The sequence below is a fragment of the Rhizobium sp. RU36D genome (assembly GCF_900176345.1).
In the GTDB taxonomy this organism is placed as follows: Bacteria; Pseudomonadota; Alphaproteobacteria; order Rhizobiales; family Rhizobiaceae; genus Allorhizobium.
In genome coordinates this window covers 1-111329 of record NZ_FWXU01000020.1, presented here as the reverse complement: position 1 = coordinate 111329, position 111329 = coordinate 1, and the positions used below count along the sequence as shown (strand labels likewise).

At 60.9% G+C, this 111329-nt stretch carries 114 protein-coding genes, 1 tRNA gene, 1 pseudogene and 1 riboswitch (1 of these 117 running past the window's edge); of the genes and pseudogenes, 64 read left to right on the top strand and 52 right to left on the bottom strand.

All coding sequences use genetic code 11. The annotated features are described in order from the left end of the window. Window positions 1-458: the 5' end (the start) of a phosphoribosylformylglycinamidine cyclo-ligase gene (gene purM / locus B9A97_RS21300; protein ID WP_084367830.1), read on the bottom strand. It extends 616 nt beyond the left edge of the window; the window shows 458 of its 1074 coding nt (coding positions 1-458); the start codon lies at window positions 456-458; its stop codon lies beyond the left edge, outside the window. 248 nt (window positions 459-706) lie between these two features. Here purM and B9A97_RS21295 point away from each other — a divergent pair, with 248 nt between their 5' ends. The 8 genes from B9A97_RS21295 (at window position 707) to B9A97_RS21260 (ending at window position 7856) form a co-directional block, all read left to right on the top strand. Next, window positions 707-1840, top strand: coding sequence for an AI-2E family transporter (locus B9A97_RS21295; protein WP_084367829.1), 1134 nt, complete (start codon window positions 707-709; stop codon window positions 1838-1840). Further along, the gene (gene hdaA, locus B9A97_RS21290) at window positions 1837-2550 is read left to right on the top strand and encodes a DnaA regulatory inactivator HdaA (protein ID WP_084367828.1); all 714 of its coding nucleotides are present in this window, start codon (window positions 1837-1839) and stop codon (window positions 2548-2550) included. The genes B9A97_RS21295 and hdaA overlap by 4 nt, the downstream gene beginning before the upstream one ends. A gap of 125 nt (window positions 2551-2675) precedes the next feature. Continuing rightward, window positions 2676-4868: an RNA degradosome polyphosphate kinase gene (locus B9A97_RS21285; RefSeq protein WP_084367827.1), complete on the top strand. Its 2193-nt coding sequence runs from the start codon at window positions 2676-2678 to the stop codon at window positions 4866-4868. 10 nt (window positions 4869-4878) lie between these two features. Next, entirely contained in the window at window positions 4879-6399 is a 1521-nt protein-coding gene (ppx, locus tag B9A97_RS21280) for an exopolyphosphatase (RefSeq protein ID WP_084367826.1), read from the top strand. A gap of 345 nt (window positions 6400-6744) precedes the next feature. Next, window positions 6745-6981, top strand: coding sequence for a hypothetical protein (locus B9A97_RS21275; protein WP_084367825.1), 237 nt, complete (start codon window positions 6745-6747; stop codon window positions 6979-6981). A gap of 56 nt (window positions 6982-7037) precedes the next feature. Continuing rightward, complete coding sequence (locus tag B9A97_RS21270; RefSeq protein ID WP_084367824.1) at window positions 7038-7274, top strand: hypothetical protein; 237 nt, start codon at window positions 7038-7040, stop codon at window positions 7272-7274. Between the two features lie 50 nt (window positions 7275-7324). After that, a complete protein-coding gene (locus B9A97_RS21265) occupies window positions 7325-7561 on the top strand; it encodes a hypothetical protein (RefSeq protein WP_084367823.1) in 237 nt (78 codons plus the stop codon). Between the two features lie 49 nt (window positions 7562-7610). Beyond that, window positions 7611-7856 (top strand): hypothetical protein, encoded by a 246-nt coding sequence (locus B9A97_RS21260; RefSeq protein ID WP_084367822.1) that lies wholly within the window; start codon window positions 7611-7613, stop codon window positions 7854-7856. Between the two features lie 115 nt (window positions 7857-7971). Here B9A97_RS21260 and B9A97_RS21255 read toward each other — a convergent pair whose 3' ends face one another. Further along, on the bottom strand, window positions 7972-9330 hold the full coding sequence (locus B9A97_RS21255; RefSeq protein WP_084367842.1) for an esterase-like activity of phytase family protein: 1359 nt from the start codon (window positions 9328-9330) through the stop codon (window positions 7972-7974). A gap of 101 nt (window positions 9331-9431) precedes the next feature. Continuing rightward, window positions 9432-10214 carry an AraC family transcriptional regulator gene (locus B9A97_RS21250; RefSeq protein ID WP_244564304.1) on the bottom strand — a complete coding sequence of 261 codons (783 nt, stop codon included), beginning with the start codon at window positions 10212-10214 and terminating at the stop codon, window positions 9432-9434. A gap of 97 nt (window positions 10215-10311) precedes the next feature. Between B9A97_RS21250 and B9A97_RS21245 the strand changes: the two genes are divergently transcribed. Continuing rightward, window positions 10312-10719 carry a DUF2000 family protein gene (locus B9A97_RS21245; protein WP_084367820.1) on the top strand — a complete coding sequence of 136 codons (408 nt, stop codon included), beginning with the start codon at window positions 10312-10314 and terminating at the stop codon, window positions 10717-10719. Between the two features lie 3 nt (window positions 10720-10722). Here B9A97_RS21245 and B9A97_RS21240 read toward each other — a convergent pair whose 3' ends face one another. From B9A97_RS21240 to B9A97_RS21200, 9 genes are all read right to left on the bottom strand, one after another. Next, a complete protein-coding gene (locus tag B9A97_RS21240) occupies window positions 10723-11742 on the bottom strand; it encodes a DUF2891 domain-containing protein (protein ID WP_084367819.1) in 1020 nt (339 codons plus the stop codon). A gap of 4 nt (window positions 11743-11746) precedes the next feature. Continuing rightward, complete coding sequence (locus B9A97_RS21235; RefSeq protein WP_084367818.1) at window positions 11747-12745, bottom strand: small ribosomal subunit Rsm22 family protein; 999 nt, start codon at window positions 12743-12745, stop codon at window positions 11747-11749. Between the two features lie 38 nt (window positions 12746-12783). Continuing rightward, entirely contained in the window at window positions 12784-13272 is a 489-nt protein-coding gene (locus B9A97_RS21230; protein WP_084367817.1) for a GNAT family N-acetyltransferase, read from the bottom strand. Between the two features lie 5 nt (window positions 13273-13277). Further along, on the bottom strand, window positions 13278-14423 hold the full coding sequence (gene rnd, locus B9A97_RS21225; protein WP_084367816.1) for a ribonuclease D: 1146 nt from the start codon (window positions 14421-14423) through the stop codon (window positions 13278-13280). Window positions 14424-14562: 139 nt separating this feature from the next. Then, entirely contained in the window at window positions 14563-15456 is an 894-nt protein-coding gene (locus tag B9A97_RS21220; RefSeq protein ID WP_084367815.1) for an MBL fold metallo-hydrolase, read from the bottom strand. Between the two features lie 78 nt (window positions 15457-15534). After that, window positions 15535-16956, bottom strand: a complete 1422-nt coding sequence (locus tag B9A97_RS21215) for a multicopper oxidase family protein (RefSeq protein ID WP_084367814.1) — start codon at window positions 16954-16956, stop codon at window positions 15535-15537. Between the two features lie 90 nt (window positions 16957-17046). Continuing rightward, a complete protein-coding gene (locus B9A97_RS21210) occupies window positions 17047-18291 on the bottom strand; it encodes an MFS transporter (protein ID WP_084367813.1) in 1245 nt (414 codons plus the stop codon). A gap of 236 nt (window positions 18292-18527) precedes the next feature. Beyond that, on the bottom strand, window positions 18528-19394 hold the full coding sequence (locus tag B9A97_RS21205) for a hypothetical protein (protein ID WP_084367812.1): 867 nt from the start codon (window positions 19392-19394) through the stop codon (window positions 18528-18530). Window positions 19395-19397: 3 nt separating this feature from the next. Beyond that, window positions 19398-19829 carry an abscisic acid-deficient protein Aba4 family protein gene (locus B9A97_RS21200; protein ID WP_084367841.1) on the bottom strand — a complete coding sequence of 144 codons (432 nt, stop codon included), beginning with the start codon at window positions 19827-19829 and terminating at the stop codon, window positions 19398-19400. 102 nt (window positions 19830-19931) lie between these two features. Between B9A97_RS21200 and B9A97_RS21195 the strand changes: the two genes are divergently transcribed. The 8 genes from B9A97_RS21195 to B9A97_RS21165 all read left to right on the top strand — a co-directional run bounded on the left by B9A97_RS21195 (window position 19932) and on the right by B9A97_RS21165 (window position 24880). Then, a complete protein-coding gene (locus B9A97_RS21195) occupies window positions 19932-20534 on the top strand; it encodes a TetR/AcrR family transcriptional regulator (RefSeq protein ID WP_084367811.1) in 603 nt (200 codons plus the stop codon). 37 nt (window positions 20535-20571) lie between these two features. After that, on the top strand, window positions 20572-21045 hold the full coding sequence (locus tag B9A97_RS21190; protein ID WP_084367810.1) for a nuclear transport factor 2 family protein: 474 nt from the start codon (window positions 20572-20574) through the stop codon (window positions 21043-21045). A 179-nt stretch (window positions 21046-21224) separates the two neighbouring features. Next, window positions 21225-21692 (top strand): GNAT family N-acetyltransferase, encoded by a 468-nt coding sequence (locus tag B9A97_RS21185; protein WP_084367809.1) that lies wholly within the window; start codon window positions 21225-21227, stop codon window positions 21690-21692. Between the two features lie 162 nt (window positions 21693-21854). Continuing rightward, a complete protein-coding gene (locus B9A97_RS21180; protein ID WP_244564306.1) occupies window positions 21855-22004 on the top strand; it encodes an antitoxin MazE-like protein in 150 nt (49 codons plus the stop codon). Continuing rightward, window positions 21989-22150, top strand: a complete 162-nt coding sequence (locus tag B9A97_RS30425; RefSeq protein WP_348532418.1) for a type II toxin-antitoxin system PemK/MazF family toxin — start codon at window positions 21989-21991, stop codon at window positions 22148-22150. The genes B9A97_RS21180 and B9A97_RS30425 overlap by 16 nt, the downstream gene beginning before the upstream one ends. Further along, window positions 22137-22298 carry a hypothetical protein gene (locus B9A97_RS30420; protein ID WP_348532417.1) on the top strand — a complete coding sequence of 54 codons (162 nt, stop codon included), beginning with the start codon at window positions 22137-22139 and terminating at the stop codon, window positions 22296-22298. Before B9A97_RS30425 ends, B9A97_RS30420 begins: the two co-directional genes overlap by 14 nt. Window positions 22299-22597: 299 nt before the next feature. Next, on the top strand, window positions 22598-24388 hold the full coding sequence (gene aspS / locus B9A97_RS21170; protein ID WP_084367807.1) for an aspartate--tRNA ligase: 1791 nt from the start codon (window positions 22598-22600) through the stop codon (window positions 24386-24388). A gap of 162 nt (window positions 24389-24550) precedes the next feature. Continuing rightward, window positions 24551-24880 (top strand): DUF1236 domain-containing protein, encoded by a 330-nt coding sequence (locus tag B9A97_RS21165; RefSeq protein WP_084367806.1) that lies wholly within the window; start codon window positions 24551-24553, stop codon window positions 24878-24880. An 86-nt stretch (window positions 24881-24966) separates the two neighbouring features. On the opposite strand, the gene B9A97_RS21160 is transcribed toward B9A97_RS21165, so the two are convergent. Continuing rightward, window positions 24967-26160 (bottom strand): hypothetical protein, encoded by a 1194-nt coding sequence (locus tag B9A97_RS21160; protein ID WP_084367805.1) that lies wholly within the window; start codon window positions 26158-26160, stop codon window positions 24967-24969. Between the two features lie 211 nt (window positions 26161-26371). On the opposite strand from B9A97_RS21160, the gene parC reads away from it, so the two are divergent. Then, window positions 26372-28648, top strand: a complete 2277-nt coding sequence (gene parC, locus B9A97_RS21155; RefSeq protein WP_084367804.1) for a DNA topoisomerase IV subunit A — start codon at window positions 26372-26374, stop codon at window positions 28646-28648. Here the strand turns inward: parC and B9A97_RS21150 are convergent, their stop codons facing one another. The 6 genes from B9A97_RS21150 to hemB all read right to left on the bottom strand — a co-directional run bounded on the left by B9A97_RS21150 (window position 28649) and on the right by hemB (window position 32675). Further along, window positions 28649-29038 carry a type II toxin-antitoxin system death-on-curing family toxin gene (locus B9A97_RS21150; protein WP_084367803.1) on the bottom strand — a complete coding sequence of 130 codons (390 nt, stop codon included), beginning with the start codon at window positions 29036-29038 and terminating at the stop codon, window positions 28649-28651. It abuts the gene before it with no gap. Then, a complete protein-coding gene (locus tag B9A97_RS21145; RefSeq protein WP_084367802.1) occupies window positions 29035-29256 on the bottom strand; it encodes an AbrB/MazE/SpoVT family DNA-binding domain-containing protein in 222 nt (73 codons plus the stop codon). The genes B9A97_RS21150 and B9A97_RS21145 overlap by 4 nt, the downstream gene beginning before the upstream one ends. A gap of 67 nt (window positions 29257-29323) precedes the next feature. Further along, complete coding sequence (locus tag B9A97_RS21140; protein ID WP_084367801.1) at window positions 29324-30217, bottom strand: DMT family transporter; 894 nt, start codon at window positions 30215-30217, stop codon at window positions 29324-29326. Next, on the bottom strand, window positions 30214-30984 hold the full coding sequence (locus tag B9A97_RS21135; RefSeq protein ID WP_084367800.1) for an arginyltransferase: 771 nt from the start codon (window positions 30982-30984) through the stop codon (window positions 30214-30216). Before B9A97_RS21135 ends, B9A97_RS21140 begins: the two co-directional genes overlap by 4 nt. Before the next feature lie 144 nt (window positions 30985-31128). Beyond that, window positions 31129-31587, bottom strand: a complete 459-nt coding sequence (locus tag B9A97_RS21130; RefSeq protein ID WP_084367799.1) for an RDD family protein — start codon at window positions 31585-31587, stop codon at window positions 31129-31131. A gap of 77 nt (window positions 31588-31664) precedes the next feature. Continuing rightward, complete coding sequence (gene hemB / locus B9A97_RS21125; RefSeq protein WP_084367840.1) at window positions 31665-32675, bottom strand: porphobilinogen synthase; 1011 nt, start codon at window positions 32673-32675, stop codon at window positions 31665-31667. A 139-nt stretch (window positions 32676-32814) separates the two neighbouring features. Here hemB and B9A97_RS21120 point away from each other — a divergent pair, with 139 nt between their 5' ends. Then, window positions 32815-33252 (top strand): DUF6163 family protein, encoded by a 438-nt coding sequence (locus B9A97_RS21120; protein ID WP_084367798.1) that lies wholly within the window; start codon window positions 32815-32817, stop codon window positions 33250-33252. A gap of 127 nt (window positions 33253-33379) precedes the next feature. Next, window positions 33380-33889 carry a transcriptional regulator LdtR gene (locus B9A97_RS21115; protein ID WP_084367797.1) on the top strand — a complete coding sequence of 170 codons (510 nt, stop codon included), beginning with the start codon at window positions 33380-33382 and terminating at the stop codon, window positions 33887-33889. Window positions 33890-33972: 83 nt separating this feature from the next. Here the strand turns inward: B9A97_RS21115 and B9A97_RS21110 are convergent, their stop codons facing one another. Further along, window positions 33973-34206 carry a hypothetical protein gene (locus tag B9A97_RS21110; RefSeq protein WP_143530635.1) on the bottom strand — a complete coding sequence of 78 codons (234 nt, stop codon included), beginning with the start codon at window positions 34204-34206 and terminating at the stop codon, window positions 33973-33975. Window positions 34207-34614: 408 nt separating this feature from the next. Here B9A97_RS21110 and B9A97_RS21105 point away from each other — a divergent pair, with 408 nt between their 5' ends. The 9 genes and pseudogenes from B9A97_RS21105 (at window position 34615) to B9A97_RS21065 (ending at window position 46451) form a co-directional block, all read left to right on the top strand. Beyond that, window positions 34615-35931 (top strand): L,D-transpeptidase family protein, encoded by a 1317-nt coding sequence (locus tag B9A97_RS21105; protein WP_084367795.1) that lies wholly within the window; start codon window positions 34615-34617, stop codon window positions 35929-35931. Between the two features lie 286 nt (window positions 35932-36217). Continuing rightward, the gene (locus B9A97_RS21100) at window positions 36218-37552 is read left to right on the top strand and encodes an aminotransferase class I/II-fold pyridoxal phosphate-dependent enzyme (protein WP_143530633.1); all 1335 of its coding nucleotides are present in this window, start codon (window positions 36218-36220) and stop codon (window positions 37550-37552) included. A 180-nt stretch (window positions 37553-37732) separates the two neighbouring features. Next, window positions 37733-39826, top strand: coding sequence for a putative bifunctional diguanylate cyclase/phosphodiesterase (locus B9A97_RS21095; protein WP_244564303.1), 2094 nt, complete (start codon window positions 37733-37735; stop codon window positions 39824-39826). Between the two features lie 153 nt (window positions 39827-39979). Beyond that, the gene (locus B9A97_RS21090) at window positions 39980-42268 is read left to right on the top strand and encodes a DUF3772 domain-containing protein (protein ID WP_084367792.1); all 2289 of its coding nucleotides are present in this window, start codon (window positions 39980-39982) and stop codon (window positions 42266-42268) included. Between the two features lie 153 nt (window positions 42269-42421). Further along, window positions 42422-43711 carry a serine hydroxymethyltransferase gene (gene glyA / locus B9A97_RS21085; RefSeq protein ID WP_084367791.1) on the top strand — a complete coding sequence of 430 codons (1290 nt, stop codon included), beginning with the start codon at window positions 42422-42424 and terminating at the stop codon, window positions 43709-43711. Window positions 43712-43723: 12 nt separating this feature from the next. Beyond that, window positions 43724-44203 (top strand): transcriptional regulator NrdR, encoded by a 480-nt coding sequence (gene nrdR, locus B9A97_RS21080; protein ID WP_084367790.1) that lies wholly within the window; start codon window positions 43724-43726, stop codon window positions 44201-44203. Between the two features lie 5 nt (window positions 44204-44208). Then, window positions 44209-45126 (top strand): annotated as a pseudogene (gene ribD, locus B9A97_RS21075) (bifunctional diaminohydroxyphosphoribosylaminopyrimidine deaminase/5-amino-6-(5-phosphoribosylamino)uracil reductase RibD); the annotation flags it as partial. Between the two features lie 3 nt (window positions 45127-45129). After that, on the top strand, window positions 45130-45834 hold the full coding sequence (locus tag B9A97_RS30415) for a RibD family protein (protein ID WP_348532419.1): 705 nt from the start codon (window positions 45130-45132) through the stop codon (window positions 45832-45834). Beyond that, complete coding sequence (locus tag B9A97_RS21065; protein ID WP_084367789.1) at window positions 45834-46451, top strand: riboflavin synthase; 618 nt, start codon at window positions 45834-45836, stop codon at window positions 46449-46451. The genes B9A97_RS30415 and B9A97_RS21065 overlap by 1 nt, the downstream gene beginning before the upstream one ends. A 69-nt stretch (window positions 46452-46520) precedes the next feature. Here the strand turns inward: B9A97_RS21065 and B9A97_RS21060 are convergent, their stop codons facing one another. Then, a complete protein-coding gene (locus B9A97_RS21060; protein WP_084367788.1) occupies window positions 46521-47420 on the bottom strand; it encodes an HU family DNA-binding protein in 900 nt (299 codons plus the stop codon). A gap of 333 nt (window positions 47421-47753) precedes the next feature. Between B9A97_RS21060 and ribH the strand changes: the two genes are divergently transcribed. From ribH to B9A97_RS21035, 4 genes are all read left to right on the top strand, one after another. Next, the gene (gene ribH / locus B9A97_RS21050) at window positions 47754-48212 is read left to right on the top strand and encodes a 6,7-dimethyl-8-ribityllumazine synthase (RefSeq protein WP_084367786.1); all 459 of its coding nucleotides are present in this window, start codon (window positions 47754-47756) and stop codon (window positions 48210-48212) included. Window positions 48213-48215: 3 nt separating this feature from the next. Next, a complete protein-coding gene (nusB, locus tag B9A97_RS21045; protein WP_084367785.1) occupies window positions 48216-48698 on the top strand; it encodes a transcription antitermination factor NusB in 483 nt (160 codons plus the stop codon). A 24-nt stretch (window positions 48699-48722) separates the two neighbouring features. Continuing rightward, entirely contained in the window at window positions 48723-49946 is a 1224-nt protein-coding gene (locus B9A97_RS21040; RefSeq protein ID WP_084367784.1) for an MFS transporter, read from the top strand. A gap of 154 nt (window positions 49947-50100) precedes the next feature. Further along, on the top strand, window positions 50101-52239 hold the full coding sequence (locus B9A97_RS21035) for a sodium-translocating pyrophosphatase (RefSeq protein ID WP_084367783.1): 2139 nt from the start codon (window positions 50101-50103) through the stop codon (window positions 52237-52239). Between the two features lie 75 nt (window positions 52240-52314). Here B9A97_RS21035 and B9A97_RS21030 read toward each other — a convergent pair whose 3' ends face one another. Further along, a complete protein-coding gene (locus B9A97_RS21030) occupies window positions 52315-52803 on the bottom strand; it encodes an outer membrane protein assembly factor BamE (RefSeq protein ID WP_143530631.1) in 489 nt (162 codons plus the stop codon). A 288-nt stretch (window positions 52804-53091) separates the two neighbouring features. Here B9A97_RS21030 and B9A97_RS21025 point away from each other — a divergent pair, with 288 nt between their 5' ends. From B9A97_RS21025 to B9A97_RS20995, 7 genes are all read left to right on the top strand, one after another. Next, on the top strand, window positions 53092-53634 hold the full coding sequence (locus B9A97_RS21025) for a ubiquinol-cytochrome C chaperone family protein (RefSeq protein ID WP_084367782.1): 543 nt from the start codon (window positions 53092-53094) through the stop codon (window positions 53632-53634). Further along, window positions 53634-54200, top strand: a complete 567-nt coding sequence (locus tag B9A97_RS21020; RefSeq protein ID WP_084367781.1) for a YceD family protein — start codon at window positions 53634-53636, stop codon at window positions 54198-54200. Before B9A97_RS21025 ends, B9A97_RS21020 begins: the two co-directional genes overlap by 1 nt. Before the next feature lie 109 nt (window positions 54201-54309). Further along, entirely contained in the window at window positions 54310-55356 is a 1047-nt protein-coding gene (gene plsX / locus B9A97_RS21015; RefSeq protein WP_084367780.1) for a phosphate acyltransferase PlsX, read from the top strand. A gap of 19 nt (window positions 55357-55375) precedes the next feature. Next, the gene (locus B9A97_RS21010; RefSeq protein ID WP_084367837.1) at window positions 55376-56347 is read left to right on the top strand and encodes a beta-ketoacyl-ACP synthase III; all 972 of its coding nucleotides are present in this window, start codon (window positions 55376-55378) and stop codon (window positions 56345-56347) included. A gap of 105 nt (window positions 56348-56452) precedes the next feature. Further along, the gene (locus B9A97_RS21005) at window positions 56453-56791 is read left to right on the top strand and encodes an integration host factor subunit alpha (RefSeq protein ID WP_084367779.1); all 339 of its coding nucleotides are present in this window, start codon (window positions 56453-56455) and stop codon (window positions 56789-56791) included. Window positions 56792-56913: 122 nt separating this feature from the next. After that, complete coding sequence (locus tag B9A97_RS21000; RefSeq protein ID WP_143530639.1) at window positions 56914-57453, top strand: MerR family transcriptional regulator; 540 nt, start codon at window positions 56914-56916, stop codon at window positions 57451-57453. Between the two features lie 180 nt (window positions 57454-57633). After that, a tRNA-Pro gene (locus tag B9A97_RS20995) sits at window positions 57634-57710 on the top strand. 73 nt (window positions 57711-57783) lie between these two features. On the opposite strand, the gene B9A97_RS30215 is transcribed toward B9A97_RS20995, so the two are convergent. From B9A97_RS30215 to B9A97_RS20980, 3 genes are all read right to left on the bottom strand, one after another. After that, the gene (locus tag B9A97_RS30215; RefSeq protein WP_244564302.1) at window positions 57784-58545 is read right to left on the bottom strand and encodes a BA14K family protein; all 762 of its coding nucleotides are present in this window, start codon (window positions 58543-58545) and stop codon (window positions 57784-57786) included. A 174-nt stretch (window positions 58546-58719) separates the two neighbouring features. Further along, entirely contained in the window at window positions 58720-58935 is a 216-nt protein-coding gene (locus tag B9A97_RS20985) for a hypothetical protein (RefSeq protein WP_084367776.1), read from the bottom strand. Between the two features lie 85 nt (window positions 58936-59020). Further along, window positions 59021-59212, bottom strand: coding sequence for a hypothetical protein (locus B9A97_RS20980; RefSeq protein WP_084367775.1), 192 nt, complete (start codon window positions 59210-59212; stop codon window positions 59021-59023). A gap of 247 nt (window positions 59213-59459) precedes the next feature. Here B9A97_RS20980 and B9A97_RS20975 point away from each other — a divergent pair, with 247 nt between their 5' ends. Further along, window positions 59460-60518: an extracellular catalytic domain type 1 short-chain-length polyhydroxyalkanoate depolymerase gene (locus tag B9A97_RS20975; protein WP_244564301.1), complete on the top strand. Its 1059-nt coding sequence runs from the start codon at window positions 59460-59462 to the stop codon at window positions 60516-60518. Window positions 60519-60578: 60 nt separating this feature from the next. Here B9A97_RS20975 and B9A97_RS29850 read toward each other — a convergent pair whose 3' ends face one another. The 7 genes from B9A97_RS29850 to B9A97_RS20945 form a co-directional block, all read right to left on the bottom strand. Beyond that, on the bottom strand, window positions 60579-60728 hold the full coding sequence (locus tag B9A97_RS29850; RefSeq protein WP_179145353.1) for a hypothetical protein: 150 nt from the start codon (window positions 60726-60728) through the stop codon (window positions 60579-60581). 73 nt (window positions 60729-60801) lie between these two features. Beyond that, complete coding sequence (locus tag B9A97_RS20970; RefSeq protein WP_084367773.1) at window positions 60802-61098, bottom strand: helix-turn-helix domain-containing protein; 297 nt, start codon at window positions 61096-61098, stop codon at window positions 60802-60804. A gap of 59 nt (window positions 61099-61157) precedes the next feature. Beyond that, entirely contained in the window at window positions 61158-62294 is a 1137-nt protein-coding gene (locus tag B9A97_RS20965) for a glycosyltransferase (RefSeq protein ID WP_084367772.1), read from the bottom strand. Next, window positions 62294-63487: an O-antigen ligase family protein gene (locus B9A97_RS20960; protein ID WP_084367836.1), complete on the bottom strand. Its 1194-nt coding sequence runs from the start codon at window positions 63485-63487 to the stop codon at window positions 62294-62296. The genes B9A97_RS20965 and B9A97_RS20960 overlap by 1 nt, the downstream gene beginning before the upstream one ends. Before the next feature lie 71 nt (window positions 63488-63558). Continuing rightward, entirely contained in the window at window positions 63559-65121 is a 1563-nt protein-coding gene (locus B9A97_RS20955; protein WP_084367771.1) for an undecaprenyl-phosphate glucose phosphotransferase, read from the bottom strand. A gap of 127 nt (window positions 65122-65248) precedes the next feature. Further along, window positions 65249-66391, bottom strand: coding sequence for a glycosyltransferase family 4 protein (locus B9A97_RS20950; RefSeq protein ID WP_084367770.1), 1143 nt, complete (start codon window positions 66389-66391; stop codon window positions 65249-65251). A gap of 4 nt (window positions 66392-66395) precedes the next feature. Continuing rightward, complete coding sequence (locus B9A97_RS20945; RefSeq protein ID WP_244564300.1) at window positions 66396-66938, bottom strand: polysaccharide biosynthesis/export family protein; 543 nt, start codon at window positions 66936-66938, stop codon at window positions 66396-66398. A 222-nt stretch (window positions 66939-67160) separates the two neighbouring features. Here B9A97_RS20945 and B9A97_RS20940 point away from each other — a divergent pair, with 222 nt between their 5' ends. Continuing rightward, window positions 67161-69404 carry a GumC family protein gene (locus tag B9A97_RS20940; RefSeq protein WP_084367835.1) on the top strand — a complete coding sequence of 748 codons (2244 nt, stop codon included), beginning with the start codon at window positions 67161-67163 and terminating at the stop codon, window positions 69402-69404. Between the two features lie 117 nt (window positions 69405-69521). On the opposite strand, the gene B9A97_RS20935 is transcribed toward B9A97_RS20940, so the two are convergent. Both B9A97_RS20935 and B9A97_RS20930 read right to left on the bottom strand, forming a co-directional pair. Next, window positions 69522-70757: a GNAT family N-acetyltransferase gene (locus tag B9A97_RS20935; RefSeq protein WP_244564299.1), complete on the bottom strand. Its 1236-nt coding sequence runs from the start codon at window positions 70755-70757 to the stop codon at window positions 69522-69524. Window positions 70758-70887: 130 nt separating this feature from the next. Next, window positions 70888-71097, bottom strand: coding sequence for a DUF2842 domain-containing protein (locus tag B9A97_RS20930; protein ID WP_084367834.1), 210 nt, complete (start codon window positions 71095-71097; stop codon window positions 70888-70890). A gap of 129 nt (window positions 71098-71226) precedes the next feature. Here B9A97_RS20930 and B9A97_RS20925 point away from each other — a divergent pair, with 129 nt between their 5' ends. After that, on the top strand, window positions 71227-72348 hold the full coding sequence (locus B9A97_RS20925; protein ID WP_084367767.1) for a COX15/CtaA family protein: 1122 nt from the start codon (window positions 71227-71229) through the stop codon (window positions 72346-72348). A 7-nt stretch (window positions 72349-72355) separates the two neighbouring features. Here B9A97_RS20925 and B9A97_RS20920 read toward each other — a convergent pair whose 3' ends face one another. The 7 genes from B9A97_RS20920 to B9A97_RS20890 form a co-directional block, all read right to left on the bottom strand. Beyond that, window positions 72356-73198, bottom strand: coding sequence for a DODA-type extradiol aromatic ring-opening family dioxygenase (locus B9A97_RS20920; protein WP_084367766.1), 843 nt, complete (start codon window positions 73196-73198; stop codon window positions 72356-72358). Between the two features lie 60 nt (window positions 73199-73258). Then, entirely contained in the window at window positions 73259-74128 is an 870-nt protein-coding gene (locus tag B9A97_RS20915; protein ID WP_084367765.1) for an aminoglycoside phosphotransferase family protein, read from the bottom strand. A gap of 3 nt (window positions 74129-74131) precedes the next feature. Then, a complete protein-coding gene (argC, locus tag B9A97_RS20910) occupies window positions 74132-75064 on the bottom strand; it encodes an N-acetyl-gamma-glutamyl-phosphate reductase (RefSeq protein ID WP_084367764.1) in 933 nt (310 codons plus the stop codon). Between the two features lie 69 nt (window positions 75065-75133). Next, window positions 75134-76087 (bottom strand): agmatinase, encoded by a 954-nt coding sequence (gene speB, locus B9A97_RS20905; protein WP_084367763.1) that lies wholly within the window; start codon window positions 76085-76087, stop codon window positions 75134-75136. A gap of 138 nt (window positions 76088-76225) precedes the next feature. Beyond that, complete coding sequence (rpsI, locus tag B9A97_RS20900; RefSeq protein ID WP_084367762.1) at window positions 76226-76693, bottom strand: 30S ribosomal protein S9; 468 nt, start codon at window positions 76691-76693, stop codon at window positions 76226-76228. Between the two features lie 2 nt (window positions 76694-76695). Continuing rightward, the gene (gene rplM / locus B9A97_RS20895) at window positions 76696-77160 is read right to left on the bottom strand and encodes a 50S ribosomal protein L13 (RefSeq protein ID WP_084367761.1); all 465 of its coding nucleotides are present in this window, start codon (window positions 77158-77160) and stop codon (window positions 76696-76698) included. Window positions 77161-77438: 278 nt separating this feature from the next. Continuing rightward, window positions 77439-77870: a PaaI family thioesterase gene (locus B9A97_RS20890; RefSeq protein ID WP_084367760.1), complete on the bottom strand. Its 432-nt coding sequence runs from the start codon at window positions 77868-77870 to the stop codon at window positions 77439-77441. A gap of 95 nt (window positions 77871-77965) precedes the next feature. Between B9A97_RS20890 and B9A97_RS20885 the strand changes: the two genes are divergently transcribed. From B9A97_RS20885 to B9A97_RS20875, 3 genes are all read left to right on the top strand, one after another. After that, the gene (locus tag B9A97_RS20885) at window positions 77966-78793 is read left to right on the top strand and encodes an enoyl-CoA hydratase (protein ID WP_084367759.1); all 828 of its coding nucleotides are present in this window, start codon (window positions 77966-77968) and stop codon (window positions 78791-78793) included. Window positions 78794-79176: 383 nt separating this feature from the next. Next, entirely contained in the window at window positions 79177-79608 is a 432-nt protein-coding gene (locus B9A97_RS20880; RefSeq protein WP_084367758.1) for a VOC family protein, read from the top strand. Between the two features lie 105 nt (window positions 79609-79713). Beyond that, window positions 79714-80187: a CoA-binding protein gene (locus B9A97_RS20875; protein WP_084367757.1), complete on the top strand. Its 474-nt coding sequence runs from the start codon at window positions 79714-79716 to the stop codon at window positions 80185-80187. A 69-nt stretch (window positions 80188-80256) separates the two neighbouring features. Here the strand turns inward: B9A97_RS20875 and B9A97_RS20870 are convergent, their stop codons facing one another. Beyond that, a complete protein-coding gene (locus tag B9A97_RS20870; RefSeq protein WP_084367756.1) occupies window positions 80257-80598 on the bottom strand; it encodes a hypothetical protein in 342 nt (113 codons plus the stop codon). Window positions 80599-80690: 92 nt separating this feature from the next. Between B9A97_RS20870 and B9A97_RS20865 the strand changes: the two genes are divergently transcribed. Next, entirely contained in the window at window positions 80691-81119 is a 429-nt protein-coding gene (locus tag B9A97_RS20865; RefSeq protein WP_084367833.1) for a CoA-binding protein, read from the top strand. Between the two features lie 38 nt (window positions 81120-81157). On the opposite strand, the gene B9A97_RS20860 is transcribed toward B9A97_RS20865, so the two are convergent. Next, a complete protein-coding gene (locus B9A97_RS20860) occupies window positions 81158-81586 on the bottom strand; it encodes a DUF6455 family protein (RefSeq protein WP_084367755.1) in 429 nt (142 codons plus the stop codon). A gap of 159 nt (window positions 81587-81745) precedes the next feature. On the opposite strand from B9A97_RS20860, the gene B9A97_RS20855 reads away from it, so the two are divergent. Together B9A97_RS20855 and B9A97_RS20850 are read left to right on the top strand one after the other, a co-directional pair. Continuing rightward, the gene (locus B9A97_RS20855) at window positions 81746-83029 is read left to right on the top strand and encodes an O-acetylhomoserine aminocarboxypropyltransferase (protein WP_084367754.1); all 1284 of its coding nucleotides are present in this window, start codon (window positions 81746-81748) and stop codon (window positions 83027-83029) included. Between the two features lie 55 nt (window positions 83030-83084). Beyond that, window positions 83085-83429, top strand: a complete 345-nt coding sequence (locus tag B9A97_RS20850) for a cupin domain-containing protein (protein WP_084367753.1) — start codon at window positions 83085-83087, stop codon at window positions 83427-83429. A gap of 62 nt (window positions 83430-83491) precedes the next feature. Here B9A97_RS20850 and B9A97_RS20845 read toward each other — a convergent pair whose 3' ends face one another. Continuing rightward, on the bottom strand, window positions 83492-84151 hold the full coding sequence (locus B9A97_RS20845) for a glutathione S-transferase family protein (protein ID WP_084367752.1): 660 nt from the start codon (window positions 84149-84151) through the stop codon (window positions 83492-83494). Window positions 84152-84258: 107 nt separating this feature from the next. On the opposite strand from B9A97_RS20845, the gene B9A97_RS20840 reads away from it, so the two are divergent. Continuing rightward, window positions 84259-85251 carry a helix-turn-helix transcriptional regulator gene (locus tag B9A97_RS20840; RefSeq protein WP_084367751.1) on the top strand — a complete coding sequence of 331 codons (993 nt, stop codon included), beginning with the start codon at window positions 84259-84261 and terminating at the stop codon, window positions 85249-85251. A 133-nt stretch (window positions 85252-85384) separates the two neighbouring features. On the opposite strand, the gene B9A97_RS20835 is transcribed toward B9A97_RS20840, so the two are convergent. Together B9A97_RS20835 and B9A97_RS20830 are read right to left on the bottom strand one after the other, a co-directional pair. Next, on the bottom strand, window positions 85385-86629 hold the full coding sequence (locus B9A97_RS20835; protein WP_084367750.1) for a cytochrome P450: 1245 nt from the start codon (window positions 86627-86629) through the stop codon (window positions 85385-85387). A 66-nt stretch (window positions 86630-86695) separates the two neighbouring features. After that, complete coding sequence (locus tag B9A97_RS20830; protein WP_143530629.1) at window positions 86696-87916, bottom strand: GGDEF domain-containing protein; 1221 nt, start codon at window positions 87914-87916, stop codon at window positions 86696-86698. A gap of 459 nt (window positions 87917-88375) precedes the next feature. On the opposite strand from B9A97_RS20830, the gene clpP reads away from it, so the two are divergent. From clpP to lon, 3 genes are all read left to right on the top strand, one after another. Further along, window positions 88376-89008 carry an ATP-dependent Clp endopeptidase proteolytic subunit ClpP gene (gene clpP, locus B9A97_RS20825; RefSeq protein WP_084367748.1) on the top strand — a complete coding sequence of 211 codons (633 nt, stop codon included), beginning with the start codon at window positions 88376-88378 and terminating at the stop codon, window positions 89006-89008. Between the two features lie 291 nt (window positions 89009-89299). Beyond that, window positions 89300-90577: an ATP-dependent Clp protease ATP-binding subunit ClpX gene (clpX, locus tag B9A97_RS20820; RefSeq protein WP_084367747.1), complete on the top strand. Its 1278-nt coding sequence runs from the start codon at window positions 89300-89302 to the stop codon at window positions 90575-90577. Window positions 90578-91008: 431 nt separating this feature from the next. Further along, entirely contained in the window at window positions 91009-93426 is a 2418-nt protein-coding gene (gene lon / locus B9A97_RS20815; RefSeq protein ID WP_084367746.1) for an endopeptidase La, read from the top strand. 38 nt (window positions 93427-93464) lie between these two features. On the opposite strand, the gene B9A97_RS29515 is transcribed toward lon, so the two are convergent. Then, window positions 93465-93695 carry a hypothetical protein gene (locus B9A97_RS29515; RefSeq protein WP_143530627.1) on the bottom strand — a complete coding sequence of 77 codons (231 nt, stop codon included), beginning with the start codon at window positions 93693-93695 and terminating at the stop codon, window positions 93465-93467. Between B9A97_RS29515 and hupB the strand changes: the two genes are divergently transcribed. Continuing rightward, on the top strand, window positions 93694-93969 hold the full coding sequence (hupB, locus tag B9A97_RS20810) for a DNA-binding protein HupB (RefSeq protein WP_084367745.1): 276 nt from the start codon (window positions 93694-93696) through the stop codon (window positions 93967-93969). The two genes, B9A97_RS29515 and hupB, sit on opposite strands and share 2 nt — an antisense overlap. Window positions 93970-94078: 109 nt before the next feature. On the opposite strand, the gene B9A97_RS20805 is transcribed toward hupB, so the two are convergent. Then, the gene (locus B9A97_RS20805; protein ID WP_179145352.1) at window positions 94079-94477 is read right to left on the bottom strand and encodes a VHL beta domain-containing protein; all 399 of its coding nucleotides are present in this window, start codon (window positions 94475-94477) and stop codon (window positions 94079-94081) included. A 190-nt stretch (window positions 94478-94667) separates the two neighbouring features. Continuing rightward, window positions 94668-94826, top strand: a riboswitch (FMN riboswitch). Window positions 94827-94982: 156 nt separating this feature from the next. Between B9A97_RS20805 and B9A97_RS20800 the strand changes: the two genes are divergently transcribed. After that, window positions 94983-95906 (top strand): DMT family transporter, encoded by a 924-nt coding sequence (locus tag B9A97_RS20800; protein ID WP_084367743.1) that lies wholly within the window; start codon window positions 94983-94985, stop codon window positions 95904-95906. A gap of 120 nt (window positions 95907-96026) precedes the next feature. Further along, window positions 96027-98225: an esterase-like activity of phytase family protein gene (locus B9A97_RS20795; RefSeq protein WP_084367742.1), complete on the top strand. Its 2199-nt coding sequence runs from the start codon at window positions 96027-96029 to the stop codon at window positions 98223-98225. Between the two features lie 67 nt (window positions 98226-98292). Here B9A97_RS20795 and B9A97_RS20790 read toward each other — a convergent pair whose 3' ends face one another. Continuing rightward, the gene (locus B9A97_RS20790; RefSeq protein ID WP_084367741.1) at window positions 98293-99054 is read right to left on the bottom strand and encodes an alpha/beta fold hydrolase; all 762 of its coding nucleotides are present in this window, start codon (window positions 99052-99054) and stop codon (window positions 98293-98295) included. Then, complete coding sequence (locus tag B9A97_RS20785) at window positions 99054-100049, bottom strand: isopenicillin N synthase family dioxygenase (RefSeq protein WP_084367740.1); 996 nt, start codon at window positions 100047-100049, stop codon at window positions 99054-99056. Before B9A97_RS20785 ends, B9A97_RS20790 begins: the two co-directional genes overlap by 1 nt. A 252-nt stretch (window positions 100050-100301) precedes the next feature. On the opposite strand from B9A97_RS20785, the gene B9A97_RS20780 reads away from it, so the two are divergent. Further along, a complete protein-coding gene (locus B9A97_RS20780) occupies window positions 100302-102215 on the top strand; it encodes an O-linked N-acetylglucosamine transferase, SPINDLY family protein (protein WP_084367739.1) in 1914 nt (637 codons plus the stop codon). Window positions 102216-102311: 96 nt separating this feature from the next. Here the strand turns inward: B9A97_RS20780 and B9A97_RS20775 are convergent, their stop codons facing one another. After that, window positions 102312-103298, bottom strand: coding sequence for an aldo/keto reductase (locus tag B9A97_RS20775; RefSeq protein WP_084367738.1), 987 nt, complete (start codon window positions 103296-103298; stop codon window positions 102312-102314). Between the two features lie 113 nt (window positions 103299-103411). Between B9A97_RS20775 and B9A97_RS20770 the strand changes: the two genes are divergently transcribed. From B9A97_RS20770 to B9A97_RS29845, 7 genes are all read left to right on the top strand, one after another. Further along, complete coding sequence (locus tag B9A97_RS20770) at window positions 103412-103687, top strand: hypothetical protein (protein WP_084367737.1); 276 nt, start codon at window positions 103412-103414, stop codon at window positions 103685-103687. An 80-nt stretch (window positions 103688-103767) separates the two neighbouring features. Continuing rightward, window positions 103768-104871, top strand: a complete 1104-nt coding sequence (locus B9A97_RS20765; RefSeq protein ID WP_143530626.1) for a hypothetical protein — start codon at window positions 103768-103770, stop codon at window positions 104869-104871. Between the two features lie 91 nt (window positions 104872-104962). Beyond that, window positions 104963-106300 carry an MFS transporter gene (locus tag B9A97_RS20760; RefSeq protein WP_084367735.1) on the top strand — a complete coding sequence of 446 codons (1338 nt, stop codon included), beginning with the start codon at window positions 104963-104965 and terminating at the stop codon, window positions 106298-106300. Between the two features lie 247 nt (window positions 106301-106547). Beyond that, window positions 106548-107447: a hypothetical protein gene (locus B9A97_RS20755; protein ID WP_084367734.1), complete on the top strand. Its 900-nt coding sequence runs from the start codon at window positions 106548-106550 to the stop codon at window positions 107445-107447. 1 nt (window position 107448) lies between these two features. Next, window positions 107449-107880, top strand: a complete 432-nt coding sequence (locus B9A97_RS20750) for a very short patch repair endonuclease (RefSeq protein ID WP_084367733.1) — start codon at window positions 107449-107451, stop codon at window positions 107878-107880. Between the two features lies 1 nt (window position 107881). Beyond that, a complete protein-coding gene (locus B9A97_RS20745) occupies window positions 107882-109219 on the top strand; it encodes a DNA cytosine methyltransferase (protein ID WP_084367732.1) in 1338 nt (445 codons plus the stop codon). After that, entirely contained in the window at window positions 109212-110003 is a 792-nt protein-coding gene (locus B9A97_RS29845) for an endonuclease (RefSeq protein ID WP_084367731.1), read from the top strand. The genes B9A97_RS20745 and B9A97_RS29845 overlap by 8 nt, the downstream gene beginning before the upstream one ends. Window positions 110004-110071: 68 nt before the next feature. Here the strand turns inward: B9A97_RS29845 and B9A97_RS20735 are convergent, their stop codons facing one another. Next, window positions 110072-110644, bottom strand: coding sequence for a recombinase family protein (locus B9A97_RS20735; RefSeq protein WP_084367832.1), 573 nt, complete (start codon window positions 110642-110644; stop codon window positions 110072-110074). Between the last annotated feature and the right edge of the window lie 685 nt (window positions 110645-111329).

Sequence of the window (111329 nt, the reverse complement as noted above, 5' to 3'; positions counted from 1 at the left end):
GAATACATGCCCGGCATTTCGGCCGTCTCGCCGCCGATCAGGGCGCAACCGGCTTCGCGGCAGCCGGCGGCGATGCCACCGACAATGGCCGCACCCTGGTCCGGATCAAGCTTGCCCGTGGCGAAATAGTCGAGGAAGAACAGCGGCTCGGCGCCTTGCACCACGAGATCGTTGACGCACATGGCGACGAGATCGATGCCTACGGTGTCGTGAATGCCAGCGTCGATGGCGATCTTGAGCTTGGTGCCCACGCCGTCATTGGCGGCCACCAGGACCGGATCCGTAAAGCCCGCGGCCTTCAGGTCGAACAGCCCGCCAAAACCGCCGATCTCGCCGTCGGCGCCGGGCCGCCGCGTCGACCGCACCGCCGGCTTGATCTTCTCGACCATCAGGTTTCCGGCATCGATGTCCACGCCGGCATCGCTATAGGTCAGGCCGTTCCGATCAGACTGGCTCATTCTCGCCTCCGCTCGATGTCACGATATGCGGCTGGCAATTGCATGAAGAGGCCATCGTTGCAAGTCATTCGGCCTGTAGATGCGGGTTTTGAACGGCTTTTCGACCATGGAGATGGCGGCGGAGACGTGTCGGAACGGGATGGCCGGTCTTGACCGAGGTTTCCGCGCCGTCCTATCTCGTGTTATGCAGACGACACGGTTGCGCTGCGCCGCAATAGCCTATCAAGACGCCGTCACGAGGATCAGCCATGGCAACGCCCTATCACATCGACGGACCCAGCCTCCGGCGCCACATCCTGTTCTGGTTCGGCTTCCTGGTGATTTTCATCGGATTTCTGATGGTGTTCAGCAGCGTGCTGCTGCCCTTCATCGCCGGCATGGCGCTCGCCTATTTCCTCGATCCCGTCGCTGACCGGCTGGAGCGCCTGGGCCTGAGCCGGCTGATGGCCACGATCCTCATTCTCGTGACCTTCATCCTGGTGTTCGCGCTGTCGCTGATCATCATCATCCCGATCTTGGCAACGCAGCTCAATGACTTCTTTAGCCATGTTCCGGACTATATTTCGCAACTCCAGACCTTCATTGCCAATTCCAATGCCGCCTGGCTGCCGCAATGGCTGAATGGCCAGGAAGCGACGATCAAGGAGAATTTCTCAAAGTACCTGTCGGAGGGCGTCGGCTTCATCGGCACGCTGTTTGCGCAGATCTGGAATTCCGGCAAGGCGCTGGTGGATATCGCCTCGCTGCTGGTGGTGACACCCGTGGTTGCCTTCTACCTGCTGCTGGACTGGGATCACATGATCGCCAAGGTCGATAACTGGATTCCGCGGCGGCATGTGCATGACATCAGGGAGATTGCCGGCGAGATGGACCGCACCATTGCCGGCTTCGTTCGCGGGCAGGGATCGCTCTGCATCATCCTCGGCATCTATTATGCGGTGGGCTTGTCGCTGATCGGCCTGAATTTCGGCCTGCTCATCGGCTTCTTCACCGGCATGATCAGCTTCATCCCCTATATCGGCTCCACCGTCGGGCTTTTGCTGGCGGCCGGTGTGGCGCTCGTGCAGTTCTGGCCGGATTATGTGCAACTGATCATCGTCGTGGTGTTCTTTTTCTCCGGTCAGTTCATCGAGGGCAATATCCTCCAGCCGAAGCTGGTGGGGCAGAGTGTGGGCCTGCATCCGGTCTGGCTGATGTTTGCGCTGTTTGCCTTCGGCGCGATGTTTGGCTTTGTCGGCGTGCTTGTGGCCGTACCGGCTGCGGCGGCGATCGGCGTGCTTGTTCGCTTTGCGCTGCGGCGTTATCTTGCCAGCGATTTGTATTATGGTGCGCTGCCCATGGAACGGGTGCCGAGCCTTACCGACGCGTCTGACAAGATATGAGTGAAATCAAGAAGGTTGCTGCCCGACGCCGCAACGGCGAGCAATTGCCGCTGGCCTTTACCCATGCGGCGGCGCAAGGGCGCGACGATCTGCTGGTCTCCAGCCGTATGGCCGCCGCCGTCCGACTGATCGATTCCTGGCCGAACTGGCCGTCACCTGTCGTGATCCTGGTGGGACCGGCCGGCTCCGGCAAGTCTCATCTGGCCTCCGTCTGGCGTGCGGCAAGCGCTGCGCAGGATATCCATCCGCTGGAGGGGGAGGGGTCGGCCGCTGCCGCCGCAGCGGGGCCTGTCCTGTTCGAAGATGCTGACCGCGTCGGCTTTGACGACACCGCTCTGTTCCACACGATCAACAGCGTTCGCGAGAACGGCACGGCGCTCCTGATCACTGCGCGGCTCTGGCCGCTGTCCTGGCCCGTGGCGCTGGCGGATCTGCGATCCAGGTTGAAGGCTGCCACGATCATCGAGATCGGCCCGCCGGACGAGGCGCTGCTATCGCAACTGATCGTCAAACTGTTTGCCGACCGCCAGCTTCACATCGATGACAGGATCGTCGACTACATTGTCGATCGAATGGACCGGTCCTTCGATGCGGCCATGATACTTGTGGAGAGAATGGATCAACTGGCGCTGTCGCGGCGCATGCGCATTACCCGGGCCTTAGCGGCGGAAGTGCTGGACGAGTTGAGCGAGGCAACCGTCGAGGACTGATCTGTGCATGTCTGGCGAAGCGACAGAAGGTCCCGAGAATCCGAATTCGAGAGACCGGCTGTAGTGTCACAGCATTGTCGTCAATTTGATATATTGGCCGATGGCTATTTTGGAAGGGCGGAGCAATGGATCAGGCAATCAACGAGATGAACCCGGGCGAAGTGGAGGCGGACGCCGCGCGGGAGGATCTGATGTCCAGCCCCTCGCGCTTCATAAACCGGGAATTTTCCTGGCTGCAGTTCAACCGGCGCGTTCTGGAGGAGACGTTGAACACCGCCCATCCGCTGCTGGAGCGGGTGCGTTTCCTGTCGATTTCCGCCGCCAACCTCGATGAATTCTTCATGGTGCGCGTGGCCGGCCTCGAAGGCCAGGTGCGCCAGAGCATCGCCATCAAGAGCCCCGACGGCAAGACGCCAGCCGAGCAGCTGGAAGACATTCTAAACGAAATCGATAACCTGCAGATGGAGCAGCAGGCATCGCTTGCCGTGCTGCAGCAATATCTCGCCAAGGAAGACATTCTCATCGTCCGCCCCGGCGCCCTGTCGGCCGATGACCGCACCTGGCTCGAAAACGAATTTGAAGAAGGGCTCTTCCCGGTCCTGACGCCGCTGTCGATCGATCCGGCGCACCCGTTCCCCTTCATTCCCAATCTCGGTTTTTCCATGGGCCTGCAGCTGGAGAGCAAGCGCGGCCGTGAGCCGATGACAGCACTGTTGCGCCTGCCCACCACGCTGGACCGCTTCATCCGCCTGCCGGATGACAAGACCACGATCCGCTACATCACGCTGGAAGACGTGGTCGGCATGTTCATTCACCGGCTTTATCCGGGCTATGAAGTGACGGGCTTCGGCACCTTCCGCATTATCCGCGACAGCGATATTGAAGTCGAGGAAGAGGCCGAAGACCTGGTGCGCTTCTTCGAGACGGCGCTGAAGCGCCGCCGCCGCGGCTCGGTGATCCGCATCGAGACGGATTCGGAAATGCCGATTTCGCTGCGCCAATTCGTGGTTCACGAACTCGGCGTCCCGGAAAACCGCGTTGCGGTTCTGCCCGGCCTGCTGGCCCTCAACACCATCTCTGAGATCGCCAAGGCACCGCGCGACGACCTGCGCTTCGAGCCCCACAATGCGCGCTTCCCGGAGCGTGTGCGCGAACATGCCGGCGATTGCCTTGCCGCCATTCGCGAAAAGGACATGATCGTCCACCACCCCTATGAGAGCTTTGACGTGGTCGTGCAGTTCCTGCTGCAGGCGGCCCGCGATCCTGACGTGCTTGCCATCAAGCAGACCCTCTACCGCACCTCGAACGATAGCCCGATCGTCCGCGCCCTCATTGACGCCGCCGAAGCGGGCAAGTCCGTCACCGCGCTCGTGGAATTGAAGGCCCGCTTCGACGAGGAAGCCAATATCCGCTGGGCGCGCGACCTGGAGCGCGCTGGCGTGCAGGTCGTGTTCGGTTTCATCGAGCTCAAGACCCATGCGAAGATGTCGATGGTGGTGCGTCGTGAGGAGGGCAAGCTCAGGACCTACTGCCATCTCGGCACGGGCAACTACCATCCGATCACCGCGAAGATCTATACCGACCTGTCCTTCTTCACCTGCAATCCGAAGATCGCCCACGACATGGCGAATATCTTCAACTTCATCACCGGCTATGGCGAGCCGGAAGAGGGCATGAAGCTCGCCGTCTCGCCCTATACGCTGCGTCCGCGTATCCTCAAGCATATCAATGAGGAGATCGAGCACGCCCGTGCCGGCCGTCCGGCGGGGATCTGGATGAAGATGAACTCGCTGGTGGACCCGGAGATCATCGACGCGCTATACGCCGCCAGCAATGCCGGCGTGGAAGTCGACCTCGTGGTCCGCGGCATCTGCTGCCTGCGCCCGCAGGTCAAGGGATTGTCTGAGAACATCCGCGTCAAGTCGATCGTCGGCCGCTTCCTGGAGCATAGCCGCATCTTCTGCTTCGGCAATGGTCACGGCCTGCCATCGGAAAAGGCGCTTGTCTATATCGGTTCCGCCGACATGATGCCGCGTAATCTCGACCGCCGCGTCGAGACGCTGGTGCCGCTCATTAACCCTACGGTTCATGAGCAGGTTCTTACACAGATCATGCTGGGCAACCTGATTGACAATCAGCAGAGCTACGAGATATTGGCCGACGGAACCTCCCGGCGGATGGAAGTGCGCCCGGGAGAAGAGCCGTTTAATGCGCAGCATTACTTCATGACCAACCCAAGCCTCTCGGGCCGTGGCGAAAGTCTGAAGTCGAGCGCGCCAAAACTGATCGCCGGCATCATATCCGGCCGGAAGAGCTAACTGGTTTTTGATGACAAGATCTGAAGCGCAGGGGCGCCTGCCTGGTATAGCCCCTGTTTCCGTGATCGACATCGGGTCCAATTCGATCCGTCTCGTAATCTACGAAGGCCTGTCCCGCGCGCCAGCGGTCCTTTTCAACGAAAAGGTCCTGTGTGGCCTCGGAAAGGGGCTCGCCACGACCGGCCGCATGGACGAGCAGGGCGTGGAGCGGGCGCTTGCGGCGCTCGTGCGTTTCGGTGCCCTGTCCAAGCAGGCCCATGCGACGGAAATCTATGTCCTGGCAACTGCCGCCGCGCGCGAGGCTAGCAACGGGCCTGACTTCATTCGCGAGGCCGAGCGGATCCTGCAACATCCGGTCAAGGTGCTGAGCGGCGAGGAAGAAGCCTATTATTCCGCCTTGGGCATTATCAGCGGCTTCCACGATCCCGATGGCATTGCCGGCGACCTCGGCGGTGGCTCGCTGGAGCTTATCGATATCAAGGGCACCACCGTCGGCACCGGGATCACGCTTCCGCTCGGCGGGCTGCGCCTGTCGGAAAGCGTGGGCGGTTCGCTGGTCAAGGCCCGCAGTTTCGCCCGCAAGCAGGTGAAGGGCGCAAGCCTGCTGGAAGCCGGCGCGGGGCGCACCTTTTATGCCGTGGGCGGCACCTGGCGTAATATCGCGAAGCTGCATATGGAAATACGCGGCTATCCCCTGCACATGATGCAGGGCTACCAGGTTGCCTATGACGAGATGATCCGTTTCTTGGATGAGATCGTCGAAAACAGCGAATCCCGCGATCCCGCCTGGGCCGTGATTTCGAAGAGCCGCCGCACGCTGCTGCCATTCGGCGCGGTGGCCATGCGCGAAGTGCTGGAGGCGATGAAGCCGGCCAGCATCTGCTTCTCCGCCCAAGGCGTTCGCGAAGGCTATCTCTATTCCCTGCTGTCGGACGAGGACAAGCAACTCGATCCGCTGCTGACGGCGGCAGACGAACTCGCCATCCTCAGGGCCCGTTCACCCGAACATGCACGCGAACTGGCGGAATGGACAGGGCGCATGATGCCCTATTTCGATATCGAGGAAACAGTGGAAGAGGGGCGCTATCGCCAGGCCGCCTGTCTCCTGGCCGATATCAGCTGGCGCGCCCATCCCGATTATCGCGGACTGCAGGCGCTGAACCTGATAGCCCATTCCTCGGTCGTGGGTATCACCCATCCGGGCCGGGCCTTCATCGCGCTGACCAATTATTACAGGTTCGAGGGACTGTATGACGATGGCCAGACCGGCCCGCTCGCCGCCATTGCCACCGATCGCTTCCTGCAACGGGCCAAGCTGGTCGGCGGCCTGCTGCGTGTCGTCTACCTCTTCTCGGCCTCCATGCCCGGTGTCGTCAATCACCTGACTTTCGCCCGCACCGACCGCCCTGACCTGGACCTCGAATTCGTGGTGCCGCACGACTACAGGGCCTTTTCCGGCGAAAGGCTGGATGGCCGGCTCCAGCAACTCGCCAAGCTGACCGGCAAACGCCTGGCCTTCCGGTTCGAATAGACATTTCCGCAAGACCCCATCGATATTTCAAGCCGCGCCCGGTTCACGAGCGCGGTTTTTTTGTCGTTTTGGCGGTGTCGGACCCGCGTAAAGCACCAATTTCAAGCGTTTCAAAAACATGTGAGATCCATTGAAGCGCGGATTTTGGCGTTTCCGAATTATGGCGAAATTTGATCGGCCATTGAAAACACTGACGTTTTTTAACGTGAACACGCTTCTGTGATTGTTCAATTTTAGTGGACAAAGCGGTCGCCGAATTCGGCATTGTTTGTTTTTTCGCTGAGCCCCATTTCCAGGCTGTCGGAAGCAACCGACGGAAAAACAACAGAATTCGGAGAAGAAGCTATGAATAAGGTAATTGCAGCAGCGGTTCTGACCGTCATGGCCGGCACGTCTTCGGCCTTCGCTATCCAGCCGATCGACGGCAGCCTGACCTCCAACGCCCGTCTTGAAAAGGCCCCCGTCGGCTCCGTCATGAGCCACGAGTTCACCTCGAACGGCACTGATTACCGCGAGACCTACCGCGTCGAAGCCGACCGCAGCCTGAAGCTGGTCGACCGCGAAGTGTCAAGCCAGTCCTGATCAACCGATCCACATCTCGACATTCAACAACACCATAAAGTCAAAGGAGACTTATCATGAACAAGCTCATCGCAGCAGCAGCTTTCACGATCCTCGCCGGCACGTCCTCGGCCTTCGCCCTCCAGCCGATCGAAGGCAGCCTTGACGCCTCCGCTCGCCTGGAAAAGGCACCGGTTGGCTCGATCGTCAGCCACGAGTTCATTTCGAACGGCAAGGAATACAAGGAAACCTACCGCGTCGACAACGACCGCAGCCTGAAGCTGGTGGACCGCGCTGTTTCCAGCGAATCCTAAGCCACGCTGACCCCGTTGTCTGAACGAACAATCAAACAGGAGTAACTACCATGAACAAGCTCATCGCAGCAGCAGCACTGACCATCCTGGCCGGCACGTCCTCGGCTTTCGCCCTCCAGCCGATCGAAGGCAGCCTTGACGCCTCGGCTCGCCTGGAAAAGGCACCGGTTGGCTCGATCGTGAGCCACGAGTTCATCTCGAACGGCAAGGAATACAAGGAAACCTATCGCGTCGACAACGACCGCAGCCTGAAGCTGGTGGACCGCGCTGTTTCCAGCGAATCCTAAGCCACGCTGACCCATCGTCTGAACGCACAATCAAACAGGAGTAACTACCATGAACAAGCTTATCGCAGCAGCAGCACTGACCATCCTGGCCGGCACGTCCTCGGCCTTCGCCCTCCAGCCGATCGAAGGCAGCCTTAACTCTTCGGCCCGCCTCGAAAAGGCACCTGTCGGCTCCGTCATGAGCCATGAGTTCATCTCGAATGGCCAGGACTACAAGGAAACCTACAAGGTCCAGGCCGACCGCAGCCTGAAGCTGATCGACCGCGAACAGGTCAAGAATTCCAGCGCTTCGTAATATCGAGCGTTGACCACGGCGTGCCGGCCCAAGTGCCGGAACGCCCGAACATTATGATTGCCTATCCAATGCGCGCCCGGTTTTCATTCCGGGCGCCATTTTTGTTTTCGCTCAGTTACTTGGCGCTGAGGAATTCGCCGACTTCCAGCAGGCTGAACTCGTTGTTGTCGGCCTTGTCGACCGCGCGGCCCGCCGAGAAGGGCAGGTTGTTGTCATTGCCGACGACGATATGCGTGGCATCGACCACATCGACATTCTCGATCGTGACGAACGGCATGTCATAGACCCCGTCCTTGGAGCCGGCGAGCTTCTTGTTGTCGGGATCCTTGATATCAAGCAGATCGATATAGCCGATCTTGCGGACGGACTTGCCGACATTGGCGTCGCTCATCTCGATCTTGTAGATGCGCTTGTGCTTGGAGGGATTGTTGAAGCAATCCGGTTTCGGCTGCTTGGGATCTGCGCAGGCCTTGTCGGCGGTGCCGGCGCCGTTGTCGCGCTCGATCACCAGGGCCGTGGTCGCATCAATCATGTTGAAATCGCCGATGGCTTCTCCGCCTTCCGACAGCGGATAGAGCCAGCTGCGGCCGGTCCAGGCCGTGGAGGCCACGTCGAATTCGATGACGCGCAGCGCTGTCAGGCCATCGACCTTTTCGACCGATCCATCCTCCAGGAAAAGCGGACCTTCCAGCAGACCATAGAGCTTGCTGCCGTCCTTCGACATGGCAAGACCTTCATAGCCACCGGAGCGCTTCAGGTTGAAGACAGGTGCCTTGGCGGCGGGATTGGCCTGGACCTGAAGGGTGGGGTGGTCGGGCGAGAGAACCGGCTTGCCATCCACCATGGTGCCGACCACGTCGGTCAGGCGGCCTTCCAAGTCGAACTTCAGCAGATAGGGACCGAATTCTTCGCCGATCCAGAAGCCATCGGCAACCGGCTGGATCGATTCGATGTCGAAATCCGCGCCGGTGAGGTAGCGGCTGTCGCTGCCCTCCATGGCGATCGGGAAGGGCGCGAGCTTGTTGGGATCAGACAGGAAAAGGTTCTTGACCACCTCAGCCTTGTTGGCGGCCCAGTCAAACTTCATCTGGTGCAGGAAGAGCATGGCATCGGAAGAGTTGGCCTTGCCGCCGAAACCGTTGTCGGAGAGCGTCCAGAAGGTGCCATCCGCCATTGTCTTGATGCCGGAGAAGCCCTGCACCGGCTGGCCGTCGAGCGGCAGCTTCACGTCGGTGACGCGCGCGCCGTCCTTTCCGGGCACGGTGCCAAGCGCTTCGGTGCGCTTGCGGTCCGCTGTGGTGAACTTGCCCGAGGTTTTCAGATAGCTGGGCGCGTCTGCCGGCGCGGCAACAACCGTATTGGCCGGCAGGATGGCCTGGCCAACGAGCTTCGCGGCGAACGTCTTTTCTTCGGCATGGGCGCCGGCGGCAGAAAGGATCAACAGGGAAACAGAGGTGAAAAGCGCTTTTTTCATGAACGACACCATTTGCAAGGGGGATGGGACGCGGCATCGATAGTCGCGCCAGGTGTCGGGCCGATTGCGGATGGATGAAGTTTTGGTGACGGAACAGCGGCTCAGCGGGCCGAGGTCAGGGTCAGCCAGCGCCCGGGCGGCATGCCATACGTCCGCTTGAAATGCCGCGTGAAATGGCTCTGGTCGGCAAAGCCCGCCGCCAATGCCGCCTCCGCCAGCCGCTCTCCTTGCCGCATCAGCCGGCGTGCCAGGTCCAGCCGGCGCATCACCTGATATCGATGAGGGCTGGTCGCATAGGCCAGTCGAAACTGACGCGCCAGCGTATAGCGGTCTAGGCCCGCGACACGCTCAAGTTCCTCGGACCCGACCTCGCGCATACAGTTATCAGCCAGATAATCCCGGCAGATCCTGACGGCCTTCGACACCTGACCCGTTGCAGTGCCGCGGGTCCTGGAATGCATGGCCAACCTGTCGCCGAGCATGGCGACCAGGCCATCGGCGGCCAGTTCGCCACCACCCGCATCGAATTCGGCCAGCCACGACCCGAGATCATCCCGAAAGCCCTTGTCGGCCACAACAGGGTCGGCGACGAAAGGCAGCGCGTCTTGAGCGCCCGCGGCGGCGATCAGCGCGGGCGGTACATAGATCATGCGATAGAGCAGGCCGGTCTCTGTGCCGGCCGCGCCGTCGTGCAATTCGTCGGGATGCAGGACGATGACATTGCCGGGCAGGCTGAAGCGCTGCGCGCCGCGATAGCGGAAGGTCTGCACGCCCTGCAGCGTGATCCCGATGGCATAGGTGTCATGGCGATGCGGCGCAAAGGCCTCGCCGCGAAATGCTGCCTCGATCTGTTCGATGCCCTCGGGTGCTGCGACGACCCGCAATCGATCCTCCCGCACCGGCTTGCACGAACGTTCAAGACGGTCGGATGCGTCAACCGCTAGGTCGGGGCCTCGGAAACCCAGCTGTGAGTTCTCATTCATGTTCGATACCAAGATCGTCGTCGTCCTCCGGGAAGATCTCGCCCCGTGGCAGAAGCTCAACGTGACCGCCTTCCTGGCGACCGGAATTGCCGCCCAGCATCCGGGCATAACAGGCGAAGCATACAGGGATGCTGCGGGAAACGTCTACAATCCGCTCAGCATCCAGCCCATTGTCGTGCTGGCGGCGGACCAGGAGACGCTTCGCACCATCCATCGCCGGGCGCTGGAACGACAGATCACGGCCTCGCTTTATGTCGAGGAGATGTTCTCCACCGGCCACGATGCTGATAATCGCGCGGTTTTTGCGAAATTCACGCCTGATGATGCCCGAGTCGCCGGCATTGCTTTCCGTGCCGACAAAAAGATTGCCGACAAGGTGACTAAAGGCGCCCGGATGCATGCCTGACGGTCAGGTCTCGCGGGCGTCGACGTCGAGCGCAAGCACCGCGAAGCTCGCCAGCCAGTGTTCGCCCATATAGTCGCCGGCGACATGGGGCAGGGCCACGGCGAGATGCCGTTCGGCCGCACTTTCCATCAGCGCGGCCCTGATATCGGTCGGGGGCAGGGACCGGGCTAGTGCCCGCCAGCACCAGGCGCGGCTGAGGCTGAGACCGTCGAGATGGGCGATCTTGCCATCGGAGCGATCCGAAACGGTGGCGGGATGAAACAGCGTCGCCGGCATGCCCTCGGCGATTTGCGGAAGGAAGCGTTCGAACCAGGGCAGGAAATCCTTGGCCGGCATGAGGCGGCGCATGCATTCGGCCTCGATCAGCGCCGACGACAGGAAGTCATCGCCTGATGGCTCGCCCCAGGCGGGGCAGGCCTCGTCGCGGCCATACCAGCGACGCGCAGTTCCCTTCAGCAGATCGAGCAGGCCGTCATCGCCGGTCTTTTCCGCAAAATCCGCCGCCAGCCGCAATGCGAAGGCCGTATTGAAATGGGTGCCGACACGAACCGGATAGGATGCGAGCGGCAGGAAAGCCGTGAAGCGGTTGACGATGCGGCCCGTCAATGGCGCCAGTGCTTCGCTCCAGGCAGGCTTCTCATGCCCTTGCAGTTCGGCGGCGAGCTTGAGCAGCCATGCCCAGCCATAGGGACGCTCATAGCCGCGGGCGAGTGGCCGGTCGAAATAGGCGCATTCTCCGGCAATCTTCTCGGGCGTCAGCATCTTGCCGAACAGATTGCGGATCGCATCCGCTGACGGGATGTGCGGGAAAAGCCGCAGCAGTCGCGCCAGCATCCAGTAGCCATGCACGCAGGAATGCCAGTCGAAGCTGCCGTAAAACACCGGATGCAGGTCGGACGGGGCGAGCGCATCGCCAGGACCTTGCAGACCGTGGGAGATGTGGTTGGGATATTCCCGCGTCACATGCGAGAGGGCGATCAGCGCGAAACGCTCAGCCCGGCTTGCGTCCAGTCCTGCCGTCATCGTTTCAGCCCTTCTCTTTTTCGTCGCTGTCAGTTCCCATAATGGAGGTTATATCGCCCCAGTCCAGCCGCCTTGCCTCGCGAAACGCATCGCCATGGCGGCGGCTGACGGTCACCTCTGCGGCCGATCCATCGCTGCGACAGAGCTTCAGCCTTGCCACGCCACTCGCCAGCCGCGGTGGAGCGAGGACGCGCGCGGCGGGCGGCTCGATCTTGTCGCGCGAGGCGGCGATGAAGATGTATTTTTCATCCTCCCACGGCACCTCTCCCTGCTTTGCCAGTCGATGCGTGCGCGAGCGCGCCACCCGCCGGGAGAAATGGCACCAGTCGGGCGAGACGATCGGGCAGGGCGCGGCATGAGGACAGGGGGCGACCAGATGGGCGCCCTGATCCATGAGCGCCTGCCGCACCGCCAGGATCCGCCGCCAACCGGCAGGCGTCCCCGGTTCGATAATCACGATCATGGACGAGGTCAGCGCCCAGAGCCGCCGTGTGACATCGACAATTGCCGTCCCCTCGATCTCATCAAGGACATAGGCGAGCGTAACGAGCTCGGCCGGCTGCAGCGTGGGGAACGGCTTGAGCAGATCGGCGGCCCGCCAGTCGCAGGGAAAGCCAAGGGGTCGCGACAGAGCTTCGCCAACGCTGCGGATGGCGGGGCTTGCCTCCAGCATGGTGGCCTTGGCCAGAGACGGCCAGCAATCTGCCGCCGCCCAGAGCGCGGTGCCGGGCCCGGCCCCGACATCGATGAGGCTCGCGGGCGAGAAGCCAGGCGCCAGGTCCTCCACCATGCCCAAGGCGGCACGCACGGCGGCGAAGGTGGCGGGTAGGCGCGTCGCGAGATAGGCCTTGGCCGCCAGATCGTCATCGATATGGAAGGCGCCGTCGCGAACCTCCTTGCGGTAGCGGTTCGACAGCCGTTCGCTGGCTTGCGTCAGCCGTTCGATCGGCTGATTGGCCAGAGCGCTGTCAACGGCTTGTCGGAGAGCAGTAGGCAGTTCCATGGCTCAAGTCTCTTCTTCGCGACCATCGATGCGAGGGCTCAGCGGCGTGCTTCCCATTCCGGCCGCAACAGCGACATCATGACAAGATCCGCCCGGGTCTCGTTGGGCAGCAAGGCCGCCTGGCGCTTGATGCCTTCCTCGACAAAGCCGAGCTTGGCATAGACGTGGCGTGCGCGATCATTATAGGCGACGACATTCAGCCACAGCCGAAAAGCCGCTGTCTCCGCGAACGTCCAGTCGATGACGGTCCGCAACAGCGCGCTGCCAAATCCCGCATCCGCATAGCGCACGGCGATCCGCTTGATGCAGACATTGCCGCCCCGGTCGTCCAAGTCGTTCAACAGGGTAAAACCGATGGGCTGCCGCCGGTCGTCCAGACCGATGAGATAGCGCCAGTTCGGATCGACCAGATGGCGGATATGGGTGGCCTCATCAAACTGTCCGATGAAGCGATCCATGTCAGGCAGTCTCTCCACCTGCATGATGAAGGGAATGTCGTAAGCCTCGCCGCGTCGAACCGCGACCATCGCGCCTAAAACTCCACGGCTTCGATGCGTTTGCCGACGAAGCGCAGGCCAATGCCGCCATTGATCAGCTTCAGGGCCGCATCGCCGAACAGTTCCCGCCGCCAGCCATGCATGGCCGGCACGTCAGCAGCTTCGCCTTCGACGGCGATCCGGTCCAGGTCTTCGCTGTTGGCGATCATCTTCGCGGCCACGCCATGCTTTTCGGAGGTCAGCCGCAGCAGTACCTTGAGCAGTTCGACGGCCGAGGCCGTGCCGTCGGGGGCGTGGCCCTGGCGCGGCATATGCGGCATGTCGGCCTTGGGCAAGGCCAGCGCTGCATTGACAGCCTCGATGATCGCCGCGCCACTGCTGGAGCGCTCCCAACCCTTGGGGATAGTCCGTAGCCGGCCGAGCGACTCGCTGTCCTTCGGCTGCTGCTGGGCGATTTCATAGATCGCGTCGTCCTTCAGCACGCGCGAGCGCGGCACGTTCCGGGCCCGAGCTTCCCGCTCCCGCCAGGCCGCGACGAATTTCAGGACGGCCAGTTCCTGCGGCTTGCGCAGCCGCATCTTCAGCCGCTGCCACGCATCGTCGGGATGCAGGTCATAGGTTTCGCGCGATTCCAGGATCGCCATTTCCTCAGACAGCCAGTGGGCGCGGCCTTCGCGCTCGAGTTCTGCCTTCAGATAGAGATAGACGTCGCGCAGATGGGTGACGTCGGCCAGTGCATATTCCAACTGCTTTTCCGACAGCGGCCGGCGGCTCCAGTCGGTGAAGCGCGAGGTCTTGTCGATATGGACGTTCTTCACCTTCTGCACCAGCTGGTCATAGGAGACGCTGTCGCCGAAGCCGCAGACCATGGCCGCCACCTGGGTGTCGAAGATCGGATGCGGAATGAGATTACCGAGATGGAAGACGATTTCGATGTCCTGCCGCGCGGCATGGAACACTTTGACGACTGAAGTATCGGCCATCAATTCGAAGAAGGGGGCGAGGTCCAGGCCCGGCGCCAGCGGGTCGATCAGGACTTCATGATCGGGGCTTGCCATCTGGATCAGACAGAGCTCCGGCCAAAACGTCGTTTCCCGCAGGAACTCCGTATCAACGGTGACGAATTCGGATTTGGCGAGGGTCCTGCAGGCTTCCGCAAGGGCGGCGGTGGTTACGATCATGTGAGCTCGGCATCGAAGAAATACAAGATTAACCTTCCTTCCCCTTATGGCCGGCGATGTCAATACAAAGCCGGCCCTGCTGTGCCCGACAGGCGGGATAGAGGACCGTTTCTCGATGTCTGTGGCGCTGATGCCTATATCAGGGTGACGTATTCATGGCCCGCCGGATCGCGGCTATGTTCTTTCGGTGCACGTCCTCATACGGCTCGAAATAGAGCACCGCGCCTGCGGCGATATGGTCTGCAATGAAGGTGTGAAGCGGAATGTCGCTGAGACCGGGCTCATCGATGCGCGAAAGCAGCCGCTGCAGATACCGGCTATTGGCATGGATCAGCTCCGTTCCATATCCACCCTCGGCAATCCGGGTCTTGTCTCCGTGATCGGGCAAGAGGTGGCGGATCGGCAGCGCGCCAAGCCGTGCCAGTTCCTCGATATGCTTGGTGAGGAAGTCCGGCTCCGAGACATAGGTGATCGTATCTTCCACGGTGTCGCCGGCCAGCAATATGCCGCTATCGGGCAGCCACAACACGGTGCCGTCGGCGCTGTGGATATCAAACTGCATCAGCTCTACCGCACGACCGCCGAGCGACAGGGACAGCTGGCCTTCAAAAAGGCGCGTCGGCATGACCACCGGGCTGATCGGCGGATCGCCGTTTTCCAGCTTGCGGCGATTGGTCTCCATCGCGGCGGCGGTCAGCCGGTTGGCGATGATCTCGCAATCGGCGAACACGGCATTTCCCGCAATGTGGTCGGTGTGCCAGTGGCTGAGAACGACAGTGATGCGCGACACGCCAAGGCTTTCGAGATGGTCGCGCACGGCCCGCGCATGATCGAGCGACGTATGGGTGTCGTAGACGATCGCTTCCTTACCGGAGACCAGGGCATAGGTAGCGATCCCCAGCTTGTAGGCGCCGTCATCGAGCCAGTTGTCGTGTGCGCCATGCAGGCGCTTGCCGGGGATTCGACCATCATAATAGGCAAACAGCCCGGGATGCGGCTGAAGCACTGATATCGTGGCGGCGAGGTTTGTCATGGGCAAGGCTTCCTGTCTGGCTGGGACGGCATGAGGGATCGCCGGAAACGGGAAGTCAAGCCAGGCGACCATTGCCCATCAGGTTATCCGGAAATAGCCGGTCATGCCGGTCTTCTGGTGCTCGATGATATGGCAATGAAACACCCAGTCGCCTGGATTGTCGGCAACGACCGCAAGCTGCACCTTTTCGTCCGGCAGCACGAGATAGGTATCGGAGATCAGTGGCGCGACCGGCCCCTTGGAGGACGCGAGCACCTTGAAATTGGTGCCGTGCAGATGGATCGGATGGGCATGCGGCGTCAGGTTTTCCAGGTTGAGCAGATAGGTTCGGCCAAGCTTCAGTTCCGCAAGCGGCGCTGTCGGATCGGCGCTGTCCCCCGGCCACGGCACCTTGTTTATGGCCCAGAAGGAATAACCGAGCGTGCCGCAGATCGAATCCCTGGATGCCTGTTCGGCCGTCGCACTCAGCACCAGCGGGATTTCCGTGGCGCCCTTGATATCCGCTTCGAAGGGCGGATTGGGTTGCAGTGGCTTGATGTCGCCGAGCGAGCGATTGAGCGACGTGCCGACCGCGCGGAATGTCGCCACCACCTTCGGTGTTGAGGGTCGCAGATCCATGAGGCGCACCATCTGGCCTTCGCCATCGGGTGCCCGCATGACAAGATCCAGCCGCTGGCCGGGTGAAACGACGGTGAGATCAAGTGGGTACGGCGACGCCACCGGCTGCCCGTCCAGGGCGACCACCACGGCCTCCCCGCCGTCGAGCTTGAGATTGTAGATGCGGGTGACGTCGGTGGCGGCAATACGCACACGCACAAGCCCGCCGGCCGGCACGTCTTCGACCGGGTCGATCTGCCAGTTGGCGGTGCGCACCGTGCCGAAGGTTCCGGTTTTTGCCGCATCGCGCGCCTTGAACTGCTCGATGAACTGCCCATCGCTGCCCAGCCGGAAATCGCGGAGATTGAGCACCACCTCGCCATCGAAAACGGGGTCGGCCGGGTCCTCGACGATCAGCATGCCGCTCATGCCGCGGCCGATCTGCGTCAGCGTGTTGCAATGGGGGTGATACCAGAAAGTACCAGCATCCGGCGGCGAGAAGGCATAGTCAAAACTGTCGCCGGCATAGACATAAGGCTGGGTCAGGAACGGCACGCCGTCCATGGCGTTGGGCAGGCGGATGCCATGCCAGTGGATCGTCGTCGGCTCATCCAGCCGGTTAATCAGCCGCGCCGCGAAAGGCTTGCCCCGCTGCGTCCGGATCGTCGGCGGCAGGTAGCCATGCGGCGATACCTCGACCTGCGAGCCTGCACTCGTATAGGCCATCACGCCTTTCGTTACATTGCGGCCGTCCAGCATCGCGTCCGCGAAACGGGCGTCGAGCAGCAGCGGATCCGGGGCTGCAAAGGCTTTGCCGAGCGGACCCGCAAGCCCCGCGCCAAGGCCGAACGCGCCCACCACGGCCGAGCCCTTCAGAAGTGTGCGGCGTGAGATCGAGATCATGGAAACATCCTGCAGCCTATGGATGCCAATTTCATAAACCTGACTTGAGGGATCAGCAATATCAGGGGCACCGGCGGATTGCCGCAGTGCTTAGCGGTCGTCGGGCTTTTCCGACGGCGGCGTATCCGCCAGTTTGGCGAAATAGGTGGAGGTCCTGAGCAGCGAGCGGAACCGCATCCAGCGGCGCCCGGTGGGCACGCCATCGCGCACGAGCATGCGCTGCAGCGTGTAGATCATGAACAGGAGCAGCACCCCGGCCGTATAGTAGAACAGCGCCTTGGGGCCGAAATGATCGAGCATGACGGAGGCAAAGAGCGGGCCGATGATCGCGCCGAGCGACCAGAAGAACAGCGTGCCGGCCGATACCAGCGCATGCTGTCCCGGTGCCGCGTGATCATTGGCATGGGCGGAACAGAGCGAATAGAGCGGCATGGCGAAGGCGCCGAAAACGAAGATACCGATATAGTTGAGCCAGGCATTGGAGCCCGCCACCAGCGCGATGAACAGGCCGGCGGCGAAGGCGCCGAAGGTGGCCACCAGGATGATCAGGCGGCGGTCGAGCTTGTCGGAATAGTGGCCGAGCGGGTATTGCAGCACGACGCCCGCGAAGATGCCCACGCTCATGAAGGTGGCGATCGCCGTGATCGTCAGCCCGATGCCCTCGGCATAAACAGGGCCTAGCGAGCGGAAGCTGGAATTGGTGAGCCCGACGACGATGCAGCCGACAGTGGCGAGCGGCGAGACATTCCAGAGCGCCTTGATGTCGAAGCGGACCGCCTCCGGCGCCGAGGGGCTGGAGCGGTCTGCGAACGAGATCGGCACCAGCGACAGGGTCAGCGCCATTGAAATGATGGCGAACAGCTGGAACCCGTCAATGCCGACGGCCGGGATGACGAACTGCGCCAGCGTCACCGATCCCAGATCGACAAAGCGATAGACCGACAGCGTCCTGGCCCGGGTGGAATTATCCACCCTGGCATTCAGCCAGCTTTCGACCACGGCAAACAGGCCGGCAAAACAGATGCCCTGCAAGAGCCGCATGATGAACCATGACGTCGGGTGGATGAACAGCACCATGCAGATCGATGCTGCCGAGGCGATGGCGGCAAGGGCGGAGAAGGTCCTGATATGGCCGATTTCCCGGATGACGCGGGTAATGTAGATACAGCCGATGGCAAAGCCGATATTGTAGCCCGTGCCGATCACCCCAATCATCGAGGCGGAGAAGCCCTCCTCCAGCGCACGCAGCGAAATGAACGTTCCCTGGAGGCCGTTGCCGCCGATCAGGATGCCGGCGGTGACGAGCAGGGGTATCAGCGGGCGAATATCATGCATGGGAACTCGGGCGCGGCGGAGTTGGCATCAAGATGACGCCGCGAAGCATTCACCAATAAACCAGCAGGGCGACCGAAAACAGAGCAAAACGCTCAACAGATGTGCATTCTTCCTGTTTTGGCACGCCGCCCGAACCACAGCAGGTCGCGGTGATTCGGATTCATGCGCCCTGCTGTAGACTTTTGTTTTCGCATGTCTTTGTCCCAAAACCGGTGCCCACTTTTGGGAGACATGCTTTAGAGAAACGGCTGGCCACTGACCGCCTGCAGGAAGGTCGCCGCGACCACGGCGATGCTGGCCAAGGCGCCGACGATGAGGCCCGGCTTCACGAGGCGCGGGGCAAACCGGTCGAGCAGCAGTCCGAGCAGCGGCAGGGCCTGCATGATATGGGTGGCAAAGAAATGCGGCACGCGCAGATCGCCGCCAGACCGCGACCAGCCGAACAGGGGCAGGCCGCCGATGTCGGTCTTGATGCCACCGACCCAATGGCCGGGACCATCGATCGCGCCGCTGCCCAGAACAAAGGCCGTGATCAGGGTCAGGATCGAACCGATGATCAGCCCCCAGCCGCCACCGAGCCGCAGTCCGGCACGTGCATCTGCTGCCGGCCGCGCCAGCAGATAGAGACCGAAAACCATGCTGGAGAGGACGAGCAGCGTCGCACCGGCGCCCATCACGCTATAGGCCGTGGCCTCGAAGGCCGTATCGGCGTTAAAATGGGACGCCCGGCCGCGCGCCGCCTGTATCGTGATGTAGAGGATTTCACCCGCCGCCGTAAGGGCCGCGATCAGAGCTGCGAGCCGCAGCCCGCGAGCAGCCCGGGCAAGGGGGTCGATCAGCGGCAGGAGCCATACCAGCGTGCCGAGCAGCACGATCAGCGACGTCTGGAACTTCAGCGGTTTCGACCACATGCTGATGCCGTTCAGCGTGCGCTCGTCGATGAAGACGGCAATGAGGCTTGGCAGCATCAGCCCCAGTTGCAGGCCGATGGCCAAGACGAGCAGGAGGCGCGCCTGCTGCGCCAGCAAGGCTGTCTGCTCTGACGGCGCAGAGGCCGGTTCGATGCCGGGTGCGGCAAAGCTAGCGGAAATGGCAGTGGTCATGGATCAGGCCTTTCTGGGAGCGAGCGCGGCGTCCGTGACGCGGGTGACATAGAAGATGAGCAGGCCGATCGGCCCGAACATGAAGGTGCCGATCAGCAGCGGCGCCTGCAGGATCCGGCTCCAGCCCCTCCGGTCAGCCTCCGCGGCGATCCAGAGGCCGACAAAGAGATCGAAGGCGAGATAATGCACCCAGCCAGCGACCAGCCCGCCGTCGCTCAGGAACAGCGCCCTGACCTCCGCAATCGAGTTAAAGCCACCATCCTCAATGCGAAAGAAGAACACGAAGATCAGGACCGCATACAGCAAGGCCAGCCCGCCGATCACGCCAAAGCGCAGGAGGTCCATGAGCCACGGCCATCGCGGCAGCAGGAGGAGCGCCACCCAGCCGGCCATGGCGGCGCTGCTGGCGGCTGAAAACAGGGCATCAAACGACATGGAAACCTCTATCTTGGCAATGACAAGATTGAGGATGAGGATAGATCTTGTCATTGTCAAGATTGATTTTGACGACGCGATCTGGAGTGGTTATGAAGGGTCATGGCAAGACAGAAATCCTATCACCACGGCGACCTGCGCCAGGCCCTGATCGACAATGGCTTGGATATGCTGGAAGAGCATGGCCTCGAAGGCCTGACGCTACGCAAGCTCGCCGCCCGCGTCGGCGTCTCCCATGCCGCCCCCGAGCATCATTTCCCGACCCTAAAGCATCTGCTGACCGCCTTTGCCGTCGAGGGGTTTCGCCTGTTTGCCGCCTTGATGCGCTCCGCCATGGCGGAAGCCGCCGACGATCCGGCAGAGCAGCTGCGCGCCGCTTCCCGCGGCTATCTCGCCTTTGCGAGCACGCATCCGCATCTCTTCCGCCTGATGTTCACCGCCAACCGCCTCGACTGGGACGACCCGGCGCTCGCCCCCCCGGCCAACGCGGCGCACGCGGTGCTCGAGGAAATCTCCGCTCCGGTGGCGCGACGCCTGAAGCGCGACACGCCGGAGGGCAGGGCGGCCGTCGAACAGCTCGTCTGGTCCCAGATCCATGGCCATGCGCATCTGATGATCGACGGCAAGCTGCAGCAGGAGGCCGGTGATGGGTGCGAGCCGTTTGTGCCGCCGCTGGATCTGGCGAGTGTGCTTTTGCCGGGGTGAAGGACTATGGTTTTCGGAGGCAGTAAAGAGGTGTCCTGTGAACGATGAAGTCGAACATCCCGTGCGCAAACAGCTCGAGGCCTACAATGCCCGCGACATCGAGGCCTTCATGCCTTGGTGGGCTGAGGACTGTCAGTATTTTGCTTTTCCATCCACATTGCTGGCAGCAAATGCAGCGGAGATTCGCGCGCGCCACGTTGAGCGCTTCAAGGAACCTGATCTCCATGGGAAGCTGCTGTCACGCATTGTCGTCGGCAATGTCGTCGTCGACCATGAGACGGTCACACGTACCTTTCCGGAAGGAAGAGGTGAGGTCGATGTCATCTGCATCTACGAGATCGAAGATGGCAAGATTGCCAAGGCATGGTTCAAGATGGACGAGCCCCGAATGTGCGCCCCTCGCTTGACGTCGACAGACAATAGATTTCCGCCTCGGACGGAGAGTTTCCCGAGGGCAGGGCCGTCATCGAACAGCTCGTCTGGTCCCAGATCCACGGCCACGCGCATCTGATGATCGACGCAAGCTAAGTGGGATGATGGGACGGGTTGTGAACCGTTTGCGCCGCTGCTGGACCTGGCGAGTGTACTTTTGCTGGGGTGGGGGCTAGTTTGCGCCAACAGGAGACATTGTGGATGCCACCAAACTCCCTGTAGTGTGACGTTGCAAAAGTCAGGAAAACAAGTGTCGCTTTGATCGAAAATTTTGCGAGCCAAATGCAAATTACTTTTCGGCCCATTGAGAGCGACGATCTCCCAGAATTGCGCACATGGTTTAATGATTCGGAGTTATCGCGCCGGCTATCATTTCCAACTGATGATTGGTTCGCCTATGTGACGGCTGGTGCGGATGCCCGTTGCTGGGTAGCGTTGGATGCCGGTAAAGTCATCGCCATGATGCAGGTTGACCGCGAGGATTCTGAGCGAGGCTATCTTGACCTTGCTGTGTACCCCCATCTTAGAGGCCAAGGGATCGGAACGGCGGTCCTAACGGCGTTTCTGTCGGGACCTGGAGTTATCTATAGGATCCTGGAGGGACGAATAGAGCCGGACAATGCAGCAAGCCTCGCTTGCTGCCGACGAAGCGGATTCGAGATTCTGCCTGAGCTTGATGCCGACGGCTTTGTGCCAGCAATTTACCGTTCGTCGCAACAATCCTGACATTCGCCCTGTTCGTAACCAGAGCCGAAATCATTGGGTAGCGCGCAACCAATGTGTTAGGGTAGCGATAAACTGGTGGAGAATGCTATGCCGAGATCTAAGAGCGCCGATGATGGCCTGACCAAGTTTCAGCGCTACCGGCGACAACAGCAGCACCGGGGCATGAAGCAACTGCGCATTTGGGTGCCGGATCCTCAAAGGCCCGAATTTGCCGCCGAGGCCGAGCGGCAAGGTCTGCTCTTGCGCGGCCGTCCCGAGGAAGCCGAAGCACTGGCTTTCATCGCGGCGGCTACTGAATGGCCAGAATCGTGAAAAGAGGTGATCTGGTCACTGTTTCGGCGCAGGGCGATTATGGAAAACCCCGCCCGGCGATCGTGATTCAATCTGATTTTCTCAATGCGGCAGACAGCGTGCTGGTCGTTTTGCTCACCAGCACGATGGCTGATGCGCCGCTTTAACGGTCTGAATGTGGTTTCACAGGTCATGGTGGATAAAATCGTGGCCTATCCGCGCGCCAAATGCGGCCCGGTGATCGGTCATCTTTCCGGTGCCAATATGCTGGCTCTCAACAACATGCTTTCGGTGATGATAGGCCTTGCCGACTGACGGCGATGTTTGTTGCGAATGTTAGGAGTTCGCGACCATTTTGTAGACGGTCAATGACCGCAATGGGTCAGCAGAGACGCGACGCAGCGATCTGCTACGGCCATGCCCGTCTTCTCGATTTAGCATCCGAACCGCCGCGGCCCCTGCTATACGCATCCTTCAAGTCGCGCCAAATCCAGCCCGAACTCCTCTAGCCTTGACAAATCAGCCACACCATGCGCTTTTCCGCCCGATTTTCTATCGGTCGTGCGCCTCATCTGATGGTGCCCTTTCGACCGTCACATTCGGGATACCTGATCATGCATCGTTACCGCAGCCATACCTGTGCCGCTCTTCGCAAGTCCGATGTCGGCGCGACCGTTCGCCTCTCCGGATGGGTCCATCGCGTCCGCGACCATGGCGGCGTGCTGTTCATCGACCTGCGCGATCATTACGGCATCACCCAGGTGGTGGCCGATCCGGATAGCCCGGCCTTCAAGACGGCCGAAACCGTGCGCGGCGAGTGGGTGATCCGCATCGACGGCCTGGTCAAGGCGCGTACCGACGACACGGTCAACAAGGGCATGGCGACCGGCGAGGTCGAGTTGTATGCCCAGGAGATCGAGGTTCTCTCGGCGGCCAAGGAACTGCCGCTGCCGGTCTTCGGCGAGCCCGACTATCCGGAAGACGTTCGTCTCAAGTATCGCTTCCTCGACCTGCGTCGCGAGACCTTGCACAAGAACATTGTTCGCCGCACGCAGATCATTTCCGCCATGCGCTCCGGCATGGGCGAGATCGGCTTTGCCGAATACACGACCCCGATCCTGACGGCCTCCTCGCCGGAAGGTGCGCGCGACTTCCTGGTGCCGAGCCGCATCCATGAAGGCAAGTTCTTCGCGCTGCCCCAGGCGCCGCAGCAGTACAAGCAGCTGTTGATGGTGGCCGGTTTCGACCGCTATTTCCAGATCGCGCCTTGCTTCCGCGACGAAGACCCGCGCGCCGACCGCCTGCCGGGCGAATTCTACCAGCTCGACGTCGAAATGAGCTTCGTCACCCAGGAAGATGTCTGGGGCGCTATGGAGCCGATGATGACGAAGGTCTTCGAGCAGTTCGCCGAAGGCAAGCCCGTCACCAAGCAGTGGCCGCGCATTCCCTATGACGAGGCGATCCGCAAATACGGCTCCGACAAGCCCGACCTGCGCAACCCGATCGTGATGCAGGCCGTCACCGAGCATTTCGCCGGTTCCGGCTTCAAGGTCTTCGCCAACATGATCGCGTCCAACCCCAAGGTCGAGGTCTGGGCGATCCCGGCCAAGACGGGCGGTTCCCGCGCCTTCTGCGACCGCATGAATGCCTGGGCTCAAGGCGCCGGCCAGCCGGGCCTCGGATATATCTTCTGGCGCAAGGAAGGCGACAAGCTCGAGGGCGCCGGCCCGCTCGCCAAGAACATCGGCGAGGAGCGCACCGACGCGATCCGCACCCAGCTTGGCCTCGAAGACGGCGACGCCTGCTTCTTCGTCGCCGGCGATCCATCCAAGTTCTACAAGTTTGCCGGCGAAGCCCGCACCCGTGTCGGTGAAGACCTGAACCTGGTCGACCGCGACCGGTTCGAATTCTGCTGGATCGTCGACTTCCCGTTCTACGAATACAACGAGGAAGAAAAGAAGATCGACTTCGCCCACAACCCCTTCTCGATGCCGCAGGGCGGACTAGAAGCCTTCGACAGCCAGGATCCCCTGTCTCTCAAGGCCTATCAGTATGACGCGGTCTGCAACGGCTTCGAAATCGCCTCGGGCTCGATCCGTAACCAGTCGCCGGAACTGATGGTCAAGGCCTTCGAGAAGGTGGGCCTCAGCCAGACGGATGTCGAGGAGCGCTTCGGCGGCCTCTACCGTGCCTTCCAATATGGAGCGCCTCCGCATGGCGGCTGCGCCTTCGGCATCGACCGCGTGGTCATGCTGCTGGTCGGCGCCAAGAACCTGCGCGAAATCTCGCTGTTCCCGATGAACCAGCAGGCCCAGGACCTGCTGATGAACGCCCCGTCGCCGGCAACGCCGACGCAGCTGCGCGAACTGGCGCTGCGCGTGGTGCCGACGCCGAAGAAGGACTGATATCGGGTCCGATATGACAGCGAAATGGCGGCCGCGTGCCGCCATTTTCGTTTTTGGTGATTGCAAGTTGGTGGCCGAACACCAGCCATCGCCCGTCCGTGCGCCTGGAACTTTATCCCTCCGGTCCTGTTGATACGGCAGTTCAACGGAAGGAAGAAGACTATGCGCAAACCCCTTACGCTCACGCTGGCTGCAGTACTCGGCCTGTCTGCCACCGCATTCGCCCAGGACACCATTATCGTCAGGGACCCGACGGTCACCGGATCCGTGGTCGTTGGTGCTCCGCCGCCGCCGGCCGTTCGCACCTACATCCTGGAACAGCGCGCTCCGTCCGTGGTGTATGAGGGAGAGGTTGTCGTCGGGGCTCCGCTGCCCCAGGCCGTCGAACTCTATCCGGTCGCCGAGCATGACGGCTACGCCTACACCATCGTCAATGAGCGTCGCGTTCTGGTCGATCCGCAGACCCGCGAGATCATCGAAGTCATCAACTGACGGAACGTGCATCATCAGACAAAAATGCCCGGCTTGATTCAAGCCGGGCATTTTTATGTGCAATAGGGATTCAGACGAAGCGAGGATTACTCGTTCGAGGTCACGGCGACGTTCAGCATCTTCACCAGCGTCTCCGGCGCGCCCATGGCGGCACCCATGATCATCGGGAACGGAACCGGGTTTTCCGGCGCAGCGCTGACTGTGATGTTCTCCGGCTTGTCGAGATAGGCATTCACGGCGGCGGACACCGTGTTCTGCAACTCGCCGAGCTTCAACTGCGACAGGCCGATCGGCACCATGGCCTTGACCAACTGCTTCATCTGGTCCGCGCTCTGGCCCTGCTGGGCACCGGCATATTCGAGGCCGCGCTGTGTGATGCCGGCATCGGCAAAGCTGATTTCGGCGCCGGTAAACGACATCTGCTGCATCAGGCCAAGCATGGCAATGCCGGCCGCCTGCTGCGCCTGCTCGTCATTCGGCTTGTCCTGCATCGTCTTTGCCGTGGACTGCAATTCCTTCACTAGCGCCATGGTGAAGCCGCTGAAGCCGAAGGAGAGGTCGAGGCGACCGATATTGGCGAAATCGAGCGAGTATTCCTCGATGTCGAAGGCGCCGCTTGCCAGTTCCCAGCTTCCCTTCGTGGTGAAATCGCCCTCGATCTTCTGGAGGCCCAGCTTCTCGATGGCGTCCTTGCTGGCGGGATCATTGACCAGGCTGAGATCGGCCGAGATGCCGGTGACGGATCCTTCGAATTCCACACCCGAGGCGTCTTCGTACTGCATCAGGCTGCCGACGGCTTCCTTGATGGCGACAACCTGCTTGCCATCCACCACCACGCTGACAGAGCCGCTATGGGCTTCGTCATAAAGCATCACGGAGTCCAGCTTGTCGCCATTCGGATCGGCCGGGACATAGAGGCCTGACAAATAGATGTCCGACGCGGTGATGCGGGTCTTGTCCTCGGTGAAATCGACATTCGGCAGGGTGACCTTGTCGATCGTATAGCTGCCATTGGCCTCGGCCACCACGCCGGTCATCATGATGTCGCCGACGGTGAAGGGCTTGGCATCGGCACCCATGGGCGTGAATGTCGTCTCGCGCAGCGTGACGTCAACGCCTTTGACGTCGACGGTCTTGGCCGCGATGGTTCCACCGCTGCTGGCATAGGCAGCGTTGATTTTCTTCAACAGGTCCTGACCATCAAGCGAGAAAGCCGGGCCAGCCAGTGTCAGGAAGGCGGCACCGGTCAGCAGAAGGCGTGCGTTGCGGGAATAGTTCATAAGGTGGTCCTCTCCATATGGGATGCCGCTGCCGGCGTCAGTCTTGAATTGAAGACGCTGCTTATAGGCTCTGAGTATAAATCATCTATCAATTCCATTCTCCTGACCACAGACTTCTTTTTGGGAGCAAATCACTTTGCCCAGCCCTTAATCCACAGGCCTTTCATGGCATTTTCTTGCTCATGCGGAATATCTCGGCTAGCACCATCAAATGGGAAAAAGCTTAGTGCCGCCCGGCGACGGCGGCGATAACATTCAGCCGGTCGATCTGAAGGCGGCGCTTGAAGAGCGCTACCTCGCCTATGCATTGTCGACGATCATGCATCGCGCCTTGCCGGATGTGCGCGACGGCCTGAAGCCCGTCCACCGACGCATCATCCACGCCATGAGCGAAATGGGCATCCGGCCGAATTCCGCATTCAAGAAATGCGCCCGTATCGTCGGCGATGTCATCGGTAAGTTCCATCCCCATGGCGACCAGTCCGTCTATGACGCGCTGGTCCGCCTGGCGCAGGATTTCTCGCAGCGCTATCCGATTGTCGACGGCCAGGGCAATTTCGGCAATATCGATGGCGACAGCGCGGCGGCCTATCGTTACACCGAAGCCCGCATGACCGACGTTGCGGCGCTGCTGCTCGAGGGTATCGAGCAGGACGCCGTCGATTTCCGCCCGACCTATAACGAGGAGGATGACGAGCCTGCAGTCCTGCCCGGCGCGTTCCCGAACCTGCTGGCCAACGGCTCCTCTGGGATTGCCGTGGGCATGGCGACCTCGATCCCGCCGCACAACGTGCATGAGATTTGCGACGCGGCGCTCTACCTCATCAAGCATCCCGGCGCGCCGGTGGAAGAACTGCTCTACGATCCGGCGCAGCCGCAGAAGGGCGGGATCGAAGGCCCCGATTTTCCGACTGGCGGCGTGATCGTCGAGAGCCGCGAAAGCATGCGGGAAACCTACCGCACGGGTCGCGGCGGTTTCCGCGTGCGCGCCAAATGGGTGATCGAGGATCTCGGCCGGGGCGGCTACCAGATCGTCGTGACGGAAATTCCCTACCAGGTGCAGAAGTCCAGGCTGATCGAGAAGATTGCCGAACTGCTCGTGGCGCGCAAGCTGCCGCTGCTCGATGACGTTCGCGATGAGTCGGCCGAGGATGTACGTGTCGTGCTCGTGCCCAAGAGCCGGACCGTCGATCCGACGATCCTGATGGAGTCGCTGTTCAAGCTGAGCGAGTTGGAAAGCCGCATTCCGCTCAACATGAACGTGCTGTCCATGGGCAAGGTGCCCCGGGTCATGGCGCTGAACGAGGTTCTGACGGAGTGGCTGGCGCACCGCAAGGACGTGCTGATCCGTCGTTCGCGCTTCCGGCTGGCGGCGATCGACCGGCGCCTGGAAATCCTTGATGGCCTGCTGATTGCCTATCTCAACCTTGACGAGGTGATCCGCATCATCCGCGAGGAGGACGAGCCGAAGCCTGTCATGGTCGCGCGCTGGGACCTTACCGACAATCAGGTCGAAGCCATCCTCAACATGCGGCTGCGCAATCTGCGCAAGCTGGAAGAGTTCGAGATCCGCAAGGAGCACGAGGAATTGTCGGCTGAGAAGGCTGAGATCGAGGCTCTGCTCGCATCCGACGACAAGCAGTGGCAGACGATTTCCTGGGAGATCGGCGAGGTCAAGAAGAAGTATGCCAAGGCGACTGAGATCGGCCGGCGGCGTTCGCAGTTTGCTGACGCGCCGGAAGCCGATGTCGAAGCCATCCAGCAGGCGATGATCGAGAAGGAACCGATCACCGTCGTCATCTCCGAAAAGGGCTGGATCCGGGCGCTCAAGGGTCACATTTCCGATGTCTCGACCCTGACCTTCAAGGAAGGCGACGGGTTGCGCGTGGTCTTCCCGGCGCAGACCACCGACAAGATCCTGCTCGTCACAACGGGTGGCAAGGCCTATACGCTCGGCGCCGACAAATTGCCGGGCGGCCGCGGCCATGGCGAACCGATCCGCATCATGGTCGACATGGAAAACGACCAGGACGTGCTGACGGCATTTGTGCACGATCCGGCCCGCAAGCTGATCCTGTCGTCGACCGCCGGCAACGGGTTCATCGTTGCCGAGAGCGAGATGGTGGCCAATACCCGCAAGGGCAAGCAGATCATGAATGTCTCCATGCCCGACGAGACCAAGCTTGTCGTGCCGGTCTCCGGCGACCATGTCGCGGTGGTAGGTGAAAATCGCAAGCTCCTGGTCTTCCCGCTGTCGCAACTGCCGGAAATGACCCGCGGTAAGGGCGTGCGCCTGCAGCGCTACAAGGACGGCGGCATCTCCGATCTACGCTGCTTTGCCATTGCGGACGGTCTTACATGGGCGGACAGCGCCGGGCGCACCTTTACCAAGAACAAGGACGAACTGCTGGAATGGCTGGCTGACCGCGCCTCCGCCGGTCGCGGCGTGCCGAAGGGCTTCCCACGCAGCGGCAAGTTCTCGGGCTGATCACGCCAGGGGAATGGTGTGGTCCCTGAGGAAGCGGGTCGCACCCTCTTCATCGATCTCGCCGGCCGCCACGGCGAGGACGAAGCTGTAAAGCTGGGCGTCGGTGGCCGCGATTTCATAGCCATTTTCCATCAGGAAGACCGCAGCCGTCACGATGGCGATACGCTTGTTGCCGTCAACGAAGGCGTGATTGCGGGCAAGGCCGAAGACATAGGCGGCGGCCAGTTCACAAACATCGTCGCAACCATAGTTCGCCCGGTTGATGGGCCGAGACAAGGCCGATTCTAGGGCGCCTGGGTCGCGAAAACCTAAGGCGCCGCCAAACCTGTCGATCTGCATCCGGTGGAGCGTTTCCGTCACCATGCGCGAAATGAAGATATAATCGGTCATTCCGCAAGCTTTTTCAGTGCCACTTTGTACTTGTCCATGAAACGCTCGGCATGCGCCACCTGACGCTCAAACTCATCGTCCATGGGCGTCATAACGAGCCCTCCGTTTTTTTCTTCAACCGCAAGCGTATCCCCCGCCTTCAGCCCCAGGCGATCCAGGACGTCTTTCGGAATGATGATGCCTTCGGAATTGCCGATCTTGCGGATGGTGATGTTCATGGCCAGGATCCTCAATGTAATAACTAGGTTATAACATACGAGAGGCCATGTTGACAGACAAATTTTGTCAGCCTGGAAGCGCTGTAGTTGCCGTGTTAGGCTTTTGTCGAAGCTGCCACAGCGAATGGCCGATCAGGGCAAGGATCAGGATGGCGCCACCGGTCAGCGTCATCGTCGAGGGGATCTCGGCGAAGATCAGGCCGATCCAGATGGGGGCCAGGACGGTCTCCAGCAGATAGAACATGCCGACTTCGGGGCCGGAGAGATAGCGCGGGCCGGTTGCGAGGCACCAGAAGGCCAGCGGCATCATGATGGCGCCATCAAGCAGGATCCAGCCGGGATTGGCGATCTGAAAACCCTGCGGCAGGGCGATGGCCAGCGCGATCAGCCCCGGAACCACCGCCGCCACCAGCGGAGTGAATCCCATCGGCTGGTCAGATCCGCGGCTCACCGTGATGGCTGAAGCAATCGACAGCGCCGCAATCGCCGCCAACATATCCCCGAACAAATGGCCGCCGGAAAGGCTGCTGCCGACGATCAGTGACACGCCGGCGAGCATGATGGCCATGGTCAGAAGTGTGGAGCCGCTTGGTCGCTCCTTCATGAACACCCAGGACAGCAGCGCGCAGATCATCGGGCTGCAGGCGAGGATGAAAACGGTGTTGGCGACCTCGGTGTAATAGATCGAAGCCAGGAAGGTGACGGTCGCGATGCCGTAGAAAAAGCCCGCCAGCAGCCCTCGCCGGCCGGGCACGAGGGCAGGGCGGTGGGCGGTCAACAGCCGGATGGCGCCCCAGGCGAGAATTGCGGCTGCGAATGTGGACAGGCTGCGCAGCGCAATCACCGACCACACGGTGCCGTCGCCAAGCCGCACCAGCGGCGTATCAAAGGACAGCATCAGCCCGCCAAAGGCGGTCAGCAGCAGCCCCCTGCCATGCGGGGTCATTGAGGAAAATGTCATTTGCCGTCGCTGTCGTTTGACGCCGCGACGCGCTCCCACCCCTGGCTCAGCAGGTGCTCCTGCGGCAGAAAGCGCTTCTTGTAGTCCATCTTGCGGGAACCGCGAACCCAATAGCCCAAATAGACATGCGGCAGGCCGAGGGCTTGGGCGCGGGCGATATGGTCGAGCACCATGAATGTGCCGAGCGAACGCTTTTCGAGTTCGGGGTTGAAGAACGAGTAGACCATGGAGATGCCGTCGCCCATCATGTCGCTGAGCGCGACGCCGATGAGTTCGCCCTTCGCCCCTTCCAGCAGACCCCCGCGTCCCGTTTTCAGCCGATATTCGATGATGCGGGTTTCGACATGGGTATCTTCCACCATGATCGCATAATCGAGCGCCGACATGTCGGACATGCCGCCGCTCTGGTGGCGATCGTCGAGATAGCGGCGAAACAGGGAGAATTGCTCGGTCGAGGGCTGCGCATGAAAGACGGTGGCGACCACATCCCGGTTGGCTGCCAGCACCCGGCGCATGGAGCGGCCGAGCGTGAATTCCTTGGCCAGCACCCGGACGGACACGCAGGCGCGGCAGGTTTCGCAGGCCGGCCGATAGGCGATGTTCTGCGAGCGCCGGAAGCCTCCCTGGGTTAGCAGGTCGTTCATGTCGCTCGCGCGCGGACCGACGAGATGGGTGAAGACCTTTCTCTCCATCTCTCCGGGCAGATACGGGCAAACCGCAGGCGCCGTCAGATAAAATTGCGGAGAGGGTGTGGTCTGGGTATTCATCGGGCGGGGCTGGTCTGCCTGTGGTTCGGATCAGTGTGACAGCATGGCGCAAGATTTGGAAACGTCAACCAGATCATGGCCGTGACCCCAGGAAGTGTCACAAAATGCGGCGCGTCGTTGCGAAACGACGCGCCGCTGAAGGTGTCAGGATGTCCGCACGGCCGCGGTTCCAAGCAGCAGGTCGTGGATCAGGCGCGAGCGATCGGTGAAGAGGCCGGCCAGCAGGATGAGCGGGGTCAGCACCGAATTCAGGATCCAGAACAGCGCCAGATGCGCAATCGCAGTCACGAAGTCGATCTTGCGGCCGTCAAGCCGCACCATGGCCATGCCCATGGCCCGCATGCCGGCGGTCGCCTGGAACGGACCCGCCAGCGAGATGCCAAAATAGAGGCCGGCCACCAGCACGAACAGCACCGGGTAGAGCATCCAGCCCAAGCCGAGCGTGAAAACGCCGAGGAAGAACACCACGATGGCGGCGGGCACCCAGAGGATGGCCACAATCATGTAGTCGATGATGAAGGCGAACACACGGCGCGACAGGACGCCGCTATAGGCGCGCCAGTCTTCCGGTGCGGCATAGGTCGAGTTCGGGTCAAGCGCCATGGTTTGTCTCCTTATGGTTCAACCCAGATATGGGATGTCGTAAGCGGCAAACAATGGCGTTCCGGCGGTGGCAAGCGCTATTTTGCGAGGATCCGCGCCACATCCATGGCGAAATAGGTGAGGATGCCATCGCATCCGGCGCGCTTGAAGCAGAGCAGCGTTTCCAGCATGGCCCGCTCGCCGTCGATCCACCCATTGGCGGCGGCGGCCTTGATCTGGGCATACTCGCCCGAGACCTGATAGGCGAAGACAGGAAGGCCGAACGCCTCCTTCATCCGCCAGCAGATGTCGAGATAGGGCAGTCCCGGCTTGACCATCAGCATGTCGGCGCCTTCCTCGACGTCGAGCGCGGCATCGCGGATCGCCTCGGTGCCATTGGCCGGATCGATGTAATAGCTTTTCTTGTCGCCCTTCAGCAGCCCGCCGGTGGAGATCGCCTCGCGATAGGGACCGTAATAGCAGGAGGCGAACTTGGTCGCGTAGGACATGATGCCGACGGACTGGTGGCCGGCCGCATCCAGCCCGCGACGGATCGCGCCGACGCGCCCGTCCATCATGTCGGAGGGGGCAATGATATCGGCACCGGCATCCGCCTGCGTCACCGCGGCCCGGACGATCTGGTCCACGGTTTCGTCGTTGACGATTTCATTGCCGCGCAGAATGCCGTCATGGCCGTGGCTGGTGAAGGGATCGAGCGCCACATCGGTGATGATGCCGATATTGGGAACCGCCTTCTTGATCGCCGCCGTCGTGCGATTGATCAGGTTGTTGGCTTCGAGGATCTGCGAGCCGGTTTCGTCGCGCAGGTTCATTTCGATGTTGGGAAAGGTGGCGAGTGCTGGAATGCCGAGATCTGCTGCCTGGCGGGCGGCCTCCACCGCGCGGTCGATGGTCATCCGGTTTACGCCCGGCATGGCCGCAACCGGTTCCACGATGTTCTCTCCGGGTATGATGAAGATCGGCCAGATCAGGTCATCGACCGTCAACCGGTTCTCTTGCGTCAGCCGCCGGGTCCAGTCCGCCTTGCGGTTGCGGCGCATGCGCCGATGGCCGGTGATCTGATCGACTGGGTGGGTCTTGTCGTGCATCTGGTCCCAATCCTTCCGCTGCGGCTTGTGGAAAACGTGCATGCTCAATAGCATGTGGACCAGTCAATGCAAATTCGCCTGCCAGGATCGGTGACGAGCCATCTGGTCGCAGTCGTCAACGGGCCCTATCCTTCGCGCCATGGATCCTGATTCTCTCAACACGCCCAAGACGAGCCTCACCTATACCCTCTATGTGGTGTTCCTGCGGGTCGTTGCCGTGGCCTGCCTCTGGTTCAGCCTGCAATATTGGGCGATGCTGGTCGGCCTCAGCCTGCACGGACAGGGCCGTTTTGACCTGCTCAGCCTGCCTTGGCGGGCCGCGGCCTCCAGCCTTGCCGTCGTCTTTCCTGTTGCCGCCCTCGGGCTGTGGATGGCATCTTCGTGGGGACCTGTGATCTGGATGATCGGGGCAGGGGCCCAGATCCTGATGTATGGTTTTTGGTCAGATATGTTCGGCAGCAACAACCTTGTCATGCCCATGCACGGCCTCATCGCCGTCGTCTACGGGCTGTTTCGCCTGGCGCTGTGGCTGGAAAAGCGGCATCGCGATGAGACGATAAGGGTTGATTTACCCTGATCCACTCTCCGGCTCGGGTAATCCCTTGTTAAGCCTGCGTTTTAAATAGAATTTTATGCGCATTGGATATGGTCGGTCTCAAGGCGGGAAGAAACAACAGCCGCCAGACAAACAGTGAGGCAGACCAATGAACACCAAAATCAAGCCGCAGCCGGCCGTCGTCGATCCGCAGGAAGATGCGATCCGTTCTCTCTACATGGAATCCCTGCATCTGGTCGAGCGGCTGCATCGCCGTCTTCTCGATGTCATCAAGGACGAGTTCGACCGCCAGGGTCGCAGCGACGTCAATGCCGTGCAGGCACTGCTGCTCTTCAACATCGGCAATTCCGAACTGACCGCCGGCGAACTGCGCTCGCGCGGCTATTACCTCGGCTCGAACGTTTCCTACAACGTCAAGAAGCTCGTCGATCTCGGCTTCATCAACCACCAGCGGTCGCGCATCGACCGTCGCTCGGTTCGCATCAGCCTGACCAAGGAAGGCCAGGAAATCGCCGAGACGGTGGCCAAGCTCTACGATCGCCACATCGGTTCGATCCAGAAGGTCGGCGGCATCGGCACCAACGAGTTCACCGAAATGAACAAGTTGCTGCAGCGTCTCGACCGCTTCTGGAACGATCAGATCCTGTATCGTCTCTGACGCATACCGACCGGGCACGACATAGCGGCGTAATAGGGCATCTGGCCATATTACGCCCGCTGCCTCTTGGGCCGATCACGCCGTCAGTTTTCGAAGTCGTAGAAGGCCACGGTACACATCTTGTGCTTGCTGATCAGCCCGTAGATCGTGTGCTTTTGCAGCACACTGATACGTGTCCCGTTGAGCTCGACAATCACCCGGACCAACTGCTTGTTCGGAGGGTCCGTTCGGCAATAGGATGTCGATCCATCCAGATGCACGAACATGTCGAACTTTGAAGGAGCGGATTTCCCGTTTCCGTAGAATTCCAGCATCATTTTCCAGTCTCGCAAATCACCTCTAAGGCGCAAGCATACCGCGAGGCAGAGCACCCGAAAAGTTTCATTCGGCCAGTTTTGGCCCTCAAAACGGCATTCTGGCCTCTGTGCGTTGAAATGACTCGTGTATTTTTTAGGCTTCAACCGTCTCGCCGAGCGAAATCCCAAGGCGGGTGACTTCGCCCCCGATGCGATCACCTATCGGTGCTGTGCGCACACGCTTTTGTGAGCGCATTTGGGGAGACACGAATTGGCCATATTGATATGGGAGCGCCAGTGTCGTGTTGATGCTCGGTTCCGCCTGTGGTTGCGGGACGTCTCAGAAGGCCCTCAACGCCGCTGCGCGAGCATTTGTTAACCTTGTCGGCTTAAGCCTTGACGGGGTCTTGCAGGGAAGATGGTTGGAAAATGTCGGACAAGCTTTCGTTATCCCGTCGTGGTCTTTTGTTGGGAGCCGCCAGTGTCGGCGCCGCAGCGGTGGCTGGCCAGGCTTCCGCACAGTCGGCCATCCAGGACATCATCAATGCGCCGCGCCGCGGAAATTGGGATGACCAGTTCGACGCCAAGGCATCGCGGACCGCTGCAGCCGTGTCTTCGAACAATCCGGTCCTGAGCCCGAGCAACGTCGTCTATCTGCAGCAGGCCATCGCCGACTACCAGCAGATCGTCTCCGCAGGCGGCTGGCCGCAGGTCAATCCCTCCGTCAAGCTGCGGCTCGGCGCGACCGATCCCGCTGTCATGCAGCTTCGCCAGCGCCTGATGATCTCGGGCGACCTGCCGCAATCCGCTGGCATGTCCACGGCCTTCGATTCCTATGTCGATGCGGCCGTCAAGAAATTCCAGGCACGTCATGGCCTGCCGCAGGATGGCGTCATGGGTGAATACACCCTGAAGGCCATGAATGTTGGTGCCGATGTGCGCCTGATGCAGTTGACGACCAATTACGATCGCCTGCAGAAGACACCGACGGATCTCGGTCGCCGTTATGTCATGGTCAACATCCCGGCCGCTTATGTCGAAGCCGTCGAAAATGGTCGCGTGGCCCTGCGCAACACCGCGGTTGTCGGCCGTATCGATCGCCCCACGCATGCGATCAACTCCAAGATCTACGAAGTTATCCTGAATCCGTATTGGACGGCGCCGCGCTCGATCGTCGAAAAAGACATCGTGCCGCTGATGCGCAAGGACCCGACCTACCTTGCGCGCAACAATATCAGGCTGATCGACGGCAAGGGCAACGAAGTGGCCCCCGAGACGGTGGACTGGCATGCGCCGAAGGCGCCGAACCTGATGTTCCGTCAGGACCCCGGCAAGATCAACGCCATGTCCTCCACCAAGATCAACTTCCACAACCCCAACAACGAATACATGCACGACACGCCCCAGCAGGGCCTGTTCAACAAGCTTATGCGCTTCGAGTCGTCGGGCTGCATGCGCGTGCAGAACGTGCGCGACCTGGTCACGTGGTTGTTGAAGGAAACGCCGGGCTGGAACCGCCAGGAAATCGAGCGGGTCATCACGTCGCGCCAGAACAACCCGATCAAGCTTGCCGAGGAAGTGCCGGTCTACATCGTCTACATCACGGCCTGGTCGGCGACGGATCGCATCGTTCAGTTCCGCGATGACATCTACCAGCTTGACGGCAACAATCAGTTGGCGCTGCAGACCACTGCCGGCATAGAGCCGATTTCCGGATCTGTGGACGACGACCTTCTGCCGCGTTGATCCGCAGGAACCGACTGCCAATCAAAGGCCGCTCCGACCCCGGGGCGGCCTTTTGCGTTCCCGGCTCCGCTCAGCAAAAACCGGCGACAGGATCGGCGAAAAGGGGTATGGTGACGGCAATCCATGATTGAGGAAGGCACGTCCATGCGTAGTTCCGCCATCGTCGATTTTAGGGGTCGAAGCGGTTTTGTCCGCGGCCCGGCTTGCGGTGCAAGCGTGATAGTGCCAAAAATAATCCGAATATTTAATGGTTTTTCACGCCTGGCCGCATTTCCGGGAGATTTTAATGGATAAGCATTCGATCGATAACGATATTCCCGTGGCTGCGCTTGAAGGCAGCCTCAAGGATTACACGGTGCCCGTGGGCCCTGATCTCGTGGCCCGAACGGGCGGCTTCTTCGACTGGCAGGATCTGCGGCGACACCACGGATTGTGGCCCTATGCGCGCTCAACGGAGTCCGCGCCAAAAACCTATTGCAGCGTGCGCACGGATAGCGGACAGGCGGTGGAGGGCGTAAATTTTGCCTCACAGGACTATCTGAGCCTTTCTTCCCATCCACATCTCAAAGACGTGGCCATCGAGGCCATCAAGGCCTATGGCGTGCACAGCGCCGGGTCCGGCGCCCTGCTCGGCAACACCGCCAACTCCCTTGCTCTGGCGCGCAAGCTTTCCGATTTTCTGGAAGGCAAGGAGGTGGTGCTCTACCCCACCGGTTGGTCGGCCGGCTTTGCCTCCGTGCAGGGTTTCGTGCGGCGCGATGACCATGTGGTCATGGATGTCCTGACCCATTCCTGCCTGCAGGAAGGCGCACGTGCAGCGACGCCCAATGTGCACCAGTTCGGCCACCTGAATTGCTATGGTCTCGGCCGCCGCCTCAAGCAGATCCGGGAAAAGGACAAGCAGGCGGGCATTCTGGTCGTCACCGAAAGCCTGTTCTCGATGCATTCGGATGTGCCAGATTTCGAGACCATGCGGGCGCTCTGCGATGAATATGGCGCAACGCTGCTGGTCGACTGCGCCCATGACTTCGGCGCCATGGGTCGGGATGGCCTCGGCAATCTGGCAACCGCCGGCATGCTGGACGCCGCCGACGTGCTGATCGGCAGCTTTTCAAAGACTTTCGCCTCAAACGGCGGGTTTGTTGCGGTGAAGGGCAGGGCGGCCGCCGAATACCTCAAATATTTCAGCGCGACCCACACCTTCTCCAATGCCCTCTCACCGGTGCAGGCCGCGACCGTCAGCGCCGCCGTGGATATCGTGCGCTCGCCGGAAGGCGCTCAGTTGCGCGAGCGGCTAATGGACAACATCCTCTATCTTCGCCGTCGCATGGGAGAGGCTGGTCTGCAGACCCTCGGCGAGCCCTCCGCCATCGTGCCCGTGCGTGTCGGTCAGGAAGCGCTGGGTCGCCTGGTCTCCGGTCTGTTGCCGCGCTATGGCGCAATCGCCAATCTCGTCGAGTATCCGGCCGTGCCGCGCGGAGATTCTCGCTTCCGCTTCCAGGTGATGGCTGGCCACACCCATGAGGATGTCGACAAGGTCGTGAAGGCCCTGTCGGACGCCATGGGCGAGGGTGCCTTGCATGTCGGTGCCCTCTCAGGGCGCGTGGTGCAGGCGGTCTAAGGTCGTCGAATTTACATTTCTGCAACGATTGGTCGTTGCAGAAATTACGTTTTCAATCAAAGGGATATAATTTGTGCCGCGTTTTGGGCTTTCTGCGGCACAGCGGTAATGGGGAGGACACGATTTACCAATTGACAAGCTTTCTGGCCGAAAATGGTTCGGATGCAGAAAGGGGGGTTCATGATGACCCTTATGAACTGGCTACATGCAGCGATTGAATGGCTGACGCCAGGACCGCTGAAAGATGATGTGCACACGCGCAAGCGTGTCCGCATGTTTATCATCAGCCATACATTCGGCCCGATCACCGGCGCCCCCATTCCGTTGAGCCTATATTTCCTCGATCCCGCGCCCTGGCCGCATGTGCCGATCCTTGGCGCCTCGATCATGGGCTTCTGGCTGTTTCTGCCGCTGCTGAAGATATTCCCGCGCCACTACACGCTGCTCGCGCTGATTTCGATCCTCAACCTGAACTTCGCGATGCTCTGGGGATCTTTCCACTACGGTGGCGCCAGCTCCCCCTTCCTGATCTGGTATTCCCTGATGCCGGTCCTCGCCTTCTTCTATCTCGGCGCCTCGATGGTCGCGCGGCTGGCGGTGTTTTCGCAGGTGGTGGTTGGACTCGGCCTTTTCACTCTTGGCTATGTGCTATCGGGCGAAAGCTTCCCGGTTCATATCCCGCTGGAAAATATGGTCTATGCCGGCATGATCTCGGCATTCAGCGCCACGACCTATGCTTTTTTCATGGCGGTCTATTATTCCAGCGTGGTCGATAGCCAGTCCGAACTGATCAAGGAAATCAGCCGCCACGAACACACCCTGGCGGAACTGACCATCGCCCAGAAAAACATGGAAATCACGAACCGGGCGCTGCAATGGTCCAAGAACCTGGCCGAAGCGCGCAACCTAGAACTGGAGCGTACCAAGGCGAGCCTCGAATACAATGCGCTGCATGATGCCCTGACCGGCCTGCCCAACCGGCGCTACCTGGACCAGCATCTCTCCAAGCTCGGCCAGTCCGGTGGCCTCGGCAAGCGCGGCGTGGCCTTGCTGCATGTGGATCTCGACCGCTTCAAGCAGATCAACGATACGCTCGGGCATGTCGCCGGTGACGAGATGCTGAGCCACGTCGCGCGGCTGCTGAAGTCCTCGGTGGGCGAGGATGATTTCGTCGCCCGCGTCGGTGGCGATGAGTTTATCGTCGTCTCCCTGCTGGAGCCCCACGAGTCCGAAGCCCTGTCCGACAAGGCGGAGCAACTGATCGAAAAGATCCGCCAGCCCGTGCCGTATCAGGGACATCTCTGCCGCCTAGGTGCAAGCATCGGCATCGCGGTGGACACCGGCACCCAGATCGATGCGAAGAGCCTGCTGGTGAATTCCGATATTGCGCTTTACCGCGCCAAGGAACGCAGCCGCGGCAGCAGCGAGTTCTTCTCGGCTGAAGTGCAGCTCGAGATCATCAACAACAAGCGCATCGCCGATGACATCCTGCGCGGCATCGAGCAGCAGGAGTTCATCACCCACTATCAGCCGCAATTCGACGCAGCGAGCCACGATATCGTCGGTGTGGAAGCGCTGGTGCGCTGGAACCATCCGTCCAAGGGGGTGCTCAGCCCCTTCTCGTTCCTGAAGATCGCCGAGGACCTGAACGTCCTCAATCAGATCGACCGCATGATCATGGATCGCGCGCTTGTCGACTTCGCGCGCTGGGAAACGCTGGGTCTGGCCATCCCCAAGGTTGCGGTCAACGTCTCCGCCCGCCGCCTCAAGGATCGCGAGCTTCTGGACAGTCTCGCCAATCGCAATCTGAAGCCCGGTTCACTCGCGTTTGAACTGGTCGAATCGGTGTTCCTCGACGAGACAGAGGAGTCGATCGCGCACAATATCGAAGGTCTCAAGGCCCTTGGCATCGAGATCGAGATCGACGATTTCGGCACCGGCTATGCCTCGATCGTCAGCCTGCTGAAGCTGAACCCCAAGCGGTTGAAGATCGACCGCCAGTTCGTCGCACCGATCCTGACCTCGCCGGAAAAGCGTCGCCTGGTCTCCTCCATCATCGACATGGGCAAGTCGCTCGGCATCGAAGTGGTCGCCGAGGGGGTCGAAACCATGGAACAGGCGCGCATCCTGAACGAACTCGGCTGCGATGTTCTCCAGGGCTATGCCTTCGCCAAGCCCATGCCGGCTGAAAGCCTGGAGATCTTCGTCCGTCAGCATGTTGCCACACCCCGCATCCTGACCTCTGGAAAGGTGGCCCAGCCGCGTGGCCACTAAAACAGGCCTAGCGAGTTGCAATACGACATGCCGGAGAACAGAACCCAGGCGCTGGAAGCGGCTCTGAATGAGCGCGCCGCCTCATGTCGATGATAGGCAAAGCCCGGTGATCGCGTTATGAGGGGCCATCCTCACACGCATGCAGGGTAGACTATGATATCTGCGGACCGTTTTTCTGCTTGTTTTCCCGTTCTTCGGCTGGTGGCAGCGCTGCTCTTCCTGCTGCTGCCCGTTGGCGTTTTCGCGCAGCAGCAGCCTTCGGTCGATCAGCGGATTGCAGTCTGGAACCAGACGGCGACACGGGCGGAAGAGGCGTTGAAAACCGGTCTTGCCTCCACCTCGGCCTTTGAGCTGCTGCGGCAGGAACTGGCCGGACAGCGCGCCGAAGCGGAAGCGATGATCGGTTCCGGCAATGTGCTGGTGCGCTCCTTGAATGCCCGCATCGGTGCGCTGGGGCCGCCGCCCGGCAAGGACCAGACGGAACCGGAGCCGGTTGCCGCTGTGCGCAAGCAATTGACGGATGAACTTGCGGCTGCGGAAGCGCCTGTTATTGCCGCAAGGCAGGCACAGGCACGCGCCAACGTGTTGATCGAGACGATCGACGCCCTGGTGAGGTCACGCGAGACGACGGACTTGCTGATGCGGTCGCCGTCACCGCTGCTGCCGTCCAGCTGGTTGGCTGCCTTTTCCGATTTTGATCGCTACGCGGAGGAAATCGCGCTCGAATTCCGTCGAACGGTCGGTCTCAGGGGTGGCGTGGACGTCTACATGGAGGAACGCCTCATCCCCGGGCTGGCGCTTCTGCTGGCCACCCTGCTGGGGCCTTTGGTGCTCGGGCATCTGCTGTTGCGCTGGCTGGAGCGGCGGGCGGGTCGCGAAACCCGGATGCGGCGCTACGTCATCAATGTCACTGTCATCCACCTGCTGCGACTGACGCTGTCGCTGGCGGCCATGGCGCTCATCATCTCGGCCTATCTGCTGATCGATATCGCGACGGGTGCCACGGAGCATCTCGGTGGCTCCATTCTTGTCCTGACCTTCATGCTCCTTGTGGCCAATTGGCTGGGCAATATCCTGTTTTCGCCGCGCCAGGCCCGCATGCGCCTGGTCGCTCTATCAGATAGTGCGGCACGACACAGCTACCTGCTGAGCCTGGCCTTCGGCCTGGCTGTCGGACTGGAGGCGCTGGCGACCGGCGCCCAGGCGGATTTCGTGTTTTCGCCGGGGGGCAAGTCTGTGCTCTCGGCCCTCATCGTGGTGCTTGGAAGCCTCGTGCTGTTTGGCTTGTCGCGCGTGCTGCTCGCTGCCGACGGCCTGAATGAGGGTGTCGCGCCTGACGACGACCAGCATGTCATCAGCCGCGGTTTCGTCGTGTTGATCGCGCGGGCCATGCAGGTGGCCGCTATTCTGGCGCTTGCCTGCGGCGCCATCGGCTACGTTCCGCTGGCAAGCCAGGTGCTGCTGCCGACCGTCACCTCGCTTGCCCTGTTCGGCCTTGCCTACATCCTGCACCACGCGACCATGTCGGCCATCCAGCTTTTCGAGGATGAGGACAAGGTTTCCTCCTCCCTGATGCCCATCGCGATTGCCGCTGTCATCACCTTGGCCTGCATGCCTCTCTTGGCGCTGATCTGGGGCGCCCGTCTGTCCGATCTGTCCGAGACGTGGAGATTGCTAAGCCTCGGCTTTGACCTCGGTGGCACGCGGATCTCGTTCAAGGTCTTCGTCGTCCTGGCGCTGGTATTCCTCATCGGCCTGTTCGTGACCCGCTGGCTGCAGCGTGTCGTCGCGGTCGTCGTGCTGCCCAAGACCCGCATTGATGCCGGTGGCCGCAATGCCATCTCGACGGGGCTGGGCTATGTCGGGGTCACAATCTCGGCGCTGATCGCGATATCGGCCGCGGGCCTCGACCTGTCCAACCTCGCCATCATTGCCGGTGCGCTCTCGGTCGGCGTCGGCTTCGGCATGCAGGCCGTGGTGTCGAACTTTGTCTCCGGCATCATTCTCCTGATCGAGCGGCCGATCAAGGAAGGCGACTGGATCGAGGTATCGGGCCATTCCGGCATCGTGCGCAAGATTGCTGTGCGCTCCACCCGGATCGAGACCTTCGATCGGCACGATGTCATCATCCCGAATTCGCAGCTGATTGCCGGCACCGTCATGAACATGACCCTCAGCTCGCACACCGCCCGGCTGGTCATTCCCATCACGCTGCCGTCAAGGGATAATCTCGAGAAGGCCAAGGGTGTTCTCCTGGAGGCTGTCAAGGAGCGGAGCGACCTCTTGTCATACCCCGCGCCAGAGGTGCTCTTGATCCGCATGGCGGATAAGGCGCTTGATCTGGAACTGCATTGCTTCCTCCGCGACGTCACCACGACGGCCGCCACCCGCTCGGCTATCCTCTATGCCGTGTCGGAAGGTTTTGCGCGCGAGGGCATCTAGCAAGCGACGCTGGAAACATGATGGCGCGGCCTGACATGGCCTTGGGGGTGCGACACACCGTTCTTTGATGGGCAAATGTCGCGTCTCTATATTGCCCTCATCCCGAGGGGGCGGTAAGACGCTGCTCGCATCATTCCAGTCCAGGAGCCGCTAATGTCGAACACCGATGCTTTCTTCTCCCGCCCGCTTTCCGAAGTCGATCCGGACATTTTCGGTGCGATCGAAAAGGAACTCGGTCGGCAACGGCACGAGATCGAACTGATCGCATCTGAAAACATCGTCTCGCGCGCCGTGCTCGAAGCCCAGGGCTCGATCATGACCAACAAGTATGCCGAGGGCTATCCGGGCAAGCGCTATTACGGCGGCTGCCAGTTCGTCGATATCGCGGAAGAGCTCGCCATCGAGCGCGCCAAGAAGCTATTCGGCGTCAATTTCGCCAACGTTCAGCCGAATTCCGGTTCGCAGATGAACCAGGCCGTGTTCCTGGCGCTGCTGCAGCCGGGCGACACCTTCATGGGCCTCGACCTGAACTCGGGTGGCCACCTGACCCACGGTTCGCCGGTCAACATGTCCGGCAAGTGGTTCAACGTCGTCTCCTACGGCGTGCGCGAGGAAGACCACCAGCTCGACATGGACGAAGTTGCCAAGAAGGCCGAGCAGCACAAGCCGAAGCTGATCATCGCCGGCGGCACGGCCTATTCCCGTATCTGGGACTGGAAGCGTTTCCGCGAGATCGCCGACAGCGTTGGCGCCTATCTCATGGTCGACATGGCCCATATCGCCGGTCTCGTTGCCGGTGGCCAGCATCCGTCGCCGTTCCCGCACTGCCATGTCGCGACCTCCACGACGCACAAGTCGCTCCGCGGCCCGCGCGGCGGCATGATCCTCACCAATGACGAGGATCTGGCGAAGAAGTTCAACTCGGCCGTCTTCCCGGGTCTCCAGGGCGGCCCGCTGATGCATGTCATCGCCGCCAAGGCCGTTGCCTTTGGCGAGGCGCTGAAGCCCGAGTTCAAGGACTACGCGGCTCAGGTCGTCAAGAATGCCAAGGCGATGGCCGATACGCTGATCAGCCATAACCTTGATATCGTTTCCGGCGGCACCGACAACCACCTGATGCTGGTTGACCTGCGCAAGAAAAACGCGACCGGCAAGCGGGCTGAAGCCGCCCTTGGCCGCGCCTACATCACCTGCAACAAGAACGGTATTCCCTTCGACCCCGAAAAGCCGTTCGTCACGTCTGGCGTTCGCCTCGGCACGCCGGCCGGCACGACCCGCGGCTTTAAGGAGGCCGAGTTCAAGGAAATCGGCAACCTGATCGTCGAAGTCCTTGATGGCCTGAAGGTTGCCAATTCCGACGAGGGCAATGCTGCCGTTGAAGCGGGCGTGCGCGACAAGGTGGTGAAGCTGACGGAACGCTTCCCGATGTACCCCTACATGTAAGGTGAAAGCCGGATGCGCTGCCCCTTCTGTGGATCTGACGATACCCAGGTCAAGGATTCCCGGCCGGCGGAGGATAACACCTCCATCCGCCGGCGGCGCATCTGTCCCGATTGCGGTGGTCGCTTCACGACCTTCGAGCGCGTGCAATTGCGCGAGCTCATGGTGATCAAGAAAACCGGGCGGAAGGTTCCTTTCGCCCGGGACAAGCTGGTGCGATCCTTCGAGATTGCGCTGCGCAAGCGCCCTGTGGATCGCGACCGCATCGAGCGCGCTGTCTCCGGCATCGTCCGCCGTCTGGAAAGCTCGGGCGAAACGGAAATCTCATCGGAAGAAATCGGCCTGCAGGTCCTCGAAGCGCTGAAGAGCCTGGATGACGTCGGCTTCGTCCGCTACGCCTCGGTGTATCGCGACTTCTCCCATGCCGAGGATTTCGAGCACGTGATCGCCGAGATCAATGCCAAGATTTCCCGCGACAGCGGCGCGGAGTCCTGACGCTTATGTCCGCCATGCCGGGCGATGAGGCCTTCATGGCGGAAGCGATCGCGCTTTCGCTAACCCATCTCGGGCAGACCTCGACCAATCCGTCCGTGGGCTGCATCATCGTGCGTGACGGCATCGTCGTCGGGCGCGGCGTCACGGCCGTGGGTGGTCGCCCCCATGCGGAAACCGAGGCGCTGGCCGAGGCCGGCGAGCAGGCGAGGGGGGCAACGGTTTATGTCACTCTGGAGCCATGCTCCCATCACGGCCGCACGCCGCCCTGCGCCAACGCTCTCATCGCCGCCGGCGTTTCGCGCGTGGTCGTCAGCGTTATCGATCCGGATGAGCGGGTTTCAGGGCGCGGACTGCAAATCCTGCGCGATGCCGGCATCACAGTTGAAACTGGGCTGCTGGAAACCGAGGGCCGCCGTGCGCTGGCCGGCTATCTCACCCGCAAGATCAAGCATCGCGCCCATGTCACCTTGAAACTGGCGGTGTCCTCCGATGGCATGATCGGCCGCAAGGGCGAGGGTCAGGTCGCCATAACAGGTCCGGCTGCCCGTCAACAGGTGCACCGGATGCGCGCCGAGACAGACGCCATCCTGATCGGCATCGGCACCGCGCTTGCCGATGATCCTGAACTGACGGTGCGGTTACCCGGGTTGGAGGCTCGTTCTCCGGTTCGGATCGTGCTGGATAGGCGACTGGAACTACCGCTGACTTCGAAACTGGTTAGGACGGCGCGGGAGGTGCCGGTGGTGGTGGTGACGGATACCTCGACGCAGGTTAAACTTTTAACCCAGGTACCCCCCTCTGTCCTGCCGGACATCTCCCCCTCAAGGGGGGAGATCAGCGTGCCGATGTCGCTCGCTTCAACGACCACTGAAATGCTGGTCGAGGCAGGCAGCCTCAGCGAGTCGATCTCCCCCCTTGAGGGGGAGATGTCCGGCAGGACAGAGGGGGGTATCCGCGCCGCAACTCCTGAGGTTGCCGGTTCAAACCTTTCTTTTGAGGTGAGCGTCGGCCACGGGTCGATCTCCCTCCATGTGGGGGAGATGTCCGGCAGGACAGAGGGGGGTATCCAAGCCGCAACTCCCGAGGAAGCCGGTTCAAACCCTTCTTTTGAGGCGAGCGTGGGCCACGGGTCGATCTCCCCCCTTGTGGGGGAGATGTCCGGCAGGACAGAGGGGGGCATCCACGCCGCAACTCCCAATGACGCCGGTCCAAACCTTTCTTTTAAGGCGAGCGTGGGCCACGGGTCGATCTCCCCCCTTGAGGGGGAGATGTCCGGCAGGACAGAGGGGGGTATGCACACCGAAACTCTCGACAACTTCTCCCGCCGCCAAGCCGTGCTGCAAAGCGCAGGGGTCGAAGTACTCAAGGCCAGTAGCCTTGGCGAGTTTCTCGAAGCCCTCGCCAGCCGTGACATCTCCACCTTGATGGTCGAGGGAGGCGCTTCGGTCGCCAAGGCCTTCCTGGCAGCGGGTCTGGTCGACCGCATCATCCTCTTCACCGGTCCGGGGGAAATTGGCGCGCAGGGCATTGCATCCCCGGTGACCGGCACCAATATACCAGCCGGATTTACACACTATCGATCCGAGACCTACGGTCCCGATCGCTGCGATTATTTCGAAAGAGACCTCTGATGTTTACTGGCATTGTCACCGATATCGGCACGGTCGAGGCCGTCACCCCGCTCAAGGAAGGGGTGAAGCTGAGGGTCCAGACCCATTATGATCCCGCCACCATCGACATCGGTGCGTCGATCGCCCATTCAGGCGTATGCCTCACGGTCACGGCCTTGCCGGCAGAGGGAAGCAATCAGCGCTGGTTTGAGGTCGAAGCCTGGGAAGAGGCGCTGCGGCTGACCACGATTGGATCCTGGACGGCCGGCACGCCGATCAACCTCGAACGCTCGCTCAAGATCGGCGATGAGCTGGGCGGGCATATCGTGTCGGGGCATGTCGATGGCAAGGCGGAGATCATCTCGGTCAAGTCCGAAGGCGATGCGACGCGTTACACCCTGCGGGTGCCGGAGCATCTGGCCCGCTTCGTCGCGCAGAAGGGTTCGGTCGCGCTTGATGGTACCTCTCTAACGGTCAATGCCGTCGAAGGTTGCGATTTCGATGTCCTGCTGATCCGGCATACGCTTGAAGTGACCACCTGGGGCGGTCGCAAGGCCGGCGATTTCGTCAACTTCGAAGTCGATACCATGGCGCGCTATGCGGCCCGTCTGGCAGAGTTTCCCGCGCCGAAGGTGTGATGGACGTGTCACCCAGAAAAAATGCCGGCCCATGATTTCGGGCCGGCATTTTTATTTGAACGATCTGCGTTATCGCACAGCGATCAGGTCTTCTTCCTCATCGCGCTGGTGTCCGCCGAAAGCGGCAGCGGCGCTGGAAATAAAGGCCCCGATCACCAGCGACAGGGCTCCGACGAGAGCTGCGGCACTGGCGGCCTGGCGTGCATCGTCGGCGGCCTGTTGTGCTGCGACCTTCGCATCATTGATCGCGGTGAGGGTGGCATCGACCCGCGCTTCGGCATCCGCTTGCGACAGGCCGGTGCGCGTGGCGACGACTTGCGCCAGATAGGTGCGATCGGCCTGGGGCATTTCGCCGGCGGTCGCACTGTTCACCAGGATGCGGCCCACCTCTGCAGTGACGCGCTCGTCATTGCCCTCTGCCGGTGGTGTCGCGGCCGCAGGGCGCAGAAGCGAGTCGGTGAAATAGTCGAGCGAAAAGCCTGAGTTCTCCGTCGTACTCTCAGTCATGGCTGTTGCCGCAGCAACGCCAGTACCGGCAGCGGTTGCGGTCGCCTGGACGCCGGTATTGATGACCGACGATACGGCAGACGAAAGAACGCCAGCCACAAAAAGCGTGCCGATGCCCCATGCCAGAAAGCCGTGCGCGGTATCGCGGAAAAACACTTCGTCAGTTCGGAGGCCGGCCCAGCGGGTGCGAAGCCGCCCCGTCAGATAGCCGCCGATGCCGGCCGACAACCACTGCACCACGATCAGGAACGCGGCCGCAGCAGCGCCGATCGTCGCGAGTGAGCTGGACTGTCCAGACCACGGGGAAACCATGGTCAGACCCAGTCCGGAGCCGACCAGCAACAGCACGACCGAGGTCGATGCGGCTGCGACTGCGCCGGCGATCACGGGTCCCCATGATACGGCCGAGGCGGCGGATTCAACGGGAATCAGGCCCGTCGATTGAGATGTTGGAAGCGTCATATGGACGACCTATCGCCAGAACAGCATGATGAGGATGATGACCGGGATCGGAACCCCAAGAAACCAAAGCAAGATACCGCGACCCATGATGTCCTCCTGTCAGGGGTGACCCCTGCGTTGTTGCACTGTCGCTGCCATCCGGCAGCCCTCGAAGAACACGGTTTCGCCCGTTTGGTTCCATCCGACCGCCATAATTGGATGATGCGGCCGCGGGTCGCATGGCTGCTTTTGTGTCGGCTGGCCTAAAAAAGCTTGCCAAGGTCAATCCGGCGTGGTTTGACCGCGTTTTGTCCGACGCGCCTTGCTGCCGCGCGCATTTGGGGTTCTCAGATCATGCCTTCGAAGACATCCGCACCGCATCTCCTGATTGTCGAAGCACGCTTTTATGACGACATGGCCGACGCCCTTCTTGAAGGTGCGCGCATGGCGCTCGAGGAAGCCGGCGCGACTTTCGACGTCGTGACGGTGCCAGGCGCGCTGGAAATCCCGGCGGCCATCGCCATGGCGCTTGACGGCGCCGACGAAGGCGGCACGCCCTATGACGGGTTCGTGGCGCTGGGCATGGTCATCCGCGGCGAAACCTATCATTTCGACATCGTCGCCAACGAATCCTCGCGCGCCCTGATGGATCTTGCGGTCTCCGAGTCGCTCGCCATCGGTAACGGCATCCTCACCGTCGAAAACGACGAGCAGGCCTGGGCACGTGTGCGCCGTTCGGACAAGGACAAGGGCGGCTTTGCCGCGCGCGCCGCGCTGACCATGATCGCGCTCAAGCAGAAGCTGGCGGGCTGATCCATGACCGCGGACGACAACAAGCCAGTGGTCAAGACGGCCAACCAGCGCGGCGCAGCGCGCCTTGCCGCCGTGCAGGCGCTCTACCAGATGGATATCGGCGGTTCCGGCGTGCTCGAAGTGGTCGCCGAATACGAGACCCATCGGCTGGGCCAGGAAATCGACGGCGACACCTATCTGAAGGCCGATGCCTCCTGGTTTCGCTCCATCGTCGCCGGCGTCGTGCGCGATCAGCTGAAGATCGACCCGATCATCAGCAGCGCGTTGCAGGACGATTGGATGCTGTCGCGCATCGACAGCACGGTGCGCGCCATCCTGCGTGCCGGTACGTTCGAACTCTTGGAACGCAAGGATGTCCCGGTGGCCGTCATCGTGACGGAATATGTCGAGATCGCCCACGCCTTCTTCGGTGAGGAAGAGCCCAAGCTGGTCAATGCCGTGCTGGACCGGATCGCAAAGCAGGTCAGGGCGGCGCCCAAGAAGTAAGACAAAGGCTGGAGCCGGCACGAGATGACCAATGACACCCTTGCCATCGACGGCCAGTTGAAAAGCGCCAAGCGCAACGTCTTCATTCTCACCTCGGCACAGGCGATCCTAGGGGCCGCCGCGCCGCTGAGCATTTCCATCGGCGGCCTTGCCGGCTTTCAGTTGCTCGGCGCCGACAAGTCTCTCGCGACCGCGCCGGTCACCGGCTTCAATCTCGGCGTGGCGCTCGGCGCCATCGTTGCGGCTGCGATTTCTCGGATCGTTGGAAACCGGGAAGGTTTCATCATCGGTGCCTTGCTGGGTGCCGCAGGTGGAGCGGTCGCGACCATCGCCCTGTTTCAATCCAATTTCTGGCTGTTTGCCATCGGCCTGATGATGATCGGCCTTTCCGGCGGCTTCACCCAGAAGATCCGCTTCGCCGCCGCCGATGCATCGCCGAGCTTCTACAAGGGCAAGGCGATTTCCTGGATTCTGGCGGGCGGCATCGTCTCCGCCATTGTCGGCCCCCAGCTTGCCATCTGGCTCAAGGATGCCTTCGCACCCGTCACCTTTGCCGGGGCTTTCGTTGCGCTGATCCCGTTGATGCTAGTCGCGATCGGCATCTTGTCATTCCTCCGCCTTCCGCAGATGGCGGGCAAGACTGGGGTGAACGGTGAGGCGGCACGGCCTCTGCTCGCCATCATCACCACGCAGCGGTTTGCCACCGGCATGATCTGCGGCGTCGGCTCCTATGCGCTGATGTCCTTCGTCATGACCGGCGCGCCGCTGGCCATGGTCGTCGGCTGCGGCTATTCCACCGACATGGCAACACTCGGCATCCAGTGGCACGTTATCGCCATGTTCGCGCCGAGCTTCTTCACCGGCATGCTGGTGTCGCGCTTTGGGCCGGAAAAGGTGGTGGCGGCCGGGCTCGTGATCTTCCTCGCCTGCGCGGTCGTGGCCCATATGGGCATCGAGCTCTGGAACTTCTGGGGCGCGCTGGTGCTGCTCGGCATCGGCTGGAACTTCGGCTTCATCGGCGCCACCGCAATCGTCGCGTCCAGCTACCGGCCGCATGAGGCAAACAAGGTCCAGGGCTTCCACGACATCATCCTGTTCGGCACGGTGGCCCTGTCGTCCTTCTCGTCGGGCAAGGTCTTCAACGCCTTCGGCTGGGACGTGATGAACATGCTGATTTGGCCGATTGCGATCGGCTGCCTGCTGCTGCTCATGCTGCAGATGCGCTCCAGCCTGCCGAAGGCTGCGTGATACCCGCAAAAATCAAGAGAATTGCGGGGCTTGACGCCGCGACATCATGAACGCAATCTCGCCCGGGAGTTGGATAAGCCCAGGAGGGGGCGAGTCCCGCTAAGGGAACTAGCGTCCCGTACATGACGTGCGGGCGATAAGGAGGAATGCGGGAATGACAGTTATTGTAGGCGTTATTATTTGCGGTTTGCTGTCGGTGGCCTATGCCGCCTGGGCGACCCAGTCGGTGCTGGCCGCCGACCAGGGCAATGCCCGCATGCAGGAAATCGCCGGTTATATTCGCGAAGGCGCGCAGGCTTATCTTGCGCGGCAATACATGACCATCGCCATTGTCGGCGTCGTGGTCTTCATCGGAACATGGCTGCTTTTGTCGGGGACTGCGGCCATCGGCTTCCTCATCGGTGCCGTCCTGTCCGGAGCGGCTGGCTTCATCGGCATGCACGTCTCCGTGCGCGCCAATGTTCGCACCGCGCAGGCCTCGTCCCAGAGCCTTGCCGCCGGTCTTGATATCGCCTTCAAGTCGGGCGCGATCACCGGCATGCTGGTGGCTGGCCTGGCGCTTCTCGGCGTCGCCATCTACTACTTCATCCTGACATCCCTGATGGGTCACGCCACCGGCTCGCGCGTCGTCATCGATGCGCTCGTGGCGCTGGGTTTCGGCGCGTCGCTCATCTCCATCTTCGCCCGCCTGGGTGGCGGCATCTTCACCAAGGGCGCCGATGTGGGCGGGGACCTCGTAGGCAAGGTCGAAGCCGGTATTCCGGAAGACGACCCGCGCAACCCGGCAACCATCGCAGACAATGTCGGGGACAATGTCGGCGACTGCGCCGGTATGGCGGCAGACCTGTTTGAAACCTATGCGGTGTCGGTCGTCGCCACGATGGTCCTGGCCGCAATCTTCTTTGCAGGCTCGGCGACCCTTGATGTCACGATGGTCTATCCGCTCGCAATCTGCGGCGCCTGCATCATTACCTCCATCATCGGCACCTTCTTCGTCAAGCTCGGCGCCAATGGCTCCATCATGGGCGCCCTGTACAAGGGGCTGATCGTCACCGGCATCCTGTCGATCCTGGGACTTGCCGCGGCAACCTCGCTCACCATCGGCTGGGGCTCGATCGGCGATGTGGATGGCCAGGCGGTCACCGGCAAGAACCTGTTCTTCTGCGGCGTGCTCGGCCTCGTCGTGACCGCCCTGATCGTCGTGATCACCGAATACTACACCGGCACCAACAAGCGGCCGGTGAACTCCATTGCCCAGGCTTCCGTAACGGGACATGGCACCAACGTCATCCAGGGTCTGGCTGTTTCCCTGGAGTCAACCGCACTGCCGGCCATCGTCATCGTCGGCGGGATCATCTTTACCTACCTGCTGGGCGGCCTTTTCGGCACGGCCATCGCTGTTACCACCATGCTTGGTCTTGCCGGGATGATCGTGGCGCTCGACGCCTTCGGCCCGGTAACAGACAATGCCGGCGGCATCGCCGAGATGTCGGAACTTCCCCCTGAAGTCCGCAAGACCACCGACGCGCTGGACGCGGTCGGAAACACCACCAAGGCCGTCACCAAAGGCTATGCGATCGGCTCGGCCGGTCTCGGCGCCCTCGTGCTGTTTGCCGCCTATGCCAATGACCTCCGGTATTTCGCCGCCAATGCGACGCAATATCCCTATTTCGAAGGTATCGGCGAAATCAATTTCGACCTGTCCAACCCCTATGTGGTTGCCGGCCTGATCTTCGGCGGCCTCATCCCTTACCTCTTCGGAGGCATTGCCATGACGGCGGTCGGCCGTGCGGCCGGTTCGATCGTGGAAGAAGTCCGCCGCCAGTTCAAGGAAAAGCCTGGCATCATGCAGGGCACCGAACGGCCGGACTATGGTCGCGCCGTGGATATGCTGACCAAGGCGGCGATCCGCGAAATGATCATTCCGTCCTTGCTGCCGGTGCTCGCACCCCTCGTCGTGTATTTCGGCGTGCTGGTGATTTCCGGCTCCAAGGCGTCCGCCTTCGCGGCTCTTGGTGCCTCGCTGCTCGGCGTGATCGTCAACGGCCTTTTCGTGGCGATCTCCATGACCTCAGGCGGGGGCGCCTGGGACAATGCCAAGAAGAGCTTTGAGGATGGCTTCGTCGACAAGGACGGCACCCGTCACATGAAGGGCTCGGATGCCCACAAGGCGTCGGTGACGGGCGATACCGTCGGTGACCCCTACAAGGACACGGCCGGTCCGGCCGTCAACCCGGCCATCAAGATCACCAACATCGTGGCCCTGTTGCTGCTGGCCGTGCTGGCGCACTGATCAGGTTTACGACGCAAAAGAAAGGCCCGCGGAAATCGCTTTCCGCGGGCCTTCGTATAGAAAGAAGTGCGGCTCTTACATGCCGCCGAACATGTTGCGCACGCTGTTTGCCGCACCGGCGGTGCCGCCCGCCAGAATCTGCTGCAGGAATGTAAGGTCCTTGCCGCCGGTCGGAGTGGTGCGTGAAATCGTATCGAACAGCTTGCCGTCCTGCATGGTGTAGTTCGCACGCTGGCTCACCACGCCCTCCTTGTCGAAATAGATGGCCAGCACCTGCTGGTCGACGAGGCGCGGCTTCATGAAGGCCGCCGAACGCGTGCGCTGCTGCGAGATGTAGTAGAACACTTCGCCGTCGAAGGTCGCCGTGGTTGACGGCGTTCCAAGCGACAGCAGAACCTGTTCGCGGCTCGAGCCCACAGGCACGAGTTCAAGCGCCTGCTTGTCCACGACATAGCCGTTATGGAAGACCTCGCCGGTGGTGCATCCCGCCAGGCCAGTGGTGGAAACGACCAGCGCCACCGCGGCAACCCTCAGGATATTCCTGTCCGAACTGTAAAACCGCATTCCCAAAGACACGTCTCCCATAACGCTTGGCTCGCGCAGATGCCGCGAGGAAACTCTACTCCACACGAATGTGGCCATTCCGCGATGCATGCGCCCTGGCAAGTGGCCAGCCAGCTGTTTTTCGCTGAAGTGTGGGAAATAGCGCAACGGCACGGCGGCCGTCAAACGCCGTCGGGTTCCCACGACAGGCATTGCAATTCACGTCTGCTTCGGTAAACCAGCTTTTAAAATCATGCAACAAGGCCGGGATGCGCCAGCCCGCTTCCCCCGCCAAATCTGGAAGAATAAATGATCTTCGGGTTCTTTCGCCAGAAAAGACACAACCAGATCATCGTCCACCGGCAGTATGAAGCCTTGACCGGGGTGGCCCGCCAACCCGTGTTTTATCTGGCGATGGATGTCCCTGATACCGTGATGGGCCGATTCGAACTGCTGTCGATCGTCATGATCCTGTTTTTCCGGCGTACCCGCAGCGCCGAGACCAGCGGCCAGGAGCTGGCGCAGGAAATAGTCGATGCCTTCTTCCAGGATATCGACCACTCCATCAGGGAGCTCGGGATTGGTGACCAGGGTGTGCCCAAGCGCATGAAGAAACTGGCCGGCATGTTCTACGGCCGGCTGGAATCTTATGCGGCGGCACTCGATCAAAGAGACGTGCAGCAATTGGCGGCGGCCCTTCGCCGCAATATATATCCTGAAACCAGCGAAGACGGGCACGACATGGGTCTGCTCGCCGACTGGATGATGAAGACAGACGAGGCGCTGGCCGCGATGCCGGGAGAACTTCTTGAGACGGGGTCGCTGAGATTTCCAGTGCCTGGAGGTGCATGATGAAAAAGACCGAGGCGCCCACGGGCGATCGTCCGCCATTTTCCTATCTGGTGAAGGTAGGCCATATCTCCGTCAATCCGGTCACGGTTCGCATCGAGGCCGATGCAACGGAGCGAGATGGACTGGCGCGCCTCTGGAAGGTCGAGGCGGTCAACGGCCTGTCGGCTGAATTGCAGATCGCCCGCTGGAAGAAGGACGGCGTGCGGATCCGCGGGCGTCTGAAGGGTGAGATCACGCAGGCCTGTGTCGTTTCGCTCGAGCCTGTCGTGACGACCTTGAACCAGGAGGTCGACCAGATCTTCGTGCCGGAGGGTTCCAAGCTGGCGCGCATCGTCACGGACGAAAGCGGTGAGATGGTGCTGGATCCCGATGGTCCCGATCTTCCCGAGACCTTCGTCGGCGACACGATCGATGCCGGCGCGCTGGTTGCGGAATTCGCCGCGCTGGACATCGACCCCTATCCGCGCAAGCCGGGCGCCGAACTGCCAGCGGCCCTTGGTGAGGAAGCAGTGGAACCCAAGCGGCCTTCGCCCTTCGCCGTGTTGAAAGACTGGAAAGACAAATAAATCCAGGAAAACCCATCGGACTTTGGCCACAAACCAGTTGTACGGGACCGCGAAAACGGTATTTTGGCCGAAATTTCGCCGGTAAGCGAAAAACAAGGATCAGGCGAGCGTGGTCAGAATTTCTCTCGATGTGATGGGCGGCGATTTCGGTCCCGAGGTCGTCATTCCCGGTGCGGCAAAAGCGCTTGAGCGACATCCGGATGTGACGTTCCTGCTCTACGGGCAGAGGGCCAAGATCGAGCCGCTTCTGGCTTCCTATCCGAAATTGAAGGAAAAATCGGTATTTCATGACTGCGAAGTCGCGGTCACAATGGATGAGAAGCCAAGCCAGGCTCTTCGCCGTGGCCGCTACGTGTCGAGCATGTGGCGCAGCATCGAGGCGGTCAAGACCGGCAATGCCGATGTCGTTGTCTCAGCCGGAAACACCGGCGCCCTGATGGCTATGGCCAAGTTCTGCCTGCGCACCATGGCCACGATCGAGCGGCCGGCAATTGCGGCGATCTGGCCGACATCGACGGGCGAAAGCATCGTGCTCGATGTCGGCGCCACCATCGGCGCCGATGCCCAGCAACTGCTCGATTTTGCCCTGATGGGCGGCGCCATGGCGCGGGCTCTCTTCGAAATCGAGAAGCCCTCGGTTGGCCTCCTGAATGTCGGTGTCGAAGAGATCAAGGGCCAGGAAGAGGTTAAGGAGGCCGGGCGTCTCATTCGCGAAGCCGGGCTGGACACGATCGAATATTACGGCTTTGTCGAAGGCGACGACCTGGGCAAAGGCACGGTCGATGTCGTCGTCACCGAAGGCTTCACCGGCAATATCGCGCTGAAGACGGCCGAAGGTACGGCCAAGCAGATCGCGGAATATCTGCGCGCAGCCATGTCGCGCACGCTGCTGGCACGCATTGGTTACCTCTTTGCCAAGGCGGCCTTCGATCGGCTGCGCGAAAAGCTCGACCCGAGCAAGGTCAATGGCGGCGTGTTCCTCGGCTTGAACGGGATCGTCATCAAGAGCCATGGCGGCGCCACCGCCGAGGGCTTTGCCGCGGCCATCGAGGTCGGCTACGACATGGCCCGCAACGGCCTGACCCAGAAAATAGAAAACGACTTGAAACGATATCATGCACGTCACTCGTCCAGTGCTGGACCCGAAGCGGCATGATCGACGGGGTGTAATGCAAATGATTCGTTCTGTGGTGCGCGGTTTCGGGGCATCGCTCCCGAAGCGGGTGGTGACCAATCGTGACTTGGAAGATCTGGTCGAGACATCCGACGAATGGATCGTGCAGCGCACCGGTATTCGTCAGCGCTATATCGCCGGGGACGGCGAAACCACGGCTTCCCTTGGAGAGGCTGCGGCGCGCGAGGCGCTCGACCGAGCGGGCCTGACGCCCGATGACATTGATCTGATCATCGTCGCGACCTCAACACCGGACAATACCTTTCCTGCGACGGCCGTGAACATTCAGAACCGGCTCGGCATGCGCCACGGCTTTGCCTTTGACCTGCAGGCTGTTTGCACCGGCTTCGTCTACGCTCTGTCGACCGCCGATCTCTATATTCGCGGCGGCATGGCCAAGCGCGTGCTGGTCATCGGCGCCGAGACCTTCTCGCGAATCCTCGACTGGAAGGACCGCACGACCTGCGTCCTGTTCGGCGACGGTGCCGGCGCGCTGGTGCTGGAAGGAGTGGAAGGCGAGGGGACTGTGGCCGATCGCGGCGTCCTGACATCGCAACTGCGCTCCGATGGTATCAACAAGGACAAGCTTTATGTCGATGGCGGCCCATCGACGACGGGCACGGTCGGCCATCTGCGCATGGAAGGCCGCGAAGTGTTCAAGCATGCGGTCGGCATGATCACCGACGTGATCGAGGCGGCCTTCGATGCCACCGGTACCAAGGCTGACGACATTGACTGGCTGGTGCCGCACCAGGCCAACAAGCGCATCATCGACGGTTCGGCGAAGAAGCTCGGCATTCCCTTGGAGAAGGTCGTCGTGACGGTGGATCTGCACGGAAACACCTCGGCGGCATCCATCCCGCTGGCACTGGCTGTGGCTGCCGGCGATGGCCGCATCAAGGAGGGCGATCTCCTGATGCTGGAAGCGATGGGCGGCGGCTTTACCTGGGGTGCGATCCTGCTGCGCTGGTGATAGCAAATCGAAATTGAGGATGTTGAACAAGCGCTTGACCGCTGTGGTCAACGGCAATACTCTCACCCCGCTTCGAGATAAACAGAACGGGACTGGGCGGGGACCATGGCCGGAAAGACAGTGACGCGGGCGGATTTGGCGGAATCGGTCTTCAGGAAGGTTGGGCTTTCGCGGACGGAGTCGGCTGAGCTCGTGGAGACCGTGATTGACGAGATCTGCAACGCGATCGTCCGCGGCGAAACCGTCAAGCTCTCGTCTTTCGCGACCTTCCAGGTCCGCAGCAAGAACGAGCGAATCGGTCGTAATCCGAAGACTGGCGAGGAGGTGCCGATCTCTCCGCGCCGCGTCATGACCTTCAAGGCCTCCAACGTTCTGAAACAGCGCATCCTGCGCGCCCATGTCTCCCGCAAGGCCAAGCAGAAGCCGCAAAATCCTGCTGCATAAGTAAGCGGCCGCGCGGTCGTATCGAGACTTTGCTTCCGATCCGGAAACCCGCAGACTGAACAACTCGAATAAGACGAGTCGCGACGACGCGACCAGGATGGCCAATGGTGGACAACGGCGAGTTGGAAAAAAGCCCAGACGCATTTCGCACCATCAGCGAAGTTGCCGATGATCTGGACCTGCCGCAGCATGTGTTGCGCTTCTGGGAAACCCGTTTTCCGCAGATCAAGCCGCTAAAGCGCGGTGGCGGCCGGCGTTACTACCGACCTGACGATGTGGAACTGCTGAAGGGCATCCGGCATCTGCTCTATGATCACGGCTACACCATCAAGGGTGTACAGAAGCTGCTGAAGACCAACGGCAACAAGTTCGTGATGGCGGTCGCATCAGGCGATCTTGCCACCCTTGAGGCGCTGGTCGCCGCAGGACCGGCAGCACGGGTGGACGAACCGAAGATGGGGCCAGCCGAGGATGACCAGATCGTGGGTCGTCCAAAGGTTAAGGTCAGCGGCCGGTTCTTCGGCTTCGGCGGCGGCGGTCACGATGATATGCCAGAAATAATGTCCGACAAGGCAGTCATGGCCAAGGAAGACAGGGCGCTGCTGCAGGAAGCCTTGTTTGACCTTTTGGAATGCAAGCGACTGCTGGATCAGGTCCGCTGAGGCTGCTGTTCGGCAGTTATTTATGATCGTTGCGTTTGGGCGCTGGCGGCGGCAACTCTGACGTGGATGCGCCCTGTCGGGAATACACACGCCACCATCTCGTTTTTTGTGCAGGGATCGATTTTATCTCTTGCGCGGGCAGGCCGAAAACAATAAACGAAGCGAGCCGTAAGGGCAGGTCGGGGTGTAGCGCAGCCCGGTAGCGCACTTGACTGGGGGTCAAGGGGTCGTCGGTTCAAATCCGGCCACCCCGACCATTAAATCCTTGAATTCCCTAGTTTTCTGAATGCCGCCTCCGGGCGGCATTCGGCGTTTTGGGGCGCTTTTCGCTTATTCGCACTGACGACGCGGGCCGCCGTAATAGGGCTGGTAGCTGTTATCTTCTGGCCGGTACGAGCGATACATGGCAGAGCAACGCTCCTGATGCTCCCAAACGGCATAGTCATCCACAGCTCCACCCCGCGTCGAGATGGTCTGAACCTCCGGTAAGAGTTCGTACTCTGCAGCATCGCGGCGGTTCGCGTGATCGGCGATCGTCGTGAGTTGTGCCTCTTGCTCCGGATAGGGCTCTTCCTCAGATGCAACGGCTGTATCGATGCCGGCCTGATCAAGGTACGGGGAAACGCAGGACCGGAGGCCACCGCTATAAGGGCGATAGCTGTTGTCGGCGGGATTGTAGGAGCGATAGCGATTCTGGCACCAGGCAATATGCTCTTCGTTCAGAACGGGAGCAGTATCCTCAGGCATCGCCTCAGCCGGAACTCTGGCCGAGGATGATGCCGAATCCACGGCCGGAACTGCATCCGGGGTCTGGCCCGTCACCTCAGTCACCGCGTTTTGTACGGTTGTCTGCTCCGCCGGTTGCGCCGCAGGCTGCTCAGCGGCAGTGGTCTCCTGCCCAACGCGCTCGAATGTCTGCTTATTCTTGTCCACGGCAACAGGCGTATCGGTCCAAAGATCTGCCGCATCCAGCCCCGCAAACTGATGCGGCTGAACACCCGATGTGTAGATCATCGTCGCGGCGACCATTCCACTCACGAACAACACCAGCGCGGAGGCGAGAACGCTCGCCGCAATCAGGATCGGTTTCATGATGCACTCCATTCTCTGCTGATGGGCAAATGTCTGAAGCTGATCGTGGTTCCCCGGAAATTCACATTTGCAGTGATGGGCCTGCAAGCCCGGGTTTCCGCCGCCGCAAACAAATTAGCCGGCAGTCTTGCGACAACCGGCTAAGCCATGAGCGAATTTTGAGCTGGTACGAGATTACTCGGCGGCTTCGACCGGAACGTCGGTCTTGCTATCCTTTTTCGATAGCATTGCCTGCTCTGCCGGTACCAACGGCACCTTCGAAATGCTGGCCGTCTTGATCTCCCGATCGACGTCCACGGATGCGGTCACCTTGTTATAGCCCATGCACTCTGCCGAGGCGACAGAGGTAGAAAGGCCGATAGCAGCGGCGATTACGAGAACTGTTTTCATGTCATTCTCCTTTCGCATGTTTACAAGGAAAGGCTAACCGATCGCTGCTGGAACGAGAAATCACAAAAACGAGTATTGGACACCACTAGCGGAAGCGCGGCTCGCGCGTGGCATGCCGCAGCAATTCGTGCTCGCGCGCCGTGGCGCCAAACAGCAATCGCAGTCGTCGCTCTTCTTTCGGATTCAGACGAAACTTCCGGCAGAATTCGGCGACGCTGACGACCTTGAAATGGGGAGCGGCGGCGGGCTCGATCGGATGGTCGATAGTGGTCTGCATTATGCACCTCCAGATCCGCTTAACGCGCAACGGGACCTTCGGTTCCTCATGCTCAATGCGTCCACATCGATGCAATTCTGTCAGCACTCTGTGCAAAACCTGCCCTACTATTGCTGCGTTGCAACATTAGACGGAAGGTGAGTTGCAGATTCCCGGGCGAACACGCCTTAATGCATGCCTTTGGCTGGCTTGGCCGACGGTTAAAGACGGCCTTGTTTCAAGGTCGCGGAAGGTAGAGCGAATGCGCATGAAGTTTCCCACGAGCCTCTCGTCTTTGCTGCGCCAGTCGCGGCAATGGCAAAACGCCGTTGGCAAGGCGATGCGATCGGCCGGGAAAATCCGTGCGAAGGCAAAACCGGCTAGTCCGGTGAAAGTAGCGAAGGCGCGACCACCGAGGACCACCAGGCCCGTCAGACGGCTGATCGAAGTGGCCACGTTTGGCAGCAATCCCGGGCACTTACGCATGCTGGAATATGTGCCCGCCCGGCTGGCAGCAGATTCACCGCTGGTGGTCGTGTTGCACGGTTGCCTGCAGTCAGCGGTGGATTTCGATCGGGCCAGCGGCTGGACCAGCATTGCCCGGGAAAAGGGATTTGCCGTGCTGTTTGCCGAGCAACGGCAGAGCAACAACAGCAATCTTTGCTTCAACTGGTTTCGACCCAGTGCGGTGGCGCGAGACAGGGGCGAGTTGATGTCGATCCGGCAGATGATCGATGACATGTGTCGGCGTCACCCGATCGCGCCAGAACATATCTATGTCCAGGGGCTCTCGGCCGGCGGCGCCATGGCGTCGGCCCTGCTGGCGACCTATCCGGAACGCTTCGCCGGCGGCCAGATCGTCGGCGGCCTGCCCTTCGGTGCCGCGCGTGACGCGATGTCGGCGCTCCAGGTGATGAAGAAGGGGACGGCACGCACAGCATCGGAATGGGGAGATCTGGTCCGTCTGGTGTCGCCGCAGCTGGCCCGTCGCCCGCTGATTTCCATCTGGCACGGCGCATCCGATACGGTCGTCAATGTCGTCAATGCCCATCAGAGCCTGCGCCAATGGCTCGACGTCTACGGCCTTGCTGAGGATAAAACCGAGACTGTGATCGTCAAGGGCCATAAGGCCCTCGTTTGGAAAGACGAGGCCGGTCGGACACTCATCGAGTTTCTTGTTGTCGAGGGTATGGATCACGGCTTGCCGCTAACAAGCCTGCCGCCGGGACTATCGGGAAGTGCTTCCCGCTTCATGCTGCCGGTCGGCCTGAGCGCGCCGCGCCATCTCACCACCACGATGATGAAGCTGGCGCGCCCGAAGCTTTGAACTTAGAGCGTCGCTCGTGCGGCCACCGATTGGGTTGCCACACGCGTGCCGTCACGCTGGTCAGTTTTCCTCGATGCGCACGCCGTCACGCCCGATGCTGACTTCGACGCCATCAGGCTTCGATTCTTCCTGGTAGACATAGCTGCCGAGGCCGATGACGGCGACGACGAGTGCGCCGATGACGAGGTAGAGACCGTTCGTGCGGTTCATGATTGCTCCTGAAAGGAATGAAGACAGCGCGGTAATGCATGCCGCGGTCTTTTGTTCCCGAAGCAAGTACGAATTAGTCGTCGTTGGTGGCATTGAGGTTTTCGGGCCTGATGCCCTCGCTCGTCTCTTGCCGCGCTTTCAGCCGCAATCCCTCGCCGCCATCGCAACAATCGCCCGGTGACAGGAAGGCGACACCGAGCCTGTCGAGAGCGGTCTTCAAGGCCACCGCCTCCGTCCCATCAAGCCGACTGTTGTCAGCGGCTTCGATCTCCCGGATCGTGCTGGCGGACACACCGCTTGCGGCGGAAAGTTCATCGATGCCGAGGCCGAGTAGGGCGCGGGCGGCGCGGATTTGTGCGTTGCTGATCATGATAGGGATATGGCGCAGCCGGCGGCAAAGGCAAATGGCTGGAGCCCAGAAACAGGACGTCAGTTGCTGGCAACTTCCCGATAGACGGCCAAGGTCTCGACGACCATGGTTTCGGCCCGATAGCGCCCGGCTCGGGCGGCAGCAGCCTCGGTGAGGCTTTGGCGGACGGAGGGTTGCGCGATGGTGCACATGGCCGACACCAGTTCTGTCGGATCATCCGAGTTGGGGACCAGCAGGCCGTTGACGCCATGCTCCAGAACCGTGCTTGCGCCTCCGACATCCGCCAGCAGCATCGGTTTGCCAGCCGCCGCCGCCTCCAGCATCACATAGGACATGGCCTCATAGCGGCTCGGCATAACAAGGACATCGAAGGCGCCGACGGCCTCGGAGCCAGGAATGTCGGATGCCAGGTGCACGCGTCCGGCCAGTCCCGCCGTATCGATCCGGTGGCGTATGTCGCTCTCCAGTTCCCCGGAGCCGATCATCAGCAGATGCGCCTGCGGGATCTCGGTTGCCAAGCGGACGAAGGCGTTGAGAAGCCGCTCCGGCGCCTTCTGCGGCGATAGCCGACCGATAAAGCCGAACAGCACGGCATCGACAGATATGCCAAATCTCCGGCGGATGGCGTGGCTATTGGTGGGGGCAGGGGCCGTGACGCCATTGATCACGAGCCGTAGCCGCTCCCGCGGCAGGCCCAGACGGATCGCATGCTCCAACTCGTCCTTGGATACGCAGATCACTCGGTCGCTGAGGTAGCGGCCCAGCAGCCATTCGACCCCGCCATAAAGCGCCCGCCCTTTTGCTGACAGCGTTGGGTCCATCGTTCGGAATGCGTGCGGTGTATAGATGCGCGGAACGTGCCGCCCTGGACGTCGAAGGCGGGTGAGGGCGCCCGCTTTGGAACTGTGTCCATGGATGATGTCCAGCCGCCCGACATCCCTGAGAATGGCCTGGAGCTGGCGCCAGGTCGAGAGATCCCACGGACCGACGGAACGCCGCATCGGCAGCGCAATCACCTTGGAGAGGCGGGCTTGGGCCAGTTCTTCGACAAAGCGGCTTTCGGCGCGGGTCGGCGAATAGATCGCGGTGACCTCATGGCCTGCCTGCTGCAAGCCCTGGCACAGATCGACGAAATGTCGTCCAGAACCGCCGCCGCTTGGTTCCAGCACTTGCAGCACGCGCAGCCTATCGGCCATCAGCCGGAACTCGCCTTTTTGCGCTGCGCCGCCTGCCAGCGCATTTCGAGAGCCCCGCAGCCCCAGACAATGCCCAGCAACAGGTAGAAATGACGCCAGTGCTCGGTGTCGATGACCATGCCGATACCGGTATGACCAACGATCATGATCCAGCCGATCATCAGATAGGGCTGCCACGGCCGGTTCCTCAGCAGGAAGCGGAAGCCGATATAGAGCGTCCAGGCAATCAGGCCGACATAGGAGAGAAAACCCATCCAGCCATAGGTGGTCAGCGACTTCAGAAGGATATTGTGTTCGTCTTCCGGGAAGATCTTGCTGAACTGCATCGGCCCGATGCCGAGTGGCTGTTCCATGGCGTTGAGGAAGCCGATCCGGTGGCGGGCAAAGCGGCCGAGATGCCCGCCGTCATATTCCTGCACGAGCTGCGTGCGGCTCGAGAAAAGGTTCTGGACTTTTTCGAACTGAAGCGCACCGATCATGCCGACGACCATCAGCATGACGGCCGCCAAAGACAGCATGGATATCTTCAGGCGGAACGCGGCGGTCCGCTCTTTCAGCAGCAGCACGAAGACCAATGCGACGGCGCAAAACAGAAACAAGGCCCAGGCGGCGCGCGAAAACGACAGGAAGATGCCAAGCGCCAGCACCATCAATGCAGCGGCCCTCAGCGGCGCGGCCGCGAGCTTGCCCGTCAGAAGGCCATGCATCAGGTAGAGCGAGGGCGTCACCAGAAAAGGCCCGAAGACGTTAGGGTCCTGGAATGCGCCCATGGCGCGGTCATATCGGGTGAAGACTTCGGCACCGGGAAAGGCATGGAAATAGCCAAGGATACCGAGCGTCGCCGTGATCAGGGCCGCAAAAACCCAGGCGCGAAAGATGAGCCTCAGTCGCTGATGGCCGTCCTCGATGATGGCGGCGTAAAAGACAGCCGTCAGCGCAAGGAAGGTGGTAACGGCCAGATAAAGCGGCCCGCCGGTCATGTCCTGCATGACGGTCAACGACAGGAAGCCGCCGACATTGAACACCATCAGGAATGCAAGCAGCGGCGCGACGTTGCGGGAGATCTTGAGGCCAAACAGGAACCAGATCGCCACCTGCACGACCATCATCAATTCATACGGCGCAGGTTCCGAGATGACGAAGCCGGACAGGAAGACACCGAAGGCAACACCCCAGGAGCCCAGCAGCCGCATGGCGGCCGCCTGGGGCTGGAAGGGCGCGGGAACCGCGCCTGCGGCGTGGCCGCCCGGTGTGATCGTGGCGCTCAATAGGCGTTTTCCGTGTTGAGCAGCCTGATCGGGGTCAGGAACAGGATCTTGAGGTCAAACCAGAGCGACCAGTTCTCGATGTAATAGAGGTCGTAGGCGGTGCGGAACTTGATCTTCTCGTCGTTGTCGATCTCGCCGCGCCAGCCATTGATCTGGGCCCAGCCGGTGACACCAGGCTTGACGCGGTGGCGGGCGAAATAGCCTTCCACGACATCGCCATAGAGACGGTCATGGGTCTGCGCCATCACGGCATGCGGACGCGGGCCGACCAGGGAAAGATCCCCGCGCAGCACATTGAAGAATTGCGGCAACTCGTCGAGCGAGGTCTTGCGAATGATGCGGCCGACCGGCGTCACGCGCGGATCGTTCTTGGTCACTGCATTGCGGGCGGTCGGATCGCTCATCTCCGTATACATCGACCGGAACTTCATCACGCGGATGACTTCGTTGTTGAAGCCATGGCGCTTCTGCACGAAGAATACCGGGCCCTTGGATGTCGCCTTCACCGCAATCGCCACGCCCAGCATGACCGGCCACAGCAGCGCCAAGGCCACCAGGCTGAAGAAGATGTCGAAGCAGCGCTTGGCGACCGAATCCCAGTCGCGGATCGGCTTGTCCAGGATATCGAGCATCGGCACCGCGCCAATATGGGAATAGCTGCGCGGACGGAAGCGCAGGCTGTTGGAATGGGCGGCAAGCCGGATATCGATCGGCAGCACCCACAGCTTGCGCAGGAGCTGCAGGATGCGTGCCTCAGCCGTCAGCGGTAGCGCGATGATCATCATGTCGATGCGGGCGAGACGGGCAAAGGCCACCAGTTCGGCGGCAGTGCCGAGCTTGGGATAGCCCGCGATCATCGCCGGCGAGCGATCGTCGCCGCGATCGTCGAAGATGCCGCAAACGCGGATGTCGTTGTCTTCCTGCAATTCGAGGGTGCGGATCAGGTCCTTGGCCGGCTGGCCGCCGCCGACGATGACGGCGCGGCGCTCCATGATGCCGTTGCGGGCCCAGCGGCGAAAGCCGAAGGCGAGCAGGGGACGTTCGATCAGCAGGAATGCGGCACCGGTACCGAAGCTATAGGCGAACCATTTGAGAAAGCCGAATTCGGGCGCGCCGATCAGGAACAGGCCCAAAGCCACCAATGCTGACGCGACGGCCCAGGCGCCGAGCACGCGGGGCAGGGATCTCAGGGGCGCGCGCAGCGTCGGCACCAGATAGCCGTCGACAAGCTGGATCAGCACCACGCCGCAAGCGGCCGCGCTCGCGGCAATGGCCAGATTGACCAGAATGCCGTAGTCGTCGATGCCGCTGAAAAGATAGGGAACGCCAAGGCTCGCCGCCAGCAGGAAGCAGAAATCCATCAGCCGCAGCTGGCCGATCAGCATGGTCGGCGAGTTATTCTTTTCGCTGAACTGGCTGGCAATCCGCCGCGCGAACTCGTTCAACTCGCCGCCTTCGGCAGCATGCTCCTCGGCCGGCGCCGTGCGGATTTCGGCTTGCGTGAACTTCTTACGCAGTTCGCCAAGATCGAATTGTTCGGGCTTTTCCATCTGGTTCATCACGAATATCCGCTTGCTGACCGCTTGTTCCTATCACCAAGGTGCTAAGAAACATTTATGCGCCTGCCGGTTAATGTGCCGTTTCAAGCGCTTGGCCAAATGCTGGGACAGCCGAGTGCGGGTCTCGTCAGGCGGCTGCCAGGGCCTTTTCGTAGAACTGCAAGATGCCGGACGCCATGGCCGAGGCGGAAAAGCGGGCGTGAAAATCCTCCGCTTTCGGCATGGTCGCTGCCTGCCAGGCGGGATCGGTGATTGCGCGGGTCATGGCCCGGGAGAGGTCCTCGGCATCGCCAGGCGTGACAAGCGCGTCGGAGTCTTGGCCGAGCACTTCCGGGATGCCGCCCACGCGGGTGGCAATCACCGCCTTGCCGGCGGCCAGAGCCTCCAGCACGATATAGGGCATCGATTCCGCACGGGAGGGAATGACGACGATATCCGACATGGCGAAGGCGTCTCGCACCGGCATGGCCGGCAGCAGACCGATCCGAAGCCCCAGGCCGCTCTCGGTCATCATCTTATCGTATTTGTCGCGGTCCGGACCGTCACCGACCACCATGGCGCGGAGCGGCCGGCCAACCGCACGCTCGGTGCGGGCAAAGGCGTCGATGAAGACATCGGGCCCTTTGAGGTCTCGCAGCATGCCGACATATAGGAAGTCGGCACCGTCTGAGCGCTTTTCGATGCGGCCGAAATCGCCTTCGGAGATCCCGTTATAGACCATTGCGGAGGGACAGCGGGGTGTGCCGACCTTCGCCTGGTAGACGCCCTGTTCATAGCCGCAGACGAACAGCAGACCGTCCGTCATGTGCTCGAACAGACGCTCCAGCGCAAAAACACCTCGACCCGACAATTTTGCCGGGTCGAAATGCAGGCTTCCGCCATGGGGGGAATAAAAGCGGGCTACGCGATACCTTTTCACCCGCAGGACTGAGCCTATGACGCGGGCCAGGGCGCCTCCTTTGGCGCCGTGGCCGTGCAACACGTCAGGCCGCAAACTTTTGATTTCATTGTAGCAGCGCCGGAGCGCCGCAAGATCGCTTGGACTGATCGAGCGCCTGATCGGCAGCCGGACCAATCCGAGTGAAAGATGGGGCATGATCTGCTCGAACAGCCGGTCCTCATGCGCACCGCCGGTCGAACTGTCGCAGACAATGCCGACCTGGTGGCCGGCCTTGGCATGCTGCTCGGCGAGGTCCCGCACATGGCGGAATATGCCTCCCACGGGCGAGCGAAAGCAGTGGATGATGCGCAGTGGCTTATCGTCGGGCATCGGATCAGAACAGCCGCTCTCTGATATAGATCGTGTCGCCGGCAATGATCGGATCGGTGATCGGCACGCGACCCGACAGGACCTCGCCATTGATCTTGCGCGTCACGTCCACGTCGCGCTGGTTGGCCCGGCTCGTAAAGCCGCCTGCAACGGCAACGGCATTGAGCACCGTCATGCCGGCCACATAGGAATATTGTCCAGGCTGTCCGACTTCGCCCATCACGAAGATCGACCGGTAGCGGTCGATCTCGATCGAGACATCAGGATCGCGCAGATAGCCCTGGCGCAGCTTCTGGGCAATGGCCCCTTCAAGCTGGGGCAGGGTCTGTCCGCGTGCCACGACCTGGCCGATCAGCGGGAAGGCGATATAGCCGGCCTGGTCGACAGTATAGGTATTGGTGAGCGAGGCCTGTTCGAAGACGGTGACGCGAAGGCGGTCGCCGCTATCGAGGCGATACGGCTGAATAGTGGCTTCGTGGAAGACCTTCGGCACGGGCTTGTAACCCGCCGCACAACCGGAAAGGAAGGCAAGTCCGATAGCCATCATAGCTTTTGATAGGTGTCTTGTGAGAGACAAGGTCATGCGCCAACGCGCTCCTGAAGTACCTGCGATCGAGGTTCGTTATCATTCGATTAGGGTTAATGGTCGGTAAAGATGCGATGAATAAATGCAGGATGAGGGCGATGTTGGCTCTACACGCCTGGGTTAACCCTTGAGTTACCATGTTCCTTTACGCTCCCGGGCAATCCAATGCTGGGAGTTGCGCATTTGTCTGGGGTAAGCAGCAGTCAACAGGACGTTGATATCGATCTGGCCGGCCTGTTCCGCGCCGTGTGGGCGCGCAGGACGCGCGTGCTGGCAGCAACCGTTGCCGTCACGGCGCTGGCTTTTGTCGGCGCGAACCTGATCTCACCAAGCTACAAGAGCGAAACGCGCATCCTGATCGAGGCGCGCGCGCCGAACTTTACGGCACAGCAACAGGCAGGTCAGCAGAGCGCGGAACCCGTCTTCGATGAACTGAGCATCGCCAGCCAGGTGCAGATGCTCCGCTCGGTGGACCTGATCAAGCAGGTTGCGCGAGACCTCAAGCTCTATGAGCTTGAGGAATTCGATCCGGACACCAATCCATCGGCTTTGTCGGACCTGCTCGTCCTGCTGCGCCTCAAGGAAAATCCGCTGGATATGGCGCCCGAAGAGCGGGTGCTGAAAGCTTTCGATGAAAAGCTGCAGGTCTACCAGGTCGAAAAGTCCCGCGTCATCGGCATACAGTTTACGTCCAAGGACCCGAAGCTCTCTGCGGCGATCCCCAATGCCATGGCCGACGTCTATCTGTCGATCCAGAGCGGCGCAAAGCTTGATAGCAATTCCGACGCCGCCCGCTGGCTGGAGCCGGAGATTGCCAATCTGCGCGAAAAGGTGCGGGAGGCCGAGCAGAAGGTTGCCGACTACAGGTCGTCATCCGATCTCTTTGCAACCAGCGAGACCGCGAACTTCGCTACCCAGCAGCTCAATGACATCTCCTTGGAGCTTGCCCGGCTGCGGGGAGAGAAGGCGGATGCGGAAGCCAAGGCGCAGAATGTGCGCGCCGCGCTGAAGGCCGGCAAGCCGACGGAAAACATCGATGCCGTCGCGGCCTCGCCCGTGATCCAGAGCCTCAAGCAGAGCGAGACCGACCTGCGCCGGCAGATGTCGCAGCTCTCGACCTCGCTGCTCGATGGCCATCCGCAGATCAAGGCGATCCGCGCCCAGGTCACGGCGGTGCGCGAGCAGATCAACACCGAATCCCTGCGCATTGCTGCGGGTCTGGAAGATGCCGCCGAAGTCGCCAAACTGCGGGAAACGCAACTGGTCCAGCAGCTCAATGTCCTGAAAGCCGATTCGGCCCGCGCCGGCGAGGTGGAAGTGGGATTGAAGGACCTGGAGCGCGAGGCGACGGCACAGCGCCAGCTGCTTGAAACCTATTTGGCACGCTACCGCGAGGCCACCACGCGCCTCGACAAGAATGCAAGCCCCGCCGATGCCCGCATCATATCCCAGGCCATCGAGCCGCGCGAACAGGATTTCCCCAAGGTCCTGCCGATCACCATCGTGGCGGCACTTGCAACGCTCATTCTCTATTCCGTGGCGATCATGCTCGCTGAACTCTTTTCCGGTCGGGCGCTCAGCCCGTCTGCGACAACGCCTGTGATGGCCGGGCGCGCCGAACCGGCATTCGTGCCGGCCACAACGCCGGAACGCGAGGTGGAGGATGTTCCGCCGCAGCCGGCTCCTGTCTCGCGCCGCCAGCCGGCACCTGCCGCCCCGGTAAAGAAGGCCTCGCGCCGCCCCGTGCCGGCAAGCCTGTTGTCCGAACCGCTGGACGACGACGCGATCGAGGCCGCCGCTGTTGCCGACATGATCGAGCCTGAGCCGCAGGACGATGCATTCTCAATCGCCTCTGTCGCGGGCTTCCTGATGAAGTCGCGCGTCGGGATCGCCATCTGCATTTCGCCATCGGGAGACGATGGCTCGACGGCGACCGTGATGCTGGCGCGCGAAATCGCCGAGCTGGGCCGTCGGGTCGTTCTTATCGACATGACCGGTTCGGCCTGCCCGACACGCCTGATGGCGGCCAGCCGATCCTTGCCCGGCATCACCGATCTCCTGTGCGGAGAGGCGGCATTCGCCGACACGATCCATCGGGATCGTCTCTCGGATGCCCATGTTATCCCGCAGGGGAATTCCGATGTGCGCCGCGCAATGAGTGGCGTCGATCGGCTGTCGATGATTGCCGACGCACTCGCTGACGCCTACGACCTGGTGCTCATCGAATGCGGTCCGGCCAATGCCGATGGCGTGGCACGCATGAGCCGCAGCGGCGCCCACGAAATTGTCCTGTCAGCGCCCAATCCCGACCGCGAGGAACTGGCCGCTATCATGGCGTCCTTTGAAAAGGTCGGCTATTCGGACCTGATCCTGATGTCGGAAACGGCCAAGCCGGGCCGGCAGGACGCTGTCCGCGGGGCGGCCTGAGCGACCAGAGCATGATGCCGAAAAGTGTCTGCGGTTTTCGGCCGACATCATGCTCTATTTCTTGAAGTCGAGAGCGGATTCAGATTTCAGGTCGATCCGACCTGAAATCATCCGGCTCTAGTCGTCGCTCTCGGTCGCCGGTGCCTTGTCCTGCTGGGCACGAAGCCGCTGGATTAGCGCATAGAGATGCGGGTTGCCCTTGATGGCAGCCTTGCCGCGGCTCACACCGCGATGCGCCACGGCAGCAAACCGGCCAAGCGCTGATACCGGCAGCAGAATGTCGTGCTGCACCGTTTCCTCTGTGCACCAGCGGCGTTTGTAATCCTGGTCCCCCAGCCCGAAATCGAACATGGCCGCACCCCGGCTGCAGGCCCTTTCGATCAGCAGCCAGAACAACAGTTCTCCGGGGCTGGCCTCTGGGAGGATGTTCTCGTCGATGGAGCCGAACTGGCAGATCACATGGTCGCCTTTGCGTGAGAGGCCCGCCAGCGCTGCTATCTTTCCCTCGTACTCCCCATGCAGCAACAGCCCGTGCATTTCGAGCGGTGCGTCGGCGCCTTCCTGCGAGACCTCAAGCACCCGATGGAAGAAGGCTTGGGTTTGCGGAGCGTGAAACACATTCGGCAATCCCAGCGCCTTGAAACGCACTGCCTTCTGCACGAAGAACTGCGAGAGCAGGTCCCGTTTTTCCTCTGGCGTGCGGGCAATGACATGCTCGAACGAGCCGGTGGCTTCGATCTTGCGAACCTGGTTGCGGAACTTCTTGCGCCGCCGCTTGCCGTTCAGCTGGTTGATGGTGGCGGTGAAATCCGCCGATAGCGGCAGTTGAAACGTATGGTTCAGATGCTCGTCCGCCGGAAGGCTGGCGAGAGGATGCCGGCTGCCACGCCAGGTCAGCGGAATATTTTGCAGGCTTACCAGATCGGCATAGCCGGTCAGTGATTCCGCGATGAGGCTTGCGAGTTTGTCCGTGTCGATCCGGCGCTCGCCATCCCAGAGAGAGGCGGCAAAGAGCCCGGTATTGATATTGGTGTAGCGCGTGCCGATGAACTGGGCGGTCCGCACCATGTTGTGTCGCTGAATCTCCAGCGGCAGGAGAAATGCCGTTTCCGATCCAAGCCGGCCGCGAACAATCGCCAGCGGATATCCGTGGGTCTCGACCCAGGCGGCGCACCAGTCATAGCCCTGATGCAGCGAGTTGCGATTGTCGGACTGCAGATCGAGCCACGCGTCGCGAACGGCATCCAACGTGCTGACGATGTCGATATCGAGCTCTTGGCCACTGCCCGGAATTCCCCGCTGCAGGGAAGGCGAGTGGGGCTGAACGCGGATATCTGGCAAAACTGATGACAAGAGAGCTGCTCCGACTAAGGGCGGTCGGTGCATCTCTAGTCGGAAGCCGCCAACAGAAGGTTTATCGGCGGCGATTCCAGGTGGTTTTCGGGAAAACGCGGTTATCGCCCGGTAAATGCCGGCGGCAGCCTCAGCTTTTGCGCGGCCCTGCCATCCACTTGATGAGGACCATCGCCGGCACCACCCACACCACACCGGAGATCAGGAAATACAGGAGATGCACCCACCAGGGCGACTCTGCCAGGAAGGCCGTGGCGATCGAGGTCGCAAGCACCGCATAGAGCAGCACGAGGATGATGATCAGGATCGTGCCGATGAATGAGCGCAGACGGGGTGGCATGAACAACCTTTCCTTGGGTTCCGCTGGTTTGATGAACGTCAAGATGCGTGACGCCATGCCGCGCGGTCGGGGCTTGTTTTGCACGGTCAGGTGTTGCAAATCAACACTTGCCCAAGAAGAGGATGCAGCATGGCGGCCCTACAGACAGCAACCACCCCACAGGCAGTCACGGAAACCGAAATCCTGGCTAAGCTAAACACCCAGCAACGCAATCGCCGCGTCCTGCGGGTGTGGCTCGGCGTTGTGCTGGTCACGCTCTTCTGTCTCGTGCTGGTAGGTGGTGCGACGCGTCTGACGAATTCCGGATTGTCTATCACCGAATGGAAGCCGATTCACGGCGTCATTCCGCCGCTGTCGGCTGAGGAATGGCAGGAGGAATTCGAGCTCTACCAGCGCATTCCGCAGTACCAGCTGGTGAACAAGGGCATGACGGTCGAGGAGTTCAAGACCATCTTCTGGTGGGAATGGGCGCATCGGGTGCTGGCGCGCGGCATTGGCCTGATTTTCGGCCTGCCGCTGCTGTTCTTCTGGCTGACCGGGCGCATCGAAAAGCGGCTGCGGCTGCCCCTGGTCGGCCTGCTGGCTGTCGGCGGCTTCCAGGGCTTCATCGGCTGGTGGATGGTGTCGTCAGGGCTCACCAAGCTCGTCAGCGTGTCGCAATATCGCCTGGCCACGCACCTCACCATTGCCTGTCTGATCTTCGCCGCCTGTGTCTGGATCATGCGTGGGCTCTCCAGCCACTCCAAGGACTTGGCCCCGACAGAAAAATCCGGCCTGGTCGCCGGCTTGATCGCTTTCCTCGTCCTGTTCCAGATTTATCTCGGCGCCCTGGTCGCCGGTCTCGATGCCGGCCTGAGCTATACGACATGGCCGCTGATGGATGGCGCCCTGATACCGGGCGACCTCTTCATCCAGCAGCCCTGGTGGATCAACCTGTTCGAAAACCCGAAGACGGTGCAGTTCGTGCATCGCTGCGGTGCCTACCTGCTGCTGGCCGTGACGCTCATGCACATGGTCGTGGCTCTGCGCCACGCGCCGGGTACCACCCATGCCCGCCGCTCGGTCGTGCTTTTCGGCCTGGTCTGTCTCCAGGCGCTGGTCGGCATTTCGACGCTGGTCATGCAGGTGCCGCTGCACATGGCCCTTGCCCATCAGGGCATGGCGCTGATCGTGCTGGGCTTCGCGGTCGCTCACTGGCGAGCTTTCAAGGGCGAGTATCCGCCGGAGACGGTGGTCGAGCTTCGGAGTTGATCGACCCTCAGCCGAAGCGATAGCCCGAATAGGGCTTGCCCAGATAATCGGTGCGGAAGATCCGTTCTCCCGCATCCGCGCCGGCAGCACCCACTGCGACGAACAGCGGCACGAGGTGATCGTGATCCGGCACGTGGCAGGCGAGCGCATCGGGATTCTTGTCCCAGGCTGAGATCCGCTCGGCCCGGCTCGCGGGATCTTTGTCCTCGATGGCATCCTTCAGCCAGTCGTCGAAACGCACCGACTGCGCCACATGGGCCTCTTCGGCTTTCCGGAACATCGGCATGTTGTGATAGGTCATGCCCGATGCCACGATCAGGATGTCCTCGTCGCGCAGACGCTCCAGCGCGCGGCCGATGGCGATATGGCTACCGGCATCCAGCGTGTTCTTGAGCGACATCATGACGATCGGCACGTCGGCCTTCGGATAGATCAGCATGAAGGGAATGAAGACGCCGTGGTCGTAGCCGCGCTCGGCATTGTCGGCCGATTCCATGCCGGCTTCCGCCAGAACCTGACGAACACGTGCCGCAACATCAGGCGCACCCGGCGCGGGATAGCTCAGTTCGTAGGTATGGGCCGGGAAGTTGTAGTAGTCGAACAGCATGCCCGGTTGCGCCGCAGTGCTGACCGTCGGCACCGGTTCCTTTTCCCAATGACCAGATACGACAAGCACGGCCTTCGGACGACGGCCGATCGAGGCGTCGAGGCCCCGCAGGAAGGCGCCGAGATCATCCCAGGGGCCCTTGCCCGCCTCGTTCTTGGGAAAGTCCATGAACGGCCAGGGGCCGCCGCCATGGGGAATGAAGACGACGGGAAGACGATTGCGGGATGGGGTTTCGCTGTTCATGACGGCCTCGCTGGTACCCCTTGGTCTTAGCAAAGGGCTGCCGGCGTGGCGATCCGTTAATCAGTCGACAAATTGTTCGACAAGCAGCGACTGTGCGATACGGGCGAAGGATAGGCGCTCCGAAAGGTTCTCCTCGCCGGATTGCGTGACGGTCCGGTCGAGCGTCCAAGCAACCGACAGCATGGCATGGACAGCGGCATAGCGCAGCACCTTGCGGGGCGAACAACCGAAATGGCACGCGAATGTCTGCGTCAGGCGGATGATGCGCTGCGGATCCAGGATGATATCGCGTCCGCCGAGCGGATTGCCGTAGATGTTGGAGACGTCATAGACAGGATCGCCATGGAGCCCCTGGGGATCGATGGCCCGCCATTCGCCTGCGGCATCACCGACAATGTTGTCGTGGTGAAGATCGCCATGCAGCGGCCTCGCATCCTGCTGATGCGCCATAAGATCGATGGCTTCATAGGCCGCCCATCCGGCGAGGTCGGTAATCTCAGGCTTTCCCGTTTTTCCCGCAAGCTCGAACAGGGAGCGGAAATGCCGTTCCAGCGGAACAAGCGTTGCCGGACGCGGCTTTTCTGACGGCGCATGCAGCCGTTCGATGACGGACACGACGATCGCGGTCGCCGCTTCGTCACCATGCTTATGCAGATAATCGCGCAGCGTCAGCGTGCCGGCATCGGCCATCAGGCACGCATCGCCGATGCGGCCAAGAAGCCTCACGGCGCCATGGCCCTCCCGCCAATCCAGGAAATCCATGCCCGGCCGCTCGCCATGGCCTTCCGGCTTCAGGCATTTGACGATCACGGTTTGCCCCGCGCGCATGGCGCGGAACACATGGGATGTCCGGGTGTCTGCGATCAGATGTGACGCATCAAGGTCCCACGCCTCCGCGAGAGACGTGGGCAGGGTCTGTGATACGGCCACGGGTCAGGCCGAGAGCATCAGGTCCATGTTCTGGACCGCTGCCCCGGACGCGCCCTTGCCGAGATTGTCGAGCACAGCAACGAGGTTGACGTGAGGACCGCCGTCGGTGCCGAAGACGTAGAGCTTCATCGTATCCTCGCCGACCAGTTCCTCGGCATCGACGCGCGGCAGCTTGGCGCTGACATCCAGAGGCACGACCGTGACGATGTCCTGGCCGGCATAGTGATCGACCAGCGCCTGATGGATGCTTTGGATCGTGGTGCCCGCCTTGAGATCCTCAAGGAACAGCGGCAGTTGCACGATCATGCCTTGGGCGAAGCGACCGACCGAGGGCGAGAACAGCGGCGCACGATCCAGAAGACCATGGATCTTCATTTCCGGAACATGCTTGTGCTTTAGCGGCAGGCCATAGAGGAAGTTGTTGGCGGTGACTGCGTCGGGATGATGGGCATCTTCCATCTGCGCAATCAGTTGCTTGCCTCCGCCGGTATAGCCCGAGACAGCATTGACCGTGACCGGATAGCCGTCCGGCAGAATGCCGGCAGCCCTGAGCGGCCGGATCAGGCCGATGGCGCCCGTGGGATAACAGCCGGGATTGGCGACGAAGCGCGCGGCGCGGATCTTTTGCGCCTGCGCCTTGTCCATCTCGGCAAAACCATAGGCCCAGCCGGCATCGGTCCGGTATGCCGTCGACGTGTCGATGATCCTGACATTGTTGTTGCCGGCCACCATTTTCACGGCCTCGCGGGAGGCGTCGTCGGGCAGGCACAGAATCGCGACATCGGCGCTGTTCAGCATGTCCTCGCGCATGGCGGCATTGCGCCGCTCCGCTTCCGGGATCGACAGCAGCTCGACATCGCGGCGGCCGGCCATGCGGCTGCGGATCTGCAGCCCCGTGGTGCCATGTTCGCCGTCAATGAAGATCTTCGCTGTCATTTTCTTTCGTCCCGATAGAGGTTTGGATGAGAATGCGGACTCTGGTTGTTAAACTGCAGATGTAATGTGTCAGGCGCGTGTCGCAAGCTTCTCCGCGCGTAGACCGAGCATATACATGGCAACCGTCGCCCCCGCAATTGCGGTTATGTCGGCATGATCGTAGGCAGGCGCGACCTCCACGATGTCGGAGCCGCGGATATCCAGTGGCCCGAGCTTACGCAGCACGGAGAGCATTTTTGCAGACGAAGGCCCGCCCGCGACCGGTGTGCCGGTGCCGGGCGCATAGGCCGGGTCGAGGCAGTCGATGTCGAAGGTGAGGTAGGTCGGCGTTGTCCCGACATGCGCGAGGATCTGATCGGCGATCGCCTGGGCGCCCATGTCCTCGACCTGCCAGCCATGCAGGATCTTGATGCCGAAATCCTCGGGCGCATGGGTGCGAATGCCGATCTGGATCGACGTCTTGGGGTCGATGACCCCTTCACGCACGGCCCGGCAGACGAAGGATCCGTGGTCGATGCGCTTGCCGTCGTCGTCCCAGGTGTCCTGATGGGCGTCGAAATGCACGAGCGCCAGCGGTCCGTGCTTGGCAGCATGGGCCTTCAAGAGCGGCCAGGTGACGAAGTGGTCGCCGCCAAGGCCGAGCAGATAGGCGCCGGAGGCGATGATCTTGGCCGCTTCCTTCTCGATCAGGGCAGGGGTCTTCTGGTGATTGCCATAGTCCAGCAGCACGTCGCCATAATCGACCACCGCCATCTGCTCGAACAGGTCGCGCGAGAAAGGATATTGCGGATCATTGTCGAAGATGGCGGAAGCGCGCCGGATCGCCTGCGGCCCGAAGCGCGCGCCGGGCCGGTTCGAGACGGCAGCGTCGAAGGGAATGCCCAGCACCACCGCATCGACATCCTTCAGCACCTTGGAATACTTCCGCCGCATGAAAGACAGCGCGCCCGCATAGGTGGGGTCAGTCGCCGCCCCACGCACGGATTTCGCGGTAAAGGCATTGTCGATCGATTTGCTTGCCATGATCATCTCCGGCCTGAAAATTTGATCAAATTATAGTGCTGTTTGCGACGGTCAAGCACCAGCATCACGCCGCCAGACGAAAACAAAAAAGGCGGAGCCGAGGCCCCGCCTTTCCCATATGCCAAATGGCAGAAGCGATTAACGCTTCGAGAACTGGAAGGAGCGGCGGGCCTTGGCCTTACCGTACTTCTTACGCTCGACAACGCGGCTGTCGCGGGTCAGGAAGCCACCCTTCTTGAGCACGCCACGCAGGCCGGGCTCGAAATAGGTCAGCGCCTTGGAGATGCCGTGACGAACGGCACCGGCCTGGCCGGACAGACCGCCACCGGTGACGGTTGCAATCACGTCGAACTGGCCGTCGCGGGCAGCAGCGATGATCGGCTGCTTCAGGATCATCTGCAGAACCGGGCGAGCGAAGTAGACGGGGAAGTCACGACCGTTGATCGTGATCTTGCCGGTGCCGGGCTTGACCCAAACGCGGGCAACAGCGTTCTTGCGCTTGCCGGTGGCGTAGGAACGGCCCTGGGCATCGACCTTGCGGACATGCGCCGGAGCGGAGGATTCCTGGGTGGTGCCGAGGTCCTTCAGGGAAGAGAGGTCAGCCATTATCAGGCGCTCCTTACGTTCTTGCTGTTCAGCGATGCCACGTCGAGGGCAACCGGCTGCTGGGCTTCATGGGGGTGGTTCGAGCCGGCATAAACGCGCAGGTTCTTCATCTGGCGACGGCCGAGCGGGCCGCGCGGGATCATGCGCTCAACGGCCTTCTCGATGACGCGCTCCGGGAAGCGGCCTTCGATGATCTGGCGCGCAGTGCGCTCCTTGATGCCGCCCGGATAGCCGGTGTGCCAGTAATACTTCTTGTCGGAATACTTCTTGCCGGTGAAGGCGACCTTTTCCGCATTGATGACGATGACGTTGTCGCCGTCATCGACGTGGGGCGTATAGGTTGCCTTGTGCTTGCCGCGCAGGCGGGTGGCAACGATGGTGGCGAGGCGACCGACAACGAGGCCTTCGGCGTCGATGACGATCCACTTCTTCTCCACCTCAGCGGGCTTCTGAACGAAGGTAGACATGGTTGTTACTTTCCGTTTTGGACCCTAAGGACAAGCCGAAGGGCGTTTCTTGTTGCTTGTTTCCGGCGCTCTCGCGGCACGAAAAAAGAATGCAGTCCTCACGGACCGCATGCTGACGGCCTTATAGAAGGCGTCTTTCAGCCGGTCAAGCTTGGCTGTCTTTGCGTCTGTAAAAATAGACAAATAGAAACAACGGCTTGGGTATGGGGTAATATAATACCGCAACTATTCTGCCAGAATCGTAGCTGCATTGGTGCTTCTGTGGACGACAAGACCCGTTATTCCGTCCGCGGCGGGATCGAATAGGTCGCAGTCGCCTGGGCCACCGGATGGTCCGGATCGCCCTGATGCAGCAGTGCGTCGACAACCGCGAGCCGCTTGCCAAGTTTCAGCAACCGGCAATCGCAGCTCATCAGGCTGGGCTGCGGCAACCGCAGGAAATTGATGTTGAGATTGGTGGTCACGGCCAGGGCTACCGGACCGATATGGGCAAGGATGGCCGCATAGGCCGCCACATCGGCCAGGGCGAACATCGAAGGTCCTGATACAGTTCCGCCGGGGCGCAGATGGCGCTCATTCGGGTCGAAGGTCATGGTGAGGCCGCCGGGACGGACAGATGTCACGGTAAACACGCGTCCATCGGTGTGGATCTGCGGGAAATCCGTTTCCAGGAAGTCATTGATCGCTTGCGCGCTCATGATCGGCTGCATGTGAGGTCGGTCCATCAAGCGAAGGGGCTGGCATTGCCGACCGCTTTTATGGCAGGCTTTGTACCCTAAGCAAATGGAATGCGGAGGATAGGGCCATGGCCGATGTGGTTTCGTTCAGGAAAGAGGATTGCGAGCAGGCGACGCCGCTGATGGAGGCCTTGAACGATGGCGTGTTGCGGCTGACGCTCAATAATCCCCCGGCCAATGCCCTCTCGATTGCCCTGATGGAGGCGCTGCTTGCAGCGCTCGACAGGGCCGCCACCGACAAGGCCGTGCGTGTGGTGATCCTGGCGGCGGCGGGCAAGCTGTTTTCGGCCGGACATGACCTCAAGGAAATGACCGCCCATCGCGCCGATGCCGATCGCGGGCGGGCCTTCTTCGAGAAGACCATGCGTCTCTGCGCCGACCTGATGCTGAAGATCACTCACCTGCCAAAACCCGTCATCGCCGAAATCGACGGTCTGGCCACGGCGGCAGGCTGCCAACTGGTCGCCTCCTGCGATCTCGCGATCTGCACGGACACCTCGACCTTCTGCACACCGGGCGTCAATATCGGCCTGTTCTGCTCGACGCCGATGGTCGCGATCTCGCGCGCGGCGCACCGCAAGCAGGCCATGGAAATGCTCCTGACCGGCGAAACCATCGACGCGTCGACCGCCAAGGATTTTGGCCTAGTCAACCGGATCGTACCCAAGCAATATCTTGTCCAGGTTGTAAACAAATACGCATCGGTGATCGCGTCCAAATCGCCGCTGACACTGAAAATCGGCAAGGAAGCCTTCTATCGCCAGATCGATGTGCCGCTGGAAGCCGCTTATGACTATGCCGCCGGCGTCATGGTCGAGAACATGCTGGCGCGCGACGCGGAAGAGGGCATCGGCGCGTTTCTCGGCAAGCGCAATCCGGAGTGGAAAGGCGAGTAGCCGCCACGGCGGCGCCTTCGTCCCAAAGCGATTTAGCGAATAGATTCAATTTTATCTTGAACTTGATATCCATCAAGTCTGAGGGCTGTATGGTCAAGCGTGTGGTCCGTGCGGCGTGCTATGTCATGCGGAAAGCCATGGCCGTCGTATCAAGTGCCAAGCCTATCGATCATCGACTTGCCTATTGTCAAAAGGCTGCGTGGCCTTGCGCGCCACATGCGCGCGGAAAAGGTACCATCCGGTTCATGCCAGTATTTTGTTGGTGATTAAAACAATTTGTGTGACGACTTAATTCAACTATGAGTTTTATCTAATGCATGTATGAACAAAAAAAGAACATAATGTGCATTTAGCTGGAACGCCGTTGATTTGGAGATTTTTTCATGTCCCTTGATCGTCGCATATCGCTCGTGACTTTGGGTGTTCAGGATGTCGCGCGCAGCACCGCCTTTTATGAAAAGCTGGGCTGGAAGAAATCCTCGGCGTCGCAGGACGCCGTCACTTTCATTCGACTGAAGGGAGTCGTGCTGGGCCTGTTCTCGCGGGAGGCTCTTGCGCATGACGCGGGCGTGGAAAATACGCCGCCTGGATTTTCCGGCGTAACCTTGGCCCATAATGTGACAAGTCCCGCTGGGGTCGATGCGGTCTACAAGTTCGCCCTGTCTTGCGGTGCGACACCGGTCAAAGCCCCGGAAAAGGTGTTTTGGGGCGGTTATTCGGGCTATTTTGCCGATCCGGACGGTCATTTATGGGAGATTGCCCACAATCCCTTTGCGCCGCTGGACGAACACGGCCACATGACCATGCCGGACTGACGCGCTGGCCTCCGGTGGCAAAAATTAAGAAATGTCGAATAGTCTTACGTCTGGGACGACGAGGACGGGTAACAGCCGCCGGCATGAGCCGGGGAGGAGGTTACCATGAACCACGACCACTATTCGGACAGCTATCTGGCAGGCATCCTGTTATGCGTGAAGACAGTCGCCATCCTCGGCGCATCGGTCCATAACAACAGGCCCAGTCACTGGATCTCCGGTTTCCTGCTGGGCAAGGGTTACAGCGTCTTTCCCATCAATCCCGACCATGCCGGCGAAAGCATTCTCGGCCAGCCGATCCACGCGCGACTTGCGGATCTTCCGCACCCGGTCGACATGATCGACGTCTTCCGTCGCAAAGAAGCGCTTCCCGCCATCGTCGATGAAGTCCTGGCCCTGCCGTGGAAGCCGGTCGCGATCTGGTGCCAGCTCGGCATCCGTGACGACCTTGCGGCGGCAAAGGCGGAGACCGCGGGCATCAAGGTGGTCATGGACCGCGCCCTGGTAACCGAATATCCTTTGGTTTACGAATGGCAGCATGTGCACGGACACGACCATCTGGCGCATCATGCTGCCTAGCACCGCCGTCCAAGGCGCTTCGTGACGCGAGCATCGGAAGCCTGCGTCACGCCCGAAACGTCAGCGATATCAAAGCTGATGGCGCGGTATGAACATCAGCCCGTCGAGGTTCGATTTCGGCTCGCAGGCAAGAACCGGACAACGCGGGCTGTCGGACGTAGGTACATAGGCACGCTCGGCATATTCATTGGGATCGCAGAAGTCGCTGTTCACCACATAGCGATCATAAAGCGTCATGTTCCCAACGCGTTTGGAGGGATAGCGAATGATGACCGCACCCTCGGATCGGATGGCCTGGCGTGCGCCCTCGCAGGTGAGCGAGCTTGACTGATAGCGCGATATGGCAAGTGCGGGGCCGGTCGCCGCGATGGTCAGGCCGGTCACGGCAGCGACAAATATGATTCTTTTCATGGCAGGTGTTTCCCTTTGCACCGGAGCGACGATAAATCTGCGGTTCGATGAAGGCCAAGCCTTCCGGCAAGCAACCGAGGAAAACCGCCATCATGAACCATGACCGCTACGACGATAGTTATCTGGCCGACATCCTGCGCGACGTGAAAACCATCGCCCTGCTCGGGGCATCCCCGAATGCCGCGCGACCCAGCCACGGCGTCATGCGCTTCCTGCTGTCGTCGGGATACCGGGTGTTTCCGGTCAATCCTGGACAGGCCGGCAAGGAACTGCTCGGTCAGCTTGTCTATGCTCGCCTTTCGGACATCCCGGAAACGGTCGACATGGTCGATGTGTTCCGCGCGTCGGAATATCTTCAGGAGGTGGTCGATGAGGCCATTGCCCTGCCTGTCCGTCCGAAGGTCATCTGGGCGCAGCTCAGCGTCAGAGATGACGCTGCCGCGGCTAAGGCGGAAGCTAGTGGCATAAAGGTGGTCATGAACCGGTGCCCGGCGATCGAATATCCCAGGCTCGTCGGCTGATGATCATGCGCTGATGCGGTTGCGCCGGGAGGGCTGGCTCAGTCGGCCAGCAATTCCGGCGTCGCCCGCATGGCGCTGAGGTGATCGGCATTCTTGCAGTAATCGTTGAAGTGCTGTGCGGCGAGACCCTGAGCCAAATCCTTGCGGCACTGTGACTTGGAGCCACATTGCGAGCAATTGACCTGCATGTCGCGGAACTGGTGCTGGTAGCGGGTTGCCACTTCCATGGGATCGATGTTGAGCGCCTTCATCATGGCGATCATCTCGTCGGCGGCATCAGGGCCGGCCTTGGCCAGCTCAATCAGCTGCGATGGTTCGATGCCGCAATCGCGCGCGATCATGCCGATGGTTTCCTGATCGAGTGCGGCGAGCGCCTGGGCTTCGCTTGCCGCTTCCCATCCCCGGGAAAGCCAGCCGACAAAGCGAGAAACGAGATTTTCCGAATGCGAATTGACGGCCGTGTCCATGGGCGATCCTCCTTCTGACCGCAGCCATCTTGGCAGCCGTCAGAGCAGGCGCATTGATTTCGATCAATCATTCACAGGTCCATCCCTTGCGGAGGATCACGATTGCCGGTTAATTCACTGCCGAAGGGCGGAGAGAACGCCCGCCATAGGGAGGTCCATATGTCCAGCAGCAACCCCGGTTTTGCAACTCTCGCCGTGCACGCGGGTGCCCAACCCGATCCGTCCACCGGCGCCCGTATCACGCCGATCTACCAGACGACGGCCTATGTCTTTAATGATTCGGATCACGCTGCCGCGCTCTTCGCCCTGAAGCAGTTCGGCAACATCTATACCCGAATCATGAACCCGACCCAGGCGGTGCTGGAAGAGCGCGTCGCGGCTCTGGAAGGCGGCACGGCAGCCCTGGCTGTGGCCTCCGGCCATGCCGCGCAATTGCTCATCTTCCACACGATCATGCAGCCGGGCGACAATTTCATCGCTGCCAAGAAGCTGTATGGCGGCTCGATCAACCAGTTCGGCCACGCCTTCAAGAATTTCGACTGGCATGTGCGCTGGGCCGATCCCTTCGATCTCGCCTCCATGGAGCAGCAGATCGACGGCCGCACCCGTGCGATCTACATCGAAAGCCTGGCCAATCCCGCCGGCACCTTCGTCGATATCGAGGCAATTGCTGAACTCGCCCACAAGCACGGCCTGCCGCTGATCGTCGACAACACCATGGCAAGCCCTTACCTGGTTCGGCCGCTGCAGCATGGCGCGGATATCGTGGTGCATTCGGCCACCAAGTTCCTCGGCGGCCACGGCAATTCCATGGGCGGCGTCATCGTTGATGGCGGCACCTTCGACTGGTCGAAGTCCGGCAACTACCCGATGCTTTCGTCGCCGCGGCCGGAATATTCCGGCGTCGTTCTGCACCAGACCTTTGGCAACATCGCGTTTGCGATCGCCTGCCGCGTGCTCGGCCTGCGCGACCTCGGCCCGGCGATTGCGCCGATGAATGCCTTCCTGCTCCTGACCGGCATCGAGACGCTGCCGCTCAGGATGCAGCGTCATTGCGAGAATGCCATGAAGGTCGCCACCTGGCTGAAGCAGCACCCGAAGGTCGCTTGGGTCAGCTATTCCGGCCTGGCCGACGATCCGAACAACGCGCTGCAGAAACGCTATTCGCCTAGGGGAGCCGGTGCGGTCTTCACCTTCGGCCTGAAGGGCGGCTACGAGGCTGGCAAGGGGCTCGTCGCGGGCCTGCAGCTATTCTCGCATCTGGCCAATATCGGCGACACCCGCTCGCTCGTCATCCATCCCGCCTCGACCACCCATGCCCAGCTGTCTCCGGAGCAGCAGGTCGCAGCGGGCGCTGGTCCCGATGTCGTGCGGCTGTCGGTCGGCATCGAGGACGCCGAGGACATCATCGGCGATCTCGAGCAGTCCCTGGCCAAGATCTGAAGCCATGGCGCGGCGGGACCTGCACGGTGCCGCCGCCCCTTTATCGGAGCTGCCTATGACCCTTGCCCTGACACTGGACATATCGGGTATTGAGCCGGAAACCGGCGCGCCGGCACCGGACCGGCTTTTGGCCGGCAATCCCGAATTCACCACCTGGAATGTCGAGGAGGCGCCTGGCGGTCTCTATGCCGGGATCTGGCAGTCAACACCAGGCAAGTGGCGAATCTCCTATGACGAGTGGGAGTATTTCACGATCCTCGAGGGCTATTCGATCGTCACTGAGGATGGCGGGGTGCCGGTGCATCTGCATCCCGGAGACCGCATGATCCTGAGGCCGGGCTTCAAGGGCACGTGGGAAGTCCTTGAAACGACTCGCAAGGACTACGTCATTCGTCTTTAAACAAACACGTGAAGCCGCACCCCGGGCGGGGTGCTGCTTCACTCTATCTAATAATGTCCCGGCTAGGCCGCGGCATTCATGGCATCGACCACCGCCTGATGCTCGGCGGCCAGGGCCGCGTCTTCAGCCGCGACCTTTTGAAAGGCCGGCCGGCTGGTGATGCGCTCCACATAGGCGCGGAACACCGGCCTTTCCGGCACCAGCCCGAACATCATCGTCCAGTTCAGTGCAATCCCCCAGAGCAGATCGGCCGCCGTCAGCGTTTCGCCTGTCAGGTAGGGACCAGGGGTTAAGGCCTGCTCGATCGTCGCCAGCATGTCCTCATAATTGCTGTAGGGCGTTTCATTCGGGCTGGCCGGCTCCCGCTTCAGATGCTTGTCCATCATGGCAGGCTCGAAGCAGCTTCCGTAATAGACCAGCCAGCGCAGATAGGCGGCGCGCGAAGGATCGCCCAGGGCAGGGGCCAGGCCTGCTTCCGGGAACAGATCAGCGAGATAGAGGTAGACGGCGGCCTGTTCGGTCACGAGCTCATCGCCGTGATGGATGGCGGGCACTTTGCCCATGGGGTTGATCGCCAGATAGGCCGGTTGACGCTGCTCGCCTGCCTTCATGTTCAGCACATGCAGGCGATAGGGAACCCCTAACTCCTCCAGCAGCACACGGGCGCCGGTGGCGCGGGTCTGGGGCGAATAGTAGAGCGTGATTGGGTTTTCAGATGGCATTGTCTTTCTCCTCTTGAGGCTGGAACCGATGAGAGGAGAATAGTTGTCCATACCTGTCAGGCTGTGTCAGGTTGGTTTAGGATAATGGCGGCAAAGAGGATTTTTCCATGCGGGCAAGCCGGCTGATCAACATCCTGACGACGCTGCAGGCGAGAGGGCTCGTGACTGCGGAGACACTCGCGGCCGAAAACGAGGTCTCGGTGCGCACCATCTATCGCGACATCGATGCGCTCTCCCTGTCGGGGATCCCGGTCTACAGCGAGCGCGGCTCCGATGGCGGATACCGCCTTCTCGACGGCTACCGGGTTCGCTTGAACGGCATGTCGCGGGAAGAGGCGGAGGCGATGTTTCTGTCCGGCCTGCCGGGCGCAGCCGCAGACCTTGGCCTGGGCGCAATGATGGCTGGAGCGCAAAAGAAGCTGACGGCAGCCTTGCCGGAGGACCTGCGGCAAAGTGCGGCGCGCATGCAGGCGAAGTTCTATTTGGATGCACCAACCTGGTTTGGCGAAAACGAGCAGCCGTTCCACCTTCAGGCGATTGCGGATGCCGTGTGGAATTCCAAGCGCATCCGCATGCGCTACCGTACCTGGAAGGCGGAGAAGGATCGCGAGGTGGAGCCCATGGGCATCGTCCTCAAGGGCGGGGCCTGGTACATGGCCGCCCGCATAGGGGAGGATACCCGCACCTATCGCATCGCCCGCATTCTCGATCTCGTCGTGACCGAGCATCGCTTCGAGCGGCCGGAGGATTTTGATCTCTCCGCCTATTGGGACGACAATATCAGGCGGCTGGAAGAAGAACTGCATCCCGGCACCGGGCGCCTTCGGGTCTCGAAATGGGGACTGACCATGCTGCAGCATAACAGCCCGCATTATGTGCGTTCGCGCATGCAGGTCTCCGAAGAGACAGACGCAAATGGCTGGCGAACGGTCGAGCTTCCCATCGCCTCGCCCCAGCACGCCGTCAGCGAGTTGATGCGGCTTGGCTCCGACGTCGAGATTTTGGAGCCCCCGGAACTGCGCCTGGCCATGGCCGAGACAGTGCGGAAACTCGGTGCCTTTTATCGGCTGGAGATGGAAGATGGAGGGCGAGGCGCCTGAGGCAGTGCCCTGAGGTTTCGCTGAAACGTCAGCGTGACACCGCAAGCGATTCGAAAGACTCATGAATCTCACGATGCCCCGCGAACCGATCACCGCCCGGTTGAAGCGCTTCCGCGTCGGCGTCGGGCCTCACTCACCACGATAGGTCGAGCCGCTCAAGTCCATGAAAGTGATAGACATCCTTGACCACGGGCGTCGTCGTTATCTTCAGGCCGGGCAGTCGTTGGAAGAGGAGGGGCAGAACGATATTGAGTTCCAGCCGGGCCAGTGGCGCGCCGATGCAGAAATGGATGCCGGCGCCGAAGGAAAGGTTCGGCGCTTCGTCGCGATCCGGCTTGAAGGTCAGTGGATCTTCAAATTTCTGCGGATCGAGATTGGCGGCGGCCAGAATGAGGCTCACCTGATCGCCGCGCTTGAAGCTGATACCGTCGATTTCGACCGGCTCCAGGCACCAGCGCTGGAAGATATGCACCGGGGCGCAAATCCGCAGCGTTTCCTCGACGGTCCGCACTGTCGCCTTTTCATTGGCGAACATCGGCTCGATGGGCAGGCCGCTGTCCAGGATCACCCTCACGGAATTGCCGATCTGGTGTACGGTTGCCTCATGCCCGGCATTGAGCAGCACGATGGTGGTCGAGATCAACTCGTCCTCGGTCAGGAACTGTCCCTTGTGTTCCGTATGGATCATGTGGCTGAGCAGGTCGTCGCGCGGCTCCGCGCGTCGCTCTGCTATGATGGAGCGGACGTAATCGGCAAATTCCTTGGCAGACCGGTCGGCGGCATCCTCGTCGGCGCGGCTGCGCTTGAACATGTACATGCCGACATAATCATGCGACCACTTCAGCAGTTGCGATCCCATGCTGTCCGGGATGCCGATCATGCGGGCGATCATCGTCACCGGAATGATGTCGGCGAAGGAGGAGAGCAGTTCCGTCTGCCCGTCCTTCTCGAAACCGTCGATCAGCCCGTTGGCCAGCGCCGTGATTTCCGGCGTCATCTTCTCCACATGCCGGGACACGAAGGCGCGGTTCACGAGGGTGCGCAGCCGCGTGTGCTCCGGCGGCTCCAAGTCCAGCAGCGAATAGGCCTCGGCCCGGTCGAAATTGGCGGTATGGGCGGCCGGCTCGGGCATGCCAAGCTCTTCTCGCGTGGCAATATGGAGGATCTGCCGGCCGAACCGCCGGTCCCGCAAAAGCGCGTTCACGTGGTCATAGCCGGTGAAGAACCACTGCTTCTGCTCCTCCCAATAGAAGGTGGGACAGGCCGCATGCAGCGCGGCATAGACTGGATTGGGATCGCGATAGAAGGCGGGGTCACGCGCATCAAGGCTGACGCGCCGTGTGTTCGGGTCGATGGTGAGAAAAGGAAACTGGCTCATGGATGTCCTCTAGCCAATCCGCAAGTCGCAGGAAAGGGGGCTGGTCAGCCGCCCAAAAAATCCAGCTCAGCGCGTCGATCGGGTTTTGGCGGCGATGGCAAATTCGGTAATGCGACGAAGCACCGCCACCTGGCGGTCTGCCTGGTCGTCGACCTCTTGCGCCAGATGCTCCGGCGAGGCGGTCTTGACGATCTGGATCTTGTCGTCACGGAAGATCGCGGACCGGTTGCGACCGGCTTCCTTGGCCACGTAAAGGGCTTTGTCCGCCTGCTTCATCAGGACTTCAAGATCGAACAGGTCGGCGGATGTCGTCGCGATGCCGAGCGACATGGTGACCTTGAGCGATCCGGCATCCGTTTGGAACGGCGTTTCCGCAATCCGCCGACGGATCGATTCAGCCAGTTGCGCCGCTTCCTGGTCAGAGCCGGCGTGAATGACGCCGATGAATTCCTCGCCGCCGGATCGGCAGAACAGTCCGGAGGATCGCAGCATGGCAGCACAGCGCCGGGAATATTCGACGAGCACCTGATCCCCGGCCTGGTGACCGTAACTGTCATTGATCGTCTTGAAATGATCGAGGTCGAAGATGACGAGCGCGACGAGGTTCCCCTCAGGTATCTCGGCACGAAATTCCGGAAGCGCTTCGGTGAGCCCGCGACGGTTCAATGCCCCGGTCAACGGATCCCGCGCAATCAGCCGCCGCAGCTTGCTCTCCGACTGGTCCTGCACGATCTTGGCGCCAACCACCAGCATGGCGACGAAGCAGGCCATGCCGATCATGCCGTAGATTGGCCCCTGGGCCATGTCCTTCAAGCCCTGTGGCGCGTGGACCAACGCCGCCACCATGAGCGAGCCGGAATTCATTGCCTGGATTGTCCAGATGACGGCCAGGGCGCGGCGGTAGCGTGTGCTGCTGAAACGCCCCGTCAGCGCCGTGAGGGCCAACAGCAGGTAGCCCGTGGCGGCGGCCAGCCCATAGACGGCAAGCTTCAGCGCGAACACCGCCCGGATATCGGGAACCGAGATCGCGGCGATCCAGAGCAGCAGGGGGATTGCCGCCCATCCCGCAGGCTGGCGCCCGTCACAATGCCGCAAACCCGTCACAAGGAAGAAGAAGCTGGACAGGAGGATAGAAACGGCGAGCAGACCCGAAATCACTTCGGGCGCGAAATCACGCATCCCCATGAGGGCTGAACCGGTCGCGTGGGTCAGGAAACCGATGCCCCAGAACAGGAAAAGACGCTGGCTGCGGTCGTTGCTCCAGATGAACAGGAATAATCCTGCCATCGTCAATGCCTGCGCAACCCACAGATACGTGATGATGGTGAAGCTTGGCACCGGATTGCTTTCAACGAATTCATTTCGGATGACGGCAGAGTCTGCCAGCACTTCTTAAGAAGTGGCTACCGGACAAGGTTAACCCTCGGAAATTGACATAAATTTGAGAGAGGCCTCTGCATGTGCCGCCGAGTGGAGGCGGGTGGCTGCGCCTTCACCCTTTTTTCACCTTGGCAAAGGCAATCCGCGGGGAGAAGCGGGATCGTAAGCCGGTGTTAATTGCACCCCGCTCAGAAAGGCGTCATGGGGAGTTCGGTTGGGCGGTTCCAGGAGCGCACTGTTGGGCCGTTCACCTTATCCCACACGGCGTCTTGAAGTTCAGCACTCGGACACTCTATGTAGGGGTTGACACGATTGAATATGATTCTCGCGGTCCATCCGGGGGAACCAAGGTAATAAAGGACGGACATGAGAAATCCAGTTGATACCGCCATGGCCCTGGTGCCCATGGTCGTGGAGCAGACGAATCGCGGAGAGCGCTCCTACGATATCTTTTCCCGCCTGCTCAAGGAGCGGATCATCTTTCTGACCGGCCCGGTCGAAGATACGATGGCCTCGCTTGTGTGCGCCCAGCTTCTGTTCCTCGAAGCCGAGAATCCGAAGAAGGAAGTCGCCATCTACATCAATTCGCCGGGTGGCGTCGTCACCGCCGGCATGGCGATCTACGATACGATGCAGTTCATTCGTCCTGCCGTCTCGACGCTCTGCATCGGCCAGGCAGCCTCCATGGGTTCGCTGCTGCTCGCAGCCGGCGAAAAGGGCATGCGCTTTGCAACCCCGAATGCCCGGATCATGGTGCATCAGCCCTCGGGCGGCTTCCAGGGGCAGGCATCCGACATCGAGCGCCATGCTCGTGACATTATCAAGATGAAACGTCGCCTGAACGAAGTCTATGTGAAGCATACCGGCCGCACCTACGAGGAAGTCGAGAACACCCTCGACCGCGACCACTTCATGGAGTCTTCCGAGGCGAAGGACTGGGGTCTGATCGACAAGATCCTGACCTCGCGCCAGGAAATCGAGGGCGTCAGCGCAAGCTGACGCAACTTCGCCGCAGGGCAGCGGCGGTCGTCGGACGGATCTCTCCAAAGAAGGGGGTTTTATCTGGCGACGAACGCGATAAATGTAGGTATTAAGGCTATGTTGAATTTTTGTGACATAGTCTGGCGATCTGGAGGGGTTTGCGTTGCCGCCGGTTCCCGTTCGGGGATTGGAACCGGAGAGTACCCCAGGTCGACGCGGCCTGACCCCTTTCGTGGCGAAGGGGCCGGGCAGTTTGAGTAGACCGCGATCCGTCTGAACGGTTCAGCGGCGTGCTGGAAGGATAAAGACATGAGCAAAGTCAGCGGAAGCAACGGCGGTGACTCCAAGAATACTCTCTATTGTTCTTTCTGCGGCAAGAGCCAGCACGAAGTCCGGAAGCTGATTGCCGGACCGACGGTGTTCATCTGCGATGAATGCGTCGAGCTGTGCATGGATATCATCCGCGAAGAAAACAAATCTTCGATGGTCAAGTCCCGTGACGGCGTGCCGACACCGCAGGACATCATCAAGATCCTCGACGAATATGTGATCGGCCAGAAGCAGGCCAAGAAGATCCTGTCCGTCGCGGTGCACAATCACTACAAGCGTCTGTCGCATGCCTCCAAGGGCGGCGATGTGGAACTGGCGAAGTCCAACATCATGCTCGTCGGTCCGACCGGTTGCGGCAAGACCTATCTTGCCCAGACGCTGGCCCGCATCATCGACGTGCCGTTCACCATGGCCGACGCCACGACGCTCACCGAAGCCGGTTATGTCGGTGAAGACGTCGAAAACATCATCCTGAAGCTGCTCCAGGCGGCCGACTACAATGTCGAGCGCGCCCAGCGCGGCATTGTCTACATCGACGAAGTCGACAAGATCTCCCGCAAGTCGGACAATCCCTCGATCACCCGCGACGTGTCGGGTGAGGGCGTCCAGCAGGCTCTGCTGAAGATCATGGAAGGCACGGTTGCCTCCGTCCCGCCGCAGGGTGGCCGCAAGCATCCGCAGCAGGAATTCCTGCAGGTCGACACGACGAACATCCTGTTCATCTGCGGCGGCGCCTTTGCCGGCCTCGACAAGATCATCTCTGCCCGTGGCGAGAAGACCTCGATCGGCTTCGGTGCGACGGTCAAGGCGGAAGACGATCGCCGAGTCGGCGAAGTGCTGCGCGAACTGGAGCCGGAAGACCTGGTCAAGTTCGGCCTCATCCCGGAATTCATTGGTCGTCTGCCGGTTCTGGCAACGCTCGAGGACCTGGACGAGGATGCACTGATCCAGATCCTCTCCGAGCCGAAGAACGCGCTCGTCAAGCAGTACCAGCGCCTGTTCGAGATGGAAGACGTGGAACTGTCCTTCCACGAGGATGCTCTTCGCGAAATCGCCCGCAAGGCGATCACCCGCAAGACCGGTGCGCGCGGCCTGCGCTCGATCATGGAAAAGATCCTGCTCGATACCATGTTCGAACTGCCGGAACTGGAAGGTGTCCGCGAAGTGGTCATTTCCGACGACGTCGTCCGGGAATCGTCTCGTCCGCTCTACATCTATTCGGACCGTCAGGAAGAAAAAGCGAACGCTTCGGCCTGATTCTCAACCTGATGGTGTTTATCGACGGCCCGCCCTTGTGGCGGGCCGTTGCATTTTTGGTCGCATGACCGATTTATGCGGGCGCGGCAGCAAATTTGTCATGAAGGCAGTTTCCAGCGGCGTCGCATTGGTTTAAAAAGTAAAACGGTTGTTAACAGGCTGCGTCGTTCGCAGCGAGGATGACAAGCGGAGCGCATGACGCGCTCGCCACATGCCGGTCCTTTCTCACCAGGTTTTCCGCATGTTGCCAAAAACAAGCGTGTTCTCGAGTTTTGCTGTAGGGCCCAGGGTATGAGGGCAACGGGGTTCGTCTGGCGCGACCTTGAATTTACGTTACGGGAACTCCACCTTGGGTGGGAGCAAGAACTCTACCTGCCTTCTATGACGGCAGGACAGTGCCCGGCCTTCCAGGCCGACGGAAAGGAAATAGAATGACGAAGATGACGTCTGCCGCAACCGAGGGGAACGTGTTTCCCGTCTTGCCGTTGCGAGACATTGTTGTGTTCCCTCACATGATTGTTCCGCTCTTCGTGGGTCGCGAAAAGTCTATCCGCGCCCTCGAAGAGGTCATGGGCTCCGACAAGCAGATCATGCTGGCGACCCAGATGAATGCCGGTGACGATGATCCGGCGCCCTCTGCCATCTACAAGACCGGGACGATCGCCAATGTCCTGCAATTGCTGAAGCTGCCCGACGGCACGGTGAAGGTGCTGATCGAAGGCCGCGCGCGTGCGCACATCGACAAATATACCGGCCGCGAGGACTTCTATGAGGCCGTCGCCCATGTGCTGTCCGAGCCCAAGGAAGATGCCGTCGAGATCGAGGCGCTGAGCCGTTCAGTCGTCTCGGAATTCGAGAACTACGTCAAGCTGAACAAGAAGATCTCCCCTGAAGTGGTTGGCGCTGCCAGCCAGATCGAGGACTATTCGAAGCTTGCCGATACGGTTGCCTCGCATCTCTCCATCAAAATCACCGAAAAGCAGGAAATGCTGGAAACGGTGAGCGTCAAGACCCGCCTTGAAAAGGCACTTGGCTTCATGGAAGGCGAGATTTCGGTTCTCCAGGTCGAGAAGCGCATCCGTTCGCGCGTCAAGCGCCAGATGGAGAAGACCCAGCGCGAATACTATCTGAATGAGCAGATGAAGGCCATTCAGAAGGAACTCGGCGATGGCGAGGACGGCCGCGACGAGATGGCCGAAATCGAGGAACGCATCTCCAAGACCAAGCTTTCCAAGGAAGCCAAGGAAAAGGCCGAGGCGGAACTGAAGAAGTTGCGGCACATGAGCCCGATGTCGGCGGAAGCCACCGTCGTACGCAATTATCTCGACTGGCTGCTGGGCCTGCCCTGGGGCAAGAAGTCCAAGGTCAAGATCGACCTGAATGCGGCTGAGAAGATCCTCGATGAGGATCACTTCGGTCTCGACAAGGTCAAGGAACGCATCGTCGAATATCTGGCCGTCCAGGCCCGTGCGACCAAGCTCAAGGGTCCGATCCTGTGCCTCGTCGGCCCTCCAGGCGTGGGCAAAACCTCGCTCGCCCGTTCGATCGCCAAGGCGACCGGCCGCGAATATGTGCGCATGGCGCTGGGCGGCGTTCGTGACGAAGCGGAAATCCGCGGTCACCGCCGCACCTATATCGGCTCGATGCCCGGCAAGGTCATCCAGTCGATGAAGAAGGCCAAGAAGGGCAACCCGCTCTTCCTGCTCGACGAGATCGACAAGCTGGGCCAGGACTATCGCGGAGACCCGTCTTCGGCGCTTCTGGAGGTGCTGGATCCGGAACAGAACAGCACGTTCATGGACCATTACCTGGAGGTCGAATACGACCTGTCCAACGTGATGTTCATCACCACGGCCAATACCCTGAATATCCCGGGTCCGCTGATGGACCGCATGGAGATCATCAGGATCGCCGGCTATACCGAAGACGAGAAGCTGGAGATTGCCCGGCGGCATCTTCTGCCCAAGGCCATCAAGGAGCACGCGCTTCGGCCCGAGGAGTTTTCGGTGGGTGATGATGCCATCAAGGCGATCATCCAGCAGTACACCCGCGAGGCCGGCGTTCGCAGTTTCGAGCGGGAGCTGATGAAGCTTGCTCGCAAGGCTGTGACGGAGATCCTGAAGGGCAAGACCAAGTCGGTCGCGGTCACGGCAGCCAACATCAACGAGTATCTCGGCGTGCCGCGTTACCGTCATGGCGAAGCCGAGGGCGAGGATCAGGTCGGTATCGTCACCGGTCTGGCCTGGACCGAAGTGGGTGGCGAGCTGCTGACCATCGAAGGCGTGATGATGCCGGGCAAGGGCCGCATGACGGTCACCGGCAACCTCAAGGAAGTGATGAAGGAATCGATTTCGGCTGCGGCATCCTATGTCCGCTCGCGCGCTGTCGATTTCGGCATCGAGCCTCCACGCTTCGACAAGGCCGATATCCACGTGCACGTGCCGGAAGGTGCGACGCCCAAGGATGGTCCGTCTGCCGGTGTTGCCATGGCAACCGCCATGGTGTCGATCATGACGGGCATCCCGGTCTCCAAGGATGTCGCGATGACGGGCGAAATCACGCTCCGTGGTCGTGTCCTGCCGATCGGTGGCCTGAAAGAAAAGCTGCTGGCCGCGCTCCGTGGCGGTATAAAGAAGGTTCTGATCCCGGAAGAGAATGCCAAGGATCTGGCTGACATTCCTGACAATGTGAAGAACAATCTTGAGATCATTCCCGTGTCGCGCATGGGCGAAGTCATTCGCCATGCCCTGGTCCGCGTGCCGGATCCGATCGAGTGGGACGGGACCGTGGAAACGCCCGCAATCGGCACCGTAGAAGGCGTCGACGACGGCGTGGCGATCGCCCACTAAAGGCAGAGTATGATGGTGACCGAAAACTGCATACAGTTCTAGGCATCATGCTCAACGGGGCTTTGGCCGCCGCATTCTTGCCAAATTGGCACATCAGTGACGAAAAGGCTGGCAAATTCGCCAGCCTTTTTTGTGTAAAATCGCCGAAACTCCTTGTTTTCAGGGCTTATGCCGTGTTTGGGAGTTGCGACGGAAAAAGTCGGGCGTATTGTCCGCTCGACTTTGTTTTCTTGAGTCGTTTCATGCCAATCAGAAAGGGTGGAAACCATGAATAAGAACGAACTCGTATCCGCGGTTGCGGAAAAGGCCGGCCTGACCAAGGCTGACGCCGCTTCGGCCGTGGATGCCGTTTTCGAAACGGTCCAGGGTGAGCTGAAGAATGGTGGTGACGTCCGTCTCGCCGGTTTCGGTGCTTTCACCGTGTCCCGTCGCGAAGCCTCCAAGGGCCGTAACCCTTCTACCGGCGCTGAAGTCGATATCCCGGCTCGCAACGTTCCGAAGTTCACGGCCGGCAAGGGCCTGAAGGACGCCGTCAACAGCTAATGCGCATAAACCCTTTGCGCCCATAGCGGCGGAAGGGTTTTGGCAAGAGATGCAAGAGCCCGGTGCGATAACGCGCCGGGCTCTGTCATTTGTGGCTTATGACTTGATATCAATAGTCGCAGTAGCCGCCGTCGAGACCGACGGATGGGTCGTGATTGTCGAAGAGGACGCGCATGTCGCAGGTCTCGGTATCCGGTGCCGAGACTGGCCCGGCGCAGAAAGTGCCCGCCGGCGTAAAGATCTCGACGAACCAGCGATGATGCACATAGGTCTTGAAACCGGGCTCCTCGCCGGGTTGCACCAGGGCGTATTCGCGCAGTTGCCCCTTGAAATCCGCCCAGTAGACGCGGAAGGCATAGGCCGTATCATTGTGAAAGCGAATGCCGGTCGGAATATTGGTTTCGGGTGATGACGTGGCCCCGGCAAGACATTCGTCAGCTTGTGAAGGGCTGGCCGGCAGCATAAGCATAGTGAGAGCAACTGCATTCAGCAGCAACCTGGTATTCATGGGCGTCTTTCCCGATGGCGGTGGTGATGCCCGATCTGTGCATGAATACAGGAGCGAGGCAATGGCGGGAGGCTGCCGTTTCTCCTGGATCCGGCTGACTTGTTTTGGACATCGTATTCGTAGCGCGGCAACGCCACCCTTGTGCCTGAACATCATTTGATTTAATCGCAGATCTGCCGGTCTATTCCGGCATCGTTCTCAGGGCGGGGTGAAAGTCCCCACCGGCGGTAGGGGCTCATTGATGGCCCGAAGCCCGCGAGCGCTTACGTTTCCTTCTGGGAACGGAAGGTCAGCAGATCCGGTCAGATGCCGGAGCCGACGGTCATAGTCCGGATGAAAGAGAATGAGGTGATGGCGCTCGCGCATCGGCATCGGGTTTTGCCCGGCCGCCGACGCAAGGGCTTTCGTGCGTGTCGTCTGCCGGGAATGGCGAGCGGTGCCCGCGATGAAGGCCGTTGCCCTCATGCGTCCTGATTTATGTTGGTCCTGTCTAGAGGAAACGGACATGAATCAGAGCCTTCCTTCGCTCACACGCTCGCGCGCTGTCGTGGGTGCCTTCTACATGGTGCTGGCCGGTGTTGCCTTCGCCATTCTGAACGTCGTCACCCAGTGGCTGACGATGACACTGTCCTTCCCGCCGGCGGCGGCCGCGTTCTGGCAATATGCCTTCGCACTGGTGTTTTCCTTGCCGCTGCTCTTCCGTCTCGGCTTTCGCGCCATGAAGACCCGCTATCCCGGACGCCACCTGTTGCGCGTGCTGCTGGCGGCTCTTGGCGTGCAGGCCTGGGTGATGGGACTTGCATCGGTGCCGATTTGGCAGGCCATCGCGCTCGTCATGACCTCACCCTTCTTCATCGTGCTGGGTGCACGCCTGTTCCTGGGCGAAGCCGTGGGACCAGCGCGCTGGGCGGCGACCGCCACCGGCTTTGTCGGCGCCATGATCATACTGCAGCCTTGGTCCGACGGCTTTGCGCCGGCCGCGCTCTTGCCGGTCCTGGCAGCTTTGCTGTGGGGAGCCTCCTCGCTGCTGATGAAGAACCTGACGGCCTATGAGCGACCGGAGACCATCACTGTGTGGCTGCTGGCGCTGCTGACGCCGATCAATGCGGGTCTGGCGGTTGCGGCCGGCGGCATTGCCTTGCCTGTTGGCACGGCACTGGCTCTGTTTGTCGCGGCGGGCGTGCTGACGGCGCTGGGCCAGTATCTGCTTACGCTGGCTTACAAGACTGCCGATGCCGCCTATGTTCAGCCCTTCGACGATCTGAAGCTGCCGCTCAACGTTTTCGCGGGCTGGCTGGTGTTCGGCTATGCCCCGGCCGGCCTGCTCTGGCTCGGTGCGCTGCTGATCCTCGGTGCCTCGCTGCTGTTGATGAGCATCGAGATTTCCAAGGAAAGGGCAGGGCGGCGCAGCACCGAGGCGGCCGCCTGAGGCCTGTCGGTCCGCTCCCGTCTGGACGAAAATGACAATCCGCATGATGTGTCATGCGGCTGTCATCGACGTGACGCAAAAGCCTCCTGTTGCTTTCTCATGGAAACAGGAGGTTTCCCCATGGCTCTCAATTTCTCGCGCGCCGCGCTCACGGCCGCGCTGCTGGCATCGGTCGCCGTACCGGCCAGCGCAGACCAGGTTTTCAATCGTATCGCGTCATTCCCCGTTGCCAGCAATCTGCCTGGTGACAAGGACAAGCTGTCGACTACGTCGGCCGAAATCATCACCGCGTCTGAAGATGGCATGACGCTAATCTATTCCGACAGCCCCCTCGGCGGCATCGGTTTTGTCGATATCAGCGACGCCAAGGCACCTAAGGCCGGTGGCGCCTTGATGATGGACGGCGAGCCGACCTCGGTTGCGTCTGTTGCAGGCAAGGTCCTGGTGGCGGTCAACACGTCTGAGAGCAAGGCCAAGCCGTCTGGCCGTCTTGCCGTTGTCGATATCGCCTCGAAGAAGATCGATTCGACCTGCGATCTCGGTGGTCAGCCTGATTCCGTTGCCATCTCGCCGGACAAGACCTTTGCCGTCATCGCCATCGAAAATGAGCGCGACGAAGAACTGAACGATGGCAAACTCCCGCAGATGCCAGCTGGGGACCTGGCGATCGTGTCGTTGAAGGACGGCAGCGCAGACTGCGCCACCTTGAAGCATGTTGCCATGACGGGCCTTGCCGCGATTGCCGGCGACGATCCGGAGCCGGAATTCGTCTCCATCAACAGCCTCGGCGAGATCGCCGTGACGCTGCAGGAAAACAATCACATCGTCATCGTCGACGGCAAGACCGCGACCGTGAAGACCCATTTCTCCGCCGGCACGGTCGATCTCGAAGGCATCGACACGAAGTCTGACGGCGCCCTGAAATTCACCGGCAAGAAGGAAGGCGTCCTGCGCGAGCCTGACGCCTTGAAGTGGCTGGATGACAACCGTTTCGTCGTGGCCAACGAAGGCGACTACGAAGGCGGTTCGCGCAGCTTCACCATCTTCGACAAGACCGGCAAGGTTCTGTTCGAATCGGGCCCGTCGCTTGAACTGGCTATCGCGCAGATCGGTCATTTCCCTGACAAGCGCGCCCGCTCCAAGGGTGTTGAGCTCGAGGGCCTGGAAGCGGCAACCTTCGGCGACCAGAAATATTTCTTCGTGCTGTCCGAACGCTCCTCGATCGTCGGCGTCTACAAAGACACCGGCGCCGAGCCGGAACTGGTACAATTGCTGCCCTCCGGCATTTCCCCGGAAGGAGCCGTGGCCATTCCCTCGCGCAACCTGTTTGCCACCGCAAACGAGGTGGATCTTGGCGAAGACGGCCTGCCGCGCTCCCACGTGATGCTGCACGAGCGTGCCGAAGGCGAAGCGGCCTATCCGATGCTGCGGTCTGACCTGGTCGACGGCAAGCCGATCGGCTGGGGTGCCATGTCAGGCCTGGTTGGCGATGCCGAGAAGGACGGCACGCTCTACGCCGTCAACGACAGCTTCTACGCCATGCAGCCGACCATCTTCACCATCGACGCGACGCAGAAGCCCGCTGTCATCACCACGGCACTTCCGGTTCTGCGCGGCGGTCAGCCGGCACAGAAGCTCGACATCGAAGGCATTGCGCTGGATGGCAAGGGCGGCTTCTGGCTGGCCTCGGAAGGCGATCCGGCCAAGCTCGTCGGCCATGGCATCTACAATGTCGACGCCAAGGGCGAGATCAAGTCGGAAATCGGATTTCCCATGGAACTGCTGGCCGGCCAGACCCGGTTCGGCCTGGAAGGCATTACCTCGGTCGGCACGGGCGATGACCTGACACTGTGGATGACGATCCAGCGCGAATGGGCCGACGACAAGAAGGGCTTCGTCAAGCTGGTGTCCTACAATCCGAAGTCCAAGGAATGGGGCGGCGTGAGCTATCCGCTCGACAAGGGCGAGGCTGGCTGGGTCGGCCTGTCCGAAATCACCGCCCATGGCGACCACGTCTATATCGTAGAGCGCGACAACCAGGTCGGCGACAATGCCAAGATCAAGAAGCTCTACCGTGTCGCTATCGCGGACCTGAAGCCGGCCAAGCTTGGCGGCGAACTGCCTGTCGTCAAGAAGGAAGAAGTCTACGACTTCATCCAGGACCTGAAGTCCGCCACCAACGGCTATGTCGTCGACAAGCTGGAAGGCTTCGCCTTCGATGCCGAGGGCAAGGCCTATTTCGTCACCGACAATGACGGTGTCGATGACAGCTCCGGCGAGACCATCTTCAAGGCGGTCGACCTCAAGGGCATCAACTGAGTTTCGTCCTCCCAAGACGATGACCAGGAGGCCGGGCGAGCGATTGCCCGGCTTCTTTCCGTTTGGGCTATTTCGACGACAGCGATTTGAGAAACGGCAACATCGCCGCAAGCAATGCAGTTGGTGCCGAGACATGCGGTGCATGGCCCGTTGCAAGCGAAGCGATCTCCGCACCGGGCACCAGAGCCTGCATCCGCCGCTGCAGATAGATATAGACCGATTGATCTTCGGTCGCTTCGATATAGAGCCGCCGTATCCGGCCGAATCGTTCCGGCGTCAGCCGCGGCCGTGTGGCCCGCCCCCCCTCAGGCTGCGGCGTCAGCCTAGTGGCCAGCGATCTCGCCATATCGACCGGCAGGTCCGACAGAAAATGCGCCGCTGCTGCCTCGATTGGCACGCTGCTGGTCATGCGATCCTCAGACCAGATGAGGTGCGGGGAAATTCCACCGGCGCCCGGATGCTGCGGCAGAGCCTCGCGAACCAGATCGCCATAGCCCAGGCCGTCAGGCAGCATCATGCCCGCGACATAGACAAGGCCGACGATCCGATCGGGAATGCTTTCAGCCACCTGGGAGACGACGACACCGCCACCGGAATGGCCAACAAGAACCACCGGCCCCGACTGCCGGGCGACGATGTCCAAGACATGCTCGACATAAAGGTCCAGCGTGACCGCTTCAGGTCGCGTGTCGTCGGTGCCGTTGCCGGGAAGATCCACCGCAACAGGCGTGAAACCTTCTGCTGCCAGAAGCGGCGAAAAGCTCTCCCAGACCCAGGCGCCCTGCCAGGCGCCGTGGATCAGGATGACGGGGAGGGATCCTTCGCCCATCAGGTTTGCGGCGCCGTGACATAGGTGCGCTGATACATGGTCTGCAGATGCTGCTCGACGGTTACAGGCGGATACTTCGGCGTTTCGCCTTCCGCCAGGCAGTTGGGCAGGCATTCGACGAGATGATCGGGATTTCCGGTAAAGAAGAAGGGAATGGAATAGCGCTCGCGACCGCCCTCGTTGACGACGCGATGCAGGGTGGAGCGATATCGCCCATTGGTCCAGCGCGCGATCATGTCGCCGAGATTGACGACGAAGGTGCCTGGGATCGGGTTGGCGTGGATCCAGCTATCGCTCGCGGCGTCATGCACCTGCAGCCCGCCGACATCGTCTTGCAGCAGCAGGGTCAGCCCGCCGAAATCCGTGTGGGCGCCGGCCCCTTTTTCATTGGGCGCCGCGTCCTTCGGCTGCGGCGGATAGTGCAGGAGGCGCAGGATGCAGAGGGGATCGCGCACGAAGGCCGAGAAATGATCCTCCGGCAGGTCGAGCGACAACGCCATGCCGCGAAACAGCCGCTCGCCAAGGTCGGACATGGCGGCGAAATAGGCCATCATCGTGGGGCGGAAGCCCGGCTGGTCCGACGGCCATTGGTTCGGGCCGCGATTGAAGCGCCGGGACACCACGCGCGGATCGTCCAGCGGCATCTCCGGGCCGATGTAATAGCCTTCCTTGAGATCCGCCGGCGCGCCAGCCTCCAGGGTCTGGCCGCGCAGATGCTCGTAGCCGCGGTTGCAGAAGGAGTTGACCTTGTCCACCGCCAGCTTGTCTTCGATCGGGCGGCTGAAGAAGGTCTTCACCTCCGCAAAGGCGGCATCGATCAGCCCCTGCGGAATGCCGTGTCCGGCGCAATAGAAGAAGCCCTTGTCCAGGCAGGCCCGCTGCAGGGCAAGGCCGACCTTGGCCCTTTCGGCTGCGGATGAGGATGAAAGCCCCGCGATGTCGATGATCGGCAGGCTGGCGGCATCCACGGCCCTGGCTTGAAGACGTGCGCTCATGATGATCTCCCACGTGATGATCGGTCGCTTCCGAAGAGGTGATGCCAAGGCTAGATCAGCCTGCTGGGAAGAACAACGTGTCGACTGCTGAAAGAATGAGCAAAGGGACGGTTTGCATAGGAATTGCGCAAAAAGCTTTGACGTGTTGCGCGTGACGCTACAGCGGGCCTGAACGGCCGTGCAGTCGCACAGTCTGACACAAGCCTACGGGACTAGCTGCTGGAAAGGCATGGTCGAACAGGGAGACAAGGGATGCTGATCAATCAGTTGGCGGAGGCCGAGGATCGGTTTCGCAAGGGCCAGTATGTCGAGACCCTGCAGATCCTCAATCGCCTCAGTTCCCTGTCAGATGATCCCCGCAGCATCAATCTGCTGGGCGAGACCCTAATCCAGCTGGGCATGTATGCGGAGGCGGCGTCGGCTTTCGAGCTTCACGTGGACAAGGAGGGCGCCTGGCAGGCCGCTTTCCTGAAAAAGGCGGCGCTCCTGTATTTCATGATCGGCGAGAAGGACAAGGCAAAGCTCTATGCCTTTCGCGTGTTGACATCGGAGCCGAAGAGCCCGGAAGCAGCATTCGTCCTGGTGAACCTGCTGAAGTCTCCCCAGGACAAGGCGTTGGTGGAGGGGCTGACCTACAATCTCATCGAGAGCGATGTTCCCGACCATCTCGAGCTGGCCTATGCCCGATTGGGCGCCGAGGTGTCGAATGAGCGTTTGCTGCCGCTGATCCGGAAACTTGCGCCGCTGAAGCCTGGGGATGCCTGGCTGCAGAGACTGTTGCTCGCCTTCGCCCGCGAATATGCAGATTATGAAGTCCTCGATGCCATTGAGGCCGAACTTGCCGCCGGCACGCGCGCGCCAATTCGCGAGCTGCCGCTGGAAGCACTTTTCGGCCACGACAGCGAGAGCGATCCCGCTGTTCGCGTTGTTCCTGAACTCTCGACGGTGTTTGACCCGGAAAAGCGGCAGGCCCGCAGAACGGCACCACACAGCTGGGGTCCTAAACTGAGGATCGGTTACATCTCCTCCGACTTCATGCCGGACCATGTCGTCATGCGGCAGTTGGCCGATGTGCTGCGCCGGCACGACAAGGACAAATACTCTGTCACGCTGTTCTGCAATTCCCCCTGGAAGGGCGGCGACCGCAAACGCTTCTTCGCCGAACTGGGTCACCATGTCGATATCTCCGACCTTCCCGACAAGAAGGCCGGCAAGGAGGTTCTCCGTCGCGATATCGACATTCTCGTCGACCTTGGCGGTCACACCTCGAAATCCCGGGCGGCGCTGCTCAATCTCGGGCTTGCCCCGATCCAGGTGTCCTGGCTCGGTTATCCAGGTCCCGCGCTCGGCCTCGACTGCGATTACGTCATCTCCGACAGGACTGTTACGCCCGAGACATCCGCGTCGTGGTATGACGAGAAATTCTGCTGGATGCCGGAAAGCTACATGCCAAACGATCCGACGGTCCGGAAATTGCCTGCGGATGTGTCGCGCGCCGATCATGGCCTGCCGGCAGACGCCTTTGTCTTCGCCTCGTTCAACGCGCCCAAGAAGATCACGCCGCGCGTGATCGCCCTCTGGGCCCGGATACTCCAGGCCGTGCCGGGCAGTTTCCTTTGGATGACCTGCCGCGCTGAGACCGCAGAGAAAAACATCGCCAAGCGATTCGCCACGCTCGGTATCGATCCCGGCAGAATCATCTTTGCCGAATCGATCCGGTCCTATGACGAGCATGTCGGACGGTTGCGGGCGGCGGATCTAGGGCTCGATCCGTTCCCCTATAACGGCCATGCGACGACCGCTGATTGCCTCTGGGCCGGGTTGCCCGTCCTCTCGATCAAGGGACAAAGCTTTGCCGCGCGCGTGTCCCAAAGCCAGTTGCATGCCATCGGGCTTGAGGATCTGGTCGCTGCCGATGAGGAGGCCTATTTCCAGAGAGCCGTCGCGCTCGCAAGCGATGCCAAGGCGGTGAAAGCCTATCGCGATCGCCTCGATCAAAACCGGCTGCGCGCCCCGCTATTTGATTCGGAACGCTACTGCCGCCATCTCGAATCCGCCTATCGGATGATGGCCGATCGGGTACGCGCGGGACTGCCGCTCGAACATCTTGCTGTTCCGATGCTGCCTGCAAGGGATGGCGATTTCGGCCTTGCCCTCAAAAGGTAAGTCTGGAGCAGGGCAGTTAAGCGATCCCGCCGCCCCGTAGAACATTCCGCCGCCACGCATGGGTCTGCATGGCGGCAGATGAGTTGCAGTCAGCGTTTACCAGCGATGATGAACGTGCGGGGCGATCAACCGGTCATAGGTGTCGCGTGCTGCGGCCATCACATCCGCAGCAATCACGGGGAGATCCGAGGCGGACGCATTGCCCTTGGCCTGATCTGCATTGCGTGCACCGGGAATGACGACGGTGACCGCCTCGTGCATCAGGATCCAGCGCAGCGCAAAGGCCGCCATGGATTGCCTAGATGGCACCAGCTTGCGGATCTCCTCGACGGCTGCCAACCCGACCTCAAACGGCACGCCGGCGAAGGTTTCACCTACATCGAAGGCTTCGCCATTGCGGTTGAAATTGCGGTGGTCATCGCCGGCAAAGGTGGTCTCAGCCGTGATCTTGCCGGACAGCAGGCCGCTTGCCAGGGGAACACGGACGATGACGGCGATATTGCGCCGGCGGGCTTCTGCGAAGAACAGGTCGGCCGGACGCTGCCGGAACATGTTGAAAATGATCTGGACGCTGACCACACCAGGGAATTCGATCGCCTTCAACGCCTCTTCGACCCGCTCGACGCTCACGCCATAATCGGCGATCTTGCCGATGCGCTTGAGTTCATCAAGGCCGGCAAAGACATCAGGACGATAGTAGACGTCGGTCGGCGGGCAGTGCAGTTGCACCAGATCAAGCCGCTCGACGCCGAGATTGGTCAGCGACCTGTCGATGAAGCCTTCGAGATTGGCCTTCGTATAGCCATCCGCAACATGCGGGTTGAGCCGGCGCCCCGCCTTGGTGGCGACCATCGGACGCGGACCGGAGCGCTGGGCGAGCACGTCGGCGATGATCTTCTCCGACCGTCCGTCGCCATAGACATCGGCCGTATCGATGAAGGTTACCCCGGCGTCGAGGGCGGCGTTCAGCGCTGCGCGACCATCCGCCTCCGAGACCTCGCCCCAGGAGCCACCGATCTGCCAGGCGCCGAAGCCGATATCGCCGACGGTAAAGCCGGTCCGTCCAAAAGCCTTCTGTCTCATTCCATACTCTCCAAAGCCTGATGTCATGTCGCGGTCGGCGTAACAAGTGGATCTCGCGGCGGCAAGGGAAAGGGGTTTCGACGTGAAAATTTGATGTTGATAATGTTCATGATATGTTCCAAATACTGCATATGGTCAGGACAGTCGACACCCTCGGAAAGGCGGCCTATCACAACCTGCTCGTGGTGGCGGAATGCCGCCAATGCGGGCGCCGCGCCAAGTTCCTCGCGGAGGATCTGGCGCGATATTATTATTCCGACCGGAAAATACGCAGCCTGCCATTCAAATGCCGGGAATGCGATGCAATGGACTGCAAGATCAGCCTGACCGAATACCTGAATGATCGGACCCGGGAAGTCGTCGTGTGGCGGCCCATGAAGATCAGATGATGAAGAGCAGATAAGGCTGGATGTTCCTGTAGAGCTTGATGGCGGTCGATGGCGGATGACCGCTTGAGGTGTGAACGCGCATGCTGATGATATTGCGGTTCCTGGGATTCGTGCCGATGCTGATGCTCGCCTTCGGCATGCTCGAGGCATCTCACACCATCTGGCGCACGGGACTTGCCTATGGATTGGTCGATCCAGCGCTTTTTGCCGAGTATCGCCTGTACACGGCCGACACCAAGACATTTGTCGAGGAGATCGAGGCCGCCATTCGGGATCGCGACTATGCCTATGCCACATCCCTATATGCACTCGGTGTTTCCTACGGGCACAATCTACCACCTGACCTGAAAGATCGGGCGGAAGGAACCTGGCTGCAACGAAGCTATGCCTCGGGCACCCGTGCGGCCGATGGTTTCGTCTTCGGATCCGTGGATAGCGGTGCTGCCATTGCGGGCTCGCTGGTCAGCGATCTCATCGGCGTGGGCGACGTCAGAGACTTTTCGGTCCAGGGGTTCAACTATGTCGCTGGACGGGAATATGACCCGGTCCTGCTCGGCTTTGCCACCTTCGGCCTGGGGCTGACGGCTGCCACCTATGGCTCCGGTGGGGCCGCAGCCGCGCCCGATGCCGGTCTGTCGCTGATCAAGAACGCCTATCGCGGCGGCAAGCTGTCCAAGCCGCTGTCAGGATATTTCGCCCGATCGGCGAGCGCCGTGGTCGATACCGGCCTCCTGAGGACCGAACTCAAGGCCGTGGCCGGGCAGGGGCTTTCAGGTTTGGGCAGCATTCAGAAAGCCGCGGCCCGCTCCATCGATCGAAAGGCAGCGCAGGCTCTGGTCGATGATGTCTCCGTACTCGATTCCATGCGCCGCACCGGCGGCGTGCGTGCCTCCGTCACGGCGCTTTCGCTTGCGGATGGGCCGGCGGATCTGCGCATCCTCCAGCGGATTTCCCTCCATCTTGGCGACGGTAGTTTCGCCGCGATGAAAATGCTCGGCCGCTCCATCTTTCGGGTCGGCTATGCCATGGTGGAAATCCTGCAGGCGGTTTCAGCCATTGCCGGCATGCTGCTGCTGGCCATTTTCCGTCCGGTGTCCCGGCGAGTTCTGGTGGGCTTTGGCGCCTGGATCGGCCTTGGCCCCAACGCCTCGGCTCTGCTGCGTCCGGTCTGGCGGCTCTGGTAACCGTCAAGGCCAAAACGCTAGCGTGATCTGCTGGCCCCTGCCGGGCGTAGTCCCACACAACAAGACTTGCCGTGGCATGGAAGGACTTCCCATGAAAGACGCGTCTCGGTCCCCAGGCGGCGTGACGGCAACCTATGCCGTCTATGCGCTGCCAGCCCTGCCGCTGGCGGCTATCGCGCTGCCGCTCTACATCATCGTCCCGTCCTTCTATGCGTCGGCCCTTGGGCTTTCGCTTCCCAGCATCGGCACGGTGCTCTTGGCGATTCGCTGCCTGGATGCCGTGACCGATCCGATCTTCGGCTGGCTGTCCGACCGATTCTCTGCCCGGCGCGGCCGTCGCCGCGTGTTCTTCGCCCTGTCGCTGCCATTGACCTCCGTCGCCGCCTTCATGCTGTTCTGGCCACCTGAAGATGCCGGCCTTGTCTATCTGGCATTCTGGGGAGCGGCCCTGTCCGTCGGTGCCACCTGGTCGCTTCTGCCCTATACGGCCTGGGGCGCGGAACTCGCCACCGATTACCACGAACGGGTCCGGCTCTCAGCCTTTCGTGAGGGATCAACGCTCATCGGATCGCTGCTGGCGATCTCACTGCCCTTTGTCGGCGGAATCGAAAGTGCGGATGGTTTTCATGGGCTCGCCTGGATCGCGGTGGCGGTGGCGATTCTCTTGCCGCTTGCCGGCATCGCCGCCGTCAGCTTCGTTCCCGAACCCCCTGATCTGTCGCGGCGACGCCTCGGACTGTTCGAGGGGCTGCGCTACGTGGCCGCCAACGGCCCATTCCTGAGGCTTGCCCTGTCCTTCCTTCTCAACAGTTTTGCCAATGCCATTCCCGCATCGCTGTTCCTGTTCTTTGTCGGCCAGAGGCTAGGCGCCGCGGATCTGCAGGGGCCGCTGCTGTTCTCCTATTTCCTGAGCGCTGTTGCCGGAATCCCCATCGCAGTTTGGGTGGCCAAACGAATCGGCAAACATCGGGCCTGGTGCCTATCGATGTCCGTGGCATGCGCTGTTTTTTCGTTTGCCGGCTTCCTGGGGCAGGGGGACATCACAGCCTTTGCCGTGATCTGCGTGCTGACGGGAATTCTTCTCGGCTTCGATCTCGCTCTGCCCCCCGCCATCCAGGCCGATGTGATCGACATCGACACCAGCGAATCGGGCGAGCAGCGCTCCGGCCTCTATTTCGCCGCCTGGAGCTTCATCACCAAGCTGTCACTCGCCCTTTCGGCCGGAATCGTCTTCCCGATTCTCGCCTTCGCCGGTTTTGACGCCGCTCCAACGGCCGCATCACAGACGCCGCAAGCCTTGACGACCTTGAGCGTGCTCTATGCCTGGGCGCCGATCATACCGAAGCTCGCCGCGATCGTGGTCATGTGGGGCTTTTCGCTGGATGAAGCACATCAGAAGGAGCTGCGTCTCAAGCTGGATAACCGCTAGGAAATCAGGCCGGAACAACACAACAATGATAGGAAGAAAAATGGTGGGCGATGAGAGACTCGAAGTCTCCGAGGGATCGCTCTAACTATTGAATTTATTGATCTTTTGTGCGCCGTATTGTCAGTTTGTGTACTAGCGGGGTGACCTAGTGTCAAGGTGGTGTACTACCGCCCTATTGATCCCGTTCGCACTTCCCTTTGAGTTGAAGTCGGTCACAATCAGCTCGGATGAGTCGAGCAGGTGACATATGGCCAAAGAAAGCGAAAAGCCCCCGGTATTCCAATATCTGTTTGACCGGAGGTACGACTGGAACCAGCAGACTTTTACCCCCCTGACGGTCACTCAGGAAGAAATCCAAGATGCAATCGGTCAACTGCGGGATGAGGGTAACACGCTCTCCACCGGAAACCCTGCAAACTTCATGAAAGATTTTCTGCGCGGCATAAACCGGAATGCACAATGGCCTGAGGCAATCGCCAATGCCCGCTACACAGCACGCCAAGCGTATGGAGAGGGGCGTGTTTTCGATTTCGTTCCATATCAGCCGGGGCAAACAGTTCCATTCCCAGACGATTTCGCGCTCCCTGCAGAACCGGTGCTCCACGCTATCGAGACGCTTTCGATGCCCGCTATAGCTCGGAAGGTCGGTCGTCCTGACGATCCGTGGCTGATGCAGGTCTGCGTTCAGCAGCGCATCCTTCACACCCACTTCGCGGTCTATTCCGAGATCCAGGTAATCGATTTCCACCATCTCCAAAGCACATTGAAAGGAACTCCTTCCCTAGATGCGCTTTTCCTTTTGACATTCGATGCAGGGGACAGGCTGCAAAAGGCGTTGGTGACATTCGAGGCTGCGCGAACTGCTCCTATCCTGCCGGATCAAATCAAAGCCCAAGCGGCAGCTATGGCGGGACGTTGCCAACGCACCGACGGCCTTGGTGATATCGACTTCATCCTGCCGGTAGCCGCGAACACAACGACTGTGGGCTCGTCGTCCGTGATCGCTATGTTCGAGATGGAGCGGATCGCTGTTGAGGAGGGGCGTGAAGCTTTGAGGGAGGACCGAACTCACGAACTACCACTCCTTATCACAAGGATGGTTGGATACACTTTGAACCCAAAAGTCGCAGGTATTTTCGGAAAGTGACATGGCCGATACGCGAAGCCCTGATCAGCGCCGTCGCATCATGCAGTCGGTGAAGCAGAAGGATACTGGTCCAGAGATCGCGGTTCGCAAAAAATTGCATTCGCTTGGTTATCGCTTCCGGCTTCATGGTCGCACCCTTCCAGGGCGTCCAGATCTGGTCTTTCCGTCGCGCAAGAAGGTGATCTTCGTACATGGGTGCTTCTGGCACGGTCACGACTGCAGCAAGGGTGCGCTACCGAAGTCACGATTGGAATACTGGAAACCGAAGATCGAAGCGAACAAAACTAGAGACGAACGGAACGTAAACGAGTTAAAGAAGGCGGGCTGGGACTCGCTGGTGCTCTGGCAATGCGAAGTCGCGCGGCTAGATGAGGCCATTGACAGCGTAAAACGGTTCTTAGGCCCGCCGGGCCGCCAAGGGAGTGCGGATTGAAATGACGAGACCGGTCGGTATCGATTTATTTGCAGGAGCGGGCGGGCTGAGCTTGGGCTTCGAGCAAGCTGGTTTCGACTTGCTGGCAGCCGTGGAAATTGACCCGGTCCACTGCGCAGTCCACAAATTCAATTTCCCTGATTGTGCTGTCCTTCCACGAAGCGTTTCAGCCCTTAGCGGTGCGGACATCAGGCGGGCTGCCGGCCTTCCGAACGATGCCCAGGTCGATGTTGTGTTCGGCGGTCCACCTTGCCAAGGCTTCTCGATGATCGGTCAACGATCCCTCGACGACCCACGAAACCGGCTCGTGTATGATTTTGTCAGACTGGTCACCGAACTGGATGCAAAGTACTTCGTTTTCGAGAACGTGAAGGGCCTGACGGTCGGCCGACAGAGAAAGTTCCTAGAGGAGATAGTCGAGGCGTTCCACGATGCGGGTTACGAGGTTCGTCTTCCGTGGAAGGTCTTCAATGCGAGTGAATTCGGTGTGCCGCAGCTCCGCGAGCGCCTGATCTTAATGGGATGCAAGAAGGGACTGCAACTCCCGACCTTCCCAGAAGCTACGACCAGGGGTGCAAAGGCTCGCGCGTCGGATCTTCCTCCCGGCCCCACTGTGTCTGACGCTATCGGCGATCTTCCTGATGCCGACCTTTTTGCAGCACTTGCTGACACTGATAAGGTTCCCAACGTCAAGTTTGGATCTCCTAGCCTCTACGCTGCTGAAATGCGCACCCTGACCAACGATTCGTGGCACTACGGCTATCGCAGAGAATGGGACCCTTCGGTTCTCACATCGTCTTGGCGCACCGACCACACTGACATATCCAAGCGCCGCTTTGCAGAGACCTTATCAGGACAGAATGAGCCGATCAGCAGGTTCTACAAGCTCGATGCTCAGGGCGTTTCTAACACCCTTCGGGCTGGGACTGATGGCGCTCGCGGCGCGTTCACCAGTCCACGTCCCATCCACTACAAGCACCCACGCTGCGTAACCGTCCGCGAGATGGCAAGGCTGCACGGCTTCCCTGACTGGTTCCGCTTGCATTCCACGAAGTGGCATGGTGCTCGGCAGATCGGGAACTCTGTGCCCCCGCCGCTGGCAAGAGCCGTTGCGTCGCGGATCATCGCTGCGCTTGGTATTGAGCCGACCAGACCGACAGAAGTCGTGAAGCTTGGGGACGAGGCTCTTCTATACACCACGGTCAGCGAGGCCGCGAACCTGCTCGGTGTCGCTGCTCCGAAGACCAAGCGGGACAGAAACAGCAATATCAAAAAGCGGAAGCAGCACGAGACCGAAGCCGCACGGCTTGCTGCGCTCGGAGCGTCAACGGATGTCTAGTCCACCGCGTGGAAATGTCTATCAGGACATCATCCAGCGGATCTTCGATGACCGCTACACGGCGGGCTCAGATAGCTTTGAGTTCGAACGCTCGGATCTCGAAAGTACTGCTGCCGTCCTTGGGGTCGCTCTGCCCAAGAACCTTGGCGACGTAATCTACTCGCTTCGGTATCGAACGGGCTTTCCCCAGGCAATCTTGGACACCCAGCCCGATGGGATGGAGTGGATTATTGAAGGCGCCGGGAGAGCAAGATATCGCTTCGTGTTGGTTCCTTTGAACCGGATCGTACCTAGGAATGATCTGATCACCATCGGCGTTCCCGACGGTACGCCTGAAATGATCCGCGCCTACGCCCTCGATGACGAACAGGCTCTGTTGGCAATCGTCCGATATAACAGACTTATCGACATATTCTTGGGGCTCACCACGTACTCCCTCCAGAATCATCTGCGCACCACGGTGAGGGGTATCGGGCAGATCGAGATCGACGAGCTGTACGTCGGTATGGACCGCTACGGTTGCCATTATGCGATACCTGTACAAGCCAAGGGTGGGACCGATCAGATCTCGGTTGTCCAGACCAAGCAGGATCTGGCATGGTGCGCTCAGGCCTTCCCGGACATGCGAGCGCGGGCAATCTCTGCCCAGTTCGTCGGAAGCGAGAAGGTTGCACTGTTCGAGCTTACGGTGGAAGATAATGCCGTGAAGGTCGTGGAGGAGCGCCATTACAAGCTGGTTCCCGCTGCCGAGTTGGACCCCGCAGCAATCCGCAATTATCGATGAGCGGCCATCCTGCGCGATCTCACGCGGGTAGAGCAGGACGACCAAAAGACATTATCTTCCCCTGAGAACTAAGCCGCTGTCTTTCCTTCCTTCAGCGCTCTGAAAACACTGGAACGACTCACTCCCAGCTCTTCGATGATCGCTTCGACGGTCTTGCCCTCAGAGCGCATCTCTCGAACTTTGTCAGCTTTGTTGCGAGCAGTCGGGGCGCGGCCCCGATATTTGCCCTCTGCCTTGGCTTTGGCGATGCCTTCCCGCTGACGTTCTAGCATCAGCTCGCGTTCGAACTCCGCGATGGACCCGAGCATGTTCAGCATCAGCTTGCCAGTGGGGGTTGAGGTGTCGAGGTTCAGCGCCAAGATCTTCAACTCCACGCCCTTTGATCTCAGCTTGCCCATGATATCCATCAAGTTGGCCATGGACCGTGCCAGACGGTCGAGCTTGGTCACAACCAGCGTGTCTCCTTCGCGGACATAGTCTAGGACGCGCTCCAGTTCCGGGCGCTTTGTATCCACCGACGATACCTGTTCCTGAAAGATCTTGGTACATCCCGCCGCAGTCAGATCGCGGACTTGGCTTTCCAATCCCGCAATCTGTTCGAGTGTAGAGGTGCGGGCGTAGCCGACGAGTGTCGAAGTCATTAGTCTCAGCTCCATGGGTTTCAATGAAGTCATAGATGTTGTGAGACAATTAGTGTCAAAAGTCAATACCTACTCATGTGAGACTGATTTTCGCATTGCTGGTGGGGTGCCACACACCCTAGGTCTAGTGAGACTTGATTTCCGGTTTCATGAGTGGGCTCACTGAGCTAAGTTTTCATTGCAGTGTCTCCCTAAGACGGATCGACCGCCTCAGATTTCAGCCTGTTGCGACTGCTGGACCAATCGCCTCAGTCGCCGTGAAGGTCTGGCCAACAGGGAAGGCCAAGGTCAGTGATGACGTGCGGCATTGCTGGGTAGCTGGTCGGTCGTGAGATCAGCGTCATGTCAGTGTCAGGGCAGACCACATGATGTTTCGGCGGAAGACCATAAGGCCTTCGAGAGCCGGATGACGGCAGGGGGACGGGGGGACTGCCGCATCTGTTATATCGATCTTGGGGTCTCAGATTTTTCCGACAAACATTCTGGGTCTGGGTATGCATTTTGCCCGGTCTAAGGGATGCACACCCTGTCGATGATGAAGACCATGAGGGTCACCACGACCATCATGGCACCGTGTGGAAGACCAAGGATGGATCCATGTTCTCTGGTCTTCATGTTCATCGCCATCATGAGGAAAACCTCAGCCGTCTTCATTGGATGGAAGACCAGATGATCGTCATCTCCG

Bases quoted from the DNA above. Each gene is read 5' to 3' on its own strand.
- B9A97_RS21295 (WP_084367829.1), top strand. From the start codon at position 707: ATGGCAACGCCCTATCACATCGACGGACCCAGCCTCCGGCGCCACATC.
- hdaA (WP_084367828.1), top strand. From the start codon at position 1,837: ATGAGTGAAATCAAGAAGGTTGCTGCCCGACGCCGCAACGGCGAGCAA.
- B9A97_RS21285 (WP_084367827.1), top strand. From the start codon at position 2,676: ATGGATCAGGCAATCAACGAGATGAACCCGGGCGAAGTGGAGGCGGAC.
- ppx (WP_084367826.1), top strand. From the start codon at position 4,879: ATGACAAGATCTGAAGCGCAGGGGCGCCTGCCTGGTATAGCCCCTGTT.
- B9A97_RS21275 (WP_084367825.1), top strand. From the start codon at position 6,745: ATGAATAAGGTAATTGCAGCAGCGGTTCTGACCGTCATGGCCGGCACG.
- B9A97_RS21270 (WP_084367824.1), top strand. From the start codon at position 7,038: ATGAACAAGCTCATCGCAGCAGCAGCTTTCACGATCCTCGCCGGCACG.
- B9A97_RS21265 (WP_084367823.1), top strand. From the start codon at position 7,325: ATGAACAAGCTCATCGCAGCAGCAGCACTGACCATCCTGGCCGGCACG.
- B9A97_RS21260 (WP_084367822.1), top strand. From the start codon at position 7,611: ATGAACAAGCTTATCGCAGCAGCAGCACTGACCATCCTGGCCGGCACG.
- B9A97_RS21255 (WP_084367842.1), bottom strand. From the start codon at position 9,330: ATGAAAAAAGCGCTTTTCACCTCTGTTTCCCTGTTGATCCTTTCTGCC.
- B9A97_RS21245 (WP_084367820.1), top strand. From the start codon at position 10,312: ATGTTCGATACCAAGATCGTCGTCGTCCTCCGGGAAGATCTCGCCCCG.
- B9A97_RS21240 (WP_084367819.1), bottom strand. From the start codon at position 11,742: ATGACGGCAGGACTGGACGCAAGCCGGGCTGAGCGTTTCGCGCTGATC.
- B9A97_RS21235 (WP_084367818.1), bottom strand. From the start codon at position 12,745: ATGGAACTGCCTACTGCTCTCCGACAAGCCGTTGACAGCGCTCTGGCC.
- B9A97_RS21230 (WP_084367817.1), bottom strand. From the start codon at position 13,272: ATGGTCGCGGTTCGACGCGGCGAGGCTTACGACATTCCCTTCATCATG.
- rnd (WP_084367816.1), bottom strand. From the start codon at position 14,423: ATGATCGTAACCACCGCCGCCCTTGCGGAAGCCTGCAGGACCCTCGCC.
- B9A97_RS21220 (WP_084367815.1), bottom strand. From the start codon at position 15,456: ATGACAAACCTCGCCGCCACGATATCAGTGCTTCAGCCGCATCCCGGG.
- B9A97_RS21215 (WP_084367814.1), bottom strand. From the start codon at position 16,956: ATGATCTCGATCTCACGCCGCACACTTCTGAAGGGCTCGGCCGTGGTG.
- B9A97_RS21210 (WP_084367813.1), bottom strand. From the start codon at position 18,291: ATGCATGATATTCGCCCGCTGATACCCCTGCTCGTCACCGCCGGCATC.
- B9A97_RS21205 (WP_084367812.1), bottom strand. From the start codon at position 19,394: ATGACCACTGCCATTTCCGCTAGCTTTGCCGCACCCGGCATCGAACCG.
- B9A97_RS21200 (WP_084367841.1), bottom strand. From the start codon at position 19,829: ATGTCGTTTGATGCCCTGTTTTCAGCCGCCAGCAGCGCCGCCATGGCC.
- B9A97_RS21195 (WP_084367811.1), top strand. From the start codon at position 19,932: ATGGCAAGACAGAAATCCTATCACCACGGCGACCTGCGCCAGGCCCTG.
- B9A97_RS21180 (WP_244564306.1), top strand. From the start codon at position 21,855: ATGAAGCAACTGCGCATTTGGGTGCCGGATCCTCAAAGGCCCGAATTT.
- B9A97_RS30425 (WP_348532418.1), top strand. From the start codon at position 21,989: ATGGCCAGAATCGTGAAAAGAGGTGATCTGGTCACTGTTTCGGCGCAG.
- B9A97_RS30420 (WP_348532417.1), top strand. From the start codon at position 22,137: ATGCGCCGCTTTAACGGTCTGAATGTGGTTTCACAGGTCATGGTGGAT.
- aspS (WP_084367807.1), top strand. From the start codon at position 22,598: ATGCATCGTTACCGCAGCCATACCTGTGCCGCTCTTCGCAAGTCCGAT.
- B9A97_RS21165 (WP_084367806.1), top strand. From the start codon at position 24,551: ATGCGCAAACCCCTTACGCTCACGCTGGCTGCAGTACTCGGCCTGTCT.
- B9A97_RS21160 (WP_084367805.1), bottom strand. From the start codon at position 26,160: ATGAACTATTCCCGCAACGCACGCCTTCTGCTGACCGGTGCCGCCTTC.
- parC (WP_084367804.1), top strand. From the start codon at position 26,372: ATGGGAAAAAGCTTAGTGCCGCCCGGCGACGGCGGCGATAACATTCAG.
- B9A97_RS21150 (WP_084367803.1), bottom strand. From the start codon at position 29,038: ATGACCGATTATATCTTCATTTCGCGCATGGTGACGGAAACGCTCCAC.
- B9A97_RS21145 (WP_084367802.1), bottom strand. From the start codon at position 29,256: ATGAACATCACCATCCGCAAGATCGGCAATTCCGAAGGCATCATCATT.
- B9A97_RS21140 (WP_084367801.1), bottom strand. From the start codon at position 30,217: ATGACATTTTCCTCAATGACCCCGCATGGCAGGGGGCTGCTGCTGACC.
- B9A97_RS21135 (WP_084367800.1), bottom strand. From the start codon at position 30,984: ATGAATACCCAGACCACACCCTCTCCGCAATTTTATCTGACGGCGCCT.
- B9A97_RS21130 (WP_084367799.1), bottom strand. From the start codon at position 31,587: ATGGCGCTTGACCCGAACTCGACCTATGCCGCACCGGAAGACTGGCGC.
- hemB (WP_084367840.1), bottom strand. From the start codon at position 32,675: ATGCACGACAAGACCCACCCAGTCGATCAGATCACCGGCCATCGGCGC.
- B9A97_RS21120 (WP_084367798.1), top strand. From the start codon at position 32,815: ATGGATCCTGATTCTCTCAACACGCCCAAGACGAGCCTCACCTATACC.
- B9A97_RS21115 (WP_084367797.1), top strand. From the start codon at position 33,380: ATGAACACCAAAATCAAGCCGCAGCCGGCCGTCGTCGATCCGCAGGAA.
- B9A97_RS21110 (WP_143530635.1), bottom strand. From the start codon at position 34,206: ATGATGCTGGAATTCTACGGAAACGGGAAATCCGCTCCTTCAAAGTTC.
- B9A97_RS21105 (WP_084367795.1), top strand. From the start codon at position 34,615: ATGTCGGACAAGCTTTCGTTATCCCGTCGTGGTCTTTTGTTGGGAGCC.
- B9A97_RS21100 (WP_143530633.1), top strand. From the start codon at position 36,218: ATGGATAAGCATTCGATCGATAACGATATTCCCGTGGCTGCGCTTGAA.
- B9A97_RS21095 (WP_244564303.1), top strand. From the start codon at position 37,733: ATGATGACCCTTATGAACTGGCTACATGCAGCGATTGAATGGCTGACG.
- B9A97_RS21090 (WP_084367792.1), top strand. From the start codon at position 39,980: ATGATATCTGCGGACCGTTTTTCTGCTTGTTTTCCCGTTCTTCGGCTG.
- glyA (WP_084367791.1), top strand. From the start codon at position 42,422: ATGTCGAACACCGATGCTTTCTTCTCCCGCCCGCTTTCCGAAGTCGAT.
- nrdR (WP_084367790.1), top strand. From the start codon at position 43,724: ATGCGCTGCCCCTTCTGTGGATCTGACGATACCCAGGTCAAGGATTCC.
- B9A97_RS30415 (WP_348532419.1), top strand. From the start codon at position 45,130: ATGTCCGGCAGGACAGAGGGGGGTATCCGCGCCGCAACTCCTGAGGTT.
- B9A97_RS21065 (WP_084367789.1), top strand. From the start codon at position 45,834: ATGTTTACTGGCATTGTCACCGATATCGGCACGGTCGAGGCCGTCACC.
- B9A97_RS21060 (WP_084367788.1), bottom strand. From the start codon at position 47,420: ATGACGCTTCCAACATCTCAATCGACGGGCCTGATTCCCGTTGAATCC.
- ribH (WP_084367786.1), top strand. From the start codon at position 47,754: ATGCCTTCGAAGACATCCGCACCGCATCTCCTGATTGTCGAAGCACGC.
- nusB (WP_084367785.1), top strand. From the start codon at position 48,216: ATGACCGCGGACGACAACAAGCCAGTGGTCAAGACGGCCAACCAGCGC.
- B9A97_RS21040 (WP_084367784.1), top strand. From the start codon at position 48,723: ATGACCAATGACACCCTTGCCATCGACGGCCAGTTGAAAAGCGCCAAG.
- B9A97_RS21035 (WP_084367783.1), top strand. From the start codon at position 50,101: ATGACAGTTATTGTAGGCGTTATTATTTGCGGTTTGCTGTCGGTGGCC.
- B9A97_RS21030 (WP_143530631.1), bottom strand. From the start codon at position 52,803: ATGCGGTTTTACAGTTCGGACAGGAATATCCTGAGGGTTGCCGCGGTG.
- B9A97_RS21025 (WP_084367782.1), top strand. From the start codon at position 53,092: ATGATCTTCGGGTTCTTTCGCCAGAAAAGACACAACCAGATCATCGTC.
- B9A97_RS21020 (WP_084367781.1), top strand. From the start codon at position 53,634: ATGAAAAAGACCGAGGCGCCCACGGGCGATCGTCCGCCATTTTCCTAT.
- B9A97_RS21010 (WP_084367837.1), top strand. From the start codon at position 55,376: ATGATTCGTTCTGTGGTGCGCGGTTTCGGGGCATCGCTCCCGAAGCGG.
- B9A97_RS21005 (WP_084367779.1), top strand. From the start codon at position 56,453: ATGGCCGGAAAGACAGTGACGCGGGCGGATTTGGCGGAATCGGTCTTC.
- B9A97_RS30215 (WP_244564302.1), bottom strand. From the start codon at position 58,545: ATGAAACCGATCCTGATTGCGGCGAGCGTTCTCGCCTCCGCGCTGGTG.
- B9A97_RS20985 (WP_084367776.1), bottom strand. From the start codon at position 58,935: ATGAAAACAGTTCTCGTAATCGCCGCTGCTATCGGCCTTTCTACCTCT.
- B9A97_RS20980 (WP_084367775.1), bottom strand. From the start codon at position 59,212: ATGCAGACCACTATCGACCATCCGATCGAGCCCGCCGCCGCTCCCCAT.
- B9A97_RS20975 (WP_244564301.1), top strand. From the start codon at position 59,460: ATGAAGTTTCCCACGAGCCTCTCGTCTTTGCTGCGCCAGTCGCGGCAA.
- B9A97_RS29850 (WP_179145353.1), bottom strand. From the start codon at position 60,728: ATGAACCGCACGAACGGTCTCTACCTCGTCATCGGCGCACTCGTCGTC.
- B9A97_RS20970 (WP_084367773.1), bottom strand. From the start codon at position 61,098: ATGATCAGCAACGCACAAATCCGCGCCGCCCGCGCCCTACTCGGCCTC.
- B9A97_RS20965 (WP_084367772.1), bottom strand. From the start codon at position 62,294: ATGGCCGATAGGCTGCGCGTGCTGCAAGTGCTGGAACCAAGCGGCGGC.
- B9A97_RS20960 (WP_084367836.1), bottom strand. From the start codon at position 63,487: ATGCGGCTGCTGGGCTCCTGGGGTGTTGCCTTCGGTGTCTTCCTGTCC.
- B9A97_RS20955 (WP_084367771.1), bottom strand. From the start codon at position 65,121: ATGAACCAGATGGAAAAGCCCGAACAATTCGATCTTGGCGAACTGCGT.
- B9A97_RS20950 (WP_084367770.1), bottom strand. From the start codon at position 66,391: ATGCCCGACGATAAGCCACTGCGCATCATCCACTGCTTTCGCTCGCCC.
- B9A97_RS20945 (WP_244564300.1), bottom strand. From the start codon at position 66,938: ATGATGGCTATCGGACTTGCCTTCCTTTCCGGTTGTGCGGCGGGTTAC.
- B9A97_RS20930 (WP_084367834.1), bottom strand. From the start codon at position 71,097: ATGCCACCCCGTCTGCGCTCATTCATCGGCACGATCCTGATCATCATC.
- B9A97_RS20925 (WP_084367767.1), top strand. From the start codon at position 71,227: ATGGCGGCCCTACAGACAGCAACCACCCCACAGGCAGTCACGGAAACC.
- B9A97_RS20920 (WP_084367766.1), bottom strand. From the start codon at position 73,198: ATGAACAGCGAAACCCCATCCCGCAATCGTCTTCCCGTCGTCTTCATT.
- argC (WP_084367764.1), bottom strand. From the start codon at position 75,064: ATGACAGCGAAGATCTTCATTGACGGCGAACATGGCACCACGGGGCTG.
- speB (WP_084367763.1), bottom strand. From the start codon at position 76,087: ATGGCAAGCAAATCGATCGACAATGCCTTTACCGCGAAATCCGTGCGT.
- rpsI (WP_084367762.1), bottom strand. From the start codon at position 76,693: ATGGCTGACCTCTCTTCCCTGAAGGACCTCGGCACCACCCAGGAATCC.
- rplM (WP_084367761.1), bottom strand. From the start codon at position 77,160: ATGTCTACCTTCGTTCAGAAGCCCGCTGAGGTGGAGAAGAAGTGGATC.
- B9A97_RS20890 (WP_084367760.1), bottom strand. From the start codon at position 77,870: ATGCAGCCGATCATGAGCGCGCAAGCGATCAATGACTTCCTGGAAACG.
- B9A97_RS20885 (WP_084367759.1), top strand. From the start codon at position 77,966: ATGGCCGATGTGGTTTCGTTCAGGAAAGAGGATTGCGAGCAGGCGACG.
- B9A97_RS20880 (WP_084367758.1), top strand. From the start codon at position 79,177: ATGTCCCTTGATCGTCGCATATCGCTCGTGACTTTGGGTGTTCAGGAT.
- B9A97_RS20875 (WP_084367757.1), top strand. From the start codon at position 79,714: ATGAACCACGACCACTATTCGGACAGCTATCTGGCAGGCATCCTGTTA.
- B9A97_RS20870 (WP_084367756.1), bottom strand. From the start codon at position 80,598: ATGAAAAGAATCATATTTGTCGCTGCCGTGACCGGCCTGACCATCGCG.
- B9A97_RS20865 (WP_084367833.1), top strand. From the start codon at position 80,691: ATGAACCATGACCGCTACGACGATAGTTATCTGGCCGACATCCTGCGC.
- B9A97_RS20860 (WP_084367755.1), bottom strand. From the start codon at position 81,586: ATGGACACGGCCGTCAATTCGCATTCGGAAAATCTCGTTTCTCGCTTT.
- B9A97_RS20855 (WP_084367754.1), top strand. From the start codon at position 81,746: ATGTCCAGCAGCAACCCCGGTTTTGCAACTCTCGCCGTGCACGCGGGT.
- B9A97_RS20850 (WP_084367753.1), top strand. From the start codon at position 83,085: ATGACCCTTGCCCTGACACTGGACATATCGGGTATTGAGCCGGAAACC.
- B9A97_RS20845 (WP_084367752.1), bottom strand. From the start codon at position 84,151: ATGCCATCTGAAAACCCAATCACGCTCTACTATTCGCCCCAGACCCGC.
- B9A97_RS20840 (WP_084367751.1), top strand. From the start codon at position 84,259: ATGCGGGCAAGCCGGCTGATCAACATCCTGACGACGCTGCAGGCGAGA.
- B9A97_RS20835 (WP_084367750.1), bottom strand. From the start codon at position 86,629: ATGAGCCAGTTTCCTTTTCTCACCATCGACCCGAACACACGGCGCGTC.
- B9A97_RS20830 (WP_143530629.1), bottom strand. From the start codon at position 87,916: ATGGCAGGATTATTCCTGTTCATCTGGAGCAACGACCGCAGCCAGCGT.
- clpP (WP_084367748.1), top strand. From the start codon at position 88,376: ATGAGAAATCCAGTTGATACCGCCATGGCCCTGGTGCCCATGGTCGTG.
- clpX (WP_084367747.1), top strand. From the start codon at position 89,300: ATGAGCAAAGTCAGCGGAAGCAACGGCGGTGACTCCAAGAATACTCTC.
- lon (WP_084367746.1), top strand. From the start codon at position 91,009: ATGACGAAGATGACGTCTGCCGCAACCGAGGGGAACGTGTTTCCCGTC.
- hupB (WP_084367745.1), top strand. From the start codon at position 93,694: ATGAATAAGAACGAACTCGTATCCGCGGTTGCGGAAAAGGCCGGCCTG.
- B9A97_RS29515 (WP_143530627.1), bottom strand. From the start codon at position 93,695: ATGGTTTCCACCCTTTCTGATTGGCATGAAACGACTCAAGAAAACAAA.
- B9A97_RS20805 (WP_179145352.1), bottom strand. From the start codon at position 94,477: ATGAATACCAGGTTGCTGCTGAATGCAGTTGCTCTCACTATGCTTATG.
- B9A97_RS20800 (WP_084367743.1), top strand. From the start codon at position 94,983: ATGAATCAGAGCCTTCCTTCGCTCACACGCTCGCGCGCTGTCGTGGGT.
- B9A97_RS20795 (WP_084367742.1), top strand. From the start codon at position 96,027: ATGGCTCTCAATTTCTCGCGCGCCGCGCTCACGGCCGCGCTGCTGGCA.
- B9A97_RS20790 (WP_084367741.1), bottom strand. From the start codon at position 99,054: ATGGGCGAAGGATCCCTCCCCGTCATCCTGATCCACGGCGCCTGGCAG.
- B9A97_RS20785 (WP_084367740.1), bottom strand. From the start codon at position 100,049: ATGAGCGCACGTCTTCAAGCCAGGGCCGTGGATGCCGCCAGCCTGCCG.
- B9A97_RS20780 (WP_084367739.1), top strand. From the start codon at position 100,302: ATGCTGATCAATCAGTTGGCGGAGGCCGAGGATCGGTTTCGCAAGGGC.
- B9A97_RS20775 (WP_084367738.1), bottom strand. From the start codon at position 103,298: ATGAGACAGAAGGCTTTTGGACGGACCGGCTTTACCGTCGGCGATATC.
- B9A97_RS20770 (WP_084367737.1), top strand. From the start codon at position 103,412: ATGTTCCAAATACTGCATATGGTCAGGACAGTCGACACCCTCGGAAAG.
- B9A97_RS20765 (WP_143530626.1), top strand. From the start codon at position 103,768: ATGCTGATGATATTGCGGTTCCTGGGATTCGTGCCGATGCTGATGCTC.
- B9A97_RS20760 (WP_084367735.1), top strand. From the start codon at position 104,963: ATGAAAGACGCGTCTCGGTCCCCAGGCGGCGTGACGGCAACCTATGCC.
- B9A97_RS20755 (WP_084367734.1), top strand. From the start codon at position 106,548: ATGGCCAAAGAAAGCGAAAAGCCCCCGGTATTCCAATATCTGTTTGAC.
- B9A97_RS20750 (WP_084367733.1), top strand. From the start codon at position 107,449: ATGGCCGATACGCGAAGCCCTGATCAGCGCCGTCGCATCATGCAGTCG.
- B9A97_RS20745 (WP_084367732.1), top strand. From the start codon at position 107,882: ATGACGAGACCGGTCGGTATCGATTTATTTGCAGGAGCGGGCGGGCTG.
- B9A97_RS29845 (WP_084367731.1), top strand. From the start codon at position 109,212: ATGTCTAGTCCACCGCGTGGAAATGTCTATCAGGACATCATCCAGCGG.
- B9A97_RS20735 (WP_084367832.1), bottom strand. From the start codon at position 110,644: ATGACTTCGACACTCGTCGGCTACGCCCGCACCTCTACACTCGAACAG.